General features: G+C 67.7%; 110 protein-coding genes, 3 tRNA genes and 1 other RNA gene (1 of these 114 cut by a window edge). 66 read left to right on the top strand and 48 right to left on the bottom strand.

The annotated features are described in order from the left end of the window. Positions 1-68 precede the first annotated feature (68 nt). Positions 69-689 (top strand): alpha-ketoglutarate-dependent dioxygenase AlkB, encoded by a 621-nt coding sequence (locus BHE97_RS10000; RefSeq protein ID WP_087623897.1) that lies wholly within the window; start codon positions 69-71, stop codon positions 687-689. A 91-nt stretch (positions 690-780) separates the two neighbouring features. On the opposite strand, the gene BHE97_RS10005 is transcribed toward BHE97_RS10000, so the two are convergent. Together BHE97_RS10005 and rpmB are read right to left on the bottom strand one after the other, a co-directional pair. Further along, complete coding sequence (locus BHE97_RS10005) at positions 781-2,193, bottom strand: amidase (protein ID WP_087623898.1); 1,413 nt, start codon at positions 2,191-2,193, stop codon at positions 781-783. Positions 2,194-2,269: 76 nt separating this feature from the next. Further along, positions 2,270-2,455: a 50S ribosomal protein L28 gene (rpmB, locus tag BHE97_RS10010; RefSeq protein WP_087624033.1), complete on the bottom strand. Its 186-nt coding sequence runs from the start codon at positions 2,453-2,455 to the stop codon at positions 2,270-2,272. A 130-nt stretch (positions 2,456-2,585) separates the two neighbouring features. On the opposite strand from rpmB, the gene BHE97_RS10015 reads away from it, so the two are divergent. The 4 genes from BHE97_RS10015 to coaD all read left to right on the top strand — a co-directional run bounded on the left by BHE97_RS10015 (position 2,586) and on the right by coaD (position 7,434). Further along, on the top strand, positions 2,586-4,181 hold the full coding sequence (locus BHE97_RS10015; protein ID WP_087623899.1) for a DAK2 domain-containing protein: 1,596 nt from the start codon (positions 2,586-2,588) through the stop codon (positions 4,179-4,181). Next, positions 4,181-6,322 (top strand): ATP-dependent DNA helicase RecG, encoded by a 2,142-nt coding sequence (gene recG / locus BHE97_RS10020; RefSeq protein WP_087623900.1) that lies wholly within the window; start codon positions 4,181-4,183, stop codon positions 6,320-6,322. The genes BHE97_RS10015 and recG overlap by 1 nt, the downstream gene beginning before the upstream one ends. Next, a complete protein-coding gene (gene rsmD / locus BHE97_RS10025; protein WP_087623901.1) occupies positions 6,319-6,873 on the top strand; it encodes a 16S rRNA (guanine(966)-N(2))-methyltransferase RsmD in 555 nt (184 codons plus the stop codon). The genes recG and rsmD overlap by 4 nt, the downstream gene beginning before the upstream one ends. Positions 6,874-6,954: 81 nt before the next feature. Beyond that, the gene (gene coaD / locus BHE97_RS10030) at positions 6,955-7,434 is read left to right on the top strand and encodes a pantetheine-phosphate adenylyltransferase (protein ID WP_087623902.1); all 480 of its coding nucleotides are present in this window, start codon (positions 6,955-6,957) and stop codon (positions 7,432-7,434) included. Here the strand turns inward: coaD and dinB are convergent. Then, complete coding sequence (gene dinB / locus BHE97_RS10035) at positions 7,419-8,588, bottom strand: DNA polymerase IV (RefSeq protein WP_087623903.1); 1,170 nt, start codon at positions 8,586-8,588, stop codon at positions 7,419-7,421. The two genes, coaD and dinB, sit on opposite strands and share 16 nt — an antisense overlap. A 301-nt stretch (positions 8,589-8,889) precedes the next feature. Here dinB and BHE97_RS10040 point away from each other — a divergent pair, with 301 nt between their 5' ends. From BHE97_RS10040 to dnaG, 6 genes are all read left to right on the top strand, one after another. After that, the gene (locus BHE97_RS10040) at positions 8,890-9,414 is read left to right on the top strand and encodes a YceD family protein (RefSeq protein WP_087623904.1); all 525 of its coding nucleotides are present in this window, start codon (positions 8,890-8,892) and stop codon (positions 9,412-9,414) included. Positions 9,415-9,416: 2 nt separating this feature from the next. After that, positions 9,417-9,602, top strand: a complete 186-nt coding sequence (gene rpmF / locus BHE97_RS10045; protein ID WP_087623905.1) for a 50S ribosomal protein L32 — start codon at positions 9,417-9,419, stop codon at positions 9,600-9,602. A gap of 10 nt (positions 9,603-9,612) precedes the next feature. Beyond that, positions 9,613-10,311 (top strand): ribonuclease III, encoded by a 699-nt coding sequence (rnc, locus tag BHE97_RS10050; protein ID WP_236757630.1) that lies wholly within the window; start codon positions 9,613-9,615, stop codon positions 10,309-10,311. Further along, positions 10,295-11,146 (top strand): bifunctional DNA-formamidopyrimidine glycosylase/DNA-(apurinic or apyrimidinic site) lyase, encoded by an 852-nt coding sequence (gene mutM / locus BHE97_RS10055; RefSeq protein WP_087623906.1) that lies wholly within the window; start codon positions 10,295-10,297, stop codon positions 11,144-11,146. The genes rnc and mutM overlap by 17 nt, the downstream gene beginning before the upstream one ends. Positions 11,147-11,635: 489 nt before the next feature. Further along, positions 11,636-12,862 (top strand): deoxyguanosinetriphosphate triphosphohydrolase, encoded by a 1,227-nt coding sequence (locus BHE97_RS10060; protein ID WP_087623907.1) that lies wholly within the window; start codon positions 11,636-11,638, stop codon positions 12,860-12,862. Between the two features lie 17 nt (positions 12,863-12,879). Beyond that, on the top strand, positions 12,880-14,766 hold the full coding sequence (gene dnaG, locus BHE97_RS10065; RefSeq protein ID WP_087623908.1) for a DNA primase: 1,887 nt from the start codon (positions 12,880-12,882) through the stop codon (positions 14,764-14,766). Between the two features lie 170 nt (positions 14,767-14,936). Here the strand turns inward: dnaG and BHE97_RS10070 are convergent. From BHE97_RS10070 to BHE97_RS10085, 4 genes are all read right to left on the bottom strand, one after another. Continuing rightward, a tRNA-Asn gene (locus BHE97_RS10070) sits at positions 14,937-15,012 on the bottom strand. A gap of 31 nt (positions 15,013-15,043) precedes the next feature. Beyond that, on the bottom strand, positions 15,044-15,625 hold the full coding sequence (locus tag BHE97_RS10075) for a sigma factor (RefSeq protein WP_087623909.1): 582 nt from the start codon (positions 15,623-15,625) through the stop codon (positions 15,044-15,046). A gap of 67 nt (positions 15,626-15,692) precedes the next feature. Then, entirely contained in the window at positions 15,693-16,436 is a 744-nt protein-coding gene (locus tag BHE97_RS10080; RefSeq protein ID WP_087623910.1) for a PIG-L deacetylase family protein, read from the bottom strand. A 64-nt stretch (positions 16,437-16,500) separates the two neighbouring features. Beyond that, positions 16,501-16,574, bottom strand: a tRNA-Met gene (locus BHE97_RS10085). 99 nt (positions 16,575-16,673) lie between these two features. Between BHE97_RS10085 and BHE97_RS10090 the strand changes: the two genes are divergently transcribed. Further along, positions 16,674-16,856 (top strand): hypothetical protein, encoded by a 183-nt coding sequence (locus BHE97_RS10090; protein ID WP_087623911.1) that lies wholly within the window; start codon positions 16,674-16,676, stop codon positions 16,854-16,856. A gap of 3 nt (positions 16,857-16,859) precedes the next feature. Then, positions 16,860-17,321 (top strand): hypothetical protein, encoded by a 462-nt coding sequence (locus BHE97_RS10095; protein WP_087623912.1) that lies wholly within the window; start codon positions 16,860-16,862, stop codon positions 17,319-17,321. Here the strand turns inward: BHE97_RS10095 and BHE97_RS10100 are convergent. Next, on the bottom strand, positions 17,309-17,611 hold the full coding sequence (locus tag BHE97_RS10100) for a GNAT family N-acetyltransferase (protein WP_087623913.1): 303 nt from the start codon (positions 17,609-17,611) through the stop codon (positions 17,309-17,311). The two genes, BHE97_RS10095 and BHE97_RS10100, sit on opposite strands and share 13 nt — an antisense overlap. Positions 17,612-17,709: 98 nt before the next feature. On the opposite strand from BHE97_RS10100, the gene BHE97_RS10105 reads away from it, so the two are divergent. Beyond that, positions 17,710-18,228, top strand: coding sequence for a DUF3145 domain-containing protein (locus BHE97_RS10105; RefSeq protein ID WP_087623914.1), 519 nt, complete (start codon positions 17,710-17,712; stop codon positions 18,226-18,228). Positions 18,229-18,251: 23 nt separating this feature from the next. On the opposite strand, the gene BHE97_RS10110 is transcribed toward BHE97_RS10105, so the two are convergent. Continuing rightward, the gene (locus tag BHE97_RS10110) at positions 18,252-19,454 is read right to left on the bottom strand and encodes a helix-turn-helix domain-containing protein (protein WP_087623915.1); all 1,203 of its coding nucleotides are present in this window, start codon (positions 19,452-19,454) and stop codon (positions 18,252-18,254) included. A gap of 147 nt (positions 19,455-19,601) precedes the next feature. Between BHE97_RS10110 and BHE97_RS10115 the strand changes: the two genes are divergently transcribed. Genes BHE97_RS10115 through BHE97_RS10130 form a run of 4 tightly spaced genes read left to right on the top strand, consistent with a single transcriptional unit; the run spans position 19,602 to position 24,579 of the window. Continuing rightward, the gene (locus BHE97_RS10115) at positions 19,602-20,591 is read left to right on the top strand and encodes a polysaccharide deacetylase family protein (RefSeq protein WP_087623916.1); all 990 of its coding nucleotides are present in this window, start codon (positions 19,602-19,604) and stop codon (positions 20,589-20,591) included. A 36-nt stretch (positions 20,592-20,627) separates the two neighbouring features. Further along, the gene (locus tag BHE97_RS10120) at positions 20,628-22,154 is read left to right on the top strand and encodes an AMP-binding protein (protein WP_087623917.1); all 1,527 of its coding nucleotides are present in this window, start codon (positions 20,628-20,630) and stop codon (positions 22,152-22,154) included. Continuing rightward, the gene (locus tag BHE97_RS10125) at positions 22,151-23,011 is read left to right on the top strand and encodes an enoyl-CoA hydratase (RefSeq protein ID WP_087623918.1); all 861 of its coding nucleotides are present in this window, start codon (positions 22,151-22,153) and stop codon (positions 23,009-23,011) included. The genes BHE97_RS10120 and BHE97_RS10125 overlap by 4 nt, the downstream gene beginning before the upstream one ends. Next, entirely contained in the window at positions 23,008-24,579 is a 1,572-nt protein-coding gene (locus BHE97_RS10130) for an AMP-binding protein (protein ID WP_087623919.1), read from the top strand. The genes BHE97_RS10125 and BHE97_RS10130 overlap by 4 nt, the downstream gene beginning before the upstream one ends. Before the next feature lie 155 nt (positions 24,580-24,734). Here BHE97_RS10130 and BHE97_RS10135 read toward each other — a convergent pair whose 3' ends face one another. Continuing rightward, positions 24,735-25,259, bottom strand: coding sequence for a hypothetical protein (locus tag BHE97_RS10135; RefSeq protein WP_087623920.1), 525 nt, complete (start codon positions 25,257-25,259; stop codon positions 24,735-24,737). 91 nt (positions 25,260-25,350) lie between these two features. Between BHE97_RS10135 and BHE97_RS10140 the strand changes: the two genes are divergently transcribed. Beyond that, positions 25,351-26,316 (top strand): alpha/beta fold hydrolase, encoded by a 966-nt coding sequence (locus BHE97_RS10140; protein WP_087623921.1) that lies wholly within the window; start codon positions 25,351-25,353, stop codon positions 26,314-26,316. Here the strand turns inward: BHE97_RS10140 and BHE97_RS10145 are convergent. Both BHE97_RS10145 and aceE read right to left on the bottom strand, forming a co-directional pair. Continuing rightward, complete coding sequence (locus BHE97_RS10145; protein ID WP_236757631.1) at positions 26,262-27,338, bottom strand: phosphatase PAP2 family protein; 1,077 nt, start codon at positions 27,336-27,338, stop codon at positions 26,262-26,264. The two genes, BHE97_RS10140 and BHE97_RS10145, sit on opposite strands and share 55 nt — an antisense overlap. A 102-nt stretch (positions 27,339-27,440) precedes the next feature. Beyond that, positions 27,441-30,185, bottom strand: coding sequence for a pyruvate dehydrogenase (acetyl-transferring), homodimeric type (aceE, locus tag BHE97_RS10150; RefSeq protein WP_087623922.1), 2,745 nt, complete (start codon positions 30,183-30,185; stop codon positions 27,441-27,443). Between the two features lie 131 nt (positions 30,186-30,316). On the opposite strand from aceE, the gene BHE97_RS10155 reads away from it, so the two are divergent. The 4 genes from BHE97_RS10155 to BHE97_RS10170 all read left to right on the top strand — a co-directional run bounded on the left by BHE97_RS10155 (position 30,317) and on the right by BHE97_RS10170 (position 32,317). After that, a complete protein-coding gene (locus BHE97_RS10155) occupies positions 30,317-30,703 on the top strand; it encodes a DUF3052 domain-containing protein (RefSeq protein ID WP_087623923.1) in 387 nt (128 codons plus the stop codon). A 26-nt stretch (positions 30,704-30,729) separates the two neighbouring features. After that, a complete protein-coding gene (locus BHE97_RS10160) occupies positions 30,730-31,191 on the top strand; it encodes a peroxiredoxin (protein WP_087623924.1) in 462 nt (153 codons plus the stop codon). Between the two features lie 264 nt (positions 31,192-31,455). Continuing rightward, a tRNA-Val gene (locus BHE97_RS10165) sits at positions 31,456-31,529 on the top strand. A gap of 401 nt (positions 31,530-31,930) precedes the next feature. Further along, positions 31,931-32,317, top strand: coding sequence for a VOC family protein (locus BHE97_RS10170; RefSeq protein WP_087624036.1), 387 nt, complete (start codon positions 31,931-31,933; stop codon positions 32,315-32,317). A 9-nt stretch (positions 32,318-32,326) separates the two neighbouring features. Here the strand turns inward: BHE97_RS10170 and BHE97_RS20980 are convergent, their stop codons facing one another. Both BHE97_RS20980 and BHE97_RS10175 read right to left on the bottom strand, forming a co-directional pair. After that, positions 32,327-32,461, bottom strand: a complete 135-nt coding sequence (locus BHE97_RS20980; RefSeq protein WP_272896907.1) for a hypothetical protein — start codon at positions 32,459-32,461, stop codon at positions 32,327-32,329. 4 nt (positions 32,462-32,465) lie between these two features. After that, positions 32,466-33,551, bottom strand: coding sequence for a GNAT family N-acetyltransferase (locus BHE97_RS10175; RefSeq protein WP_087623925.1), 1,086 nt, complete (start codon positions 33,549-33,551; stop codon positions 32,466-32,468). A gap of 38 nt (positions 33,552-33,589) precedes the next feature. Here BHE97_RS10175 and BHE97_RS10180 point away from each other — a divergent pair, with 38 nt between their 5' ends. Continuing rightward, entirely contained in the window at positions 33,590-34,195 is a 606-nt protein-coding gene (locus BHE97_RS10180; protein WP_087624037.1) for a TetR family transcriptional regulator, read from the top strand. 128 nt (positions 34,196-34,323) lie between these two features. Here BHE97_RS10180 and katG read toward each other — a convergent pair whose 3' ends face one another. Continuing rightward, a complete protein-coding gene (gene katG, locus BHE97_RS10185) occupies positions 34,324-36,582 on the bottom strand; it encodes a catalase/peroxidase HPI (protein WP_087623926.1) in 2,259 nt (752 codons plus the stop codon). Between the two features lie 215 nt (positions 36,583-36,797). On the opposite strand from katG, the gene BHE97_RS10190 reads away from it, so the two are divergent. Next, positions 36,798-37,529 carry a SurA N-terminal domain-containing protein gene (locus BHE97_RS10190; RefSeq protein WP_087623927.1) on the top strand — a complete coding sequence of 244 codons (732 nt, stop codon included), beginning with the start codon at positions 36,798-36,800 and terminating at the stop codon, positions 37,527-37,529. A gap of 81 nt (positions 37,530-37,610) precedes the next feature. Here the strand turns inward: BHE97_RS10190 and BHE97_RS10195 are convergent, their stop codons facing one another. Further along, the gene (locus BHE97_RS10195) at positions 37,611-39,635 is read right to left on the bottom strand and encodes a hypothetical protein (RefSeq protein WP_087623928.1); all 2,025 of its coding nucleotides are present in this window, start codon (positions 39,633-39,635) and stop codon (positions 37,611-37,613) included. Next, entirely contained in the window at positions 39,632-42,391 is a 2,760-nt protein-coding gene (locus BHE97_RS10200) for an MMPL family transporter (protein ID WP_170931361.1), read from the bottom strand. The genes BHE97_RS10195 and BHE97_RS10200 overlap by 4 nt, the downstream gene beginning before the upstream one ends. A 187-nt stretch (positions 42,392-42,578) precedes the next feature. Between BHE97_RS10200 and BHE97_RS10205 the strand changes: the two genes are divergently transcribed. From BHE97_RS10205 to BHE97_RS10220, 4 genes are all read left to right on the top strand, one after another. Then, positions 42,579-43,199 carry a TetR/AcrR family transcriptional regulator gene (locus BHE97_RS10205; RefSeq protein ID WP_087623930.1) on the top strand — a complete coding sequence of 207 codons (621 nt, stop codon included), beginning with the start codon at positions 42,579-42,581 and terminating at the stop codon, positions 43,197-43,199. 139 nt (positions 43,200-43,338) lie between these two features. Then, entirely contained in the window at positions 43,339-44,463 is a 1,125-nt protein-coding gene (locus tag BHE97_RS10210) for a Nif3-like dinuclear metal center hexameric protein (RefSeq protein WP_087623931.1), read from the top strand. 40 nt (positions 44,464-44,503) lie between these two features. Then, on the top strand, positions 44,504-45,217 hold the full coding sequence (locus BHE97_RS10215; protein WP_236757632.1) for a C4-type zinc ribbon domain-containing protein: 714 nt from the start codon (positions 44,504-44,506) through the stop codon (positions 45,215-45,217). Next, complete coding sequence (locus BHE97_RS10220; RefSeq protein WP_236757633.1) at positions 45,214-45,885, top strand: histidine phosphatase family protein; 672 nt, start codon at positions 45,214-45,216, stop codon at positions 45,883-45,885. Before BHE97_RS10215 ends, BHE97_RS10220 begins: the two co-directional genes overlap by 4 nt. 9 nt (positions 45,886-45,894) lie before the next feature. On the opposite strand, the gene BHE97_RS10225 is transcribed toward BHE97_RS10220, so the two are convergent. Beyond that, the gene (locus BHE97_RS10225) at positions 45,895-46,653 is read right to left on the bottom strand and encodes a peroxide stress protein YaaA (RefSeq protein ID WP_087623934.1); all 759 of its coding nucleotides are present in this window, start codon (positions 46,651-46,653) and stop codon (positions 45,895-45,897) included. A gap of 142 nt (positions 46,654-46,795) precedes the next feature. Then, positions 46,796-47,377, bottom strand: a complete 582-nt coding sequence (locus tag BHE97_RS10230; protein WP_087623935.1) for a TMEM165/GDT1 family protein — start codon at positions 47,375-47,377, stop codon at positions 46,796-46,798. 254 nt (positions 47,378-47,631) lie between these two features. Between BHE97_RS10230 and rnpB the strand changes: the two genes are divergently transcribed. Both rnpB and BHE97_RS10240 read left to right on the top strand, forming a co-directional pair. Next, positions 47,632-48,019: RNase P RNA component class A (gene rnpB / locus BHE97_RS10235), an RNA gene on the top strand. Positions 48,020-48,203: 184 nt separating this feature from the next. Then, positions 48,204-49,040: an aldo/keto reductase gene (locus BHE97_RS10240; protein ID WP_087623936.1), complete on the top strand. Its 837-nt coding sequence runs from the start codon at positions 48,204-48,206 to the stop codon at positions 49,038-49,040. Between the two features lie 17 nt (positions 49,041-49,057). Here the strand turns inward: BHE97_RS10240 and map are convergent, their stop codons facing one another. Next, positions 49,058-49,903: a type I methionyl aminopeptidase gene (gene map, locus BHE97_RS10245; protein ID WP_087623937.1), complete on the bottom strand. Its 846-nt coding sequence runs from the start codon at positions 49,901-49,903 to the stop codon at positions 49,058-49,060. Between the two features lie 64 nt (positions 49,904-49,967). Between map and BHE97_RS10250 the strand changes: the two genes are divergently transcribed. Next, positions 49,968-50,780 (top strand): ion transporter, encoded by an 813-nt coding sequence (locus tag BHE97_RS10250; RefSeq protein WP_087623938.1) that lies wholly within the window; start codon positions 49,968-49,970, stop codon positions 50,778-50,780. A 4-nt stretch (positions 50,781-50,784) separates the two neighbouring features. After that, positions 50,785-50,979 (top strand): hypothetical protein, encoded by a 195-nt coding sequence (locus BHE97_RS10255; protein WP_087623939.1) that lies wholly within the window; start codon positions 50,785-50,787, stop codon positions 50,977-50,979. 82 nt (positions 50,980-51,061) lie between these two features. Here the strand turns inward: BHE97_RS10255 and panB are convergent, their stop codons facing one another. Further along, the gene (gene panB, locus BHE97_RS10260; RefSeq protein ID WP_087623940.1) at positions 51,062-51,931 is read right to left on the bottom strand and encodes a 3-methyl-2-oxobutanoate hydroxymethyltransferase; all 870 of its coding nucleotides are present in this window, start codon (positions 51,929-51,931) and stop codon (positions 51,062-51,064) included. 52 nt (positions 51,932-51,983) lie between these two features. Further along, a complete protein-coding gene (locus BHE97_RS10265; protein ID WP_087623941.1) occupies positions 51,984-53,750 on the bottom strand; it encodes an NAD+ synthase in 1,767 nt (588 codons plus the stop codon). A gap of 212 nt (positions 53,751-53,962) precedes the next feature. Between BHE97_RS10265 and BHE97_RS10270 the strand changes: the two genes are divergently transcribed. Genes BHE97_RS10270 through BHE97_RS10280 form a run of 3 tightly spaced genes read left to right on the top strand, consistent with a single transcriptional unit; the run spans position 53,963 to position 58,616 of the window. Beyond that, a complete protein-coding gene (locus BHE97_RS10270; protein WP_087623942.1) occupies positions 53,963-55,300 on the top strand; it encodes a glutamine synthetase family protein in 1,338 nt (445 codons plus the stop codon). Further along, positions 55,297-58,209, top strand: coding sequence for a bifunctional [glutamine synthetase] adenylyltransferase/[glutamine synthetase]-adenylyl-L-tyrosine phosphorylase (locus tag BHE97_RS10275; protein ID WP_236757634.1), 2,913 nt, complete (start codon positions 55,297-55,299; stop codon positions 58,207-58,209). The genes BHE97_RS10270 and BHE97_RS10275 overlap by 4 nt, the downstream gene beginning before the upstream one ends. Next, positions 58,206-58,616 (top strand): PaaI family thioesterase, encoded by a 411-nt coding sequence (locus BHE97_RS10280; RefSeq protein WP_236757635.1) that lies wholly within the window; start codon positions 58,206-58,208, stop codon positions 58,614-58,616. The genes BHE97_RS10275 and BHE97_RS10280 overlap by 4 nt, the downstream gene beginning before the upstream one ends. A gap of 146 nt (positions 58,617-58,762) precedes the next feature. Here BHE97_RS10280 and BHE97_RS10285 read toward each other — a convergent pair whose 3' ends face one another. The 5 genes from BHE97_RS10285 to BHE97_RS10305 are packed head-to-tail and all read right to left on the bottom strand — an operon-like array spanning position 58,763 to position 64,439. Then, complete coding sequence (locus BHE97_RS10285) at positions 58,763-59,989, bottom strand: cyclopropane-fatty-acyl-phospholipid synthase family protein (protein ID WP_087623944.1); 1,227 nt, start codon at positions 59,987-59,989, stop codon at positions 58,763-58,765. Beyond that, positions 59,986-60,732, bottom strand: a complete 747-nt coding sequence (locus BHE97_RS10290) for a DUF1365 domain-containing protein (protein WP_087623945.1) — start codon at positions 60,730-60,732, stop codon at positions 59,986-59,988. The genes BHE97_RS10285 and BHE97_RS10290 overlap by 4 nt, the downstream gene beginning before the upstream one ends. After that, on the bottom strand, positions 60,729-62,009 hold the full coding sequence (locus BHE97_RS10295) for an FAD-dependent oxidoreductase (protein ID WP_236757636.1): 1,281 nt from the start codon (positions 62,007-62,009) through the stop codon (positions 60,729-60,731). The genes BHE97_RS10290 and BHE97_RS10295 overlap by 4 nt, the downstream gene beginning before the upstream one ends. After that, entirely contained in the window at positions 62,006-63,337 is a 1,332-nt protein-coding gene (locus BHE97_RS10300; RefSeq protein ID WP_087623947.1) for an acyl-CoA desaturase, read from the bottom strand. Before BHE97_RS10300 ends, BHE97_RS10295 begins: the two co-directional genes overlap by 4 nt. Positions 63,338-63,347: 10 nt before the next feature. Continuing rightward, entirely contained in the window at positions 63,348-64,439 is a 1,092-nt protein-coding gene (locus BHE97_RS10305; protein WP_087623948.1) for a ferredoxin reductase, read from the bottom strand. A gap of 155 nt (positions 64,440-64,594) precedes the next feature. Between BHE97_RS10305 and BHE97_RS10310 the strand changes: the two genes are divergently transcribed. The 5 genes from BHE97_RS10310 to BHE97_RS10330 all read left to right on the top strand — a co-directional run bounded on the left by BHE97_RS10310 (position 64,595) and on the right by BHE97_RS10330 (position 67,361). Next, positions 64,595-65,224 carry a TetR family transcriptional regulator gene (locus tag BHE97_RS10310; protein ID WP_087623949.1) on the top strand — a complete coding sequence of 210 codons (630 nt, stop codon included), beginning with the start codon at positions 64,595-64,597 and terminating at the stop codon, positions 65,222-65,224. 177 nt (positions 65,225-65,401) lie between these two features. Continuing rightward, positions 65,402-66,382, top strand: coding sequence for a phosphotriesterase (locus BHE97_RS10315; RefSeq protein ID WP_087623950.1), 981 nt, complete (start codon positions 65,402-65,404; stop codon positions 66,380-66,382). A gap of 4 nt (positions 66,383-66,386) precedes the next feature. Beyond that, on the top strand, positions 66,387-66,581 hold the full coding sequence (locus tag BHE97_RS10320; RefSeq protein ID WP_087623951.1) for an AMP-binding protein: 195 nt from the start codon (positions 66,387-66,389) through the stop codon (positions 66,579-66,581). A 203-nt stretch (positions 66,582-66,784) separates the two neighbouring features. After that, positions 66,785-66,991: a hypothetical protein gene (locus tag BHE97_RS10325; protein WP_087623952.1), complete on the top strand. Its 207-nt coding sequence runs from the start codon at positions 66,785-66,787 to the stop codon at positions 66,989-66,991. 16 nt (positions 66,992-67,007) lie between these two features. After that, positions 67,008-67,361, top strand: a complete 354-nt coding sequence (locus tag BHE97_RS10330; RefSeq protein ID WP_140400086.1) for a hypothetical protein — start codon at positions 67,008-67,010, stop codon at positions 67,359-67,361. 1 nt (position 67,362) lies between these two features. On the opposite strand, the gene BHE97_RS10335 is transcribed toward BHE97_RS10330, so the two are convergent. Further along, positions 67,363-69,312, bottom strand: coding sequence for an MFS transporter (locus BHE97_RS10335; RefSeq protein ID WP_201791404.1), 1,950 nt, complete (start codon positions 69,310-69,312; stop codon positions 67,363-67,365). Positions 69,313-69,749: 437 nt separating this feature from the next. Between BHE97_RS10335 and BHE97_RS10340 the strand changes: the two genes are divergently transcribed. The 5 genes from BHE97_RS10340 (at position 69,750) to BHE97_RS10360 (ending at position 72,954) form a co-directional block, all read left to right on the top strand. Continuing rightward, complete coding sequence (locus BHE97_RS10340; RefSeq protein WP_087623954.1) at positions 69,750-70,841, top strand: Vms1/Ankzf1 family peptidyl-tRNA hydrolase; 1,092 nt, start codon at positions 69,750-69,752, stop codon at positions 70,839-70,841. Between the two features lie 15 nt (positions 70,842-70,856). Further along, on the top strand, positions 70,857-71,303 hold the full coding sequence (locus BHE97_RS10345; RefSeq protein ID WP_087623955.1) for a PfkB family carbohydrate kinase: 447 nt from the start codon (positions 70,857-70,859) through the stop codon (positions 71,301-71,303). A 4-nt stretch (positions 71,304-71,307) separates the two neighbouring features. Continuing rightward, a complete protein-coding gene (locus BHE97_RS10350) occupies positions 71,308-71,901 on the top strand; it encodes a UdgX family uracil-DNA binding protein (protein WP_087623956.1) in 594 nt (197 codons plus the stop codon). Positions 71,902-72,055: 154 nt separating this feature from the next. Further along, positions 72,056-72,469 (top strand): hypothetical protein, encoded by a 414-nt coding sequence (locus tag BHE97_RS10355; protein ID WP_087623957.1) that lies wholly within the window; start codon positions 72,056-72,058, stop codon positions 72,467-72,469. Between the two features lie 14 nt (positions 72,470-72,483). Continuing rightward, complete coding sequence (locus BHE97_RS10360) at positions 72,484-72,954, top strand: PPOX class F420-dependent oxidoreductase (protein ID WP_087623958.1); 471 nt, start codon at positions 72,484-72,486, stop codon at positions 72,952-72,954. Positions 72,955-72,975: 21 nt separating this feature from the next. Here BHE97_RS10360 and BHE97_RS10365 read toward each other — a convergent pair whose 3' ends face one another. Beyond that, on the bottom strand, positions 72,976-73,695 hold the full coding sequence (locus BHE97_RS10365; RefSeq protein WP_087623959.1) for a GntR family transcriptional regulator: 720 nt from the start codon (positions 73,693-73,695) through the stop codon (positions 72,976-72,978). Between the two features lie 157 nt (positions 73,696-73,852). Between BHE97_RS10365 and BHE97_RS10370 the strand changes: the two genes are divergently transcribed. The 6 genes from BHE97_RS10370 to BHE97_RS10395 are packed head-to-tail and all read left to right on the top strand — an operon-like array spanning position 73,853 to position 80,702. Then, a complete protein-coding gene (locus BHE97_RS10370) occupies positions 73,853-74,944 on the top strand; it encodes an extracellular solute-binding protein (protein ID WP_087623960.1) in 1,092 nt (363 codons plus the stop codon). Next, entirely contained in the window at positions 74,944-76,665 is a 1,722-nt protein-coding gene (locus tag BHE97_RS10375) for an iron ABC transporter permease (protein WP_087623961.1), read from the top strand. The genes BHE97_RS10370 and BHE97_RS10375 overlap by 1 nt, the downstream gene beginning before the upstream one ends. Next, positions 76,658-77,773, top strand: coding sequence for an ABC transporter ATP-binding protein (locus BHE97_RS10380; RefSeq protein WP_087623962.1), 1,116 nt, complete (start codon positions 76,658-76,660; stop codon positions 77,771-77,773). Before BHE97_RS10375 ends, BHE97_RS10380 begins: the two co-directional genes overlap by 8 nt. Continuing rightward, entirely contained in the window at positions 77,766-78,602 is an 837-nt protein-coding gene (locus tag BHE97_RS10385; RefSeq protein WP_087623963.1) for a cyclase family protein, read from the top strand. Before BHE97_RS10380 ends, BHE97_RS10385 begins: the two co-directional genes overlap by 8 nt. After that, entirely contained in the window at positions 78,599-79,846 is a 1,248-nt protein-coding gene (locus BHE97_RS10390; RefSeq protein WP_087623964.1) for a CaiB/BaiF CoA-transferase family protein, read from the top strand. Before BHE97_RS10385 ends, BHE97_RS10390 begins: the two co-directional genes overlap by 4 nt. Beyond that, the gene (locus BHE97_RS10395) at positions 79,839-80,702 is read left to right on the top strand and encodes a CoA ester lyase (protein WP_087623965.1); all 864 of its coding nucleotides are present in this window, start codon (positions 79,839-79,841) and stop codon (positions 80,700-80,702) included. Before BHE97_RS10390 ends, BHE97_RS10395 begins: the two co-directional genes overlap by 8 nt. A 9-nt stretch (positions 80,703-80,711) precedes the next feature. Here BHE97_RS10395 and BHE97_RS10400 read toward each other — a convergent pair whose 3' ends face one another. The 10 genes from BHE97_RS10400 to glnA form a co-directional block, all read right to left on the bottom strand. Then, the gene (locus tag BHE97_RS10400; protein WP_087623966.1) at positions 80,712-81,488 is read right to left on the bottom strand and encodes an SDR family NAD(P)-dependent oxidoreductase; all 777 of its coding nucleotides are present in this window, start codon (positions 81,486-81,488) and stop codon (positions 80,712-80,714) included. 253 nt (positions 81,489-81,741) lie between these two features. Then, complete coding sequence (locus BHE97_RS10405; RefSeq protein WP_087623967.1) at positions 81,742-82,398, bottom strand: enoyl-CoA hydratase-related protein; 657 nt, start codon at positions 82,396-82,398, stop codon at positions 81,742-81,744. Next, on the bottom strand, positions 82,399-82,872 hold the full coding sequence (locus BHE97_RS10410; RefSeq protein WP_087623968.1) for an SRPBCC family protein: 474 nt from the start codon (positions 82,870-82,872) through the stop codon (positions 82,399-82,401). After that, on the bottom strand, positions 82,872-83,327 hold the full coding sequence (locus BHE97_RS10415; protein WP_087623969.1) for an SRPBCC family protein: 456 nt from the start codon (positions 83,325-83,327) through the stop codon (positions 82,872-82,874). Before BHE97_RS10415 ends, BHE97_RS10410 begins: the two co-directional genes overlap by 1 nt. 15 nt (positions 83,328-83,342) lie before the next feature. Continuing rightward, positions 83,343-84,623: an NADH:flavin oxidoreductase/NADH oxidase family protein gene (locus tag BHE97_RS10420; RefSeq protein WP_087623970.1), complete on the bottom strand. Its 1,281-nt coding sequence runs from the start codon at positions 84,621-84,623 to the stop codon at positions 83,343-83,345. Beyond that, positions 84,620-85,270, bottom strand: coding sequence for a TetR/AcrR family transcriptional regulator (locus BHE97_RS10425; RefSeq protein ID WP_087623971.1), 651 nt, complete (start codon positions 85,268-85,270; stop codon positions 84,620-84,622). The genes BHE97_RS10420 and BHE97_RS10425 overlap by 4 nt, the downstream gene beginning before the upstream one ends. Before the next feature lie 1,618 nt (positions 85,271-86,888). Next, entirely contained in the window at positions 86,889-87,194 is a 306-nt protein-coding gene (locus tag BHE97_RS10435; protein ID WP_087623973.1) for a HigA family addiction module antitoxin, read from the bottom strand. Between the two features lie 21 nt (positions 87,195-87,215). Then, positions 87,216-87,503, bottom strand: coding sequence for a type II toxin-antitoxin system RelE/ParE family toxin (locus BHE97_RS10440; RefSeq protein WP_087623974.1), 288 nt, complete (start codon positions 87,501-87,503; stop codon positions 87,216-87,218). A 362-nt stretch (positions 87,504-87,865) separates the two neighbouring features. Further along, positions 87,866-88,477: a hypothetical protein gene (locus BHE97_RS10445; RefSeq protein WP_140400088.1), complete on the bottom strand. Its 612-nt coding sequence runs from the start codon at positions 88,475-88,477 to the stop codon at positions 87,866-87,868. A gap of 107 nt (positions 88,478-88,584) precedes the next feature. Then, positions 88,585-90,006, bottom strand: coding sequence for a type I glutamate--ammonia ligase (gene glnA, locus BHE97_RS10450; RefSeq protein WP_087624040.1), 1,422 nt, complete (start codon positions 90,004-90,006; stop codon positions 88,585-88,587). Between the two features lie 192 nt (positions 90,007-90,198). Between glnA and BHE97_RS10455 the strand changes: the two genes are divergently transcribed. Next, a complete protein-coding gene (locus BHE97_RS10455) occupies positions 90,199-90,585 on the top strand; it encodes an RDD family protein (protein WP_087623976.1) in 387 nt (128 codons plus the stop codon). 22 nt (positions 90,586-90,607) lie between these two features. Here the strand turns inward: BHE97_RS10455 and BHE97_RS10460 are convergent, their stop codons facing one another. From BHE97_RS10460 to lipB, 3 genes are read right to left on the bottom strand one after another with little or no spacing between them, the layout of a single operon-like run. After that, positions 90,608-91,312 carry a DUF4191 domain-containing protein gene (locus BHE97_RS10460; RefSeq protein ID WP_087623977.1) on the bottom strand — a complete coding sequence of 235 codons (705 nt, stop codon included), beginning with the start codon at positions 91,310-91,312 and terminating at the stop codon, positions 90,608-90,610. Positions 91,313-91,341: 29 nt separating this feature from the next. After that, on the bottom strand, positions 91,342-92,277 hold the full coding sequence (gene lipA, locus BHE97_RS10465) for a lipoyl synthase (protein ID WP_087623978.1): 936 nt from the start codon (positions 92,275-92,277) through the stop codon (positions 91,342-91,344). A gap of 11 nt (positions 92,278-92,288) precedes the next feature. Further along, positions 92,289-93,011: a lipoyl(octanoyl) transferase LipB gene (gene lipB / locus BHE97_RS10470; protein ID WP_087623979.1), complete on the bottom strand. Its 723-nt coding sequence runs from the start codon at positions 93,009-93,011 to the stop codon at positions 92,289-92,291. An 80-nt stretch (positions 93,012-93,091) separates the two neighbouring features. On the opposite strand from lipB, the gene BHE97_RS10475 reads away from it, so the two are divergent. After that, on the top strand, positions 93,092-93,490 hold the full coding sequence (locus BHE97_RS10475; protein WP_087623980.1) for a hypothetical protein: 399 nt from the start codon (positions 93,092-93,094) through the stop codon (positions 93,488-93,490). 370 nt (positions 93,491-93,860) lie between these two features. Here the strand turns inward: BHE97_RS10475 and BHE97_RS10480 are convergent, their stop codons facing one another. The 3 genes from BHE97_RS10480 to lpdA are packed head-to-tail and all read right to left on the bottom strand — an operon-like array spanning position 93,861 to position 97,923. Beyond that, the gene (locus BHE97_RS10480) at positions 93,861-94,751 is read right to left on the bottom strand and encodes a TIGR01777 family oxidoreductase (RefSeq protein WP_087623981.1); all 891 of its coding nucleotides are present in this window, start codon (positions 94,749-94,751) and stop codon (positions 93,861-93,863) included. 5 nt (positions 94,752-94,756) lie between these two features. Then, complete coding sequence (sucB, locus tag BHE97_RS10485) at positions 94,757-96,523, bottom strand: 2-oxoglutarate dehydrogenase, E2 component, dihydrolipoamide succinyltransferase (RefSeq protein ID WP_087623982.1); 1,767 nt, start codon at positions 96,521-96,523, stop codon at positions 94,757-94,759. 17 nt (positions 96,524-96,540) lie between these two features. Continuing rightward, on the bottom strand, positions 96,541-97,923 hold the full coding sequence (gene lpdA, locus BHE97_RS10490) for a dihydrolipoyl dehydrogenase (protein WP_087623983.1): 1,383 nt from the start codon (positions 97,921-97,923) through the stop codon (positions 96,541-96,543). 118 nt (positions 97,924-98,041) lie between these two features. Here lpdA and BHE97_RS20400 point away from each other — a divergent pair, with 118 nt between their 5' ends. Continuing rightward, on the top strand, positions 98,042-98,596 hold the full coding sequence (locus BHE97_RS20400) for a hypothetical protein (RefSeq protein WP_201791407.1): 555 nt from the start codon (positions 98,042-98,044) through the stop codon (positions 98,594-98,596). Between the two features lie 229 nt (positions 98,597-98,825). Here the strand turns inward: BHE97_RS20400 and BHE97_RS10500 are convergent, their stop codons facing one another. Together BHE97_RS10500 and BHE97_RS10505 are read right to left on the bottom strand one after the other, a co-directional pair. After that, entirely contained in the window at positions 98,826-100,154 is a 1,329-nt protein-coding gene (locus tag BHE97_RS10500; RefSeq protein ID WP_087623984.1) for a serine hydrolase domain-containing protein, read from the bottom strand. Beyond that, positions 100,151-101,587, bottom strand: coding sequence for a leucyl aminopeptidase (locus BHE97_RS10505; protein ID WP_087623985.1), 1,437 nt, complete (start codon positions 101,585-101,587; stop codon positions 100,151-100,153). Before BHE97_RS10505 ends, BHE97_RS10500 begins: the two co-directional genes overlap by 4 nt. A 32-nt stretch (positions 101,588-101,619) precedes the next feature. Between BHE97_RS10505 and gcvT the strand changes: the two genes are divergently transcribed. Together gcvT and BHE97_RS10515 are read left to right on the top strand one after the other, a co-directional pair. Beyond that, positions 101,620-102,720 carry a glycine cleavage system aminomethyltransferase GcvT gene (gcvT, locus tag BHE97_RS10510; RefSeq protein ID WP_087623986.1) on the top strand — a complete coding sequence of 367 codons (1,101 nt, stop codon included), beginning with the start codon at positions 101,620-101,622 and terminating at the stop codon, positions 102,718-102,720. A gap of 2 nt (positions 102,721-102,722) precedes the next feature. Beyond that, positions 102,723-102,917: a hypothetical protein gene (locus BHE97_RS10515; protein WP_087623987.1), complete on the top strand. Its 195-nt coding sequence runs from the start codon at positions 102,723-102,725 to the stop codon at positions 102,915-102,917. 315 nt (positions 102,918-103,232) lie between these two features. Here the strand turns inward: BHE97_RS10515 and BHE97_RS20120 are convergent, their stop codons facing one another. Then, complete coding sequence (locus BHE97_RS20120; RefSeq protein WP_170931363.1) at positions 103,233-103,781, bottom strand: DUF3043 domain-containing protein; 549 nt, start codon at positions 103,779-103,781, stop codon at positions 103,233-103,235. 90 nt (positions 103,782-103,871) lie between these two features. Here BHE97_RS20120 and BHE97_RS10525 point away from each other — a divergent pair, with 90 nt between their 5' ends. The 9 genes from BHE97_RS10525 to ctaD all read left to right on the top strand — a co-directional run. Next, complete coding sequence (locus BHE97_RS10525; protein WP_087623988.1) at positions 103,872-104,588, top strand: PspA/IM30 family protein; 717 nt, start codon at positions 103,872-103,874, stop codon at positions 104,586-104,588. Beyond that, a complete protein-coding gene (htpX, locus tag BHE97_RS10530) occupies positions 104,563-105,456 on the top strand; it encodes a zinc metalloprotease HtpX (RefSeq protein WP_087623989.1) in 894 nt (297 codons plus the stop codon). Before BHE97_RS10525 ends, htpX begins: the two co-directional genes overlap by 26 nt. Before the next feature lies 1 nt (position 105,457). Beyond that, positions 105,458-106,024: a hypothetical protein gene (locus BHE97_RS10535; protein WP_087623990.1), complete on the top strand. Its 567-nt coding sequence runs from the start codon at positions 105,458-105,460 to the stop codon at positions 106,022-106,024. Positions 106,025-106,073: 49 nt separating this feature from the next. Continuing rightward, positions 106,074-107,342 carry an aminotransferase class I/II-fold pyridoxal phosphate-dependent enzyme gene (locus tag BHE97_RS10540; RefSeq protein WP_272896908.1) on the top strand — a complete coding sequence of 423 codons (1,269 nt, stop codon included), beginning with the start codon at positions 106,074-106,076 and terminating at the stop codon, positions 107,340-107,342. A 6-nt stretch (positions 107,343-107,348) separates the two neighbouring features. Further along, positions 107,349-108,467 (top strand): glycerate kinase, encoded by a 1,119-nt coding sequence (locus BHE97_RS10545; protein WP_087623991.1) that lies wholly within the window; start codon positions 107,349-107,351, stop codon positions 108,465-108,467. 99 nt (positions 108,468-108,566) lie between these two features. Continuing rightward, positions 108,567-108,932, top strand: coding sequence for an iron-sulfur cluster assembly accessory protein (locus BHE97_RS10550; protein WP_087623992.1), 366 nt, complete (start codon positions 108,567-108,569; stop codon positions 108,930-108,932). Positions 108,933-109,069: 137 nt separating this feature from the next. Next, complete coding sequence (locus tag BHE97_RS10555; RefSeq protein WP_087623993.1) at positions 109,070-110,062, top strand: carbohydrate kinase family protein; 993 nt, start codon at positions 109,070-109,072, stop codon at positions 110,060-110,062. Positions 110,063-110,168: 106 nt separating this feature from the next. After that, a complete protein-coding gene (coxB, locus tag BHE97_RS10560) occupies positions 110,169-111,011 on the top strand; it encodes a cytochrome c oxidase subunit II (RefSeq protein ID WP_236757637.1) in 843 nt (280 codons plus the stop codon). A gap of 71 nt (positions 111,012-111,082) precedes the next feature. After that, positions 111,083-112,333: the 5' portion of a cytochrome c oxidase subunit I gene (gene ctaD / locus BHE97_RS10565; RefSeq protein ID WP_236757644.1), read on the top strand. Its footprint extends 435 nt past the window's final position; the window shows 1,251 of its 1,686 coding nt (coding positions 1-1,251); its start codon is at positions 111,083-111,085; its stop codon lies off the right edge, out of view.

The raw sequence follows: 112,333 nt of genomic DNA on the forward strand, positions 1-112,333 counted from the left end.
TCCATACGTCACACTCAACGGGCTCCGCCACGTTAGAACATCTGTTCGATCAGGCGTACGATGGCGACATGTGGTTCCAGGGGTCGCTATTGGACGGGGCGCCCGAGGTGTCCGTCGGCGAGCTCGGGTCCTCGGTGGAGCGGGTGGAGCTCGACCGCGGGGCCTGGGTCGATCTGCGGTACGGCTGGCTGAGCGGGGCCGATCAGCTCTTCGCGACATTGCAGCAGGCGGTGCCGTGGCGTGCCGAGCGGCGCGAGATGTACGAGCGCGTCGTCGACGTGCCACGTCTCCTGTGCCACTACCGCGAGAACGATGAGTTGCCCGATCCGGTGCTGGTCGAATGCCGCGAGATGCTGAGTGCCCACTATGCCGACGAGCTCGGTGAGACCTTCGCGACCGCCGGGCTCTGCTACTACCGCGACGGTCGGGACTCGGTCGCCTGGCACGGCGATCGCATCGGCCGCGGCGCGCACGAGGACACGATGGTCGCCATCCTCTCGCTGGGCGAGCACCGCCGGCTGAGCCTGCGCCCCCGCGGGGGAGGTCCGCAGCTCGGCTACACGGTCGGCCACGGGGATCTGCTCGTCATGGGCGGATCGTGCCAGCGCACCTGGGAGCACGCCGTCCTCAAGACGGCGCGTGCCGGCCCCCGCATCAGCGTCCAGTTCCGCCCCCGGGGCGTGCTCTGACTCATCTGGGAATATCTGGTGCCGGTGGGTGGGAAAGGTCGACGGGCTGCCGCCATGGGCGGAGCCGCTCGCGACGATCGCGAGGCGTGTCTCAGTCCTGGATGCGGGCGAAGGGTTCGGCGGCCTCGAGCTCGTAGGCCAGTTCGAGCAGGGTGCGCTCGTTGGCGTGATCGGCGGAAAAGTGGATGCCGATGGGGAGTCCCTCCGAGCTCTGGGCGAGGGGCAGGCTGATCGCGGGCCCGCCGGCGGCGTTGTTGAGCGGCGTGAACGCGACATAGTGCACCAGCCGGTCGAAGATCTGCTCGAACTCCCCGGCCGGGTCCAGATAGCCGATACGCGGCGTGGTGTGCGCCAGGGTGGGCGAGCAGATCACATCGACCCGGTCGAAGGCCCGGTGATAGCGCTTCGCGCTGCGGGAGAGGGCGGCAATCGCTCCAGGCGTGCGCCAGGCATTGCGCAGGAAGCCCCGCGCGAGGCCGATGGTGAACGGATCGAGCTCGGCCGGTTCGAAGGCGGTTCCGAACATCTTCTTGCCGTTCTTGGCGATCGCAAAGGCGAGCATGCTCCAGTAGTGGGTGAAGTGCCCGATGAAGGAGCGGTCCACCGGCAGCGGCACGGGTACCACGTCGTGGCCGAGATCCGTCAGCAGTTCGACGGTCTCGTCGAGAGCTCGCGCGGTGTCGACATCGAGTCGGTTGCCGGTGATGGGGGTGTCGATCAGGCCGATGCGCAGACGTCGCTCGGAGGGCCCCTCGACGAGACCGAGGAAGGGCATGCGCGTCGTGGGACGATGACGTTCGGCGGCGGCCAGGAAATGCGCCGTGTCGCGGACGGTGCGGGTCACCACGCCATTGGAGATCAGATCGACGGGCATTCCCTGTGCCTGGGCGGCCTTGACGAGGCGGTCGCGCGTCGGCTTCAAGCCCACCAGCCCGCACGCGGCCGCCGGGATGCGGATCGAGCCCCCGCCGTCGTTGGCGTGCGCGATCGGCACCGCTCCGCCCGCGACGAGCACCGCCGCTCCGCCGGAAGAGGCTCCGCAAGAGTACTCCGGATTCCAGGGATTGCGAGTCGGCGGGCCGTCGTCGAACTCGGTGGTCGCCGTCAGGCCGAAGGCGGGCAGGGTCGATGCGCCCAGCACGTTTAGTCCGGTGGAGAGGAACTGCTCGGTGAACGGCTCGTTCGCCAGCTCCGCGCGACGCGGGGTGGCCGCCGACCCATGCCGCGTGGGGATGCCGGCGAAGGCGGTGTTGTTCTTGATATACGTCGGGACACCGGCGAAGGGGGCGTCCGCGCGCCACGGAGCATCGACCGCCCTCTTGACGCCGCGCTCCCGGTCGTCGAAGGCGACGGGAGAGAGTTCGACGAGGGCATCGACCCGTGCGCTGGCGGCTTCGGCGGCCTCCCGAGGACTCAGATCCCCAACGCGGAGGGCGGCAGCGAGGCCGACGGCATCGAGATCGCCGAGGGCATCGTCGGTGAAGGCGTGGATACGGTCAGGCATGTGCCCGACGATAGAACAGAAACGGCGATCGCGAGGTGCGATCGCCGTTCTCGTCTCACCGGGAGACCGGGTGGGGTCAGCGAGTGACCTTGCCAGCCTTGATGCAGCCGGTGCAGGCGTTCAGCCGCGTCGGCGTTCCGTCGACGACGGCGCGCACGCGCTGGATGTTCGGGTCGAAACGACGCTTCGTGCGCCGGTGCGAGTGCGAGACGTTGTGGCCGAACCCGGGGCCCTTACCGCACACATCACAGACCGCTGCCACAGCGACCACTCCTGAAATCTCGTTGATGACTGTCGAAAATCGGCGCCTGCGCGACATGAGATCGGCAGACAACCTCTCTAGGATAGCCGACGGTGCACACGGGACGCGAATCGCCCGCTAACCTCGGTGCATGCCGCTCTCGCTCGACCCGCCGCGTCTGCGCCATTGGGCGGTCGCGTGCGCCCAGTCGGTCGCGTCTGTGCGCTCGGAGATCGATGCCCTCAATGTCTTCCCGGTGCCTGACAGCGACACCGGGACCAATGTCTATCTGACCCTGCAGGCCGGCTGTGATGCTCTCGAGGCCGTGGCCGTCGATGCCTCCGCCGAAGAGGCGGCGCGGGCCTACGCGCGAGCGGTGTTGGTCGATGCCCGCGGCAACAGCGGCGTGATCGTCGCGGAGCTGCTGCGTGCCTGCCTGGAGGCCCTGGTCCAGCACGAGACGGTGACGCCGCGTGGGCTCGCGGGGGCGTTCGGTGCGGCCGCCGCGGCAGCGTACGCGGCCGTCGGCGACCCCCAGGAGGGCACGATCCTGACCGTGGCGAGGGCGGCGGCTGACGGCGCCGCCCGATCCGCTGACGCCGGATGCAGTCCTCGCCAGGTCGTCGAGGTCGCGGCCGATGCCGCGCGCGAGGCGCTTGCGGCCACCCCTGGGCAGATGGAGCTTCTCGCGCGCGCGGGCGTCGTCGACGCCGGCGGCCGCGCGCTCGTCGTGATCCTGGACGCCACCGCCCGTGTCATCTCGGGCCGGACGCCCCTCGCCGTCACTGATCCGGTGACTGCTCCGGCTCCGGCGGCCGCGGTCGACCATGGCGGCGGGGACGGCCCGGGCTACGAGGTCATGTACCTCCTGGACGCCTCCGCCGAGGCTGTCGACGGATTGCGCGAGACGCTCACCTCGTTCGGAGACTCGCTGGTGATCGTCGGTGGGGAGGGGCTCTGGAATGTCCACGTCCACGTCGACGATGTGGGGGCGGCGATCGAGGCCGGTATCGCCGCCGGACGTCCCCACCGCATCCAGGTGACTCACTTCGGTGAGCAGATGCGCCGCGCGGACCACGCGACGCGGCGACGCGTCGTCGTCAGCGCCGTCACCGGTGCGGGCCTCGCGGAGCTGACCCGGGGGGCGGGGGCCGTCGCCGTCGAGTTCAGTGCCGGACGCCCGCTCACCACCGCACAGATGTCACAGGCGATGCATATCCTCGATGCCGAGGAGGTCATCGTCTTGCCGAACCGCAGCGGGCACATCCGGCCCTTCGAGGCTGCCGCCAAGGAGCTCCGCGACGCGGGGGTGCGGGTGGCCGTCCTGCCCACCCACGCTCAGGTCCAGGCCCTCGCGGCGCTGGCCGTGCACGATCCCGGTCGTGACTTCGACGACGATGTCGTCACGATGTCTGCCGCCGCGGCGCACGCCAAGCATGGGGCGGTGACGATCGCCAACGAGTCCGGCATCACGATGGCCGGCCCCTGCGAGGTGGGCGATGTGCTCGGGATCGTCGGGGGCGACTTCGCGGTGGTGGGTCAGGATCAACTGGCGGTGGCCCGCGAGGTGCTCGCCCGGCTGGACTCCGCCGGTGCCGACATGGTCACCCTCGTCGTGGGCGAGGGGTGCCCGGAGGAGCTCGTCTCGCACCTCCAGGATCATCTCGCGGCCGAGCATCCCCATGTCGACGTCATCGTCCACGACGGCGGCCAGGAGAAGTACACCCTCTTCGTCGCGGTGGAGTGATGGTCGATCTCGATACCCGGTTGGGGCCCGTCGTCGGCAAGGCCTCGGCGGACAAACTGTCCAAGACCTTCGGCATGGAGACCGTGGGCGACCTGCTCACACACTATCCACGCCGCTACGTCGACCTGGAGCAGATCGATTCCTTCGCAGACCTGGAAGTGGGGCAGTACGTCACCTTCGTCGCCCAGGTCGTGGACGTCAAGAACATCCCCTTCGGGCCGGGTGGTCGCAAGACCCGCACGCAGGTGCGCATCACCGATGGGCGCCAGTATCTGAACGCGACCTTCTTCAACCAGCGCTGGATCGCCAAACGCACCGAGGTGGGATCGCGGCAACTGTTCGCGGGCGTGGTGGGGGAGTATCGCGGTCAGCCCCAGCTGACCCATCCGGTCATCCGCGAGCTCGGCGACGACAATGCGAGCTTCCAGCGCGGCATCATCCCGGTGTACCCGGCCACCGCATCGATCAGCTCCTGGGAGCTCGAGCGCACGATCGACACGGTGCTCGCGGTGCTCGACCCCCTGCCGGACCCCTTGCCCGGCGAGTTCGCCGAGGTCCGCGGCTGGCCCGACTCCACGACGGCCCTCCACTGGATCCATCAACCGCGCGGCAAGGGCCAGTGGTACACGGCGCAGCAGCGGTTGCGTTTCGACGAGGCCTTCGCGCTGCAGACGGTCTTCGCCCGTCGCCGCCACGCCTTCGACACCGAGACCGCGATCTCCCGCGGCTGGAAGGCCGGAGGGCTGGCGGACCGCTTCATCGACCGGCTGGGATTCGAGCTGACCGATGGGCAGAAGAGCGTCGTCGCCGATATCAGCCAGGATCTGGCGCGCCCCCACCCGATGCACCGCCTCCTGCAGGGCGAGGTCGGATCCGGCAAGACCGTCGTCTCGCTCATCGCGATGCTCCAGGTGGTCGATGCCGGTGCGCAGGCTGCCCTGCTGGCGCCCACCGAGGTGCTCGCGACCCAGCACTTCCACAGCATCACCGAGCAGCTCGGCGATCTCGCCAAGGGCGGCATGCTCGACGGCGTGGAAGGAGCGACCCGCGTGCGGCTGCTGACCGGGGCGATGGGGGCTAAGGCGCGCAAGGAGACGCTGCTGGACGTCATCTCCGGTGAGGCCGGGATCGTGATCGGCACGCACGCCCTCCTGCAGGAGGGCGTCGATTTCGCGGAGCTGGGTCTGCTCGTGGTCGACGAGCAGCATCGATTCGGGGTCGAGCAGCGTGCCGTCCTCGTCGATCGTGCCGAGGTCACACCACATGTCCTGGTCATGACGGCCACACCGATCCCGCGCACGGTGGCGATGACGGTCTTCGGTGATCTGGAGACCTCGACCCTGCGGGAGCTGCCGCGCGGACGGCAGCCGATCCAGACCACGGTGATCTCTCTTGCGGAGCACCCGTCCTGGCTCGACCGGGCCTGGCAGCGGATCCGTGAGGAGGTCGAGAAGGGCCGTCAGGCCTATGTGGTCACCACGCGGATCGGCGATGGCGAGACCGCCTCCTCCGCCGACCCCGCTGCGGCACAGCCGGCGGCGCTCGTCGACGTCTTCGCGGCGCTGAGCGAGGGTCCGCTCGCCGGGTTGCGGCTGGCGATGCTGCACGGGCGCATGCCCGCCGACGAGAAGGATGCTCAGATGGCGGCCTTCGCGGCGGGGGAGACAGATGTCCTCGTCGCCACCACGGTGATCGAGGTCGGGGTCGATGTCCCCAATGCCACGGTCATGGTGGTGCTCGATGCCGATCGCTTCGGCTTGTCCCAGCTCCACCAGCTCCGTGGACGTATCGGTCGCGGTGAGCACGCGGGACTGTGCCTGTTGGTGACCGATACGGCGGGCGACACCCTCGCGAGGGAGCGTCTCGATGCCGTGGCGTCCACCACCGACGGGTTCCGCATCGCTCAGTTCGACATCGATCTGCGACGCGAGGGCGATGTCCTGGGTGCCAGGCAGTCGGGAGGGCGGTCGAGCCTCAAACTGCTCTCGGTCGTCCGACACGAGCGCGTGATCGCCGAGGCACGTGATCTGGCGGTCCGGGTCGTCGAGCAGGATCCCGAGCTGAGCGGGCTCCCCGCACTGCGGCGCATCGTCGACGAGCTCGAAGCCAGCCAGCAGGCCGACTACCTGGAGCGCACATGACCCGCGTCATCGCCGGGCGCTGGGGCGGCCGCCGGCTCGCAACGCCGGGCGGTCAGAACACCCGCCCCACCACCGACCGCGTCCGGGAGGCGATGTTCTCCTCGCTGGCCTCCGAGCTCGGCGGCTGGGAGGGGGTGCGGGTGCTGGACCTCTTCGCCGGGTCGGGGGCGTTGGCCCTCGAGGCTCTCTCCCGTGGTGCCGAGTCGGCCGATCTGGTGGAGTCCCACGCCAAGACGGCGGGTCTGGTGGTCCGCAATGTCCGCGAGCTCGGTGCTGCCTCCGCGCGGGTGCATAGGATGGCCGCCGAGCGCTTCGTCCTGACGCCCCCGGCGGCCCCGTACGACCTCGTCTTCGTCGATCCGCCTTATGCGATGGCGGCCGAAACGCTGCGTGACATCGTCGCGACCCTCGAGATCGGGACGTGGCGCACCGAGGACTCGCTCGTGGTCGTCGAACGGTCATCGCGCGATGCGCCCTGGGAGTGGCCCGATGGGTGGGCCGCTGTGCGGGACAAGGCCTATGGCGAGACCCGGCTTTGGTACGGTCGCTGACATGAGCGAGCGCCAGCGACCTAGAGTCCAGGATGTCGTATGGGCATCTGCGTATCGCGGGTCTTTTGGGCAGGTGCCGGCATGACGAAGGTGGTCTGCCCCGGTTCCTTCGACCCCGTGACCAATGGTCACCTCGACATCTTCCGCCGGGCATCCGCGCTCTTCGACGAGGTGGTCGTCGCGGTGCTGGTCAACGAGTCCAAGAAGGGCCTGTTCGACCTCGACCGACGTGTCGAGCTGCTGCGCGAGGCGGTCGCCGACCTGGACAATGTCGTGGTCGACACCTTCGGCGGGCTGCTGGTGGACTACTGCGCCGGCAACGGGATCTCCGCGATCATCAAGGGCCTGCGCGCCTCGACCGATTTCGACTACGAGCTGCCGATGGCGCACATGAACCACCACCTCACCGAGGTGGAGACGGTGTTCCTGGCGACCGCCACCGAGAACTCCTTCGTGTCCTCGAGCCTGGTCAAGGAGGTCGCCAAGCACGGCGGCGATGTCGCCGCCCTGGTGCCGCCGCATGTGCTGAAGGCGCTGAACGAGGCCTACTCCCGCACGTGAACCGCTCGTCGCAGCGCCCCTGACCCGAAGCGTTCGTGCACGGCGTCCACCGCGGCGTCGAGCCGGCCGGGTTCGCGGTCCTCGAAGGGCAGCGCCAGTTGCTCTCCGTGATCGTCGAGACCGCTGAGCGCGATACCAACCAGCGTGAGTCCCTCCCGCGCGATGTCCGCCCCGCGCGTCAGCAGCAGGCGCCGTGCCGTGGTGAGCAGCTCGCTCGTCTCCTGGGTGGGCACTGACAGCGTCGCGGAGCTGGTCGACCGGCGGAAGTCCCCGAAGCGGAGGCGCAGTGTGACGGTCCGTGCGGTGCGCCGTGCCCGCCGCAGCCGACGCGCGACGCGGTCGACGAGCTCGAGGAGGGCGGCATCGACCTCGGCCAGGGACCGGGTCGCGCGGCCGAGGGCATGCTGCGCCCCGATCGACCGCCGGCTGACGTGAGGATCGACCCGCCGCGCGTCGCGGCCATGTGCGAGGTCGAGCAGATGGCGGGCAGCCGAGGCACCGATGACGGCCTCCACGGCGGACGGGTCCGCGTGGGCGAGGTCGGCCACGGTCGACCAGCCGGCGCGGTGCAGCGCGCCGCTCGTCACCCGGCCGACACCCCACAGCCGTTCCACGGGCAAGGCGTGCAGGAAGCGCCGCTCCTCCGCGGCGGGCACCACGAGCAGGCCGTGAGGCTTGGAGAGTGCGCTGGCGACCTTGGCCAGGTACTTGGTGCGGGCGATCCCGACCGAGATCGGGAGGCCGACCTCGTCCTGGACTCGGGAGCGGAGTGTGCCGGCGATCGTGAGCGGGCGGCCGGTCAGGCGGCGCAGCCCGCTGACATCGAGGAAGGCCTCGTCGATCGACAGCGCCTCGACCACGGGGGTGATGTCGTGGAAGATCGCGAAGACCGCCGCGCTCGCCTCGCTGTACGCGGCGAAGCGGGGAGGACGCACGACCAGGTTCGGGCACAGGCGCAGCGCCTGGCGTCCCGGCATGGTGGTACGGATGCCGAGGGCCTTGGCCTCGTAGCTCGCGGCGAGCACCACACCGCCTCCGACGACGACGGGCCGTCCGCGGAGCGCGGGCTCGTCCCGCTGCTCTACCGAGGCGTAGAAGGCGTCGAGATCGGCGTGCAGGATGCCGATATCGTCGTCGGGGAGTGCCGGGGGCATGGGTCCATGGTGGAGCGAGCCACCGACAGTTCGGCCGGTGCGAGCCCGCCCAGGGTGGTAGGCGCCCGTGGGGCGGTGAGATACGCACGTCTCCTTCTCGTGGGCGGTGGGATACGCACCTCTCGAACGTCACGAGAGGTGCGTATCCCACCGCCGCGCCCGGGCGAGTGGTGCGTAACTCACCGCTCCGGTGGAGGGCTCTTCGGCCGGTGCGAGCCGATTGGTGGTCGTGAGGGCCCTCGCGGTACGATGGTCGTCGGCCTGTTCGCAGGCCGTGTTCTGTTGTGCTCTCGATGAAGGAATGTCCGTGTCTTCGGGTCCCTTGGTGTTCGACACCCAGGCACTGGGGCGTCGCCCCGGTACCGAGAAGACGTACACCCGCACCATCGAGGCGCCGACAGGTCTCGGCCTGGACGTGTTCGGTGTCCCCGAGGGGTCGCCCATCGAGCTCGAGCTTCGTCTCGAAGCGGTGATGGACGGAGTCTTGGCCACCGGCACGGCGTCCGCTCACGCGGTCGGCGAGTGCGTGCGGTGCCTGGACGATGTCGAGGAGGATCTCGATGTCGACGTCCAGGAGCTGTACCTCTACGACGATCCGGGGGAGGACGAACTGGCCCTCGAGGGCGACCTGCTCGACCTCGAGCCCGTGCTGACCGACGCGGTGGTGCTCGCACTGCCGCACAACCCGTTGTGTGATCCGGAGTGTCCGGGATTGTGCCCTGAATGCGGGGCACGCCTCGCGGACGATCCCGATCACACACACGGCGAGGCGATCGACCCCCGATGGTCGGCGCTGACCCGACTGACCGAGCAAACTGAGGAGTAATCGTGGCTGTCCCGAAGCGGAAGATGTCGCGCAGCAACACCCGTCACCGCCGTTCGGCCTGGAAGGCCAGCATCGTGCGGACGGTCGAGTGCGCCAACCCGGCGTGCAACGCCCGGGTGGTCCCGCACCGCGCCTGCGCCGAGTGCGGCCAGTACGGCGCGCGTGGCGAGCGTCGTCAGGTGCTCTGAACTGGTCCACGTGACCGATTCGCTGCGTGATGTCCTCGGGGTCCCCGATCTGGACCCCGGGCTCCTGCAGCATGCCCTGACACATCGCTCGTACGCGTACGAGAACGGCAACGTCCCCAATAACGAGCGCTTGGAGTTCCTGGGCGACTCGGTGTTGGGGTTCGTCGTCACGGAGATGATCTTCCGGCGCCATCCCGATCTGCCCGAGGGGCAGCTGGCCAAGCTCCGTGCCGCGGTGGTGAGTGCCAAGGCCCTCGCCGAGGTGGCGCGGACCCTCGGTCTCGGTGAGCACCTGTTGCTCGGCAGGGGCGAGGAGACCACCGGCGGACGAGACAAGCCGTCGATCCTCTCCGACACGATGGAAGCCGTGATCGGGGCGATCTTCCTGGCCTTCGGCATCGAACGCGTCGCCGAGGTCATCCGCACGATCTTCGAACCCGTCATCGCCGATGCCGCGGCACTCGGTGCCGGGCTGGACTGGAAGACCTCGCTGCAGGAGGTCGCCGCCGACCACGGGCTCGGCGTGCCGGTCTACCAGCTCGAGGGCACCGGCCCGGACCACGACAAGAAGTTCACCGCGAGCGTCGTGATGACCGATCGGGTCTACCACGGTGGTGAAGGCCGTTCCAAGAAGGAGGCCGAGCAGATGGTGGCCGAGATCGCCTGGCGCGCCATCACCGCCGAGATGAGCGATGCCGGAGCTTCCTGAGGTCGAAGTCGTGCGCCGCGGGCTGGACGATCATGTCGTCGGTCGCACGATCGTCTCGGTCGACGTGCTGGACACCCGCTCGGTCCGCCGGCACGGCCCCGGACCCCACGACTTCATCGCCCGACTGCGCGGGCAGCAGGTGCGGGCGGCGCGTCGCCGAGGCAAGTACCTGTGGCTGCCGCTGGACGACGGTGATGCACTGCTGGCCCATCTGGGCATGAGCGGCCAGATGCTGATCTCCGCGCCGGATGTCCCGGAGCCCCGCCACCTGCGCGTCCGGGTCTGTCTCGACGACGGCAATGAACTGCGCTTCGTGGACCAGCGGATCTTCGGCGGGCTGGCGGTGAGCACCGGTGGTGCCGAGCTGCCTGATGAGATCGAGCACATCGCCCGCGATCCCTTGGATCCGCTCTTCGACGCGGCGGAGTTCTCCCGACGGCTGCGGCGACGCGAGACCGGCATCAAGAGGGCGCTGCTCGACCAGACGCTCGTGTCCGGTGTCGGCAATATCTATGCCGATGAGGCGCTGTGGCGCACGCCCCTGCACTATGCCCGCAACACCCGTCATCTGCGGACTCGCGAGATCGACGGCCTGCTGGGACATCTGCGCGATGTCATGGGCGATGCGCTGGACCAGGGCGGCACATCTTTCGATGCCTTATATGTCAACATCAACGGTCAATCCGGATATTTCGATCGATCGCTTCACGCCTACGGGCGCGAGGGCGAGCCCTGCGACCGGTGCGGCACGCCGATGCGCCGCGACTCCTTCATGAACCGGTCGAGCTACTGGTGCCCCCGCTGTCAGCCCCGCCCCCGCAACGGGCGTTGGTGACCTCGGCGAGGGATTGACGGCTGCGTTGATTCTTGTTCGGGCTCGATGCGTGCGAGATAGGCGCGATGCCCGTCGATCAGCAGCTGACGGGCCCGCGAGTAGTCGGTTGTTCGGCGGCGGGATCAGGATCTGCCGGACGTCGTGCCAGGCGAGGGGGTTCTCCTTGTCGCCGGCACCGATGAACAGCAGCCCCGGGGCGAACAGGAAGATCAGCATCCACGGCGCCACCACGAACGCCAGGACGACGAACACCACGATCGCCATCGCGGCCAGCGCCCGGCCGACGACGCTGCTCACTCGTCCCGTTCCACGTATCACGCGAGCCGACGTTACCGGGCCCGCTGCATCTACGCTCGAGGTGCCGAGTCGTGCAAGTTCGCCCTATAAACGCCCTGATGAGGGCGAATTTGCACCACTCGCGGGGCCGCGTCGGCGAGAACGTGAGCTGACGACATCGTCTCGGGGGAACCTCGCGATAGGCTCGGCGCGATGAGCGAGCGGTATGGGCCCGAGGCGCGGGCGCGTTTCGTGGCCGAGGCCCCGAAACGCCCAGGACGCACGCCCTTCGAGCGTGATCGCGCGCGCATCCTGCACTCCTCGGCGCTGCGGCGGCTCTCGGCCAAGACCCAGGTGTTGGGTGCCGGTGTCGACGACTTCGTGCGCAATCGGTTGACCCACTCGCTCGAGGTCGCCCAAGTCGCCCGCGAGCTGGGCAAGGCGCTGGGCTGCGATCCCGATATCGTCGACTCGGCCGCGCTGTCCCACGATCTCGGGCACCCGCCCTTCGGTCACAATGGAGAGACCGCCTTGAACGCCGTGTCCAGCGAGATCGGCGGTTTCGAGGGCAATGCCCAGACTCTGCGGCTTCTCACCCGGCTCGAGGCCAAGACCTTCGCCGCTGATGGCCGCAGCGTCGGGCTCAACCTCACCCGCGCCACCCTCGGCGCCTGCGTCAAATACCCGTGGCGAGGCGGTGAGGCACCGGACGGCGGACCGAAGTTCGGCGTCTACGACGATGATGTCGAGGTCTTCGACTGGATCTGTTCCGGGGCCGAGCGTTTCCGCCGTCCCATCGAGGCGCAGGTCATGGATCTCTCCGATGACATCGCCTACTCGGTGCACGATGTCGAGGACGGTGTGGTGGGAGGCTGGTTCGACCTCGTCGGCGGCCTGGACCTCCCTCGCGTCTTCGCGGTTGCGCGTGACTGGTACGAGCCGGGTGCCGATGACGACCGGCTGGGCGCCGCGCTGGAGCGCCTGCAGGCGATGCCGGAGTGGCCATCGTCCCGTTTCGACGGCGGGCGGGCGTCACGCGCCGTCATCAAGAGCCTCACGAGTGCGCTCATCGGTCGTTTCGCGGTGGCCGCGCAGCGTGCCACCACGGCCCGGTGGGGGCATGGCCCGTTAGTGCGCTTCGAGGCCGATCTGGAGCTGCCGCAGGAGACGGTCGACGAGATCCTCGTCCTGAAGGCGATCGCCGCCCATCATGTGATGATGAGCGCCGATCGCACCGCGCTGCTCGCTGAGCAGCGCGACCTCCTGGGGGCGCTCGTGACCGAACTCGTGAACACAGGCGACAAACACCTCGATGCCGACTTCGTCGGAGACTTCCAGGCCGCGGATGACGATGCCGGCCGATTGCGCGTGGTGATCGACCAGGTCGCGAGCCTGACCGATCTGTCGGCTGTGGGTTGGGCCGATCGGCTCCTTTCGTGACGGCTTAGTATCGGGGCATGGCGCTCATCAAGGACGAGGATATCCAGCTCGTCCGTGAGCGGGTGCGCATCGACGAGGTCGTGGAGCAGTACGTGACCCTGCGCAATGCCGGCGGGGGAGCGCGCAAAGGGCTCTGCCCGTTCCACGACGAGAAGACGCCGTCCTTCAATGTTCGCCCGGCGCAGGGCTTTTACTACTGCTTCGGTTGCGGTGCGGGCGGCGATGCGATCAAGTTCCTGCGTGAGATCGAAGGGTTGTCCTTCGCCGAGGCCGTCGAACGACTCGCGGGCCGATACGGCGTGCAACTGCGGTATGACGAGGGCACCCCGGTCGGGCCGCGCCGCGACCCTGGTCAGCGCCAGCGGCTGCTGGAGGCACACCGGCTGGCGGGGGAGTTCTACCACGAGGCGCTGATGCAGTCCGCTGAGGCGCAACCGGGTCGGCAGTTCGTGACCGACCGGGGTTTCGACCGGGCGGCGGCGGAGATGTTCGCGATGGGGTGGGCGCCGCGCGGTGGCGAGGCACTCGTCGGCCATCTCAAGGGCAAGGGCTTCAGCGACGAGGACCTCATCGTCGGGGGTCTCGCGGCACGTGGACAGCGCGGGCTCTATGACAAGTTCCGTGGACGGCTGCTCTGGCCGATCCGGGAGATCAGCGGCGAGGTCATCGGCTTCGGAGCCCGCCGGATGCTCGAGGACGATCGCATCGAGGCCAAGTACCTCAACACCTCCGAGTCGCCCATCTACAAGAAGAGCCAGGTGCTGTACGGTATCGACCTCGCCCGGCGGCAGATCTCCTCACGCAGTCAGGCGGTCATCGTCGAGGGGTACACCGATGTCATGGCCTGTCACCAGGCGGGCGTCACCACGGCGGTCGCGACCTGCGGCACGGCCTTCGGCGAGGATCACGCCCGCGTGCTGCGCCGGCTGCTGCTCGATCATGACGCCTTCCACGGCGAGATCGTCTTCACCTTCGATGGTGACGAGGCCGGACAGCGTGCCGCGATGAAGGCGTTCTCGGGGGATGAGCAGTTCGCGGGCCAGACCTATGTGGCCGTCGAGCCGCGGGGCATGGACCCGTGCGATCTGCGCCTCGCCGATGGCGACGCGGCCGTCCGCGAGCTGGTCGCCTCGCGTGTACCGCTCTACCGCTTCGTGCTCGACAATATCCTCACCCGTTACGACCTCGACCGCGGTGACCAGCGCGTCGACGCCATCCGCGAGTCGGTCCAGCTGGCATCGGCGATCCGCGACAAGTCGAAGGTCGACGAGTTCCTGCGGGAGATCGCCAGCCGTGTCGGTGCCGATGTCGACCAGGTGCGCCAGGAGTTCCGTTCGGCCAAGCCCGCGGCGACTGGCGGGCGCAAGACGGCCCCGGCGGCGGCCCCCGAACCGCGGACGGCCCCCGCGGCGCCTCCGGGACCGAGCTTCGCAGCCCCGCAGTTCGCCGACGAGCGCGAGGCGCTCAAGGCGATCGTGCAGTTCCCGCATATCGCGAAGCAGCTCACCGACGATATCGGCGAGAACGACTTCACCCATCCGGTGGCGCAGGAGCTGTGGCGCAGGATCGAGGCCCGGGGCCTGCCGGACGGCCCGGACAGCGGGTGGCTGCCGGGCTTGGCCGATAGCCTCGACGAGGGTCTGGGTCGGGTCCTGGGCGTCGCGGCGGCCGAGCCGCTCCACTCCTCGGAGCGCTCGACGCAGGCGGTCGTGGCGGCGGTGCTGGCGCGCCTGCAGGAGTTGACCGTCGCGCGACGGATCGTGGAGGTCAAGTCCAAGCTTCAACGCACCAATCCGCTGGAGGAGTCCGAGCAGTACAACCGGATGTTCGGTGAGCTGGTGGCGCTCGAGCAGCAGCGGCGGGACTTTCGCGAGCGGATCATCGGCGCGATGGAACAGGCCTGACCGAGCGCCCCCGTCAGGGCGGGCGGTGAGCCGGCGTCCGTTCTCGGCGGTGGGCGGTGAGCCAGCGTCCCTCCGTCTGCTCAGATGGACGCTGAGGCACCATCGGTAGGGGAAACAGAGAGAAGGGCAACCGGCTCGACGAGCCTGGTTGCCCTGGTCCTTCGGAGTTCTGGCTCCCCCGGTTGGACTCGAACCAACAACCCTCCGGTTAACAGCCGAATGCTCTGCCAATTGAGCTACAGGGGATGGGCTCCTTGAGGAGCGACCGGTGACGACTCTAGCAGTCCGGCCCTGGGGACCCAACCACCGGGGCGGCCCACTCCCGACGGAGGTGTTCGAGCGCGCGGGCCTCGCGTCGTCGGACCTCGGCGACGGCGAGCCCGAGCCGTGCCGCGACCTCGGCCCGCGACCTCGGATCGGAGCCGGGTTCGAGGCCGAATCGATCTTTCAGGATGCGGGCATCGAACTCGCTCAGGGTGTCGAGCGCGTCGTGGAGTGCACCGGCGTCGGTGGTCGCGGGCTCGGAGACCTCGTCGAGGGGAAGCAGCGAGGGGTGCGGTGGCCGGCGCATCGCTCCGTCGATCCAGGGCCAGGCGAAACTGACCAGCCGGGTGCCGCGGTCGGGGTCGAAGCGGTCCACCGCTCGGATCAGCGCCGCGGTGCCGTCCTGCACGGCATCGTCGAAGTCCTCCGGCCCCACGCGACGGCGCAAGGCGTGCAGTACCACCCAGCGCAGTCCGGTCTCGATCAGCACGCGGCGTGCACGTGGATCACCCTCCCGGCAGCGGACGAGAAGCTCCCTCTCCTCCTCGGCGGACAGCGGGGGAGCTTCGAGCGCGCGGCGGGCGTAGGGCGACATGTGCACACCGTGCCCGCCATCGGATGATCTGTCATCCGTCCCGAACCGTGCCTGTGGACGGCCAGCATCACTCGCCGAAGCTGAGGCGGAACACCTCGAAGGTGGCGGCGTGGCGCACGCCGAGGCGGCGACCCGCGTCACGGGACATGCCCTCGAGGAACTCGGCCGGATCGAACTGCTCCCAGCCCAGCCCCTCGATATAGGCGCGGTGGGCGGCGAGCGACGCGACCCCGGCATCGAAGGTGTCCGTGGTGTCCACCGCGTGCTCGGCTCGGGGGGAACCCGCGGCCCAGACCTCGCGGACCCCGCCCCACGGCTCGAGGCCTTCCTCGGTCAGCTGATCGGTGTGGATCCAGCGGTTCCCGGCATCCTGACAGGCGTGCAGTGTCGCCTGTCCGACGGCGATGTGATCGACCTGATTGGGTGCGGAGCCTCCCCAGGAGTCACGGAAGTTGTTGGTGATGACGATCTCGGGGCGATGACGCCGGATCTCGCGGGCGATCGCGGCACGCAGCGGGATCCCGAACTCGACGATACCGTCGCGCCAGCGCAGGAAGTCGACCGTCTCGACCCCGACCACGGCCGCGGAGTCGCGCTGCTCGGCCTCGCGGACGGGCCCGCACTGCTCGGGAGGCAGTGAGTCGATGCCGGCCTCGCCGCTGGTCACCATGCAGTAGACGACGGACTTGCCCTGCCCCGTCCAGCGCGCGACCGCGGCCGCGGCACCGAACTCGACATCGTCGGGGTGGGCCACGACCACGAGCGCGGACGTCCAGTCTTCGGTCACGGGGGTCAACGCGTCATCGCTCATGGACCCACGCTACGGGGCAGGGGAACCCTTCGCGAGGCCACCGCTCAGGTCTCGATCGACCGAGTAGGGAGTGCGGGGCTCGAACCCGCGACCCAAGGATTATGAGTCCTCTGCTCTAACCGGCTGAGCTAACTCCCCGTGGCGAGAACTATCGGGCCGTCTCACCCCGGCCTGGAGTTCAGTATGGCCCACGGCATCGTGCGCGCGGGATCGGGGCACACGGTTTAGGCTTCGCTCGTGGGCTGGGGATGGCGTGCCAAGGGCGACCTGCGGGCGAAGATCGAGGCGAGTCTGCCTGATGCCATCGAGGTCTTGCGCGATATCGCGCTGAACTCCCCGGACGAACGAGCCCAGGAGCGAGCGCGCGAGTCGTTGGCGAAGTTCGGCATCCCCGTCCAGCCCGAGAGAAAGGCCGACTAGCCGATGTCGGAATCGCGTCCCGCCGTGCTCTTCGATCTCGACGGCACCCTCTGCGACACCCGCTCGATCGAGCATCTGGTCACCGGTGACGAACCCGACTACCGCGCCTTCCATGCCGCATCGGCGAGATGCCCGGCGGATCCTGTGGTGGCGGAAGCCGCGCGTGCGGCGCATCGGGAGGGACGTGCTGTGGTGATCGTGTCCTCACGGGAGTTCATCTGGCGGGACCTGACGATGGACTGGCTCGTGTCCCACGAGATCCCTTATGACGGGCTCTACCTGCGGTACTCGAGTGACTTCCGCCCGGCGGCAGTGGTCAAGGCCGAACTGCTGGGGCACGTCCGAGAGGACGGCTTTCGTCCGGTGGCAGCTTGGGAGAACCACGACGCGATCCTCGACCTCTGGCGTGAGAGCGGCATCGCCGAGGTGCACGATGCCCGCGTCGAGTCCGCTCAGAGCCCGTAGCGGGGCCGCTCGCCGGCGGGAACGAGGGCCACGAGATCGGGACGCCCCACCATCACCTGCGGAATGAACGGGCACGTCGGACGCACCGAGCCCCCGGTGGCGGCGATCTGCTCCAACGTTTCCACCACCAGGACGTGCCCCAGACCACGGCCTCCGAAGTGGTCGAAGATGCGCGTGTGCGGCAGCTCCCAGACATCGCCCCGCCGGACGTAGTCGACATAGCCGGCCAGCTCGTCGTCCTTCCAGAGCTCGAAGCGCGAGGCCTCCGGAACGTGTCGTACAAGGCTCATCGTGGGGTCCTCTCTTGTCGCATCGCGGGGGATGGGTCACAATGAAGGTGGTACGAACCCGTAGGACGCTGGGGAAGGCGACCCTAGGGAGGTACCGCATGAAGTCGATATCGTCAGACGCCCCGATCACCCGGGGTGTGCTTTTCGTGCATTCTGCGCCATCGGCCATGTGCCCGCACGTCGAGTGGGCGGCGGCGAATGTGCTGGGCGACCGTGTCGACCTCGCCTGGTCCGCTCAGCCGGCCGAGCCCGGCACCTACCGCGCCGAGCTGTCCTGGCAGGCCGCCGTCGGCACCGGGGCGGCGCTCGCGTCGGCGCTGCGTGGCTGGGACCTGCTGCGCTATGAGGTCACCGAGGAGCCCACAGCCGGCAGCGAGGGAGCCCGGTACTCCTTCACCCCCGAGCTGGGCATCTTCCACGCCGTCGTCGGCGTCCACGGCGATCTGATGATCCCTGAGGACCGCATCAGGGCGTTCCGCGCGAAGGCCGCGACGGGTGAAGTCTGCATGGACGAGGCGCTCGACGGACTGCTCGGGGCACAGTGGGACGCCGCGCTGGAGCCGTTCCGGCACGCCGGCGACGGCGCTCCGGTGCGTTGGCTGCATCAGGTGATCTGACGGGCCCGGAGCTGACGGAGCGCTCACGCGTCGTCGAGAGCAGGCGTCAGCTCGAGAGCGACACGGAGATTGAGGTCGGCGGGGTCGACCGGCGCGCAGAGGATGACCTCGATCCGCTGGATCCGCTGCGCGACCGTGTTGGAGTGGATCCCCAAGCGCCGAGACGACCGGCTCGGGCTGCCCATGGTCGCCAGGAAATGATGCAGGGTCGGCAGCAACCGGTCCCGGTCCTGATGGCGTAACAGGGGGCCCAGATGGTCCTCCTGGAAGCGGCGGGCGAGCTCGCTGTTCTGGGTGGCGAGGACCTGGACGGCGACATCGGGGAAGCGGATCGTACGTCCGGCGCGGGCCGAGTTCAGGCCGGCACAGAGTACCGCCTCCTGATGAGTCTGGCGGAAGCCTTCGACGCCGCGACGGGGGGCTCCGAGCGCGAGCCCGATTTCCGAGGGCAGCGAGAGTCCGGTGAGCTGCGCGTCATCGGTGGGGCCGCGTGGGGTGAACCACCCGTGAACGGTGTGCGGGTCCTCGAGGACCGCGAGGTGTTGGCTGAGATAGGGATTGAGCACGCGCCTGACCCGCTCGGCCGGCTGCGGATCGCCGCTCGCCTTGGAGCACCACGCGACGTAGCCGATGTGGGTCCCCTCGAGGTGATAGCCGAGAAACTGCTGGAGATCGTTCGGATCGCCCTCGCCCGACAGCACGGCTCGAACGATCTCGTTCTTGCGGGAGTTCCGTTCGCGCAGCACCGTGTCGCGGACACGGTTGTACTCGGCGATGGTCTCTCCGGTCATGGACTGCATGTACGTGAAGAGAAGCACCGATCCGGTCTCCAGCGCCTCCGCTCGTTCGGCGAATCCCAGGTGCCGGCAGGAGCGGAGATGGTCGGTGAACGCGTTCCAGATCGCACCGTGGCCGACCTCGTACGAGCGCAGAAGCGCGGAGAGCGGGGTCCCCGACCGTGCCATGGAGCCGGCGAAGGCGCGCGCCGCCTCGGGGAGTGAGAAGCCCTTCTCGCCACCTGCGAGGAAGGCCTGCATGCCCGGCAGGTGCGAGACGATCGAGTCGCGCAGTGCGTCGCTCGTGCCTTCCGGGCTCGACCGCAGCTCGGGGATCTCATTCCACAGTCGCTCGGCGAGGTCGCCGAAATGCGCATGACCGTGGTGGTCGAGCCAGGCGGCGAAAGGGCGAGAGGTGGCACTTCTCTCGTCTCCGGAGGGGGCGGTCATGACGCCCACTATGGCCGACGGCGGAGGGAGCCGTCCAGCCCTGAATGTGACTGTGGTCACACCACACAGCGAGGTGGCCTGGGGGCATATTGTCCTTCGCCGGAGCCACGCTGAGCATGATCACACGCCTACTCGAAGGAGCACGTCATGTCAGCTGCAACCGAGACGAACGCCGCGGATCCGCTGGACGGCCTCAAGGTCGCGTTCACGGTCGATGACCAGTTCCAGTGGACCGGGATCCCGTTTCCGGCCGGATATGGTCCCGCACGCATCGCGAAGGCCATGATCGGCGCCTTCGCCGAACACTCGGTCCCGGGTGTCTACGCCTTCAACAGCACGGCGCCCGCCGACGATCATCCCGAGTATCTCGACGTCCTCGACGACTGGATGGCGGCCGGCCACTACGTCGGCAACCACACGCACCAGCACATCAGTCTCAATTGGCTCGATGTCGACACCTACCTCCGCGACGTCGAGGCCAGTGAGAAGATCCTGCGGCGCTGGATCGACGCCTCGCCCTCGCGCTACTTCAGGTACTCCTTCGGGATGGAAGGAGACCAGGTCGAGAAGACCGTCCAGGTCCAGACCCATCTCACCAAGACCGGCTTCCTCTCCAATCCGGTGACCTGCTGGTTCTACGACGCTCAGTTCATGGCGGCCTACCACCGGGCCATCGCACTGAACGACCGCGAGGCGATGGCCAAGGTCGAGGATCTCCTCGTGGAAACGGCCATCGATCAGATCCGCCGTCAGGCCACGGCCGCGCGCACGGCGATCGGCCGCATCCCTCCGCAGCTGCTGCTCATCCATGGGACGGCCGTGGCGGGCGCCACCATCGAACGGGTGTGCGGAGAACTGCTCCGTCACGGTATCGAGTTCATCACCTCCGAGGAGGCCATGGCCGACCCCGCCAATGTGATCGGCGCTCCCTACACCACCCGGCAGTTCCGCAACATGACTCAGAAATGGGCTGAGTACGAGGGGTTCAGCATCGATGACATGCCCCCCGCCGTGCTCGCGGATGTCGAACGTATCGCGATGATCGAGGGCGAGTCCTTCGACGAGGTCCTCGGCCGTGCGATCCAGGAATGGGCCACGCGCGTCGACTTCGTCCCCGTTCCGGCCGATTTCCACTGAGCGACCCGTGCCGTCTCGGCAGAACAGGAGGCTTCCATGAGCGACGATCCGTATGTGCAATGCGGTGATGTCCGTATTCCCCTCGCCGATGTCAAGGAGCATGCCGCCCGGCTGGCCACCGGGATGCATCGAGCCGGGATCCGGCATGGCGACCGGGTGGTCATCTACCTGCGCAATGAGATCGGCTTCCTGGAGCTCACCATGGCGACCGCCCTGATCGGGGCCGCCCCGGTGCCGGTCAACTGGCACTGGACCGGTGACGACCTGAAGCACGTGTTGCACAACAGCGGGGCGACACTCGCCGTCGGGCATACCGATCTTATTCCTCATCTCGAATCGCAGGGCCCAGAAGGGCTCATGCTCGTGGAGGCGGAGGTCCCAGAAGCGGTCCGCGATGCGTACGGCCTGGGCGAACAGCCGCTCACAGGGCATCACGCGGTCCTCTCCGACTGGTATCGGCAGGAGCCGTGGTCGGAGCCGGCGCCGCCCGCGCCGATGAGCGTCATCTACACCTCCGGTACCACCGGTCTGGCGAAGGGGGTGTTGCGGGATCCGATCGCACCGGATGTGCTCCCCACCACCCTGAAAAGCATCGCGGAGCTCTACCACCTGCGGACCGCGGAGACGACGATCGTCCCGGCTCCGCTCTACCACTCGGCACCCAATGTGTATACGAGCTTCGCCGCGGCGTTGGGGATGTCGATCGTGATCATGCCGCGCTTCGACGCGGAGGGCTTCCTTCGATCAGTCCAAGAGCATCAGGTCAACACCGCTCACATGGTGCCGACGATGTTCAGGAGGCTGTTGCAGCTCCCGGAGTCGACGCGTGCGCGGTACTCGACGGCCTCTCTGCACTCATTGGTCGTGGCCGGAGCCCCGTGCCCTCCGGACCTGAAAGAAGCCGTGATCGCCTGGCTCGGGCCGATCGTCCACGAGTACTACGGCGGCTCCGAGATCGGCGCGTGGACGGCATGCGACGCCCAGGAGGCGCTCGCCCGGCCGGGAACGGTCGGCAAGCCGATCCTGGACGCCGACATCAAGGTCCTGGACGAGTCGGGCCGGAGCGTGCCGCCGAACACCGACGGCATCATCTACGGCAGGACCTTCACCGGATGGCCGGACTTCACCTATATCGATGACGACGAGAAACGTCGTCGCATGGAGTCCGACGGCTATCTCACCCTGGGCGACATCGGCCGCCTCGACGACGACGGATACCTCTACCTGACCGATCGGCTCAACGACATGGTGGTCTCGGGGGGAGTCAACATCTACCCGGCCGAGATCGAAGCATGTCTGTCGACCATGCCGGCGGTGGCCGATGCCGCCGTCTTCGGCGTGTCCGACCCCGAGATGGGGGAGGCACTCGTCGCCCATGTCCAGGTCCTGCCCGGAGCCCGGATCGACGCCGAGGCCGTCCGCGCTCATGTCGCCGAGCATCTGGCGCGCTACAAGGTCCCACGCGAGGTCGTCATCGTCGATGAGCTCCCCCGCGAGGACACCGGCAAGCTCTTCAAACGCAGGCTCAAGGAGCAGTACGGGAAGAAGGAGGCGAGCGCATGAGCACCCCCTCTGTGCGATACGAGAAGCCCGAGTCCGGCATCGCCCGGATCGTCCTCAATCGCCCACAACAGCGCAATGCACAGAACACCCAGCTCCTGTACGAGCTGGACGCGGCATTCATGGAGGCCGCACAGGACACGGAGGTGAAGGTCATCATCCTCTCCGCGGAGGGGCCGGACTTCTCCTCGGGCCATGACGTCCGCGAGGAGCATCCGATGCCGCCGGGGCCTCCGGTGGCATCGCTTGAGGGCGGCTTCGCCGCCGACGGCGTCGAAGGACGCCACGCCTTCGAATGCGAGGTCTACCTGGGGATGTGCCGACGGTGGAGGGACCTGCCCAAGCCGACGATCGCTCAGGTACAGGGCCGTTGCATCGCCGGAGGTCTGATGCTGATCTGGCCCATGGACCTCATCGTCGCCGGCGAGTCCGCGCTGTTCTCCGATCCCGTCGTCGCGTTCGGGTTGAACGGGGGTGAGTACTTCGCCCACGGATGGGAGGTCGGCCCCCGTAGGGCCAAGGAGATGCTCTTCACCGGAGAGCCCATGACCGCAACGGACGCGTACCGGCTCGGCATGGTGAATCGTGTCGTGCCCGATGAGCAGCTTGCCGGTGTCGCGCTGAGCCTGGCCCGCAAGATCAGAGCCATGCCGGCATACGGGCTCCGGCTCGCGAAGGCCAGTGTGAACGCGGGTGTCAAGGCCCAGGGCCTCGACAGCGCTCTCGATTCGGCCTTCGGGCTGCACCTCACCGGCCACGCGAATAACTTCCACCGGCACGACGGCCTGATAGATCCGGAGGGTCTGCAGGTGATCCGTGCCCTCGCGAGCAGCCGTCCGACCGGGGAGGACAGCCGATGAATCACGACTCTCAGAGCGCCGTCGACGAATGGTTGTCGGTCTACGGCGTTGAGGACGCCGATGCCGCGGAGCTGCTGTGCGACCGGCACGATCCACGCGCGGTCGCGTTCACCTTCGTCCGTCCGGGAGACGACGGGCGCATCTGCGATGTGCAGACGCTGCGTTTCGGTGAGCTGGCCGATGAGTCGCGAAGACTCGCGACCGTGCTCCACCGGAGGGGCGTCTCACCGGGGGACCGCGTGCCCGTCTTGCTGACCAAGCGGAGGGAGCTCATCGTGGCGCTGCTGGCCCTGTGGAGGCTCGGTGCGGTGCATGTGCCGTTGTTCACCGCCTTCGCGACCGGGGCGGTCGAACTGCGCGTCCGGGCCTCCGGAGCATCGCTGGTCATCACCGAGCCGTCGCAGCTGGCCAAGATCGAGCCACTGGACGCCGTCGAGACGCTGGTGGTTGGCGAGGAACTGGACCGGCTCGTCGCGGAGAGCGGCCCCTGGCAAGACACCGTCTCGATCGGTGGTGACGGCATCCTCGTCCAGCTGTACACCAGCGGCACGACGGGACCCCCCAAGGGAGTTCCGGTGCCGCTGCGAGCGCTCGCTTCCTTCTGTAGCTACATGCACTACTCGGTGGACCTTCGTGGCCACGATGTCTATTGGAACGCCGCCGATCCCGGATGGGCCTACGGGCTCTACTACGCGGTGATCGCACCGCTGGCACTCGGGCGGGCGTCCGTCCTCGTCGACGCTCCGTTCAGCCCGAAGACCACGCATAAGGTGATCAGTGAGCTCGGGGTGACCAACTTCTGCGCCGCCCCGACGGTGTATCGGGCGCTGAGCAGATCGGGCCTGTTCGAGGGCAACCGGAGCCTTGCCCTGCGATGCGCCTCGTCGGCAGGAGAGCCCCTCACTCCTGATGTCCTCGAATGGTCGGCGACGGCCCTGGGCACAGAGGTCCGCGACCACTACGGGCAGACGGAGCTCGGGATGGTGATCTGCCACCACGCTCATCCGGATCTCCGCGAGCCGCCCGAGCCGGGTTCCATGGGACGGCCCCTGCCGGGGTTCGCTATGGGCATCGTGGACGGGGAGATCGCCGTCGACGTGCCCGCCAGCCCGCTGATGTGGTTCACCGGATATCAGGATGACCCGGAGAAGACCGCGGAGCGGTTCGACGAGGACGGGCGCTGGTACCGCACGTCGGACATGGGGCGCCGGGATGACGACGGCCGCTACTACTTCACCGCGCGCAACGACGACGTGATCCTCGCCGCGGGTTACCGGATCGGCCCGTTCGACGTCGAGAGCGTACTGAGCACGCATCCCGCCGTCGCGGACGTGGCCGTTGTCGGCCGACCCGATCCGGAGGGGATCCGCGGGGAGGTCGTGGAGGCCTTCGTCGTCCTCACTCCCGGGACGCAGGCGTCCGCCGAGCTTGAGCACGAACTGCGGTCCATGGTGCGCGAACAGTACTCCAAGCACGCCTACCCTCGTACGATCCATGTGGTCGAGGAGCTGCCGAAGACCCCCAGCGGGAAGGTGCAGCGGTATCTGCTGCGTCGGCGTCAGGCTTGAGGGAAGCGAGCAGTCCAGATGAGAATGCCCTCGTACGGCTCAGCTGTCGTGACGCGGTCCGCCGGGCAACGAGTCCGCCTGGCATGACGTCCACGGGGGATCCGGTGAGCGTCCTCGCGGCCGCCGAGTGACGCTCGTCTTCGGGCGCGATCTGATCAGCCGATCGTCACCGTGACCTCGGGGGTGGTCTCCTCGCCACCGGCGACGATCATCCGGAACTTCCGTTCGCCGGTGCGGGATGTGTAGACGACGGTCTCGAAGCGTCCCTCGGCATCGACGGTCGTCGTGACCGGGAAATCGTCCCACGGTCCGTCGCCGTCGCGCACCTGGACCTGCAAGGTGGTGCCCTCATCGACTCCGGGCATGAGGCCGTTGAGACCGAATCGCTGACCCGGGGGGACCTGATCGCGCTCGGCGAACAGCTGCGGTTCGGGTGTGGCGGGCTCCTCCTCGTCGGTCTCTTCCGGCTCCTCCGTCGGGGTCTCCTCCTCGGTGGGGGTCGGGCTGGGCTCGGCCGTCAACGGCGGAAGATCGGCACCGGTGATGCCGGTCGCGGTGAACACGGTGGCCCCGAGCAACCCGAAGGCGATGCCGATCGCGGCCCCGACGACCGCCATCCAGGTGATGGCGCGCACGGCGGGCTGCTTGACCTCGTGGAGGTCGATCTGATCATCGTCCACGGCATGATTCTACGGTGCGAAGCCCTATGGGCATGCCCTCGCCCGCGCGTTCCGTGCGTCGCGTCCCGCCACCCGGCACTACCATGGCCAGATGGCTGCGCGCACGGTCCCCGAGGATCCTGACCTGCATTGCGAGGTGATCCACGGATATCGCCGCGTCTATCGGCGTCGCGGGACCGGCCCGGTACTGCTCCTCCTCCACGGTCTCGGCTGCGATTCCACCACCTGGGCACCCATCATGGACCGGTTGGCCGAGCACTTCACGGTCATCGCCCCGGACCTGCTCGGGCACGGCGACTCCGACAAACCCGATGCGGACTACTCGCTCGGCGGCTACGCCAACGGCATGCGCGACCTGCTCACCGTCCTCGGCATCGACAAGGTGACCGTCGTCGGGCACAGCTTCGGGGGAGGGGTGGCGATGCAGTTCGCCTACCAGTTTCCCGAGCGCACCGAGCGCGTCGTGCTGGTGGCTCCCGGTGGCCTGGGGCGCGATGTCACGCCGCTTATCCGGATGCTGACACTGCCGGGCTCCTCCGCGGCGCTCTCGGTGGCGACGGCACGCCCCTGGCGACGGCCGGTCGCCGATGTCATGCGGACCCTGTCACGTCTACCGGGGCCGCTGTTCCGCGACCTGGGCGAGGTGGCGGACATCTACGTCAAGCTCGCCGATCCGGGGCAGCGCAAGGCCGTGCTGCGGTTGAGCAGCACGGTGATGGACTGGCGCGGGCAGTACGTGACGATGACCGACCGCGCCTATCTCGCCCGGCTCATGCCCGTGTTGGTCGTTTGGGGAGCGCAGGATCATGTGATCCCGGTCGAGCACGCCGAGAACGCGCCCGCCCTCGTCAACTCCGAGGTACGGGTCTTCGAGCACTCGGGGCACTTCCCGCATCGCGACGAGCCCGAGCGGTTCAGTGACCTCGTCATCGAGTTCTGCGCCGCCAAGCCCCCGGCTCAGTATCACCGGGGGCGTTGGCGTGCATTGCTGCGTCGGGGCGATCAGTTCGCCTTGGACACGGTTCCCCGTGAGTCGTCCGGGTCCGCCGTCAGCTGAATCTTGTGATGGCGTTGTCGCCAGAACCCGTTGCCCGTGGCCCAGCCGCCGATCGCGACCGAGAGCCAGCCGATCAGGATGCCGCCGACATCGTCGGCGAGGTAGTGCCAGCCGAAGTAGATCGTGGCGAGGACGGTCAGCGCGAAGTAGACCCAGCCCAGGGCCTGGATGAAGCGGCTCTGGTCGGTGCGCTGGAAGAACAGCGCAGCGGTGAAGGTGACGGACACGTGCAGAGAGGCGAAGCCGGCGATGCCGTAGATGAACTGTCCGCTCGGATCTTCCTTGAAGGCAGAGGCGTTGCGGAAGAGACTCTGCTGCAGCGCCGTGACCCCCGATTCCTCCAGGTCGGTGAAGAACTGGGGCTGGAAGAATGCCGGTCCGAGTGAAGGCCAGATGTAGTAGCTGACGGTGCCCAGGATCCAGTTCAGCGCGAGGGCGGTGGCGTACCAGGCGCCCAGGGACACGTCCCGGTTCAGCACCAAGAAGGCGCCGAGGGTGATCGGGATCAGCATCAGATACGTCAGATAGATGAAGGACAGGACCTGTGCGTTGAAGCCGGTGCCGAGCAGCTGGTGCAGCAACTCGCCGGGTTGGTGGCCGAAGGTGACCCAGTAGTCCCACTCGGCGAACATCCGGTCGTAGAGCACACCCTCGCGCAGCACCGGAAGATAGCTCTTCAGGTTGCGGTAGCAGACGTAGCAGACGTAGAAGACGAGCAGACCGGAGGCGATGTGGACCACGCGGCCCCAGGTCCATTCGTAGCGAATCACATCGGCGATGCCGGGGACGATCTTCTTGATGCCGCGGCGCTTGATGGCCATGGGGATGACGCCGACGGCGAAGAAGGCCAGGGCCATCAGCGGTAGACGCACGTAGGCCGGTCCGAGGAATCCCTCGGGATCGCGTAGCGGAACGCCCAGGTGGCTGGACATGATGAGCGTGAAGATGCCGACGACGAGGGCCAAGGCGGCACCGAAGGTGTAAGGCCAGCGACGCAAGAAGTCCCAAGTTCGTCCGAGCATGGGGAACAGTCTAGGGGGACTGTTCTAGGGCGGCTTCAGCGCGATACGCACGATGACGGGCCGCGGCGATGTGCCGCGGCCCGTCATCGGGGATGTCGCCGGTCAGGCGTCGGCGCCCTCCTGGGGGACACCGGCCATCGCGCTCGGATCGTCGAGCTGGAAGCGCTCGTACGCCTCGCGGGCGACCTTGACCTCGATCTCACCCTGGGCGGCGAGCTCGGCGAGCACCGCGACTACGATCGACTCGGCGTCGATCTGGAAAAAGCGCCGGGCCGCGGCACGTGTGTCGGCGAAGCCGAATCCATCGGCCCCGAGCGACTGCCAGGGTCCGGGGACCCAGCGGGCGATCTGGTCCTGCACGGAGCGCATGTAGTCGCTGACGCCCACCGACACGATCTGCGGGTCCTCGGACAGGGCCCGGGTGATGTAGGGGACCTCGCGCTCCTCGCCGAGGTGGTTGAAGTTGCGCACCTCGGTCTCGTGGCCGTCGCGGGCGAGCTGGTTCCAGGACGTGACCGACCAGACATCGGCGGCCACGTCGTACTCCTCGGCGAGGATCTCCTGCGCCTGTAGAGCCCACGGGACCGAGACTCCTGAGGCGAGGATGCGCGCACGGGCCTGGCCGCTCTCCGCCTTGCGGTAACGGTAGGCGCCCTTCAGCACCCCGTCGACGTCGAGATCCTCCGGCTCGGCCGGCTGGCTGATGGGCTCGTTGTAGACCGTCAAGTAATAGATGACGTTCTCCGCATCGGCACCGTACATTCGCCGCAGGCCGTCCTCGACGATGTGGCTGATCTCGAAGGCAAAGGCCGGGTCGTAGTGCTCGACGGCCGGATTGGTGCTCGCCAGCAGCGGCGAGTGCCCGTCCGCATGCTGCAGTCCCTCACCGGTCAACGTCGTGCGGCCGGCCGTGGCGCCCACGAGGAAGCCGCGCGACATCTGGTCGGCCATCGCCCAGATCGAGTCGCCGGTGCGCTGGAAACCGAACATGGAGTAGAACATGTAGACCGGGATCATCGGCTCGCCGTGCGTGGCATAGGCGCTGCCGGCGGCGATCGCCGAGCCCATCGCGCCGGCCTCGCTGATGCCCTCGTGCAGCAGCTGACCGGACTCGGACTCCTTGTAGGCCAGCAGCAGTTTGCGGTCGACCGACTGATAGGTCTGGCCCTGCGGGCTGTAGATCTTGTTCGAGGGGAACATCGAGTCCATGCCGAACGTGCGGTACTCGTCCGGGGCGATCGGCACGATGCGCGGGCCGATGTTCTTGTCCTTCATCAGATCGCGCAGCAGACGTACGAAGGCCATCGTGGTGGCGATCTGCTGCTTGCCCGAGCCCTTCTTGAGCTCGCCGTAGAACTTCTTGTCGGGCAGCTCCAGGTCGGTGCCACGGATGACGCGCTTGGGCAGCGAGCCGCCCAGCTGCTTGCGACGTTCGAGCATGTACTGGATGTCGTCGCTGTCCTTACCCGGATGGTAGAAGGGCGCGATATCGCTGGAGTCGATCTGCTCGTCGGTGACCGGGATGTGCAGCCGGTCACGGAAGTTCTTCAGATCGTCCTTGGTCAGCTTCTTCATCTGGTGGGTGGCGTTGCGTGCCTGGAAGGACTCCAGCAGCCATCCCTTGACGGTGTGCGCCAGGATCACGGTCGGCTGACCGGTGTGCTTGCGTGCCGCGTCGAAGGCCGCATACACCTTGCGATAGTCGTGGCCGCCGCGTGGCAGCTTCTCGATGTCCTCATCGGTCAGGTGCTCGACCATCTTCAGCAGCTGCGGATCGGCACCGAAGAAGTGCTCGCGGTTGTAGGCACCGGACTCGACCGAGAGGGTCTGGAACTCGCCATCGGGCGTGCGATTCATCTGGTTGACGAGGACGCCGTCGGTGTCTTTGGCCAGGAGGTCGTCCCACTGACGCCCCCAGACGACCTTGATGACATTCCAGCCGGCGCCGAGGAACATCGACTCCAGTTCCTGGATGACCTTGCCGTTGCCGCGGACCGGGCCGTCGAGCTGCTGCAGATTGCAGTTGATGACGAAGGTGAGGTTGTCGAGCTGCTCGCGCGCCGCGACGCCGATCGCGCCGAGAGACTCCGGCTCACCCATCTCGCCATCGCCGAGGAAGGTCCAGACATGCTGCTCGCTGGTGTCCTTGATGCCGCGGTTCTGCAGGTAGCGGTTGAACCGCGCCTGGTAGATCGAGTTGATCGCGGCGAGACCCATCGAGACGGTGGGGAACTCCCAGTAATTCGGCATGAGCCGGGGGTGGGGATATGAGGACAGGCCGTTGCCGAAGCCGTGCGAGTGCTCCTGACGGAAGCGGTCGAGCTGCTGCTCGCTGAACCGGCCCTCGAGGAAGGAGCGGGCGTAGATGCCGGGGGCGGCGTGGCCCTGGTAGAAGATCTGATCGCCACCGCCGGGATGGTCCTTGCCGCGGAAGAAGTGGTTGAAGCCGACCTCGTACAGACTGGCCGCGGACTGGTAGGTCGCGATGTGGCCGCCGACGCCGAGTCCCGGCCGGTTGGCGCGCGACACCATGACGGCGGCGTTCCACCGGATATAGGAACGGATGCGTCGTTCGATGTCCTCGTCGCCGGGGAATTCGGGCTCACGCTCCGGCGGGATCGTGTTGATGTAGTCGGTGCTGCGCAGTGCGGGCACGCCCACGTTCTTCTCGCGAGCGCGCTCCAGCAGACGCAACATCACGTAGCGAGCACGTTCGCGTCCACGGTCGTCGACCATCGCATCGAGCGAGTCGACCCACTCGCGGGTCTCCTCCGAATCGATGTCGGGCAGCTGGGTCGGCATACCCTCGTGGATGATGGGCGGACGTTCAGAGCCGGATTGCGGCATGGAAAGCTCCCTTGGGTGTCGGGTGGACTTCTCCATCATTCCACTTCGTCTCCGCTAGTGTGAGACCGGCAGCACTCTCGGAGTACCTACTTTTCGGTAGGTTTTCCGCCATCAACCACGAGGAGGAACGGGTGGACGCCGGCAAGATGGGATTCGCCCCCGACACGGTGATTCAAGAGCTCGGGTGGGACGAGGACGTCGACGACGACCTCCGCGGTGCGATCGCGAAGCACACGGGCAATGAGCTGGTCGACGGTGATGTCGGCGAGGTGGTCGACGGGGTGATCCTGTGGTGGCGCGACGGCGACGGCGATCTCGCCGAGGGCCTCATGGACGCCCTGCAGGACGTCGCCGAAGGCGGCTTCGTCTGGTTGCTGACCCCCAAGGTGGGTCGTGAGGGCCATGTGAGTGGCGCGGATGTCGGTGAGGCCGCTCCGATCGCGGGGCTGTCGGTCACCACGACCTCCCCCGCCGGAGAGGACTGGGCCGTCACCAAGCTCTCCACGCACCGGCGCTGAAGCGTGTGCCCGCTAGGCTCGTCGTCATGACCATCGAGATCGGCCAGCAGGCCCCGGACTTCACTCTCAAGAACCAGCACGGCGAGGATGTGTCGCTCGCCGACCTGCGCGGCACGCCGGTCGCGCTCGTCTTCTATCCCTTCGCTTTCAGCGGCATCTGCACGGGGGAGCTGTGCGAGTTGCGGGACAATCTCGCGGTGTTCTCCGATGCGGGCGTGGAGCTGCTCGCCGTGTCGTGCGATCCGATGTTCTCCCTGCGTGCTTATGCCGAACAGGACGGCTACCAGTTCTCCTTGCTGAGCGATTTCTGGCCGCACGGCGAGGTCACGAAGTCCTACGGCATCTTCAACGAGGATCTCGGGTGCGCCCTGCGAGGCACCTATCTCATCGATGCCGAGGGTGTCGTGCGCTGGAAGGTCGAGAATCAGATCGGCGAGGCTCGCGATCTGTCGGGTTACCGCGAGGCCGTGGCCGATCTCATCGGCTGAGAATGCCCTCAATCTTGTGAATTCCGCCACCAGGGCGAAGGAACATCTGCTTTGATGGACTGACCGTGCCGCCAGGGACCCGAGACCCTGGCGGCACGGCTTCGTTCTCGGCGCAGCCGGCGGTGACGGCAGCCCATCAACCTCACCTCGTGCCGGGCGGACCGGTGGCGGTACGTCGCCAACCTGATCAGGCGGTCGGAGAGGTTGACGGTCCACCGCCGGTACGGGGTGCGCTATCGTTGCGACCCGACCGTCAGGTCGCTCGGGCGAATAGCTCAGTTGGTTAGAGCATCCGGTTTACACCCGGAAGGCCGGGGGTTCGAGTCCCTCTTCGCCCACCGAGCGCCAGCGAGGTGCGCGAAGAGGGACGAGGACCCCCCGCAGGGTGGGGGTGCCCCCTGCTCGGAGCTCTGCGGAGAGCTTGGGGGAGTCGAGTCCCTCTTCGCCCACCGAGCGCCAGCGAGGTGCGCGAAGAGGGGCGAGGACCCCCGCAGGGTGGGGGGAGCGGTACGTGGTCAACCTCATCGGACCGGTGAGGTTGACGATCGACCGCCGAGCGGCCGTCCCAGCGGCGCGCACCATCTTCCTCACGACGAGGCCGGCCGCGCGCCACGCTGCAATCGGGAGATCGTCTAGATCGATCACTGCCGCGTCCATCACCATCGCCGACGGGGCGGTCGCGAACTGACCGGCTCGCGGTATCCCTCGCGGAACCGCCATCGATGCCATGATGGGAAGCATGGAGGTGCTGAGCAGTCGGGCCCTGTTGCGACCGGTCGATCTCGAGCGCAGTCGCGTGTTCTATCGCGACACCCTCGGGCTCGCGATACACCGCGAGTTCGGTCCGCCCGAGTCCCCGGGCACCGTGTTCTTCTGTGGTAACGGTCTGCTGGAGGTCTCCGGTCGCGCGGACGAGCGAGGATCATCACCGGTCGAACTGTGGTTGCAGGTCCGCAATGTCGCTGTCGAGTACGACCGTCTCATCGCGACGGGAGTGACGGCACTGAGGGAGCCGCGCACCGAAGCGTGGGGGCTCATCGAGGCATGGATCGCCGATCCCGACGGCATCCGGATCGTGCTCGTCGAGGTGCCTCGGGACCATCCGCTGCGACGCGATCAGCGCTGATCGTCGGCACTACGGTCGGCGAGCAGCCTGGTAGACCCACGCCGGCCGCGCCTCCGCGGCGCGCCCGTCCAGCCAGTCGAGATCCCATCCCGACACATCGGCTGTCGTTCTCGCGGCGATCAACTCATCGAAGGTCTCGGGCATGTGCTCATTCTCGCGTCCGGCGATCGGCGGCGAGCACGCCGTAGACGAGCGTGTCGGTCCACTCGCCCTTGCTCCACCAGTCCTGTCGCAGATGCGCCTCTCGCTGCATGCCGGCGCGCTCGGCCAATCGGGCCGATGCCCCATTGCGTGCGTCCATCTGTGCCGTCACGCGGTGGAGCCGGTAGTGGTGGATCGCCAGGTCGAGCACCCGGTTGACCGCCTCGAGCGCGTAGCCCCGACCGCTGTGCTCAGGATCGAGTATCCAGCCGATCTCGGCGATCCCGCGGGCCGGATCGGTCAGCCAGAGCGCGATATCGCCGATCGGGGAGGAATCGAGCTCGATGACGAGGGCGAGTGCACCGGCGTCCGTCTCCAGGCCGCTCCTCGTGAGGCGCTCGCTCAGACGGGTCTCGGCCAGCTGCGCGGTCCACGGCGGATCGAGCAGGTAGCGGGCCACCTCGGGACGTTCGTAGAGGCGACGCAGCCACTCCACGTCGCCTGGTCGGTGCAGTCGCAGCGTGAGTCGCTCGCTCGTGAGGGGAAGGGTGGGTGTCGGTCGAGGCAGCCACCGCGTGTAGCGCACCGCCTCGATGCGCCGGCCAGAGGGGGCGGTGCTGATATTGCGGCCGGTCTCGGTGAAGCCAGCCTGCTCCAGCACCCGCTGAGAGGCGGTGTTGCCGGTGACGGTCCGCGCGGTCAGGCTGTGTAGTCCGCTGCGCCGCACGAGCCCGATCGCGAGATCGATCGCGGCGACGGAGCGCCCGGCTCCCCGGGCGTCCGGCCGCAGCCAGAAGCCGATCTCGGCGCCTTCGTCGGTCACATCGAAGATCACCAGGCTGCCGAGCAACCGGTCGTCCGAGGGATCGGCGATGGCGAGCACCGCGAGGTCGCCGCGTTCCAGGCCCCTGCGCGCAGCCCCTTCGATCATCGATCGGGCGGTGGTCGGCGTGTAGCGGGGCTCGGGGAGGTGGGCATAGCGGCGGACGGCCCGATCCTGCGTGCCCTCGGCATAGTCCTCGGCGTCCTCCGTTCTCAACGGGCGCAGTCGGACGCGATCATCGACGAGGGGGAGGAACGAGAGGTCCAGCATGAGTACTAAACTAACATCGTTCGAATAAGGGGGTGGTCATGAGCTACTGGGATCACGTGAAGCCGGTGCGTCGTGCGCGGGCAGTCGCCATCGACGACATGGCCCGTGCGGCGGGGGGACTGCTCGATGAAGGGGGCGTCCAAGCGCTCACCGTGCGCGCGCTGGCCGGCCGGATGGGAGTGGCCCCGGCGAGCCTGTACTCCCGCGTCGAGTCGGCCGACGACTTGCTCGATCTGGCGCTGGACCACACGCTCGCCCACGATGCCGACCTCCAGCGGCGCATGGAGGGCACGGACCTCATCGGCCTGTACCTCGCCTACTACCGTCACCTGCGTCGTCACCCCTGGGCGCCGCGGGTCATCGGCCTGCGGGCTCCGCGTGGTCCTGCCTATCTGCGGTTGTCCGAGAGGTTCTGTGCGCTCCTCGAGGATGACGGCGCGGCGGACCCCCTCACTACCGCCTATGCGATGTCGAATTTCGTCATCGGCAGTGCCATGACCGATCCGATCGTCGAGAGCGAGCGCGAGAGCCCCGTCGATGACGAGATCGCTCCGGTCTACGCACGCCTGCACGCGCGGCACGATCCGGACGCCGAGGCGATCGTCGACGCCGGGCTTCGGGCATTGCACGGCCTCCCGGTATGACGGAGGATGTGCTTTCAGGGTCGCCATAGTAACCCCGAAAGCACATCCTCTGTCGCGACCGGCGGGGCGATGAAGCGAGAACGCCGCCGGGACGAGTTCTCGTCCCGGCGGCGTTCCGTGGGTGGTGCTCAGGCCAGATCGAAGCGATCCAGCTCGGTGACCTTGCGCCACGCGGCGACGAAGTCGAGCACGAACTTCTCGTGCGCATCATCGCTCGCGTAGACCTCGGCGAGGGCGCGCAACTCGGAGTTCGAGCCGAACACCAGATCGGCGCGGGTACCGGTCCCGATGAGCTCACCGGCGGCATCGCGGCCCTCGAAGGCGTGCGAGCCGGAGTCGAGCGGTCTCCACGTCGAGCCCAGGTCGAGCAGATTGACGAAGAAGTCGTTCGTCAGCACCCCTGGCCGGTCGGTGAAGACACCGAGCGACGATCCGTCATAGGTCGCGCCCAGCGCCCGCAGGCCGCCCACGAGCACCGTGGTCTCCGGGGCGGTGAGGGTGAGCAGGTTCGCCCGGTCCAGCAGCAGATACTCCGCCGGCAGGTTCGCCTTGCCGCTGTCGTAATTGCGGAAGCCGTCGGCCACCGGCTCGAGATGGGAGAACAGGTCCACGTCGGTCTGCTCCTGGGTCGCGTCGACGCGACCAGGACGGAAGGGCACCGTCGTCTCGACACCGGCATCCCTCGCCGCCTTCTCGACCGCCGCATTGCCCGCGAGCACGATGAGATCGGCGAGCGAGACCCGCTTGCCACCGGGCTGCTCGGCGTTGAACGCCTCCTGGATGCCCTCGAGGGTGCTCAGCACGGTTGCCAGCTGGGCCGGGTTGTTGACGTCCCAGTCTTTCTGCGGTGCCAGACGGATGCGCGCGCCGTTGACGCCACCACGCTTGTCGCTGCCCCGGAAGGTCGAGGCCGCCGCCCAGGTGGTCGACACCAGCTGCTGCACCGTCAGGTCCGAGGCCAGTACCCGAGCCTTCAGCTCGCGGGCGTCGGCCTCATCGATCAGCTCGTGGTCGACGGTCGGGAGGGGATCCTGCCAGATGAGGTCCTCTGCCGGCACCTCGGGCCCGAGGTAACGCGACTTCGGACCCATGTCGCGGTGGGTCAGCTTGAACCAGGCACGTGCGAAGGCCTCGGCGAAGGCCTGCGGGTCCTCATGGAAGCGGCGCGAGATCTTCTCGTAGGCCGGGTCGAAGCGCAGCGACAGGTCGGTCGTGAGCATACGTGGCTCGCGCTTGCCGTCCGAATGCGCCATGGGCACCAGGCCGTCGCCCGCGCCGTTCTTAGGGCGCCACTGATGCGCGCCCGCGGGGCTCTGGAACAGCTCCCACTCATAGGCGAACAGGATGTGGAAGAACTCATTGTCCCAGCGGGTCGGGTGATAGGTCCAGGTCACCTCGAGGCCGCTGGTGATCTGGTCATCGCCCTTGCCGGTGCCATAGGTGTTCTTCCAGCCCAGACCCTGCTGCTCGATCGGAGCGGCCTCCGGGTCGGGCCCGATGTGGTCGTCGGGGGCCGCGCCGTGGGTCTTGCCGAAGGTGTGACCACCGGCGATGAGCGCGACGGTCTCCTCGTCGTTCATGCCCATGCGCGCGAAGGTCTCCCGGATGTCGTGCGCCGCGGCGATCGGATCCGGAACGCCTTCGGGGCCCTCGGGATTGACGTAGATGAGGCCCATGTGGGTCGCGGCGAGCGGCTTGTCGAGTTCGCGATCCCCGCTGAAGCGCTGATCGCTGCCGAGCCAGGTGGTCTCCGGGCCCCAGTAGACGTCATCGTCCGGCTCCCACACGTCCGGGCGCCCGCCCGCATAGCCGAAGGTCTCGAAGCCCATCGACTCCAGCGCGACATTGCCCGCCAGGATCATCAGATCGCCCCAGGAGAGCTTCTGCCCGTACTTCTTCTTGACCGGCCAGAGGATGCGGCGTGCCTTGTCCAGACCGACATTGTCCGGCCAGCTGTTGAGGGGCGCGAAGCGCTGCTGGCCGTGGCCACCGCCACCGCGGCCGTCGCCGAGACGGTAGGTACCAGCGCTGTGCCAGGCCATCCGGATGATGAGCGGACCGTAGTGGCCGAAGTCTGCCGGCCACCAGTCCTGTGAGGTGGTCAGGGTCTCGTGGATGTCGCGCTTGACCTCGGCGAGGTCGAGGCGACCGAAGGCCTCGGCGTAGTCGAAGTCGCGGTCGTAGGGATCGCGCTCCGCGGAGTTCTTGGCGAGGATCTTGATGTTCAGCCGGTTGGGCCACCAGTCGTGATTCGCCTCGCCCTGTGTGGGGTGGGGGAGGGCATCGTGCATGACGGGGCAGGCGCCCGCCGCTTCGGTCTCCTCGCCGGTGACGGTGGTGGACTCGGTCTCCTCGTCGGTGAGCGGTGGATCGACGTGATCGTTCATCTGGGCTTCCTTGATCTATGACGACTGGATGGGTGGAAATAGGGGCTCTCGCGAGCGATCAGGGCAGGGACCCCGGAACGTGACCTCGGCGGCACGTGGGGCGGTGCTTACGCCGCCAGTCTATCAAGACTTGAATTGTTCAAATCAAGCTGGTCGGCGGATCAGGCGGCGAGTGCTAGCGTCGTCGCGGCAACCTCGACGACAAGGGAGAACGCGTGTCGAACCGAACCAGGCTGGTGGCCGTACTGCTGGCCGCCCTGCTCGTACTGGGTGTCCTGCTGGCGGCCGTGCTGCCCCGCGGGGGCGACGACAACGACGGATCCGGGGGCGAGACCTCGGCTCAGTCGGCCGACCTCGACGGCATCCCCGATGTCGTCGCCACGGTCAATGGCGAGGACATCACCCACGACGAGTTCGTGTCGATCTATGAGCCGCAGTTCGAGCAGATGGCCGGCCAGGCGGAGATGTCCGGGGAGCCCGTCGATCAGGACCAGCTCAAGCAGGAGACCCTCGACCTGCTCATCGACAACCGCCTCCTCGTGCAGGAGGCTGAGGAGCGCGGCCTGACCGCCACGGACGAGGAGATCGACGAGCTCCTGGCGACCTATGCCACCAATAGCGGCGTGGAGTCCCCCGAGGAGTATCTCGCCCAGTTGGAGGAGCAGCAGGACCTCTCCGCCGAACAGGTACGTGCGCAGATCGCCGACGGCGTGACCGTCCAGTCTCTCGTCGATGACGAGATCGGCGATGCGCCCGCATCGGAGGAGGAGCTCCGCGAGCTCTACGATCAGGCGGTCGCCTCCCAAGGCGAGGGTGCCGAGCTCCCGCCCTTCGAGGAGGTCCGTGAGCAGCTCGAGGAGCAGGTCCGCAGCCAGAAGCAGCAGGAGACCTACCAGGCCCTCGTCGATGCCGCGCGCGAGGGCGCCGATATCGAGAGCAACCTCTGAGCCTGATTTGGGCGAGCGCCCCGGATCCCCGCCTACGGGGTCCGGGGCGCTCTGCGTTGGCGACTAGCTCCTGAGACTGTCTCAGGCCGGCCGTAGGAACCAGCTCGCGACATCGGAACGGCACCGCTGAGCCGCCCAGGCGGACAGGCCGAGGCCGACGAGACCCCAGGCGATCAGCGCGAGGGGCGCGCCGAGCGAGGCCGTGCCGGTCTGCTCCGCCCACAATCCCTCCAGCAGCGGGGTGAGCGGCGAGACCGTGTACAGCAGCCGCACACCGTCGCTCGCTGCCTCCGGCACCCGGACGCTCAAGGTGACGACGGCGGCGAGCAGGGCGATCGCCGCCGCACCGAGGCGGCCGACGGCGGCCGTGAGTCCCTGCCCGAGGGCGGTCAAGGCGAGGGTCCCGAGGACCGCCACGGCGGTGAAACGGACCGTGGAGGCGGCCCCGAGACCGTTCGAGAGGGCCAATGCGACGAGCGCCGCGGCCATCGCCACCACTGTGAGCGCGACGGTCGGCAGGAGACGGCTGCCGACGATTTGCCGCAGAGGAGAACCGGCGAGCAGATCCCCGCGTCCGAGGGGAGCGCGGAAGGACCACGCGAGAGCCGCCGCCGCGAGCGCGGCGATGACGACGGCCGATGGCACCGGGAGGGATGACGGAGCGATCCGATGGCTCGTGGCGCTCTCCGCGGTCACCGGCCGCGCCGCGACCTTGCTGAGCTGTTCGCGCTCGTCATCGGAATAGATCGGGAGCTGCCGGACCCCCTCGTCGAGGCCGTCCGCGAGTTCACGGCCCCCTGCCGCCAGCTGCTCGCTGCCGTCGGCGAGTTCGCCGCTCCCGGAGCGTGCCTGGCCGGCACCTTCTCGCAGATCGGCCGCTCCGTCGGCGGCGGCTCGGACGCCACCGGCGAGCTGGCCGGCGCCGCCGGCGAGCTCATCGGCTCCCGTTCGGGCGGATGCGGTGCCGTCCGCCAGCTGCCCGATGCCGGCCGTGAGCTGGGGAGCCTCGGCCGCGAGCCGGGCGGTGGCATCGCTCAGCTGCTGCAGTCCGGCGGCAAGCTGCCCGGTGCCGGCCGTGAGCTCGCCGACGCGTCCACGCGCTGCCTGGATCTCGGCGTTGACCTGTTCGGCCTCCGCGACGATGGAGTCGACCGTCGCGCAGACCTCGGCAGGAAGACCCGCGCCGACGCACTCGTTCGACCAGCCGACGATCAGATCCGTCAGGTGCTGCGCGATATCGAACAGCGGCGCGACGCTGTCGGCGATCTCCCGCACGCCGGCGTCCAGCTGTTCCGCGCCGGCCTTCAGCTCCTGCGCTCCCGCATCGAGCTGGGCCGTCTGCGCCGGCAGCTCGGCGGTGCGAGCGCGTAGCTCCTGGGCTCCGTCATCGAGCTCATCGAGGCCCCCGGCGAGCTGCGCCGACCCGGTCGCCGCCTGCGTTGCGCCATCGGCGAGTTGAGAGGTCCCATCGGCGAGCTCGCCCGCACCGCTCTCCAGCCGACCGATCCCGGCGGCGAGCTCAGCCGCGCCGTCGGCCAGGTCGCGTTGCCCGGCGGTGAGCGTCGTCGCCCCCTGCGCTGCCTCGGCGAGCGATCCCCGAAGGGTCCCGAGGGAGACGAGGATGTTATCGACGAAGGTCTCCGTGACCTGGGCATTGAGCGCGGCGAGGGCCGCATCGGTGACGGTCTGCGCGAGTTCGCCGGCGAGGGGGCTGACGGCATCGGAGGTCTGGATCCGCAGGTGCGCGTGCCGCACGTCGGCCGGGACTCCGGCGGGGGAGACGGCCGCGGCCGATGTGTCGGAGTCGATGATCAGGACGGCACCGTACGTACCGTCCTCCAGGCCGCTCTCGGCCTCCGTGCGGTTGGTGATCGTCCAGTCGAAGGCATCATCATCGGTCAACTCGGCGGCGAGCAGCCGGCCGACTGCGACGGGCTGCTCCGTGCCGTCATCGGCGGTGACCGAGACGATCTCGTCCTCGTTGACGACGGCGGCGCGCACACTGTCCGTGCCACCGGTGGCACCCGCACCGACGGCGGCCAGGGCGACCACGAGGGGCACGGCGAGGGCGATGATCAGCGCGACTCGAGGGCGATGGGCGTTCATACGGTCATCAACTCCGGCATCGGGTCGAGGGAGAGTGTGGCGACCCCGGCTGCTGAGAGAGCACCAGGGGCGACGGTAGCGACGAGAATCCGGTCGGCGGACAAGAGGTCGTGGCAGGCGTCCACGACGCGCAGGGCCTGGTCCTCGCCGAGATCGGCGAGGTCGATGACCATCAGGTGAGCCGACGACGCGGTGACCGCCAGGGCAGCGCGGACGGCGGGGCCGAGATCCGCGACCCGGTCGGTGAGATGCGGCACCGGGCCCAGGCCCCGGGCGGCGACCTCCGTCAACCGTGTCTCCGGGTCCGGGGCACCGAGTCCCCTCATCCAGGAACCGACGCTGCGACGACGACCGAGATCGGTCGCGGTGAGCAATGCGGACCGATGGCGAAGCCGGGCGGCGTCGAAGGGCAGCACGAGGTCGTCGATGCGCACGGTCCCGTCGGCTTGCGGTGCGCGTCCGGACAGGGTCAGAGCGACGAAGGCGCGCTCCCTCGCTGAGCCCTCGACCACCACACAGGATTCCGCGGTTCGCCACTGGTCGATGACGCGACCCGACGGCAGGGTCAACGACTCGATCGCCACCCGGCTGCCGTCCCCCGGCCAGTCCGCGCGAGCGACTCGCTCGTGGAGGGCCTCGCCTTCCACGTCCAGGCGAGGAAGCGAGCGGTCGAGGGCGGACGGGATCCACCAGGCTCGCGAGCCGAGCAGCTTCATGACGGCGGGCACCAGGATCATCCGGACGATGAAGGCGTCGACGAACACCCCGACCGCGAGGGCGAAGGCGATGGGCTTGACCATGGCGTCGCTCTCGGGGACGAAGGCGATGAACACGGCCAGCATCACGATCGCCGCCGCTGTCACGACCCGGCCGCTCGTCGCGAAGCCCGCCTCGATGGCACGATCCGCATCACCGTCTCGCGCGAACTCCTCCTTCATGCGCGAGACCAGGAAGAGCTCGTAGTCCATGGCCAGGCCGAAGAGTACGCCCATCAGCAGGATCGGCAGGAAGCTGATCACCGGGCCGAGGTGATCGACGCCGAGCAGATCGGCGGCCCATCCCCGGTCGAAGACCAGCACCACGGCTCCGAAGGACACCCCGACGCTGAGCAGATAGCCGAGGGCCGCCTTGACGGGCACCACGACGGAGCGGAACACGGTCGTCAGGAGCAGGAGGGTGAGCACCACGACGAAGGCGCCGAAGGGCAGCAGTGTGCTCGACAGCTGCTCGGAGACGTCGATCTCCATCGCGGTCTGCCCGGTCACGGCCGTGGCCACGCCGTAGTCGCGCTCGAATCGCGGACCCGCTTCGCGGAGCCGTTCGACGAGGTCGGCGGTCGCCGGATCGTCGGCGGCGGTGGACGGGAAGAACTGGACGACACCGGTGTCGGCGGTGGGATTGGGCGTGGACAGGGCCACGGTCTCGACACCGTCGAGAGACGCGACCTCCTCGCCCAACTGGTCCATCAGCCCGACCGGGTCGAGGGAGTCGATGATGTCCGCGGTCAGCAGGATGGGGCTGTTGAAGCCGGGGCCGAAGTGCTCGTCCACGAGATCGTAGGCGGCCCGTTCGGTGGAACCCTCCTCCGCCGTGCCGTTCCCGGGAAGGGCGAGTGCGAGATCGCGGCCCGGCAGCGCCAGCGCACCGAGGGCGAGCACAACGACCACCAGGGTCACCCAGGGCGCGGCCGTGACCGTGCGGACCCAGCGCCGGGCGATCGGCGCATCCCCGCGAGTATCGCGGCGCGGGCGGAGCCGGTCCCCGGCCAGTCCCATGAGCGCGGGGAGCAGCGTGATCGCGACGACGACCGCGATCGCGACCGAGGCCGAGGCGGTGACGCCCATCCAGGTCAGGAACGGGATGCGAGCGATCGCGAGTCCAGCGAGGGCGATGAGCGTCGTGATGCCGGCGAAGACCACGGCGGAGCCGCCGGTCGCCACCGCGCGGCCGCTCGCCTCGGCGGGATCCGCGCCGCGACCGAGCTCCTCGCGCTGACGGGAGACGATGAAGAGGGCGTAGTCGATCCCGACCGCGAGGCCGATCATCAGGGCGAGCAGTGGCGTCGGAGAGGCCAGATGGGTCACGGCCGTCAGCGCCCAGATGAGGCTCATCGTCACGCCGACGCCGATCAGTGCGGTGAGGACCGGCATGACGGCGGCTCGGCCGGAGCCGAGTGCGATCCAGAGCACGATGAAGGCCACGACGACACCGGTGGCCTCCATCCAGGTGATCGTCGGCCCGGTGTTCATGAAGGCGCCGCCGCCGAGCTCGACCTCCGCGCCGGCGGCTTCGAGCGGTTCGGTGGCCTCGCGGAGATCGGTCTTGACCTGGTCGGTGATATCGGAGGGACCACCGGAGAACTGCACCTGGATGATCGCGGCATCGCCGGCGGTGTTGATCGTGCCGTCCACCACATCGTCGAAAGGGGAGAGCGCGTCGTCGACCAGAGGCATCTCGTCCAGACGCTCGAGGGTCGCCTCGGCGGCCTCGCGGAGGGCCGGATCGTCGACCCGGCCGCCCTCCGGTGCGATGTAGACGATCTGTGCCGAGATGCCGGCGATCTGGGGGAAGGTCCGGGTGAGCGTGTCGAGGGCTTCCTGTCCCTCGGTGCCCGGCAGCGTGAAGTCATCGTGGGTGCCCTCGCCGACTGCGGCGGCGAGGCCCCCGGCAGCTGCGAGCACCACGACCCAGCCGGCGATGACGCGCCCGGCGTGGCGGTGGCACCAGCGGCCGAGAGAGTAGAGGGCAGCGGACATGCCTCGACGATACATATCTGTATCGAATGCGTCCATGTATCGGAACGGCCCTCCATGTGTCCTTGCGCACAGTCGGTGGTTCACCGGCAGAGGGCTCGCCGGGGGCAGGCGGTGGCCTGCCGGGCGGCTACGCTCGTCTTGCCGCGGAGACGCACCGTGCCCGGGGCAGTGGGAAGGGGAGCACCTCATGGCGGTTCACGACGGCACCCGACGTCGGGCCACGACCCGTGCGCGTCTGTTGGACGCCGCCCGGGAGGTCCTGGCGGAGACGGGAATCCAGGGTGCGACCGTCGAGCAGATCTGCGAGCGCGCCGGGTTCACCCGCGGTGCCTTCTACTCCAACTACGACTCCAAGGACGAGCTGGTCGTCGACCTGTTCAACCGTGAGAAGGAGCGGATGGTGCAGGCCCTGCGCGGAGCGGTCGACGATGAGCTGCGGCACGGTGATCTCGGTTCCATCGCCCAGGTGCTGGAGCGCTTCACCGCGGTCGAGCCGATCGACCGCACGTGGTTCCTCGTGCATCACGAGTTCGTCATCCACGCCGTGCGGCACCGGCGGATCGCGGACGCCTATGTGGAGCTGTGGGAGCAGACCCACGAGGAGTTCGCCGAGATCATCGCGATGGCATGCGAGGGTCTCGGACGCCGTCTGACCATCGATCTGCGGGCAGCCACCCGCCTGGTGCTCGGTCTGTTCGACACCTCGTTGCGCGATACCTTCGTCCGCGATGACGCGCCCGTGGCGGATCTGAGCATCCTTCAGGAGCAGATCCCCGCACTCGTCCAGTCGCTCAGCGAACCCCTCTGAGCCTCCGGCTCCCAGATGTGGCTGGTTGTGGCCGTCGGGAAGCGGGTGAGACGGGCCATAACCGGCCACAAGCCGGATGGAGTCGGGTGGGGACCAGATGGCGAGATGGGGCCACCCGGACGTCGCCTAGAGTGGCCGCGTGCCTACTCTGCGAGAAGTCGTCGCCGTCCTCGACCAGCTCTATGATCCGTCGTGGGCGGACGACTGGGACGCCGTCGGCACCGTCGCCGGCGACCCGGAGGCGGAGATCAGCACCATCCTGTTCGCCGTCGATCCGGTCCAGGCGGTCGCCGACGAGGCCGTGCTCGTGGGAGCCGATCTCATCGTCACGCATCACCCGCTCTACCTGAAGGGCACCACGTCCGTCGCCGCGACCGACCCCAAGGGGCGCGTGATTCACACGCTGCTCAGCAACGGCATCGCGCTGCACACATGCCACACCAATGCCGACTCACCGCCCCTCGGCGTGTCCGAGGCGATGGCCGAGGCGATCGGTCTGGGCGACATCCGTCCCCTCGAGGACGATCTCGACCCAGGGCCGGACAAGTGGGTGGTCTTCGTCCCGGTCGACGTCGCCGACGAGGTCGCCGCCGCGATGCACGATGCCGGAGCCGGGCGCATCGGCGACTACGACCGTGCTCAGTTCCAGTCGCGGGGCATGGGATCCTTCCGCCCTCTCGACGGCGCGACGCCGGCGATCGGCGAGGTCGGCGCGGTCGAGTACGTCGATGAGGTCCGTATCGAGATGGTGGCTCCGCGACGGCTCCGCGAGCAGGTGCGCCGAGCGATGACGGAGGCCCACCCCTATGAGGAGGTCGCCTACGACCTCATCGAGACGGCAGCGTCGCCCAGCGACCGGGGGAGCGGGCGCATCGGCGTCATCGCCGAGCCGGTGACCTTGTGGACCTTCGCCGAGCAGGTCAAGGCTGCGCTCCCGCGTCACTCGGGAGCCACCCGCATCGCCGGCGAACTGGACCGGGAGGTGCGCACGGTCGCCCTTTGCGGAGGATCGGGCGATTTTCTGTTGGCGCGGGCCGATGCCGTGGGAGCCGATGTATACGTCACCTCGGACCTGCGTCATCACCCCGTGAGCGAGCATTCCGAGCGCCCGGGGGCATGCGCGGTGATCGATGTGCCGCACTGGGCGGCCGAATGGACCTGGCTGCCGGTGGCCGCGCGCGAGGTTCGAGCCCGTTTGGGCGGTACGGTGGAGACCCACGTCTCGACCATCGTGACTGATCCGTGGTCCGCCACGCTGAGCTGAGGAGCACCCGCTGAAAGCTGAACCGTCCGCCCAGCAGACCTTGCTCGATCTGCAGGCCAAGGACTCTGTCATCGCCCAGTTGAACCATCGCCGGGTCGCGCTGCCCGAGAACGCCCGCATCGGCGAGCTCGAAGCGGAGATCGCGACCCTCGACGGCCGCCGGATCGAGGCCTCCACGCGGGTATCCGATCTCGAACGCGAGCAGAAGCAGGCCGACCAAGACGTGGAGCTCGTCAAGACCCGCCGGGCCCGCAATGAGGAGCGGCTGAACTCCGGTGCCGTGACCAATCCCAAGGACCTCGAGAGCCTGCAGCATGAGATCGTCGCGCTCGACCGGCGGATCGGCACCCTCGAGGACGCCGAGCTCGAGGTCATGGAGTCGCTCGAGGAGGCCCAGGGTCAGTTCGACGAGGTCGTCGCCGCACTCGATGAGCTGCGAGCGCAGCATGACGAGGTCGCCGCGCGACGCGACGCGGCGCTCGCGGAGATCGACGCCGAGCTGTCGGATGCTGAGGCGGGGCGAGGCGCCCTCGCCGCCCGGGTACCCGATGACTTGCTCGCGTTGTACGAGAAGCTGCGGGCCAACCAGGGCGGGGTCGGCGCCGCGTTGCTGCGCGCCAAGCGCTGCGAGGGATGCCGTCTGGAGCTCAACGGCGCCGACCTGCGTGAGCTGTCGCAGGCCCCGGACGATGAAGTGCTGCGCTGCCCCGAGTGCAGCCGCATCCTGGTGCGCACCTCCGAGTCGGGGTTGTGACCGGCGAGGTCGACACCGCCCAGCAGGCGCCGGCCCAGGGATGGGGATCGGCGTCCACCCGGGCCACGACGCTGATCCTGGTGCGGCACGGAGTCACGAGCTTGACGGAGCGCAAGGCGTTCAGCGGCAGCGGGGGTGACGATCCCGAGCTGACCGAGGCAGGACATGCGCAGGCGCGACGCGCGGCCGATTGGCTCGCCGACAGGGGAGATGTCAGCGCCGTCGTGAGTTCGCCTCTGCGGCGGACGCGGCAGACGGCCGGTCACCTGGCCGAACGGCTCGGGGTCGAGCCCTCGGTCGACGACGGGGTGAACGAGACCTCCTTCGGGGACTGGGACGGTCACACCTTCGCCGAGATCCGCGAGCGCTGGCCCGAGGAGCTGTCCTCGTGGCTCGCGTCGACGGCGGTGGCGCCGCCCGGCGGCGAGTCCTTCGATGTCGTGGCCGCGCGCGTACGGGGGGCGCGGGAGGGACTGCTGGAGCGGTTCGACGGCCGGACGGTCGCGGTGGTCACGCATGTCACGCCGATCAAGCTGCTGGTGGCCGAGGCGCTGGGCGCCCCGGTGTCCTCGATCTACGCGATGGAGCTCGCTCCCGCGTCGATCAGCACGGTGGCGTGGTGGCCGGACGGCAACGCGAGCCTCCGGGCCTTCAACCTCGTCCCGTGAGGGGGCGAGTCAGAGCTCGGTGACGACGAGGTCGAGTCGAGCGCCGTCGACCTCCACCGTCCAGCCCAGATCACGTAGCGCTGCGGCGAGGTCCTCAGGATCCTTCGCGTCGACGTCCTCGGCCAGCACCTGGCGGACCACGCGGCCCTTGGTGGCCTTGTTGAAGTGACTGACGACGCGGCGTTCGCCGTCCTTCTCGTGCAGCACGCGCATCGTCGCGGAGGCGAGGGAGGCCCCGGGCTTGCCGAGGTTGACGTAACCGCCCGATCGCAGATCAACCACCAGCCGGCCCTCGGCGAGCTCCTCGATCGCGGCGGGGAGCAGCGGCTTCCAGCGGGACGCGACGGTCCCGAGGCGGGGAAGCGAGACGCCCGCCGACAGCCGGTAGGCCGGGATCGAGTCACCGGGGCGGACGAGGCCGAAGAGCGCCGACGCGATCGCGAGGGTCTGGTCGGCCCGGGAACGTTCGTCGTCGGTGAAGGAGGCGGGGTCGAGGTGCTCGAACAGCACGCCGGTGTAGACGGCGTCGGCCCGAGCCGTCGGCTCCTCGAAAAGGGTGGCGTTGCGGGCCACGGCATCGGCCTGGGTCGCACCGAGTCCGAGCACTTCCATCGCCCGCTGCTCGCGCCCGGAGCAGAGCCGCACCAGCGCCTTGAGCAGTTGCTCGCGCTGCCGGTTCAGCTGCGGCAGGGAGAGCGCGGTCAGATCCAGCGGTGTGCCATCGACCGGGCGGGTCTTGCCCTCGGACGGCGGAAGGAGGATCAGCACCCTGCGAGCCTACCGATCGTCGCGACCGCCCCACCCGGTGGCGGTGGCTGGTCAACCTCTCGCGACCGTGGGCGGTGGGTCACGCACCTCTCGCGGCCGTGGAGAGGTGCCTATCTCACCGCCCTGTGAGGAAGCCGAGCATTCAGACGGCCTGGACGCCTTCGATGATCAGGATGACGGCGAAGATCGCGAAGGCGGCCGCCGCACCGTACTTGATGAACTTCTCCGGCAGACGCTTGCCGAGCAGGAAGCCGACGACGATGGCGAGGGCATCGGCTGCGACCATGCCGACCGTGCTGCCGATCCATACGCCGAACCAGTCCTCCCGGACCGCGAGGGTGATGGTAGCGAGCATCGTCTTGTCGCCGAGCTCGGCGAGGAAGAAGGCGATACCCACCGCGACCAGCGCCTTGCCGGTGCTCGTGCGGGCCTTGTCGGCCTCGTCCTCGGTCAGCTCATCGCCGCGCAGGGTCCAGAGCGCGAAGCCGATGAAGGCGATGCCCGCGGCGATCGAGATCCAGCCCTGGTAGTCCGAGAAAGCCTCACCGACCCAGTAGCCGATGGCCACGGATGCCAGGTGCACGATCGCGGTGGCGGCGGTGATGCCGATGAGCACATCGCGCGCCCGGTACCGGGAGGCGAAGGTCATGGCCATCAGTTGGCTCTTGTCGCCCAACTCGGCCACGAAGATCACCACGGTGCTGAGCACCAGTGCTTCCCACATGTAAAAAAAGCTCCTCGTCCGGGTCCGGACGAAGAGCCGTGTTCGACGAGTCCTCGACCGGACTCGTGAATACAACGATCCGGTCGAAAGTCTCATCCGCCAGTGATCTGGCCCGCTGCACCGGACCGGCCGGAGCCGTTCAGTATGTCGACGCAGCGATTGGGGACTACTCCCTTTCGACTCATGAGCCTATCAGCGTACTGGGCCGCGGTGCATCGTGATCTGGGTCGCACGAGTACGATCGAAGTCGCGAATGAGCCGGCCGGGCGGCCGCGGCATCGGCGACGATGTCGAGGAAAGTCCGGACTCCACAGGGCACGGTGGTGGCTAACGGCCACCCACGGCGACGTGCGGGACAGTGCCACAGAAAGCAGACCGCCAGCGGCCCTCGTCGATGACGAGGGTGCGGGTAAGGGTGAAACGGTGAGGTAAGAGCTCACCAGCGCGGCGGGTGACCGTCGTGGCTCGGTAAACCCCACCGGGAGCAAGACCAAGAGGGCCTTCGGGCCTGCGCTGATGGGCGGCCCGTCCGATGTCAGCGGGTAGGTCGCACCGAGGTGCGCAGCGATGCGCATCCCAGATGGATGGTCGCCCCTCGCCTCCGGGTGAGGACAGAATCCGGCTTATAGGCCGGCTCATTCGCCCCATGCCCGATGGGACCGCTGCCGAGGATGACCGCTTCCGGCAGCGCCGCCCACCCACCCGGTTCACGTGACCGAATACCGGACCATCGGGCATCACTGCTGAGCTATTCCCGCGATGCTCCGCGAGAAAGGTCACCACCGAGCGACGCGTCGCGGACCCGAGCGCGCGCTAGCGTCGCAATATGGCTTCTGTACCCAGCATCACTCTCAACAACGGTGTCGAGATCCCGCAGCTCGGGTTCGGCACCTATCAGGTCCCGCCCGGGGACACCAAGCACCGCGTGCTCGATGCCTTCGAGGCCGGTTACCGCCATATCGACACCGCGCAGATGTACGGCAACGAGCAGGGTGTCGGAGAGGCCCTCGCCGCGTCCGGCCTGTCCCGCGACGACGTCTTCGTCACCAGTAAGCTCAACAACAACAATCACGAGCCCGAGCGGGTCCACGCCTCGCTCGACGAATCCCTGGAGAAGCTCGGCCTCGAACGCCTCGACCTCTTCCTCATCCACTGGCCGCTCCCGGGTATCGACATCGACTTCGTCGATACCTGGAAGGCAATGGAGGAGGTGTACCGGGCCGGCAAGACGCGGGCCATCGGCGTCTCCAACTTCCAGGCCCACCATCTGCGTCGGCTGATCAGCGAGACCACGATCGTCCCGGCGGTCAACCAGATCGAGGTGCATCCCTTCCTCACCCAGGACGATCTGCGTGCCGTCAACGCCCAGCACGAGGTCGCCACGGAGGCGTGGTCGCCGCTGGCCCAGGGTCAGGTCTTCGAGAACGAGGCGATCGCGGCGATCTCCGAGAGCCTCGGGCGGGCTCCCGCCCAGGTCGTGCTCCGGTGGGCGATCCAGCGCGGCGATATCGTCTTCCCGAAGGCATCATCGCCCGAGCGCCTCGCGGAGAACTTCGATCTCTTCGGCTTCGAGCTCTCCGATGCGGACATGGCGTCGATCTCGGCCCTCAATGAGGACCGTCGCGTCGGTCCCGACCCCGACACCTTCAACCACGTCCCGTAAGAGGCCTCTCGCCAGACTCAGGGCAGGGTGAGGATCTCTGCGCCCTCGTCGGTGACGAGGAGGGTGTGCTCGAACTGGGCGGTGCGGCGGCGGTCGCGGGTGACTGCGGTCCACCCGTCGTCCCAGAGATCCCACTCGATGGTCCCGAGGGTCAGCATCGGCTCGATCGTGAACGTCATGCCCGGGACGATCAGGGTGTCGGCGCTCGGGTCGTCATAGTGCGGCACGATGAGACCGTCATGGAAGGCGGGGCCCACCCCGTGCCCGGTGAAGTCGCGCACCACGCCGTACCCGAATCGGCGCGCGTACGCCTCGATCACGCGGCCGATCACATTGAGCTGACGCCCCGGACGCACGGCATTGATGGCGCGCCGCAGCGATTCGCGGGTGCGCTCCACCAGCAGCCGCGATTCCTCGTCGACGTCCCCGACGAGGTACGTCTTATTGGTGTCTCCGTGGACCCCGCCGATATAGGCCGTGATGTCGATATTGACGATGTCACCGTCGGCGAGCGGACGGTCATCGGGGATCCCGTGGCAGATGACCTCATTGACGCTGCTGCACAGGCTCTTGGGATAGCCGCGGTAGCCGAGGGTCGAGGGATAGGCGCCGTGGTCGAGCAGAAACTCGTGCCCGACCCGGTCCAGCTCATCGGTGCTCACACCCGGTGCGATCGCGGCCTCGACCGCGTCGAGCGCCTGGGCGGCGATCCTGCCCGCGACGCGCATGGCCTCGATGGTCGCGGTGTCGCGCACCGATGGACCCCGATAGGGCAGGGGAGCGGTCTGACCGACGTATTCGGGTCGGTCGATGGCGGAGGGGACACGTCGTTCGGGAGCGACGATGCCGGGTGAGACGAGCACCGGGCGATTCTAGCGTTCGCCGCATCGGCGACAATGGTCCGCGATCGCCGACGAAAGGTCCCGCATGTCCCTGGCAGCGAGCCGCACCGGACGCGAGCGAGTGCGCGATCTTGTGGACTCCCCGTCGTTCCAGCGTGTGATCGTCGTGCTGATCGTCCTGAACGCCGCCGCCCTGGGCTTGGAGACCTCTCCGGCGATCATGGAGCGCTGGGGCAACGTCGTCGACAGCGTCGCCTGGTTGACCGTCGGCGTCTTCGTCGTCGAGATCGGCCTGCGGATCTTCGCCCACCGGGCCGATTTCTTCCGCGATCCGTGGAGCCTGTTCGACCTCTTCGTCGTGGCGATCGCGCTGATCCCGGACTCCGGGGCCTTCGGCGTCCTGCGCGTGCTGCGGGTCCTCCGCGTCCTGCGCTTGCTGTCGACCGTGCGATCGATGAGACGTGTCGTCGGCGCCCTGATCGCGACCATCCCGGGCATGCTGTCGGTCGGGACGCTGCTGGTCATGATCCTCTACATCGCGGCCGTGATGGCCACCCAGATGTTCGGCGGTGTCGCGCCCGAGGCCTTCGGGTCGCTGCCGCGGGCACTGGTGTCGATGTTCCAGATCATGACGGTCGACAACTGGACCGTGGTGATCGGACCGGTGGTCGAGGTGCACCCCTGGGCCTGGCTCTTCTTCATCGGCTATCTGCTGATCACGGCCTATGTGGTGCTGAACCTGTTCATCGCCGTCGCCGTGGAGGCCCTGGACCACCAGCACGGGGACGAGCCCGATGAGACGGCGATGGCGATCACCGAGCTCCGCGACGAGGTCCGCCGCCTGCGTGAGCGACTCGAATCCTCGTCCGGCGACCGTACCGACGATGCGGCACGATGAGCCTATGAACGACGTGAAGCCCCAGTACTACTACTGCGTCAAGCACCATCGGGTCGAGGGCGAGGAGGGTTGCCGCGCGATCGACCGGCTCGGCCCCTACGACACGCGCGAAGAGGCCGAGCGCGCCCTCGAGACCGCTGAAGCCCGCAACGAGGAGTGGGACAACGACCCGGTCTGGAACGACCCCGAGGACGACTGACCCCTCCGGCCAACTCTTGCCGGGCTATGGCCCTTTTTCATGTCTTCAGAGGGCCACAGCCCGGCAAGAGTTGGGGCTGAGGTCAGCTGTCGAAGGAGTGCTCGGCAGCCGGGAACGTGCCGTCGGCGACATCGGCCGCATAGGCGCGGGCGGCCTCCAGCATCACGCCGTGCAGATCGGCGTACTTCTTGACGAAACGCGGTGCGCGCCCGGTGTTGAGCCCCATCGCGTCCTGCCAGACGAGGACCTGCGCATCGCAACCCGCTCCGGCACCGATGCCGATTGTGGGGATCGTGAGCTCAGCGGTGACCTGCTGGGCGATCGGGGCGGGCACCATCTCCATGACCACCGAGAAGGCCCCGGCCTCCTGAACGGCCCTCGCGTCCGCGAGCAGCCGTTCGGCGGCTTCCCCACGGCCCTGGACCCGATAGCCGCCGAGCGCGTGCTCAGACTGCGGGGTGAACCCGATGTGGGCCATGACCGGGACGCCACCTTGCGTCAGCTTGGCGATCTGCGGGGCCATCTCCGCGCCGCCCTCGAGCTTGACCGCCTGCACACCGGCCTCCTTCAGAAACCGGACCGCGGTGTCATAGGCCTGCTCGGGGGAGCGCTGGAAGGACCCGAAGGGCAGATCGCCGACGACGAGGGCCCTCGGGGCGGACCGGGCCACGGCACGGGCGAGCGGGATCAGCTCGTCGACCGTCACCGGCAGCGACGTGGGATTGGCGAAGACATTGTTGGACGCCGAGTCTCCGACGAGGAGCACGGGGATGCCCGCCTCGTCGAAGACGCTCGCCGCGCCCTGGTCGTAGGCGGTGAGCATCGCCCAGCGGTGTCCTTCGGCCTTCCACTTCTGCAGATGGTGCGTGCGCACCTTCTTGACCGACGGGTCGGTGGTGGGGCCGCCGCCGTAAGGTGACGGTTCCTCGGCAGGGGTCGGTGCAGTGTTCATGTGACTATCTCCTTCTCGCGGCCCCGGGTGGGGTCCACGGACGAGATTCAGACTACAAGTCCTCCCGCCACCGGTTGGTGATGGGGACGCGCCGGTCGCGACCGAAGTTGCGGCGGCTGATCTTCGGTCCCGGCGGGTACTGACGCCGCTTGTACTCGGCCCGATCCACCAGCGTCACCACACGCTGCACGAGCTCGGGTGCGAAGCCCTCCGCCACCACGGCGCCCGTTCCGAGGTCGCGCTCGACGTACGCGTCCAAGATGGCGTCAAGCACGTCGTACTCGGGCAGCGAGTCGGTGTCGAGCTGACCGGGGCGCAGCTCGGCCGAGGGGGGCTTGCTGATGACGCTCTCCGGGATCGGAGGGGTCTCACCACGCGACTCGGCGTAGGCATTGCGCCACCTCGACACCTCCCAGACGAGGGTTTTGGGCAGGTCCTTGATCGGCGCGTAGCCGCCGACCGCGTCGCCGTAGATGGTCGAGTAGCCGGTCGCCAGCTCCGACTTGTTGCCGCAGGCCAGCACCAGGTGGCCGTGCTGATTGGACAACCCCATCCAGATGACCGCGCGGATGCGCGCCTGCAGGTTCTCCTCGGCGAGGCCGTCGAGGTGCAGCGCCTCCTGGTAGGCATCGAAGATCGGCGCGATGGCGACGGTGTCGAGGGAGAGACCGGTACGGCGGGCGAGCTCCTCGGCATCGGACCGTGAGTGATCGGTCGACCACTCACTGGGATTGGAGACGCCGAAGACGCGTTCCGGCCCCAGGGCGTCGACGGCGATCACTCCCACCAGGGTGGAGTCGATACCGCCCGACAGTCCCATCAGCACTGAATCGAAGCCGTTCTTCTCGACATAGTCGCGCAGGCCGAGCACGATCGCCCGGTAGCGCTCGCCGAGGTCGTCCCATCGTTCGGCGACGGTCGGCGTGAGCGACTCATAGGGAGCGACCGGCTCGCTGCCGATGACGGAGCGCTCGACCAGTAGGCCGTGGAAGCGAGTGCCCGGATCGGGCATCGGTGCGGTGGCCGCCGGGAGATCGAGGTCCACGACGAGCAGCTCGGACTCGAACTGCGCCGCGCGGGCCACGAGCTCACCGCGCGCGTCGACCACGAGCGAGTCGCCGTCGAAGACCAGCTCGTCCTGTCCGCCGACGAGGTTCACATAAGCCAGCGCGCACTCACCCTCGCGGGCGCGACGTGCGCACAGGTCGAGTCGTGCATCGTCCTTCGCCGCCTCATAGGGCGAGCCGTTGAGCACGACGAGCAGTCCGGCCTCGGCGGCCTTCGCCGCGGCGGACGGACCGTCCTGCCAGATGTCCTCGCAGATCGCGAGCGCGATGTCGACGCCCCCCACCTGGACGATCTGGGTTTCGTCGCCTGGCACGAAGTTGCGAAACTCGTCGAACACGCCGTAGTTGGGCAGATGGTGCTTGTCGTACCGGGTCACGATCCGTCCGCCGGTGATGACCGAGGCGGAGTTGGTCGGGGCGTTCTTCGGGATGCCGAGCCGATCGGGCATCGCCTCCAGCTCACGCGGCTTGGCGCTGTCGAGATGGCCGAGGATGACGACCAGCTCGCCGAGTCCTTGCTGGGCGAGACGTCCGGGGAGCGCGGCGAGGGCCTCCTGCGAGCGATGGATGAAGGAGAGCCGGCCCGCGAGGTCCTCGACCGGGTAGCCGGTGAGCACCATCTCGGGGAAGACCACGACATGCGCACCGCGCTCGGCGGCCTGCCGCGCGGTGCTCATGATGATCTCGGCATTGCCGTCGATATCGCCGACGGTGGGGTTGACCTGGGCGAGGGCGAGACGCAGTTGGGGCACGGCACCAGCCTAGGGCTCAACCAGCGACGGCGGTGACCTACGCACCTAAACCCAAGGGGGGTGGTGACCTGTGCACGTCTCGAGCGCAGTGAGGGGTGTCTACCACACCACCGCCCGCGGGAGGGGTGCGTAAGTCACCGCTTTCCCGGTGAAGAGTGGATGCGGGTGTCGGCCGCGCGCCCGAGGGCCATCGGCACCCCTAGACTGGCCGCATGGGTAAGCAGGAGGAGTTCGTACTGCGGGCGCTCGAAGAGCGCGACGTGCGATTCGTGCGCTTGTGGTTCACCGATGTGCTCGGCTCGCTCAAGTCGGTGGCGATCGCGCCGGCGGAGCTGGAGGGCGCCTTCGGGGAGGGCATCGGCTTCGATGGCTCGGCGATCGAGGGATTCGCTCGCGTGCACGAGGCCGACATGCTCGCCAAGCCCGATCCGTCGACCTTCCAGATCCTGCCGTGGCGTGGTGAGACCCCCGCCACTGCCCGCATGTTCTGCGACATCCTGATGCCGGACGGCAGCTCGTCCTATGCCGATCCGCGCCATGTGCTCAAGCGGGCGCTCGGCAAGGCGGCTGATGCCGGGTTCACCTTCTACACCCACCCCGAGATCGAGTTCTTCCTGCTCAAGGGCAAGCCCGGCCGCGGCGAGCAGCCGGTGCCCGTCGACGACAGCGGGTACTTCGACCACACCGCGCAGGGGGGCGGCCAGGATTTCCGCCGCGAGGTCATCACGATGCTCGAGTCGATGGGCATCTCCGTCGAGTTCAGCCACCACGAGGGCGGCCCGGGTCAGCAGGAGATCGACCTGCGATACGCCGACGCGCTCTCGACCGCCGACAACATCATGACCTTCCGAACCGTCGTGCGGGAGGTCGCGCTGAGTCAGGGCAAGTGGGCCTCATTCATGCCCAAGCCCTTCTCCGAACATCCCGGCTCGGGCATGCACACCCACGTGTCGCTCTTCGAGGGCGATGAGAACGCGTTCTACGAGGCGGGTGCCGAATACCAGCTGAGCAAGACCGGCCGCCAGTTCATCGCGGGGGTCCTCGAGCACACCCCCGAGATCACCGCCGTCACCAACCAGTGGGTCAACTCCTATAAGCGCCTGGCGTGGGGCGGTGAGGCGCCGAGCTACGTGTGCTGGGGCCACAACAACCGGTCCGCACTCATCCGCGTGCCGATGTATAAGCCGCACAAGAGCGGATCGGCCCGCATCGAGCTGCGGGCCGTCGACTCGGCCTGCAACCCCTATCTCGCCTTCGCGCTGATCCTCGCCGCCGGGCTCAAGGGCATCGAGGGCGGCTATGAGCTGCCGCCAGAGGCCGAGGACAATGTTTGGTCGCTCAGCGAGAACGAGCGCAAGGCACTCGGGATCTCGCCGCTGCCGCGCAATCTCGATGAGGCGATCCGTGTCATGGAGACGAGCGAGCTGGTCGCCGAGACCCTCGGCGAGCACGTCTTCGACTTCTTCCTGCGCAACAAGCGCGCCGAATGGCAGGACTACCGGTCCCAGGTCACCCAGTTCGAGATCGACCGACTCATGCCGATCGTGTGACCGGGGCCGTGGAACTGTCTCGACTCGGATTCCGTTCGCCGGAGGCGGCCGCCGCGCGGCTGGCGGAGATCGACGGGTGCCCCGACGATCTGGTCGAGCAGATCGCCCGGGTCGCCGACCCGGATATCTGCCTGGCCTCGCTCGCCCGGATCGCCGAGCACTGCGACGGAGGAGCCGCGGCTCTGCTCGAGCAGCTGCGGGCCGACGAAGAACTGCAGCTCCGGCTGCTGGTCGTGCTCGGGACGAGCGAGGCGCTCGGCGACTTCCTGGCGCGCCACCCCGAGCACATCGCCGATCTCGCCGAGGGCGAGCTGCTGACCCGGCCGGCCACAGTGGAGGAGTACCGCACCTGGATGCGCCGGGCCGCGGATGCCGATGAGTTGCGGGTCCAATATCACCGGGCGCTGCTGCGGATCGCCGCGCGGGATCTGACGGCGCTCACCAGCTTCGTCGAGTCCTCGGGGGAGCTCGCGGACCTCGCCATCGCCACCCTCGACGGTGCGCTGGCGATCGTCCAGGGCGAGGAGGAGAAGTCCGAGCTGACCCGGTTATCCATCATGGCGATGGGCAAAACCGGCGGACACGAGCTCAACTACGTCAGCGATGTCGACGTCATCTTCGTCTACGAGGCCGCCGAAGGTGCCGACGACAATGCCGCGCTCGTCGTGGCCACCCGGATGGCCTCGGCGGTCATGCGGATGTGCCGCGAGCACACGCGCGAAGGCACCATCTGGGAGGTCGACGCCGACCTGCGTCCCGAGGGCAAGAACGGTCCGCTCGTGCGCTCGCTGGGCAGTCATGTCGCCTACTACGAGAAGTGGGCCAGCACCTGGGAGTTCCAGGCCCTGCTCAAGGCTCGCTACGCGGCCGGGGATGCCGAGCTGGCCCAGCGTTATCTCGATGAGCTCGAACCGATGGTCTGGTTCGCCAGCACACGGCCGAATTTCGTCTCCGATGTCCGCTCGATGCGCAAGCGCGTCATCGACAACATCCCCCACACCGAGCGCGAGCGGCAGCTCAAGCTCGGTCGCGGGGGATTGCGCGATGTCGAGTTCGCCGTGCAGATGCTGCAGCTGGTGCACGGCCGCGCCGACCCGTCGGTACGCGACCGCACCACCGTCCTGGCGCTGCACGCGCTCACCGAGGGCGGCTACGTGGGCCGGCGCGACGGCGCGGCGCTCGAGGAGGCCTACGAGTTCCTGCGCACGTTGGAGCATCGCATCCAGCTCTTCCGGCTCAAGCGCACGCACATCGTGCCCGAGGACACCGAGGATCTGCGCCGGATCGGGCGCAGTATGGGATACCGGCAGAATCCGGTCGACAACCTGACCAAGGAATGGCAGGCCCACCGCCGGGTCGTCAGCCGCCTGCACGAGAAGCTCTTCTACCGTCCGCTGCTCGACGCGGTGGCGAGCCTGCCCATCGAGGGTCTGCGCCTGACTCCCTTGGCCGCCGAGCAGCGGCTGGCGGCGCTCGGCTTCGCCGATCCAGCGGGGGCCATGAAGCACATCGAGGCGCTCACCTCCGGGGTGTCGCGACGGGCGGCGATCCAGCAGTCCCTGCTGCCGGCCATGCTCTCGTGGTTCGCCGAGTCCCCGGATCCCGACTCGGGGCTGCTCGCCTTCCGGTCGATCTCCGAGGAGCTCGGCGAGTCGCACTGGTATCTGCGCAAGCTCCGCGACGAAGGCGTGGCCGCCGAGCAGCTCGCCACCCTGTTGTCGTCGAGCACCTATGTCACCCAGCTCATCACGCGGGCTCCGGATGTCGTCGCCCTCCTCGGCGACGACAGCGAGCTCGTGCCGCACGATCTGGACCGGTTGTCCACCGAGATGGCCCTCGCCGCCAAGCGGCACGATGTCCCCGATGACGCCATCAAGGCGATCCGACGAGTGCGGCGCCGCGAGCTCGCGCGGGTGTCGATGGCCGATGTGCTCGGCATGCTCGATGTCGTGGAGGTGGGCGAGGCGCTCACCGCCATCAACACGGCCACACTGCAGGCGGCGCTCGACGTGGCGATGGCGGCCTATGAACAGCAGAAGGGCCCGGTGACGGTCCGGATGGCGGTCGTCCTGATGGGCCGTCTCGGCGGTTTCGAGGCGGGCTACGGCTCGGATGCCGATGTCATGTTCGTGCACGAGCCATTGGAGGGCGCCGCGGATGCCGATGCGATCGCGTGTGCCACCTGGGTCGCCCAGACCCTGCGACAGCAGCTGGCGGTGGCCGGCGCGGAGCCGCCTCTGCAGGTCGACGCCGACCTGCGGCCGGAGGGGAAGAACGGTCCGCTGGCGCGGTCCCTGGCCTCCTATGCCGCCTACTACGCCAAGTGGTCGGACACCTGGGAGGCCCAGGCGCTGCTGCGTGCCACCGCGGGTGTCGGCGATGCGGATCTGTGCCGTCGTTTCACTGAGCTGATCGACCCCCTGCGGTATCCCGAGGAGGGCCTCAGCGAGCGCGAGGTGCGCGAGATCCGCCGGATCAAGGCGCGGGTGGATGCCGAGCGGCTGCCGCGCGGAGCGAATCCGAACACGCACCTGAAGCTCGGCCGCGGTGGCCTCGCCGATATCGAGTGGACGGCTCAGCTCCTGCAGCTCGAGCACGCGGGTCGCCTGCCGTCGTTGCGGACGACGCGCACGATCACGGCGATCGACGCGGCCGCGGAGGAGGGCCTGCTGGAGCGTGAGGACGCGGACACGCTCATCGAGGCATGGACGATGGTCAGCCGGATCCGCAACGGCGTCGTGCTCATGCGCGCCAAGGGGGCCGAGTCGATGGTCGAGGCCAATGACGACCGTGCCCGGTTGGCTCACCTCATCGGCGACGGCGCGGACCGTTCCGAGGAGCTTGTCGATCAGTACCGCAAGATCACACGGCGGGCCCGCAAGATCGTGGAGAGGGTGTTCTGGGAGTGAGCTCGATCGATGCCGAGACCGCGCGGCAGGTGTTGGACGCACAGCCCTTCAGCCGGATGCTGGGCACGCGGCTCGCCGCGGTGTCCGATACGACCGTGACGCTCGAACTCGAGCCCAGCGAGGATCTGCTGCAGCAGTATGGCTTCGTGCATGGCGGGGTGCTGGCCTATCTCGCCGACAACGCGCTCACCTATGCCGGTGCGCTCGGTCTCGGACCGAGTGTCCTGACCAGCGGCATGTCCCTCGACTACGTGGCGCCGGCTCGCGCGGAGGGTGTGCTGCGCGCGGTCGGCACGTTGGTGACCTCCGGCCGTACGAAGGCGACGGTGCGCTGCGACATCACCCAGGGCGATCGCCTCATCGCCACCGCCCTCGGCACCATCCTCGCCACGCGCCGTGAGGACTGACCGAGGGTCGGCCGAGCCTCGGGACTGATGGCGATGCATTACGGCGGCTAGAGCAGCCACCGTGCATCATCATGGGTGCGGACCCGCTCGACAGTTGATGCATTCAGGTCGTCGTAGCAGCCCTTATGCATCAGCGTCCCTTCTCTTCAGCGCTGGAAGGTGAGCTGGCGGACGTCGAGATAGCCGCTGGCGAAACCCGCCTCGGAGTAGGCGAGGTAGAACTCCCACATCCGGCGGAAGGTCTCGTCGAAGCCGTCGGAGCGGATCGTGTCCCAGTTGGCCGTGAAGCGCTCGCGCCAGAGCCGCAGGGTGCGGGCGTAGTCGGGTTGCAGGCTGTGCTGGGTGACCAGACGCAGACCCGTCTGCTGGTCGGTGATCTGCTCGATGGCCTCCACCGAGGGGATCAGACCTCCGGGGAACACATATTTCTGGATCCAGCCGAAGGAACGCCGGGTCGCGAGCATGCGGTGGTGCGGCATGAGGATCGCCTGGATCGCGACTCGTCCGCCCGGCGCCAACCGCTCATCGAGCGTTTGGAAATAGGTCGGCCAGTACTCCTCGCCGACGGCCTCGATCATCTCCACGCTGACGATCGCGTCATAGGCGCCCTCGACCTCGCGGTAGTCCTGGATGCGCACCTCGACCCGATCGGACAACCCGGCCGCGGCGATACGCTGCCGCGCCAGCTCGGCCTGCTCGTGACTCAGGGTGATCGTCGTGACGCTGGCCCCGCGTCGAGCGGCCCGGATCGCCAACGCGCCCCAGCCGCTGCCGATCTCGAGCACGCGTGAGTCCGCCTGGACGCCGGCCGCGTCGAGGATGCGCTCGATCTTGCGCTCCTGCGCCTCCTCGAGGGTCTCACCGGGGCGATCGAACCAGGCGGCGGAGTACGACATCGTCGAGTCGAGGAAGTGCTCGAAGAGGTGATTGGAGAGATCGTAGTGGGCCTCGATATTGCTCCGTGATCCGGTGGTCGTGTTGCGCTGCTGCTCGGGCAGGTTCTCATCCACGAAACGACGGAAGCGCTGCAACCATCCCGGCACGAGACGGGTCAGACGGCTGGCGAAGGGTGTGAGGAGGTCGCCCAGGTCGGTGCCTGGACCGCTCGTCCAGTCTCCGGCCATGTACGCCTCGCCGAGACCGATCTTGGTGTCCGCCCCGAGCCGTGCGAACAAGGCATCCGGCCGGACGACGCGCAGCTCGGGAGAGCCGGCGGTGCCCGCACCCCAGGCCGTGCCATCGGGGAAGCTGACGCGCACCGGAAGCCGGCTCACGGAGGTTCGCAGGATCGCGCGCGCGGCAGCGGCACGTACGGGCGCCTTGGGGATCCGCGAGAGCGCGGGAAAGCGCGGGCCGACAGTGATCGCAGTCATGAGACGACCTCCTGATGTGATTCGTGGTCTCGCGTCGGACGCGGGACGATAGGGAGACGTTTGAGCCACAGCATGATGCCGTGGACCCGGATGAGGGCACTGACGCGCCAGGTCATGAGGGGATAAGCGAGTGCTGTTCGGAGCAACTCACCGGGCGTGTAGGGGCGCAGGCTGCCGTGGAAGCCCGCGCTGAACGGAGGCTCGCCGTCGCGGTGCAGGGTGATGGTGGTCGTGACCGTCGTCGGGCCGATGCGGCAGCGGACGTCGTAGCGTCCCTCCAGATCGTAGAAGGGGGACACGTAGAAGTCCTTCTCCACCTCGGCGCGCCCCTTCTCATCGGGGAAGAGCACATAGGCATGGCGCTCGCCGTAGGTGTTGTGCACCTCGGCGACGATGCAGCGGACCGTCTGGGAGGAACGGTCGATCACCCAGTAGACCGACAAGGGATTGAACACGTGTCCGAGCGAGCGGGCGGCCGCGAGCATGAGAATGCGGTCGTCCTCGGCATCGACCCCGCGCTCGGCCAGCAGCGATCGAATATTGGCGGCGATCGTCGACGAGGGATCCCCGATGTGGTCACGGGTCCGGAAGGACGCGAGGGGGCGCAGCCAGCGAGGCAGACGCGGCAGTTCGTCGACATCGACGAGCCACTGGTACACCCGGTGTCGTAGCACATGCCGGCGCGGGGCACGGCGCACGTGGCTGACCTGCCCGATGACGAGAGCAGGAGCCGATCCGCTCACCAGGTCACCCCCAGCTGCTCGGCGGCTGCCACACCGGAGCGGCAGCCGTCCTCGTGGAATCCCCAGCCGTGGTACGCCCCGGCATAGGCGGTCACCGGGGTGGACAAGTCGCTCAACCGGGCCTGGGCAGCGACGGAGGCCGGCGTGTAGACCGGATGCGTGTACGTCATCCGTGCGATGGCCGATCCCGGCGCTGGGCGGGTGCCGTCATTGAGCGTGACGAGATACGGACGCCTCTCATCGATCCCCTGCAGACGATTCATCCAGTAGGTGACGACCGGTGGGTGGTCCCCGCCCGCACATCCGTCCATCCGGTAGTTCCATGCCGATCGTGCGTCCCGGGCCTCGGGCAGGACCGAGGGGTCGCGGTGCAGCGTCACCTCGTTGCGCGAATAGCCGAAGGCGCCGAGCACGTCCTTTTCCTCGGGGCTGGGGTCGGCCAGCAGGCTCAAGGCGTCATCGGCATGGGTGGCAATGACGACGTGGTCGACGTGTTCGACGCCGTGGTCGGTGGTGAGGTCGGCGCCACCCTGCGGTGGGCGGGCGATGGCGCGGACAGGCGTGCCGACGACGCAGTCCTCCAGCCGAGCGGTGATCGCATCGACATAGGTGACGGAGCCGCCCTCGACGGTGAACCACTGCGGCGAGTCCTTCAACGACAGGAATCCGTGGTGGCGCAGGAAGGTGAAGAGGTAACGGGCCGGATAGTCCAGCGCAGTCGCCGTGCCCGAGGACCAGACGCAGGCCACCACGGGAATCGCGTAGTGCTGGACGAAGTGGTCGCCGAAATCGTGCCGGTCCAGGAACTCACCGTAGGTGAGGTCGTCCTCGGCAGCGAGGAGCGCCAAGGCCGCGCGCTGGAACCGTTTGACGTCCAGCAGCATCCGGGCGAAGCGTGGGTCGGCGATCCGCCAGCGCTGAGCGAGAATCCCGCGAGCCCCGCGGCCGCCGGCGTACTCCAGCCCGCAGCCCTCGCAGCGGATGCTCATCGACATCTCGGTGGGACGGACCGCGACCCCCAGTTCGGCGAAGAGCCTTCGCAGCAGCGGATAGGTGCGGTCATTGTGGACGATGAAACCGGTATCGACGCGGTCCTCGCCCACGGTATGCGTGTGGGCGTGCCCGCCGAGGCGGTCGTCGGCCTCGTAGAGGGTCACCGCGTACTGTTCGCGGAGCAGATAGGCGGCCGTCAGCCCGGATATCCCTGCGCCGACGACAGCGACCGTCTCCTTGCTCATATCGGGAGTTCGGAGACGGTCGCTGTGCGGATGGGTCACACGGTCAAGTGTTCCCGATCGGCCTGTTCTGCGCGCGCTGCGGCGGCGGCACGCTTCGCGCGACGCAGGGCCTTGGACTCCGGGGAGTTGCCGACCTTGTACGGATCATCGGGCTTGCGAGAGAGCGTGTGCAGCTGGCGCGCCACGCTCCCGAGCTGGCGGCTGAGCCGCCCGGTGTTGTAGCGCAGGCCGTACTTCTCGACGAGCCGCTGGACGTCCACCGAGACCTCGCGGTAACGGCGGGCGGGGATGTCGGGGAACAGGTGATGCTCGATCTGGTGGCTCAGGTTGCCGGTCAGCACGTGGAAGAGGGGAGTGCCCGAGATATTCGCCGAGCCGAGGATCTGGCGCAGGTACCACTGGCCACGGCTCTCGTTCTTGGCGTCCTCCTCCTGGAAGGTCTCCACCTCGGCGGGGAAGTGACCGCAGAAGATGACCAGGAAGGTCCAGATGTTGCGGATGATGTTGGCGACCACATTGGCACCCAGCACCGCGAGCGGCACCCACCAGGCGGTGACGAAGGCCAGCGGCAGGGACAGCATCGGGAAGAGGACATAGTCCTTGAGCACCTGACGGCGGATCTTGGCGTAGGCGCGCTTCTTGCGGGCCTGGAAGTCCTTCTTGGAGATCCGGCCGGCGAGGTACTCGTCGAGTTCCACGCCGTGGTACATGACTCCCCACTCGAAGACGAGCATGAGGATGAAGGCCAGCGGCAGATTGAAGCGGTGGCTGGGGTACCAGGGCTGATCGGCATCGATGCGGAACATGTTGTAACCGATGTCCCGGTCCATGCCGTGGATATTCGTGTACGTGTGGTGGATGTAGTTGTGGCCGTGCTTCCACTCGCTCGCGGGGGCCACGTTGTCCCACTCGTAGCGCTTGCCGTCGACCAGCGGATCGTTCATCCAGTCGTACTGGCCGTGCATGACATTGTGGCCGATCTCCATGTTCTCGATGATCTTGGCCAGGCCGAGCAGCACGATGCCGGTGACGAGCAGGCCGACCCACGCGGCGGTGGCGACCGGGAGCAGTAGCGGGAAGGAGAAGAGCGTGATCCGGCCGAGGACCTCGAAGGACCGCTGGATCTTGATCACGCGACGGATGTAGTCGGCATCGGTCTGCCCGAGGTCGTCGAGCACCCGCTGGCGGACCTCGTCGAGCTCGCGGCCGAACTCCTCGAGCTGTTCGTAGGACATGTAGTCCAGGCCGATGGTCGAGGGGCGGGTGGGGTCGTCCTCGGCGACCAGCGGCACGGGGGCGCGGTTGTGGTCGCTGGCGCTGAGCGGCTCGATCGGAGCGGGCTTGGAGCGACGTCGGAGCAGTTTCATCGGGTTCCTCTCACAGATCGACGGTGACATCGCCGACGGGGATCTGGACACAGACCTTGATGGTCTCGTCGGTGTCGGCGCAGATCTCGCCACTGATGACATGGCGGACGGCGCCGTGCAGCTTCTTGACCGCGCAGGTGTTGCAGACACCCATGCGACAGCCGTAGGCGGGGGACAGGCCGGCTGTCTCGGCCTGTTCCAGGATCGTGGCACCGGAGTTCTCGGCGCTGGTGCCGCTCGCCTCGAAAGTGACCTCGCCGGTGGCGTCGGCGGCGTCGAGGTCGACGGCGGGGACCTTGAAGTACTCCATCCGGAGCTGGTCGCTCGCGCCCAGCTCGGTGTAGGTGTCCCGGACTGTGGCGATGAGCCCGGCCGGACCACAGACATAGGTCAGGGTGTCGGTGGGTTCGATGCCGAGGTGCTTGAGATGGTCGATCGTGAACCGCCCGGTGAGCTCGGCTCCGGCTTCCGGCTCACGTGTGTAGATGCGGACCATGCGGACGTTGCGGGCGCCTGCGAGACGGTCGAGCTCATCGCTGAACATCTCATCGTCGCGGGAGCGGGCGTAGTGCACGAAGACGATCTCACCGTCGTGCTCACGGTCGATCAGGGTCTTGAGCATGCTCATGACCGGGGTGATGCCGGACCCGCCGCTGACCAGCAGGATGCGCTCCGGCACCTTCTCGGGAAGGATGAACTCGCCTTGGGCCTGGGACATGTAGATGATCGTGCGGTCGGCGAGCCGGCCGTCGTGCAGGAACTGCGAGACGAAGCCATCGGGATGAGCCTTGACCGACACGCTGATGAGTCCGTCGCGGCGTTCGGCCGAGTCGGAGAGCGAGAAGCAGCGGACCCGACGGGTGCCATCGACCTCGACGCCGAACTCGACGTGCTGGCCTGGGACGAAGCCCTTCCAGGCGCCGTTGGGGCGCAGCCAGACGGTGCTGGCGGAACCGGTCTCGGCCTCGACCCGGACGACGCGCGCTCGCACGGCATCGGCCGTCCACATCGGGTGGAGGTACTCGAGATAGTGGTCGACGGTGTGCGGCGACGTCAGACGCGCGACCGGCGCTGAGGCCAGGATGCGACGGACGGCTCCCACGGCGACTCCTATCTGACGGCGACGATGTTTCTTGCGTGAACATCTGTTCACTCAAGATACGGGGTCTTGAGCGTTGCTGGCAAGAAGGCGCACTGAGAAAGGCGTCACAGGTGTTCACTGAAGGCGACCCCCGGCCTCCCCACTAGGGTGGGGGCATGTCCGATTCCGCCGCGTTGTCGCGCCAGGAGCAGAAGGAGCGCACCCGCGCCGCCCTGCTCGATGCGGCGCTCGAACTGAGCCAGCGCAGCGGTTTCGCGCAGATCAGCCTGCGGCAGGTCGCAAAGGAGGCCGGGGTCGTGCCCGCGGCCTTCTATCGGCACTTCGCGTCGATGGACGATCTCGGGCTCGCCCTCGTGGAGCGGTCCTTCGCTACGCTACGGCGGATGATCCGCGACGCGCAGCGCGACCCGGATGTCTTCAACCGGATCATCGATGCCGCGGCGGACGTGTTGGTCGAGGCGGTCAAGGAGAACAAGGCGCACTTCGCCTTCGTGGCCCGCGAGCGGGTCGGTGGTTCGGCGGCGGTGCGGGAGGCGATCGCGCACGAACTTGATCTCTTCGTCTCCGAGCTCGCGGTGGTGCTCGCTCGGCTGCCCAATATCGAGAACTGGAGCAGCGACGACGTCCACATGGTGGCGCGGCTCTTCGTACGCAATATGGTCGCGAATGCCGAGGAGGTCGTCGAGATGCCCGACGATCGCCCTGACTTGGAGGCGCAGATCAAGGAGGGTGCGCGCCGGCAGATGCGCCTCATCGTCCTCGGTTTCGAGAAGTGGCACAGCTGACGCTCCGCCGCCGACCGGCTCCGCGTGCTGCGGGACCGATGATGATGCGTGGCGGTCGTCGTGGCAGCCGAGGAGCATCATCGTCTGTCCACACGCACCGCCCTAGGCCACCGCATCTGTGATGCCCGTCACGCTCATGGGATAGTCATCGCAACGCCCGCTTGCGAAGGAGTGCCCATGTCCGAGATCCAGACCGTCAGAGGACCCGTCGACAGCGCCGACCTCGGCGTCACGCTGATGCACGAGCACATCTTCGTGCTCAGCCCGGAGATCCAGGAGAACTATCCCGGGGAGTGGGGATCGGAGTCCGATCGGATCGACGATGCCGTCGCCAAGCTCCAGCGTGCCTACGACGCAGGGGTGCGCACGATCGTCGATCCGACTGTCATCGGGCTTGGACGCTATATCCCGCGGATCGAGGAGATCGCCGCCCGGGTGCCGATCCAGCTCGTCGTCGCGACCGGTGTCTACACCTATGAGGACGTGCCCCACTACTTCCACTACCGGGGTCCCGCGCTGAATCAGGCGGTCGGTGTCGAGGTGCCCGAGCCGATGATCGACATGTTCGTCCGCGACATCCGCGAGGGCATCGCGGATACCGGGGTGAAGGCCGGAATGCTCAAGTGCGCGATCGATGCACCGGGCGCGACGCCCGGTGTCGAGCGGATCATGCGCGCGATCGCCGCCGCTCACCACCAGACCGGCACCCCGATCACCGTGCACACCCATCCGGACACCAAGGCGGGCTTGCAGGTCAAGCGGATCATGTGCGACGAGGAGGGTGTCGATCCGCGGCACGTCGTGCTTGGCCACAGCGGCGACACCACGGATGTCGACCACCTGTCCGAGCTCGCCGACATGGGCTTCGTGCTGGGCATGGACCGCTTCGGCATCAACCTCGAGACGACCTTCGAGGCGCGCGCCGATACCCTCATCGCCATGGTCGAGCGCGGGTACACCGAGCAGATGGTGCTCTCGCAGGACGCCTCCTGTTATATCGACTGGGTGGATCCCGATGTGATGGCCTTCCTCCCTCAGTGGCACTACACGCACCTGTTCGAGGACGTGTTCCCCTATGTGCTGGAACGCGGCGTCACCCAGGACCAGATCGACACGATGCTGAACGACGTGCCCCGCCGCGTCATGGAGAAGAGGTAACTCGATGCCTTTCAATCTGGCCACGATGCTGCGAGAGTCCGCGACCACCTTCCCGGACAAGCCGCTCGTCCACGTCGGTGAGCAGTCGCTGGCCTTCGCGCAGGTCGACGAGGCGTCGGGCCGGTTCGCGGCGACTTTGCTCGCCCGTGGCTATGCTCCGGGCGAGGCCGTCGCGGTGCAACTGCCGAGTCTGCCGTAGGTCCTCATCGCGTACTTCGGGATCCTCGAGGCCATGGCCTTCGTGGCGCCCACATCGGGGCGGACGCCACGCCGAGGAGAGATCATCGAGCCGGGGCCGACAAGTACCCGTGTGAGGTGCGGATCCTCGGCGCCCTACCCAAGGGTGTGACCGGCAGGTTCCTCAAGCGCTAGCTGGATCGCTAGCCGGGTCACGCTGGGTGTATGGATTTCGAAGACGCGTGTGACATCGCCGAGGACTTGCAGTTCGATCTTTCGGGCGAAGAACTGATCGATGCCTATCGTGAGCGTGCCGATGCGATGGTGCCGGGAGAGCCCGGTCGCGCTGTCTTCCTGGGATACTTGGGCGAGTTCCTGGCGATGGCTGGCCGCCCGGAGGAGACGCGATGCCTTCGGGGAGGCGGTGCATGATGGTGGGCCGAGCGAGTTGGATCCGCGGGGAGGTCTGCTGAAGGCCGAGTTGGACCTCGGCAATGAGGAAGAAACCGACCCGTTGCTCGAGGAGCTGAAGATCGATGCGCGTCGTGATGCGCTGTCGCTGACCGACTACGAGTGGATTGCCGAGTCGCTGGAGCTCGGCGGCCGTCTCAAGGAGGCGCTGCGGTGGTTCACGATCCCATTGCGCGAGGTCGATCCTCTCGACGTCGATCCGGCGGAGACAGTGTGTCTCAATGGCCGGTACCGCGTCAGGCGGACGCTCGGGATGCCGATGGATGCCTACGACGACGTGGTCGCCGATTCGGTCCGCGAAGGAGTCCGGGCCCAGCTCGAGGACCGGTAGGTCAGCGGTCGGTCGCCATCTCGGTGGTCGCGGGGGCGAGCTCGATGTCGAAGCGGATGCTCTCGACGCCGATGACGAGCTTGCGCGCGGCGGCGTCGCGGCTGCTCGGCCGGATGGCCGTCACGACGTAGGGACCGGCACCGGGCAACGGCACGCGATAGCGCCCGTGCTCGTCACAGGTGGTGGTCTGGACGAGTCCGCCGGTTCCGTGGGCGAGGGCGACCGTCGCGTCGGAGCAGGGTTCGCCCTCGTGGGTGACGCGTCCGTGCAGGGTCAGCTCCTCGCCGAGGCGGAGCATCGGGCCCGGCCCGTGTCCGTCGTAGTCGACGACGCGGGAGGCGGGGCTCCACCCGAGGGCGTTCACGGTGAAGACATAGGTGCCGGCTCCCGGGAGGACGACCGAATAACAGCGGTCGGGCCCGGTGGGGCTCCAGTCGACCTGATCGCCGTCGAGGGTCAGGACCGATACGAGGGAGGGGCGTTCGCGTCCGGAGCCGGGGAAGACCACTTCGCCGCGGACGACGATCTCCTGTCCCTGTGCTTCGCTGCCGCGCGCGGCAGGCGTGGCCGGACGGGCGGCGGGAATGGCCAGGGCGAGGAGGACGGCGATCGCGGCGACGGCCGCCGAGGTCCAGGCCACGGCATCCGTGCCTGCGCGGGTGGGCAGGAGCGTCCCGCCGACCTCGGCGACGCTGGCCGCCAGGATCGCTGCGCAACCCGCGCTCGCGATGGAGGAGCCGAGGGTGCGGACAAGCGTGTTGAGCCCGTTGGCAGAGGCGGTCTCGGTGATCGGCACGGCGCTCATGATGAGGGCCGGCAGTGAGGCGAAGGCGATCGCGGTGCCGGCGCCGACGACGGTCGAGCCGATGATGACCTGGAGGACCGACTCGGACAGGGGCACACGGGCGGCGTAGCCGATGGCCATGATCCCGGAGCCGAGGATGAGAGTCAGGCGCCCGCCGATGCGGTCGAGGAGGCGGCCGGTGATCGGCGCCATCACGGCCATCACCAAGCCCATCGGGATCATCGCCAGGCCGGCGGTGCCGGCGTCGAGTCCGAGACCTGCTCCGCTGGCGGTGGGCAGTTGCAGGATCTGAGTGGTGAGCAGCATGTTGGCGAACATCGCAAAGCCGACGAAGAGCGAGGCGATATTGGTGGTCAACACCGTGCGCTGACGGGCGATCCGCAGGTCGACCATCGGCTGGCTCCGGCGCAGTTGGGTGGGGAACCAGATCACGAGGGTGAGGGCGGAGAGGCCCAGTAGCCCGAGCACCAGCGGACTGTCCCATCCCCACTGTCCCGCCTTGGTGAGCGGGAGCAGGAGGGCCACGATAGCGATCGAGAAGAGGATCGCGCCGAGGATGTCGAAGCGACCGGGCGTGCGCACCGAGGACTCGTCGATGAACAGGGCGATGGCGATGACGAGTACGAGTCCGGCGATGGCGCTGGACCAGAAGATGGAGTGCCAGCCCAGGTGCTGGTAGAGCACGCCGGAGAGAGGGAGACCGAGACCGGAGCCGATGCCCATCGTGGCGCTCATCAGGGCGACCGCCGTGCCCACGCGCTCCTTCGGCAGTTCGTCGCGCAGGATGCTGATCCCGACGGCGATCAGCGAGGCGGCGAATCCCTGCATCGCCCGGCCGAGGATGAGCATCGCGAAGCTTCCCTCGAGGGCGCAGATCACCGAGCCGATCACCATGACCGTGAGCACGACCATGAGCATCCGGCGTTTGCCGTACATGTCGGCCATGCGCGCGACGATCGGAGTGGACACCGCCGAGCAGAGGATCGTGGCGGTGATCAGCCAGGAAGCGTCCTCGGAGCTGATGTCGAGCAGACCTGGAAGGTCGGCGATCAGCGGGATGATCAGCGTGAACTGCATCGCCGAGACGAGTCCACCGCAGGAGATGACGGCGATGGTCACCCAGGGCGGGACGCGGTGGGCGAACACGGCTGCCTCCTCTATGGGTTTCCAGGTGAACCGTACACCGGAGCGAGCACGTGTCAGTCTTCCGCCCTCGGCGGTGAGTAGGCGTCCGTTCTCGGTCCCCGCCGGTGGGACAGCGGCAGTTTCGACGTCAGCAATGGACGCTCATGTACCGCCAATGCCCGGGTTCGCGCTGCGGAGGTTCGGGCCCGACGGGCGCTGCGCGAGGTGATCGAGGTGCCGGTCCGGCAGCCGACGAGCATCGCGCTGAGCGCCCAAGGACGGATTCTCGTGACCCTCGCGACGCATGGGCTGGACGATCCGGGCGAGCTCGACGGTCGCACGATCACCGCGGCCACCGATGTGCGGGGATGGCCGCGGCTCCCTTCGGCTGGGCCGGCGTTTGCCGAGCGGGACGACCGGGTACGTCCGGGACACCACCGAGACGAGAGGAGTCGCCCATGCGATTGGACACCGTCAAGCCGGTCTTCGAGCACGATGGACCCTTCGTGACCGTCTACGCGGAGGTCGGACGGGACACGGAGGATGCTGTGTCTCAGCTCGAGGCGCGGTGGACGACGATCTCGCACGAGTTGGAGAGCGCGGAGTTGTCGTCCGAGCTCATTGCCGAGATCGGACGTCGCCTGAAGGAGAACACGCATCTGTCCGGAGAGGTGCGGCGCACCCTGCTGGCCACATCCGACGAGATCGTCTTCGACGATGTGCAGCCGGGATATACGCACTGGCCGGAGGTGGCCGATATCGCGTCCCTGCCCCAGCTGGCGGGATGGATCGCCGCCGGTGACGCTGCCAGGTCCTTTCTGCTGGTGGTGGCCGACCGTGTCGGTGCCGACCTCTCGATCCACCGGGCGGTCCCCGGGCCGGCGACCGAGGAAGCATCGGTCGAGGGAGAGGACTTCTACATCACGAAGGTCGCCGAGGGCGACTGGGCGCAGAAGCAGTACCAGCGGACCGCCGAGAACAACTGGGTGCGCAATGCGCGGCTCGTGGCAGAGGAGGCACGCGGTCTGGCGCGTCGGCACGGCACCAGGGCGACGCTCGTCGCGGGGGAGACGCGGGCCAGGGCGGAAGTCCTCCGCGCTCTGCGGGAGGAGGACGAGGCCGCCGTGGCACCCGTTATCGAGATCGAGTCCGGTGGCCGTGCCGCCGGGTCCTCCGATACCGCGTTGTGGGGTGAGATCCGTGCGGTGATGACCCGGCTCGAGGGTGAGAGCGATGCCGAGGTGGGGGCGCAGCTCGATGAGGCACTCGGACGGGGTGAGGGTGCTGCGACGGGCTTGAACGATGTCGTGGACGCGCTCGCCCAGTCACGGGTCGACCGGCTCGTGCTCGATCTCACCGAGCTGGAGGGCCGGACCATTGCGACGGAGCGGCTCGAGGGCGTGCCGCTGCCGGCCGCCGCGCAGGCCGAGACTGAGCTGCCCGCCGATCGCGCGCTGGTGGCCGCAGCAGCGCTCACGGGTGCGTCGGTGACGCTGCTCTCGTCGGAGATGAGCCACGGCGGTGTCGCCGCGTTGCTGCGGTGGGCTTGAGCGGGAGTTGTTCGCATGGGTGTCGTCGTGATCGGTGAGATCTGCCGTGATCTCGTGCTGCGGGTCACCGAGCATCCTGGTCCCGATGAGTCGGCCGCGGTCCTGGAAAGCCGGGAAATGCTCGGCGGCAAGGGCGCGAACCAGGCGGTCGGGCTCGCTCAGCTGGGCGAGCCGGTCGAGCTGATCGCCGTCGCGGGCGAGGATGACGCGGGGGCTGCGTGTCTGGACCAGCTCGCCGCTGACGGCGTCGGGATCCGCGGTGTCGCGCGGCGCGGGAGTACCGCTTTGATCGTCACCACGGTCGACGATTCCGATGACCGGCGGTTGTGCGAGCAGCGGCCGGAGACTGCGCTGGTGGCCGAGGCCGATGTCGTCGACATCGGGCGGCTGGCGACGGCGGCTGCCGCGGCGACGGTTCAGCGATTGGGCGGCCGTCCTGATCTCACCGGGTTATGTTCCTAGCGTCATGACGAAGCTCAGCGAGTTGCGCGAGGAGATCGCCGGGTGCCGCCGGTGCGAGCTCTACCGCGAGGCGACGCAGGTGGTGACCTCGGTGGGGAACACGCGGGCGCGGATGATGCTGGTCGGGGAGCAGCCGGGGGATCGCGAGGATGTGGAAGGCGAACCGTTCGTCGGACCGGCCGGGCGTGTGCTGGACGCGGCCCTGCAGGCGGCGGGTATCGAACGGTCCGACGTCTACCTCACCAATGCCGTGAAGCACTTCCGCTTCGAGCGCCGTGGCAAGCGGCGGATCCATCGCAAGCCGGCCGTCGAGCACATCGAGGCGTGCCATCCGTGGCTCGAGACCGAGGTGATGATCGTGCGGCCGCGGGTGGTCGTGTGCCTCGGCGCGACGGCGGGCCGCGCCGTCCTCGGTCGTCCCATGCGCATCGGCGAGGAGCGGGGTGGGCTCATCGAGGACGTCGACGAGACCGGTGGCGTTGCCGTCGTCATCACGACGCATCCGTCGTCGTTGTTGCGGCTGCGCGATCGGGGCGACTATGACGCCGAGCTGGAGTGTCTGGTCGCCGATCTGCGCCTGGCCGCCTCCGCCCTCTGATCTTCCCACGGTGGGCGGTGAGCCTGCGTCCGTTCTCAGGCCTGGCCGGTGCCTCAGCGTCCATTCGACCTCGGGAATGGACGCCTACCCACCGCCCTGACCGAGTTGCACGTGTCCACGAGCGGTCGTGCGATCCCCGGCTTAGGCTCGATCCATGAGTGCTGTTCGCACCGCTGGTCGGCTGCTGCTGGGGGCCTTCATGATCACGGCGGGCACGTTGCATCTGACGACGCAGCGTGAGGAGTTCCAGGCGCAGGTGCCGGACTGGTTCCCCGTCGACGAGGACCTCACCGTGCTCGGCTCGGGCGTCGTGGAGATCGGGCTGGGGGCGGCGTTCGTCGCGGCCCCGCGCCGTAAGCGCCTGGTCGGCGGACTGCTGGCCGCGTTCTTCGTGGCGATCTTTCCGGGCAATATCGCCCAGTACGCCGAAGGCACGGATGCCTTCGGCCTGGATACCGACGGCAAGCGCCTGGCGCGGCTGTTCTTCCAGCCTGTCTTGGTGCTTTGGGCGTTGTGGGCGGGCGGTGTGCTCCGGCGGCGGTCGTCCGAGCGTGAGCACACGGACTGAGGGAAGAGGCAGACATGGCACCCACGATCGCGACGAACACGAGGGTCGATCTCGAGGGACTGCTCGAGTTCGTCCGTCCGCGGCATCGGATGATTCTCATCACCGAACGGGCCGATGGCTCGCCGCAGGCGTCTCCGGTGGTTGGCGGCGTCGACGACTCGGGACGGGTGGTGATCGCGAGCTATCCCGAGCGTCACAAGACCCGCAATGCCAGGGCGCGTTCCGGCGTCAGCGTCGTGGTGCTGTCGGATGACTGGGACGGCGCGTGGGTGCAGGTGGACGGCGCCTGTGAGGTGCTCGATGCCGTCGACGGTGATGAGGCGCTGGACGCCTTTGTCGAGTACTTCCGCAATATCTCCGGGGAGCACTCGGATTGGGACGAGTACCGCCGGGCGATGGTCGACCAGGGCAAGTCGCTGCTGCGCATCACGCCGACGCGTTGGGGTCCGGTCGCCACGGGCGGCTTCCCCGCTCGCCTTGCCTGACGACGAGCAACATCTCCCGCGTCAGGCCTCTGCGGCAGTAACCCCGGTGAGTTCCAGCATCGCGCTCTGGGCGCGTTCGATGGCTGTTCGCTCGGCGCGCTCGGGGTCGTGGGCGCGGATGGCGTCGAGAGTGTTGCGATGGCTTTCCCACCGCGAGCGGCCGAAGGTGGGGTCTTTGCGTAGATGCTCTAGGGATCGCTCGCGGCGTTCGACGCTCGAGAGGGCCCGGGTCTGCTCGAAGAGGCGGATGAGGACGGGGTTGTGCGTGCTGGCCAGCACGGCGGCGTTGAACTCCTGCACGCTGGCATACAGTTCCTCGGCATAGCCGTCGATGGGCAGTCCCTCGGCGACACGAGCCCGGTAGAGTCGGGTCTGGTCCTCGGCGGCGTCCAGGAGCTGCGTCAGACGGGCGATATCGTCCGCAGTCGCATGGACGGCCGCCAGCCGTGCGACGAGGCCACGGAGCACGATCTCGACCTCGGCGAGCTTTTCCGGCGTGGCCTGTGTCGGACCGGCGACGTGCACGATCCGAGGACTCTTGCGTTCCAGGAGCCCGTCCGCCTCGAGTCTCTTGATGGCCTCTCGGACCGGGGTGGGGCTCACCGAGAGGCGTTCGGCGAGTCCGCGCTCGGTGACGCGCTCGCCGGGGCCGAGGGAGCCATCGACGATCAGGTCTCGCAACCGTTGATAGGCGCGCTCGGCCAGCGAGGTCGAGTCGAGATTGCCCAGGTCGTGATCCACAGTGTCCCTTCCGGTGCGTCGATGACTCCTAGCCTATCTGCGACAGCGTCGCGGAACGAATCGATTAAGATATTGCAAAAAGCATCTTTCGCCAATATGCTCTCTCTCGGCGTGACGCACGTCATGTCCCAGCCCGGAGATGAGAGGCACGACATATATGAAGCTCGCACTCGAACGCACGGCGTTGGTCCTCGCCGCGGCGTTGGCGCTGTCCGCATGCGGTAGCAATGGCGGTCAGTCGGACATCGTGGCCGACACGTCGCGGCCGTCGGAGGTGCCCGCCGAGATGGTCACCGAAGCCGAGGCGGAGGGGGAGGTCGTCGTCTACACCAACTCTCCCGATGAGGTGTGGGATGCGCTGATTCCCAAGTTCCAAGAGGCCTACCCGGGTATCACGATTTCGCCGGTCAGCCTCAACGGGCCGGAGCTGGTCCAGCGGTTGCGCTCGGAGCAGAGCTCCGGTGCGGCCACGGCCGACCTGATCATCGACAGCTCTCCGAGCACGCTCTTCGACCTGGCGGACGCGATCGAGGAGCGCGAGTCGACTTTCGCTGCCGATCTCCCTGACTATGCCAATCCCCGCCCCGGCGTCTACGCCATCTCCGCCGACCCGTCGATCATCACCTACAACAAGGCGGCTGTGGGCGACAACGCTCCGGAGTCGCTCGCCGATGTGGCGGCGCTGGCGGCCGACAACCAGGGCAAGCTCGCGACCTACGACATCGACAGTGAGAACGGCTACGCCCAGATGTGGACGCTGGCGCAGGAGCGCGAGGACGCATGGGCGTTGTACGACGAGCTGGCGCCGTCGACCCGTTACGAGCTGAACGGCGGGTCGATGACGCAGAAGCTCGCTCAGGGCGAGTATATCGCCGGTTATTTCCAGTCCGGATTGGTGCGCGGCCTGTTGGGGCCGTCGGGGCTCGATTCCATCGTCGGCTGGAGCTATGAGGCGGACGGGACCACGGTCGTGCCGCGCTATGCTGCTGTGGTCAAGGGCGCCGCGCATCCGAACGCCGCCGCCCTGCTCCAGGACTATCTCCTCTCGGCGCCAGGGCAGACGGTCGCCTGTTCCAGCGGTCTGACCGCTGTCCGCGATGATGTCGCCGATGCCTGTGGGGACTTCGCCCTCAAGACCGTCAGCGACGAGGTCGGCGAGGACAACATCGTGATGGTGCCCCTCGACGAGTCGATGCGCGACGACAAGCCGGACTTCTCGGCACGGCTCGCCGAGGCACGAGGCAGGTGATGATGGCGGCGCCGGTGCTCGCGCGCCTCACCCGGAACGACAAGGGGGCCCCGCTGGATCGGTTGATTCAGTGGGGGACCTGGCTGCTGGTGATCGTGCTGATCTTCGGCCCGGTGGTCCCCGTCGTCTATGCGGGATTCGTCGACCGGCCGCTCTACGAGTCCGGTGGGATCCTGACGCTGGACAATTTCGCCGAGCTCGGGGCCGACCCGGCTTTCTGGTCGGCGCTGCGCAACACGGTCCTCTTCGCGCTGATGGCGACCGTGCCCGGGGTGGTGATCGGGGCCAGCCTCGCGGTCTTGATCGCCCGCACCGACCTGCCGATGCGACGCTTCTTCAGCATCGTTTTCGTCGCGCCGTTGCTGTTCCCCGGGCTCGGGGTGACCTTGGGTTGGGTCACCATGTACTCGCCCAGCGGATTCGTCTCTACGTGGGTGGCGGAGAACTTCGGCTCGACGCCATGGAATCTGTACTCCCTGCCGGGTATGGCGATCGTTACCCTGGAGAAAACCGTGCCACTGGTCTATCTGATGGTCCGCGCGCGGTTGTCCTCGATGGACACATCGATCGAGAGCGCGGCGCTCACGGCGGGGGCCGCACCGCTCCGCGTACTGCGGACGATCACCCTTCCGATGCTGCGGCCGGCGTTGCTGACGGCGGCGATCCTCATCGTGATGGTCGCCTTCGAGACGCTCGGTCTGCCGTTGATCCTCGGTGCCCCGGTCGATATCGACACGTTGTCGACCTATCTGTACCGGACCTGGACCACCGACCCCACGCGCCAGGGGACCGTGTCCGCGGCGGCCTCAGGGCTCTTGCTGCTCGTCACTTTCCTGCTCTGGCTGAGAACCAGGGTCGAGGGCGATGGGAGCAGGTATACGACGGCGTCCGGCAAGCCGTCTGCGGTCCGCCGGCTCGGTCTCGGCAGGTGGCGTTGGTCACTGGCTCTGTTGATCAGCGGGTATGTCATCGCAGCCATCGTCCTTCCGGTGGTTGGTCTGGTGATGACGTCGGTGACCCAGATCTTCACACCGGCGGTGTCTCCGTGGGAGGTGTTGACGTCCCGGCATTTCGAGACGGTGTTCAATAACGACGCGCTGCTCCGGTCGATCACCAACAGTCTCCTGATCGGTGTGGTCGGATCGATCCTCGCCACCGCCGTGCTGGCGGTCGCCGCTCTGGTGGCTCATCGGTCGCGTTTCCGGCTGCGTTCGACTCTGCCGTCGATCTTGTTCTATCCGCGGGCGCTCCCGGGCATCGTGGTCGGTGTCGGGATCTTCTGGACCTTCGTGCTCGTCACCCCGTTGGAGCCGTTGCGTACGACGGTGTGGGGCATCATGATCGCCTTCATCGTGCGGAACACCGCGATCGGTTATGCGGCGATCCAGTCGAGTCTTCTGGCGATCAGCACCGAGCTTGATGCCGCGGCTCGTACGAGCGGCGCCACCTGGTTCAGAACCTGTCGCAGCATCGTCATTCCGCTGTTGCGTCCGGCTCTCGCCGGATGCGTCATCTTGATGTTCGTCTCGATTCTGAACGACTACGAACCGGCCGTTTTCCTCGTCACCACTGGCAACGAGGTTCTCGGCGTGACGATGCTGAAGCAGTGGTCGGCGGGATTCGCCGGACCGGTTGCCGCTCTGGGCGTCATTCAAATCATCATCACCGCGCTCGCGGTTGCGATCGGGCGTATCGCCTGGGGAGTGAAGCTTCGTGCCTGAAATCAATGTGTCGGCGCTCGGCCTCGACTATGCGGGGAAGACCGCCATCGACGACATCACCTTTACCGCCCGCGAGGGTGAGTTCCTGACCCTGCTGGGGCCGAGTGGCTGCGGCAAGACCACGACGCTGATGTCGATCGCTGGATTGGCTCAGCCGAGCCGAGGGGTGATCACCTGCGGGGAGGATGTGTTGTTCGACAGCACACGTTCCATTGATCGGCCGCCGGAGCGTCGCAACTGCGGGGTGGTGTTCCAGTCGTACGCCATCTGGCCGCATATGTCGGTCGCCGACAATGTCGCGTATCCGTTGCGGCTGCGGAAGGTCGGCAAGGCCGAGATCGCGAGGCGGGTCGGCGAGGTATTGGAGATGGTCGATCTCGCCGCGTTAGCCGAGCGCTACCCGCACCAGCTGTCCGGTGGCCAACAGCAGCGAGTGGCTCTCGCTCGGGCGATCACCTATGGGCCAGGGGTCCTGCTGCTGGACGAGCCGCTGTCCAATCTCGACGCGAAGCTACGCGAACAGGCCCGCACCTGGCTCAAGGAGTTTCAGTCATCAGTCGGACTGACCACCGTCTTCGTCACGCACGACCAGGACGAGGCGCTGGCGCTCAGCGATCGGATCATCGTAATGAACGACGGTCACATCGAGCAGGTGGGAGCGCCGGAAGAGATCTACAGTCGTCCGAACTCGCCCTTCGTGGCGTCCTTCCTCGGGTCCGCCAACCTGCTGGCCGGCACCGTCATCGAGAGCGGACGAGACTCCACGCGGGTCCGACTCGACGGCAGCGGGCAGACGGTGGCCGTGCGCGAACCCGGGCCGGACCGCGAGGTGTTGGTCATGGTGCGCCCTGAGGATGTGGAGATCATTGACGATACGACCGGCGACGAATCCGCTTCGTTGCAGGGGAATCTGACCACGCGCATGTTCGTCGGATCGTCCTTCCGCTATGTCGTCGATTGTGGGGGACAGCAGCTGAGTGTCTCCTCGCGGGAGCGGTGGGAGCCCGGACCCGTGCGGCTGCGCTTCAGAATCGAAGGGGTCCGCCTCTTCCCGCGCTCGGCCGCCGACCAGCTTGCTACCGACATCGAGGAGCCCGTCCATGCTTGACGAGACCCAGGAAGCCCTTGGTGCTCTGCTCCAGCGCTCCGTCCAGGTGTTCGACCTGTCGCAGCCTCTCGAGAACGGGATGCCGTGCTCGCCCAGCCACCCCGGATTCCATATGGCGCTGATGCGCAGACACGGCGATCTGATGCGTGGTGCAGGGTCGGGATCGAACGAGATGATCATCTTCGGCGGGCACGTGGGAACGCACGTCGACGCCCTGGCTCATGTGGCTGCCGAGGGGCAGTTGCACGGCGGTATCGATGCCGTCGCCAACAGCGTCGATGGCCGCCACCGAGCGCTCGGCGCGGAGACCATCGCGCCGATGCTGTGCCGAGGCCGCCTGTTCGACATCCCCGGAGCCCGGGAGCTCGAATGCCTCCCCGCCGGATACGGCGTCACCGTGGACGACCTGCAGGCCGCCGCCGGTGAGGCATCGGTGGAGCCCGGGGACGTCGTCCTCGTCAGGACCGGATGGCCGCAGCAATACGAGGATCCCGAGGCATATGTCGGTCATCGCGACGGAGCGCCGGGAGTGACTGGTCCCGCGGCGGAATGGCTCGCGGACCGCGGTGTGCGAGCCATCGGTACCGACACGATCGCTTTCGACCAGATCCTGCCCGGTCTCGGCCACTCGCAGATGCCCGCGCACCACATCCTCCTCGTCCAACGTGGCATTCACATCATCGAGGTGCTCAACCTCGAGGAGCTGGCCGAGCATGGGGCCACGGTCTTCTGGTTCCTCATGATCCCGCTGCGCCTCGTCGGTGCCACCGGCTCACCCGTCCGTCCTCTCGCCATCGTCGACTCGACAGCCATGGAGGTTTCGCGATGAACGCACCCCTTCCCCGTACCTTCGATCCGACGGCCGTCGGTCCGCTGCAGAACTGCCGTGTACTGGATCTGAGCCGTCTCGTCTCGGGCGGGCACTGCGGCATGGTGCTGGCCGACCTGGGCGCCGACGTGGTCAAGGTCGAACGGCCCGACGGTGGTGATGAGCTGCGGGGCGGGCGCATCGCCGGTGTTGCTGCCTTCTGGACCGTCTACAACCGCAACAAGCGGTCGATCAGCCTGAACCTGAAGTCCGAGGAGGGGCGTCAGCTGCTCCTCAGTCTGGTCCGTGACGCCGATGCATTGCTGGAGAACTTCCGGCCCGGCACTTTGGAGAGGCTCGGTCTGGGTCCCGATGTGCTGCTCGAAGCCAATCCACGTCTCGTGATCACCCGGATTTCGGGTTGGGGGCAGACCGGGCCGTACTCCCAGATGCCGGGCTTCGGCACCCTCGCCGAGGCGGTGTCCGGGTTCATGTATCGCAATGGCTTCGCGGATCGCCCCCCGGCGCCGCCGCCGACGGCATTGGCGGACATGGTCGCCGGTCTGTACGCGGCTACGGCCACGGTGGCGGCGGTGCTCCACGCACGTGAGGGCGGTGCCGGACAGACGGTCGACGTCTCCTTGTTCGAGCCGCTGGCCTCGATCATGGGCCCGGATGCGCTGCTCGATCAGCTGGGCCATCTGCCGACACGCGGCGAAGGGACGCGTGCCTCGTCGGTCAAGGGCGTCTTCCAGACCGCCGATGACAAGTGGCTGGCGCTGTCGGCGGGCGCCGAGCGCATCGTGAAGAGCCTGTTCGCAGCGATCGGCGAGTCCGAGGCATTGGACGATCCCCGGTTCAGCGAGTATCAGTCGAGGCTCGATCACCGGTCGGAGATCAACGCGATCATCGGCCGGTGGGTTGAAGCGCGGACCTCGGCCGAGGTGATGGGGACCCTGCGCGCTCAAGGGGTCACGATCGCCCCCGTGCTGTCGATGGGCGAGGCGCGGGAGGATCCGCACTTCATCGCTCGTGAGGTATATGTCGATGTTCCGGGCCGGGAGGGGGAGCCGGAGACCGTCGCGATGCACAATGTCGTGCCACGGATGTCCGGGACGCCCTCTGGACTGCGCCGCCCGGCGCCTCTGCTGGGGGAGCACAATGCCGCGGTGCTGGCGGAGCTCGGCTTCTCGGAGGAGGACCTGCACGAGCTGGTCAAGCGCGGCGTGATCGGCGAAGCCCCGGCGGAGGTTGGACATGCCTGATCGTGAGCTGGCGGACGGCTGGCGGTCGATGCTCTATGTCCCCGTGAACCGTGAGCGGTTCGTCCGTAGCGCGGTATCGGCCGGGGCGGATGCGGTCATCCTCGATCTGGAGGACGCGATCCCCGCTGAGCATAAGGATGCGGGACGGGAAGCGCTTGCTGAGGCGGTGGCGACGCTGCGGACCGGCCCGGCCTCGGTGCTCGTCAGGGTCAATCGCCCGTGGATGGCGATGCTCTCGGACCTCCGGGCCGCAGTAGGCGCCGGGGTCGACGGGGTGATCGTCCCCAAGAGCGACGATCCGGCGGTGGTGCGCACGGTGGACGAGGTGCTGAGTGAGCTGGAGGCGGGCCGAGCCTCTGGGCCGACGCAGGTGATCACGCTGATCGAGTCGGCGCGGGGGGTGCGCCGGATCGATGAGATCGTGGCGGCCAGCGAGCGGGTGATCGCGGTGTCGACCGGCATCGGCGACCTCAGTATCGACTTGGGAGCCTCGCCCGACAGCGCGGCGATCAGCCATGCCTTCAACGAGGTCGTCCAGGCGACCCGAGCGGCAGGCCGAACACCCCTCGGTCTCGCGGGGCTTATCGTGTCCTTCGCCGATATCGACGCGTTCCGTGCTCTGGCCGCGCGTTCCCGTGCGCTGGGCAGCACCGGGGGATCGTGTATCCATCCGCGGCAGGTCGAGGTGCTCAACGAGGTCTTCGGGGTGAGCGCAGAGGAGATCACCGAGGCGCGACGGCTGGTGGCGGCCTACGAGGAGGCCGCCACCGAGGGCCGCGGTTCGGTCATGGTGGGCGACACCTTCATCGACAATGCGAATTACCAGCACGCCCGGAGGCTTCTCCGGGAGGCGTGAACGCGTGCCTCACTTGGGAGGCATGCGGATGGCGCCGTCGACGCGCACGGTCTCGCCGTTCATGTAGGAATTGGTGACGCATTCGAGCACCATGCTGGCGAGCTCCTCGGGGCGTCCGAGGCGCTTGGGGAAGTTGACGGACTCGCCGAGCTTGGCCTTGAAGGCCTCCGCCTGCTCGCCCTCGCCGTAGATGGGGGTGTCGATGAGGCCGGGGGCGACGGTGTTGACGCGGATGCCGGAGGCGGCGAGGTCGCGTGCCGCGGGGAGGGTGAGGCCGACGATGCCGCCCTTGGACGACGAGTAGGCGGCCTGGCCGATCTGCCCGTCGAAGGCGGCGACGGAGGCGAGATTGCAGATCGCGCCGCGCTCGCCGGACTCCAGCGGCTCGTTGCGGGAGATGGCGGTGGCGGCGAGGCGCATCGCGTCGAAGGTGCCGATGAGGTTGATGGAGATGACCTTCTTGTAGGCGTCGAGGTCGTGCGCGGACTCATAGGTGCCGTCGCGACCGATGGTGCGCTGCGCCCAGCCGATGCCGGCGGAGTTGACGAGCACGCGCAGGGGAGCGAGCTCCTCGGCGGCGGCGATGGCGGTCTTGATCTGCTCGGTGTCGGTGACGTCGACGCGGATGAACACGCCGCCGATCTCCTGCGCGAGCGCCTGGCCCGCGTCCTCATTCAGGTCGGCGACGACGACGAGCGCGCCCCGCTCATGCAGCTGGCGCGCGACCGCCGCGCCGATACCCGATGCGCCGCCGGTGACGATGGCCGATGCTCCCGCGATGTCCATGTGACTCCTCGAATCCGTGATGTGGGCACTGTCCTAGGGCAGTCTCGCACGGACCTGAGGCGAAGGTGGGATCGTGTCCCTTCGTCCCCGACGACGGAGATCCTCTTTGCGATCGATCCTGGACGTGGACGAGCTCGCTGTTCGGGGAGCATCTCTAGAGTGCCGCGAAGCTACCGTGCGAAATCGACGATGTCGACGTCGGGTCGGACTGACGGGAAGCCGGACTCGATCGTCCCAGGCCCAAGGGCTGACATCAGAGCGCGCCATCGGTCAGCTTCGCCACGGCGTCGGTGTACATCGTCGACTTGATCGCGGCCAGAGTGTCGGGGTGCTTGCCGGTGTATGGGGCGACCCGTGAGATCGCGGCCTCGACCAGGTCGCTCGCCGGTGTGATTCCGTCGACTAGGCCGGCTGCCACCGCGCCCGGCCCGGGGAAACGACGGCCCGTCGTCATCGAGTTTGTGGCCGCCTGGGGCGTCAGCTTGGCCTGGATCAGCGCAGCCATGCCTGGGGTGAACGGGATTTGGATATCGACCTCGGGGAAGCAAAAGTAGCCGCGGTCCTCGCGCATGACCCGCCAGTCGTGGGCGATTGCGAGCATGGCGCCGCCGCCGAACGCATGACCGTTGACGGCCGCAGTCGTTGGCACCGGCAGGGTCAGAATGCGGGCGAGGAGAGCCTCGATCCGGGCGGTATAGGAGCCCAGCTGGTCCATGTGGTCGCTCAGCCAGTCCAGGTCGAGCCCATTGGAGTAGAACTTTCCACCGCCGATCGTCACCAGCGGCGCGGGCTCGGCAACGACCACGTCCAGCGCTTCCTCGAAGGCGTCGAGCCACGTCGGGCTGAACCGGTTCTCGCCGTCTCCGAGATCGAGGACGTGGATACCGTCATAGGGTCTCAGCGTGGGCATTCAGCGCACCTCCCGTGCGGCTCGGCTCGTCTCCGCTGCGACGGCTCGCTTCTCGACGGTGCGCAGCGTCAGCCGGAAGGCGATGGCGAGCGTCGTGTAGAGCCACTGGTTCCACAGAACGCGAGGCTTGCGACGTATGCCGAGCCGAGTGGTCCAGGTGACCTTGGTGCCGCCCGGGACCTCGAGGAAGTCGACCTGGCCGTAGTCGTGGTCCATCGGCGGCCGCGCGGCGATGATCTTATAGTTCATGCGTGTTGGCCGAGCGAATCCGACGATCTCCTCGGTGAAGCCGAGCAGCGGCCCGCAGTCGACTTCGCGCACGGCATCGAGCCCATTCTTCTCGGCGGAGCCGTGCTTGCTGAGAGCGCAGGAGCGGACGCCGAACACGTCCGACAGCCGCTCGTGGTCGGTGAACGCCTCGAAGACGACGTCGCGCGAGGCCGGGACGACCCGGGTAACGGTGAGGGTACGCATCACTTGCCCTCGCGTTCCGCGCGAGTGACTGAACGCTTCTCGACCTGGCGCAGCACGGTCTTGAAGACCATGGTGAACATCGCTTTGAAAACGGGGTCGATGCGTCCGCCGAGGAGGTCCACCGAGAAGACGGTGGTCCAGTGGACTCGTGTGCCACCGGGCACCTCGCTGAACTCGACGCGCCCGAGGTCGTGTCGCGCCTTCGGGAAGGACCAGGTGATCCGGTACTCCATCAGGTGCGGTCGCTCGAAGGCGGTGATCTCTTCCTGGAGCTGGATGAGGGCAGCATTGAGGCGGCGGACCGCCCCCAGGCCGTTCTTCTCGGTACGGCCAGGCGTGGTGACCTTCGAGGAGATGGCCATCGGCAGGTCCGAGAGGCGCTCGTGGTCGGTGTACTCGTCGAAGACGATAACGATCGGCGCGGGGATGGTCTTCATGAGAGAGATGGTCTGCATCGCTGGTACTCCGGGTCAGGCGCGCTGGGGGCGCAGGCTCTCGAGGCCGTTGTGGAGGAGGTACTGGCTTACGTTGAAGGCCGGATGCCGGTCGGGTGCCGGCTCTTTGCCGTTGCCCATCCGCCACAACTGGACGCTGTAGTGGGTGATCTCCGTAATGTTGTCGAGCAAGCGGATGCCAGTGCGGTGGGGTACGACGACACTGTCGTCGGCAGTGCCGGCCAGTAGTTCGGCTGGAAAGTCGGGCTGGACACACAATGGTCGGCCCAGGCCGACCAGATCGATGGCGCCCGACTGCAAAGCCTCGACCATGCCGTCAGCGGTACGGAACCCACCGGTCAACATGAGTGGCAGGTCGGGCAGGTCGGCGCGAACCCGCTCGGCGTACGCCATGAAGTAGGCCTCGCGCTTGCGGGTGCTCTCCTTGAGAGAGTCATCGACGCCGAGCATGGCCGAGGTCGTGTAGGTGCCTCCGGAGACCTCCAGCAGGTCGATGCCCTCCTCGGCGAGCTTGTGCACAACCTCCAGGGACTCGTCCTCGGAGAATCCGCCCTTCTGGAAGTCGGCGGAGTTGAGCTTGATCCCGACCGGGACGTCGACGCCGACCTCCGCTCGGATAGCGCGGACGATCTCAAGCACGAACCGGTGTCGCTTCTCCGGCGTACCACCCCAATCATCGGTGCGCTGGTTGGACAGCGGCGAGAGGAACTGGCTGATCAGGTAACCGTGGGCACCGTGTATCTGGACACCATCGAAACCGGCCTCGGTCACCACGGCGGCGGCGGTCGCGAAGCGGCCGATGATCTCCTGGATCTCGGCGGCCGTCAGTTCGCGCGGCTTTGCGAAGAGCTTCGCGCCGCCCGGCAGCGCGATCGCCGAAGGTGCCACCGGGTGCATCCCGACAGTCCGTGGGATCTGACGACCCGGGTGGTTGATCTGGACCCACGCCTTGGAGCCGCCAGCCCTGGCGGTCTCTGCCCAGGCGACCAGATCATCGAGGTCGCGATGGTCCTCGACCACGACGTTGCCCGGCTCGCCGGTCTGGGTGCGGTCCACCATGACGTTGCCGGTGATCGACAGGCCGACACCGCAGTGGGCCCACCGGGAGTAGAGGTTCCGGATCCGGGTGCCCGGCGAGAAGTCCTTGCGGCCCAAGCCTTCGCTCAGGGCAGCCTTGACCAGCCGATTGGGGATCACGAACCCGTTGGGCAGCTCAAGAGGCTGGGCCAGCGCTGATCGATTGGCCGCGTTAGTCGACTCGCCAGATGCGGCAGTCGCGGCAGGGACACTGGTCATGGGTCGCTCCTTGGGGTGGCTTCTCGGGACGGAAGGGGAACGGCTAGGACCGCGCGCACGGCCGCCTGCAATCGCGCTTCAGCTGCCTCGTCGACCTCACCCTCCTCGACAAGCTTCCGGCGCAGGATGCCGGTGGGAAGGTCCACCACACAGACCGCGATCGCGTCAACCGCGACTCGGTCGCTGCGGCCCCACACGCCCTGGGCCAGGTCGATCAGCAGGTTCACGAAGCGCTTCTGGACCGCTTCCAGCTCCGCCTCGGTATCGGGCGGCAGGTCGTCGGAGAACAACTGGTCGCGACGTTGAGCGAAGAACAATCGAGCGCTGATGGGAAAACGGCGGACGAACTCGACGGGTGCGAGCGCCGCGGCGATCACGGCGGCGACGCCCTCATCGTCGTCCCGTGGATGGCGGGAAACGGCATGCAGGGCCTCGACGATTTGATCACCGAGGCGTGACCAGGCGCGCAGCCAGAGCTGTGCAAGCAGCTGATCCTTCGAACTGAATGCGTGGTAGATCGTGCCATTCGATGCGCCAGTCGCGGAGGCCAGAGCGCGCAGCGTCAGTCCAGCTGGATCGCCGCTGGTGACGATCTGTTCCGCTATGTCGAGGAGCTCATCGAGGGTGTGCAGTCTGCGGCGAGCCATGACAAGCAATCTAGTAGAGCAAGTGATCTAGATCAACCGGTCTACTTGTGCGGTGCGCCATATCCCTCTGGCGGGGGCAGGAGAGTCAGTGCGGTCCTGCGCTTCCTGCTCTGACGGCCTTGGCGACGGTCGGAGGAACGCTTTTCTGCGGGAATGCTGGCAAATGTTGAGAGTTGCCGGAAGGCAATGGGAGGTATCTTGACTGGTCAGAGACGTTTTCGGGGCGTGCTCGTGGCTTACCGCGGTCGCGTTTGATCAGTATTTCTCGATCTGATCGAACTGGGGCTTATGTGAACGGGTCTATGTGCGCTGTAGCGCTGTGGGCCGCACGCCGTGAAGGGCTCTGCTGGACTTGGTGTCGTGGCTGAGAGGGCGGTGAGCGAACGCCAACTGGAAGTGCCTCGTTGGATTGGTGCAGATTGCCCGGACCGGTCATGGCAGGATGAGACTCATAAGCTCTCGACCTGTGCTCTGGCGAACCGGGGCCTGGTTGGTTGTGGGTTGACGCGAAGGGATCTGGAGCGCGGAAATCACGGCTGCTGGCGAGTACTGCCTGGGGCACGGGACGTAGCGGGCTCGCGCCGAGTCGGTGAAGCCACGTAGCGCGAACTCGGTTCGGCCTAAGCGTCGGACGCGTCGCGTTACTTCGGATACTGTTGTACCTGGTCCGCGCCGGACCGTGGTTCGGCGAGAGCGCGGACCAAGGCGTCCAACCGGTGGTGATCTCCTCCTCGGGCGATTCCTTAGCGGTGATGAGCCGGCTCTCCTTGCCTCCGAGAGGGAGCAAGGTGCCTTCGGTGAGATCGCCAAGAGTAATCCTCTGCCGGCTCCTGGGCAGATGATCCGGGAGGTCCGTGTCGACTGGATGCGTCACTATGCAGTGCTGTTTGAAGATCCGTATGCACTGATGCGGGCGCAGCCGGTGGTCGTTCCCAAGCGGCTCACCGAAGCGCATCAGGTTGCCCGGGAGTATCGGGACGCGCCGGACTTCCCCTGCGTGTCCAAGGCGCATCTGGGGCGCGCCGTCCGGGTCGTGCACGCCTTGGCTCTGGCGCTGAAGGACGTAGGGATCCAGTTGACGCTCGATCCTGGTCGCGGGCCGCAGCGGTTCACTGCTCGACTGGGCTCGTGGAGCGAGTCGTTCCAGATCCTTGAGCGTCCAGGAACCGGGGGTGAGCGGATGCCCTACAGCTACCGAGGTTCTCAAGGCCAACACCTTCCGGCATGGCTGGCGACGGCGGACACAGTTTGTCGCCACGGGGAAATTGGCCATCGACATTTCGGTCCCATCTACGACCGACCGACCGGAATGCGGGCTCGCATCGGGGGTACGACGACCCGAGCGCTTGGAGACATACTGCCCGAGTGGTTCGTCAGATCCGGTGTGCACTCCGGTTGCGCGAGCTCCTCGACCAAGCGCAAGAGCGATGCGAGGAACTCGCCGACATTGACTGGCAGCACGCGTTCGACGAGGCTACAGTACGAGCGAGCCGAATCGGTCGAAGGCTCTGGCTAAGTGGGCGGCTGCATGGCGTCAATGGTCCGACCAGGTGGCCTACCTGGACGAACTGACGGCGCGTTCTCCGCTTGATCATACTAGGGCGGTGCGTTGCCGAGTTCAGCTCGCGACCAGGGTGGTGACCTTGGCGAGTTCGTCGGCATGTAGGTCGCGCTCGACCTCAAGGTCGTAGTCGGTCTGAATGTTGATCCAGAACCGGTCGTCGACGCCGAGAGCCTTCGACAGGCGCAGGGCGGTGTCGGTGGTGATGGCGCGCTTGCCACGCACGATCTCGCTGATCCGGGTCTGGGGGAGGCCGGTAGCCTGGGCGAGGCGGTACTGCGTGATGCCCAGCGGCTCCAAGAACTCGGTCAGCAGGATCTCGCCCGGGGTGATCGGGTCGTGCGCCTTCGTTGTGGTGGCCATGATCGTCTCCCTCCTCGTGTGTCAGTGGTAGTCGGTGATCTCGACACCGGTCGGGCCGCTGTCGGTCCAGACGAAGCAGATCCGGTATCGGTCGTTGATGCGGATGGAGTGCTGGCCGGCGCGGGTCCCGATCAGCTTCTCCAGGCGATTGCCGGGTGGCACCCGCAGGCTGTTCAGTTCGGATGCCGCGTTGAGGAGGCGGAGCTTCTTCTGCGCGGCGCGTTGCAGTTCGGGTCCGAGGGCTCGGACATGTTCGCGGTTCCAGACCTTCTCCGTGTCGGTGTTCTTAAGGACCGGATCACAAAGCAATCCTAACGCCTGACGATAGTATCGCCAAGCGTAAGTATCGGCGCAGGTTTACAGATCGCCACCGAACGCGGGCCCAATCTGTAAGTCAGGACGCTAGACGGGACGGAGGTGTCTGCAGCACTCGTCGCTGACGTCAGGCGGTGCCCGGGTGGCAGCCGTTCTCGAGAGTCAGGTGTGCAACCGTTTGCCTTGCAAGCACGTCGCCGCGCAATCCCCGAGCGAGGGCCGAATGGCTCATTGCTGTCGATTCGCCTGGGCGGTCGTGAACAGCCCCATCGTCGCTATGCGAGGGAGTTGAGCCCGCCATGAGGGTGATTGCACCCTCTTTCAGGGAACAAATGTCGTAATCCAAGGCGCGGGAACTATCTCGCGTCGCCGGCAGCCGCCCCCGGGCCGGAGTCTTCGGACACCTTCCGTATCGCCGCGGCCAACCCGGCGTATCCCGTGGGTCCGTCGGTGATCCGTTCCAGGGCGTTGAGGCTGACCGATTTGTAGCCGAGAGCTTCTAGCGCCGTCCTTGGCGCGACGTAGAACGCCCACTGGTCGATGTCGAGGACGTCGTACTCGACATGGCTCTTCGCTGTCTGGACAGCGAAGACGTATACATCGGCGTTGAAGGTCGCCTCGGGCGACTCACCATTGCGTGGATCCCAGGTGCGACCGGTCAATCCGGTGAATCGGATCGCTGACGGTCGCCGCTGGTCCCAGACCTGCATGTAGGCCGACGATTTCACCTCGATGCGTGTGCCGTCGGGGGACAGGACGTCATACGCGTCCCATTCGACTCGCGGACCGGTCGCCCCTATGGCCTTGGCCACCAGGAACTCGGCGAGGTAACCGCGAAGATTGTTCATGCGCAGATCGCTCATGGCGAACCGCCAGAAGTCCAGCACCGTTGCGTCAAGTCCAGCGAACGGTTCAGAACCGTCCATGCGTCGTGCCGGGGGAGCAGAGAACCACACATCTTCGGACATGGCTTGTATCGTGCCATGGCGGACAGACACGGGTGGCAGAACTGTGATCCGACCCGGACGAGGAAGCGCCCCCAGCCGGTCGGACTGGGGGCGCTTCGCTGTTCGGATCAGATGTCGTAGTAGAGCTCGAACTCGTGCGGGTGGGGGCGAAGCTGCACGGGCATGATCTCCTCGGTGCGCTTGTAGTCGATCCACGTCTCGATCAGGTCGGGCGTGAAGACGTCACCGGCGGTGAGGAACTCGTGGTCGGCCTCAAGGGAGTCGAGGACCGCGTTGAGCGAGGTGGGCACGTGGTCGATCTCCGCGTACTCCTCCGGCGGGAGCTCGTAGATGTTCTTGTCGACCGGCGCGGGCGGCTCGATCTTGTTCTTGATGCCGTCGAGGCCGGCCAGCAGCAGCGCCGAGAACGCCAGGTACGGGTTGGCCGACGGGTCGGGGCAGCGGAACTCGATGCGCTTGGCCTTCGGGTTGTTACCCGTGATCGGCACGCGCACACAGGCCGAACGGTTACGCGCCGAGTACACGAGCGCGATCGGGGCCTCGTAGCCCGGCACCAGGCGGTGGTAGGAGTTCACCGTCGGGTTCGTGAACGCCAGCAGGCTCGGGGCGTGCTTCAGGATGCCACCCACGTAGTGACGTGCCAGATCCGAGAGTCCGCCGTAGCCGGCCTCGTCGTAGAACAGCGGCTCGCCGTTGTTCCAGATCGACTGGTGACAGTGCATGCCCGAACCGTTATCGCCGAAGATCGGCTTCGGCATGAAGGTCACGGTCTTGTCCGCGGCCCATGCCGTGTTGCGGATGATGTACTTGAACTTCATGACATCGTCCGCCGACTTCAGCAGCGTGTCGAAGTTGTAGTTGATCTCGGCCTGGCCGGCGGTGCCGACCTCGTGGTGGCCGCGCTCGACCGTGAGGCCGACCGTCTCCAGATTGGCCATCATGTCGTCGCGCAGTTCCGTGAAGTGGTCGGTCGGCGCGACGGGGAAGTAACCGCCCTTGTAGCGCACCTTGTAGCCGCGGTTGTCGACGATGTCGTCACCGGTCGACCATGCGCCGGCCGCCGACTGGATCTCGTAGTACGAGCGGTTCGCGCTCGTGCCGAAGCTGACCCGGTCGAAGATGTAGAACTCGGCCTCGGGCGCGAAAAACGCGGTATCGCCGATGCCAGTGGTCTTCAGATACGCCTCGGCCTTGCGAGCGATATTGCGCGGATCGCGCGAGTACGCCTCACCGGTGATCGGGTCGTGCACGAAGAAGTCCATGACCAGCGTCTTGCGGGCCCGGAAAGGATCCACATACGCCGTCTTGACGTCGGGGAACAGTGCCATATCGGACTGGTCGATGCTCTGGAAGCCGCGCACCGAGGAGCCGTCGAAGGCCAGGCCGCTGTCGAGGATGCCCTCGTCGAACGAGGAGACCGGCACGGTGAAGTGCTGCTGGATGCCCGGCAGGTCGGTGAACCGGACGTCGACGAACTCGACACCCTCGTCCTTGATGAATCTGAACAGCTCGTCGGCATTGCCGAACATCTGGGCCTCCTCGACCGCCGGGGGCGGGTCATTGTGATACATCGACAGCGACGCTTCATCGGCGTCACCAGTGAGCCTAGGCGGGCGTGATTACTCCACCATCACTGGTTTGTTTCATCGATGTTACAAAGATCGAGGCTCAGTCGCCGATCGCGAAACGAGCAACGGGGGAGCGAACGGTAGGCTCGCGACGTGCCGAACGAGCCCTCATCCGACCTGTACGACGCGTCGCCCGGCCGCCGCCTTCTCGCTCTCGTCATCGACTGGACCCTCGCGATGGCCTTCGCCTGGGCTGCCTTCGGCACCGGTTTCCCGCCGCAGACACCGGGGGAGAGCTTCATCGTCCAAGGAGTCTTCATCGTCATCACCGGACTGACGATCGGCTTCCTCGGCGTCTCGCTCGGCAAACGCCTCGTGCGCCTCGCGGTCGTCGACGTCAACGGCCGCCCCATCGGCTGGTGGCGGGGACTCGTGCGTACCGCACTGCTCAGCCTCGTCATCCCCGCGATCATCCAGCGCGACGGACGCGGCCTTCACGACCTCGCCGTCGGCAGCAAAGTCATCCGCGTCGGGAAGTAGAACGGAGATATGCCGGGTGGGGTCAGCCGCGCATCATCTTGCGGGCGCCCTTCATGCTCGTGGGCATCGGGCCACGCGGCATGGGAGCGGCCGGGCGCATCGAGTCCAGCGCCTTGACCTTGTAGAGCACCTCGGTCTGCTGTGCCCCCTTGATCTTCTTGGGCAGCTTGCGCACCGTCTTGACCAGCTTCGGCAGGGGCACCTCGCCCTCGCCGCGGCCGACCATGAGCATCGTGACCGGCACGTCCTCGCCGACGATTCGCGCGTGCTTCTTGGCCTCGCTCGTCAGCAGGTTCTTCGTGCGGCCCGGGCTGCCCTCGCCGACCAGGATCACGCCCGGACGGCCGATCACCCGGTGCACCACGTCCTGCTGCTTGTTGAAGCCGACGGCCTGCTTGACCGTCCATCCACGACGCAGCATCGTCAGCGCGGCCCCGCCGGCGCCCAGCTGGCCCTCGGCCTGCTGGTACATCGACTTCTCCGCGCGCCGACCGAAGACCGTGATCGTGGCCAGCGAGGCCACCGCGATCGACAGGAAGACCGTCAGGATGATGCTGAACCAACCGGTACCGACCAGCAGGGTGCTCAGCGTCGCCGTGATCGCCGCAGTCACGACCCAGATCGCCAGCAGGATCCACCCGAGGCGAGGATCGGTCTGCTTGGTATTGCGATAGGCCTGCCGCATCTGCGCGATGCGGCCCTGGGGCACGGCTGCGGGATTGGACATACGGTCGATTCTACGTCAGCGGCACAGGCTCAGGCGCGCGCCTGTTCCCTCGCCTCTACGGCCTGCTGGTACAGGCGCCCGGCACGGTACGAGGAACGCACCAACGGCCCGGACATGACACCGGCGAAGCCGATCTCAGTGGCCTCAGCGGACAGCTCGACGAACTCCTCGGGCTTCACCCACCGCTCGACCGGATGGTGCCGCGGCGACGGACGCAGGTACTGCGTGATCGTGATGAGATCGCAGCCCGCAGCGTGCAGATCGCGCAACGCCTCGGACACCTCCTCGCGGGTCTCACCCATGCCGAGGATGAGATTCGACTTGGTCACCAGACCGAAGTCGCGGGCCTGGGTGATGACATCGAGTGAACGTTCGTAGCGGAAGGCCGGACGGATGCGCTTGAAGATGCGCGGCACCGTCTCGACATTGTGCGCCAGCACCTCGGGCCGCGACTCGAAGACCTCGGTCAGCAGTTCGGGGATGCCGTTGAAGTCGGGGATCAGGTTCTCCACACCCGTATCGGGGTTGAGCTCGTGGATCTGGCGCACCGTCTCCGCGTACAGCCACGCGCCGCCATCGGGCAGGTCGTCACGGGCCACACCGGTGATGGTCGAGTACCGCAACTGCATCTTCTGCACGCTCTCGGCCACCCGCCGTGGCTCGTCGCGATCGAGGGCCGAGGGCTTGCCGGTGTCGATCTGGCAGAAGTCACATCGCCGGGTGCACTGCTCGCCGCCGATGAGGAAAGTGGCCTCGCGGTCCTCCCAGCATTCGAAGATATTGGGGCAGCCGGCCTCCTGGCACACCGTGTGCAGCCCCTCGCCCTTCACGAGGTTCATGAGCTCGTTGTACTCCGGGCCCATCTTCGCGCGGGTCTTGATCCACGGCGGCTTCTTCTCGATCGGCGTCTGTGCATTGCGGACTTCGAGCCGCAGCATCTTGCGACCGTCGGGTGCGATAGTCATCTCTTCCAGACCTACCTGGGTGTCGGGGGTTGGATGGTTCCGATCGCGAGGCTCGGATGGTCCACGCGATCGATGTCGGGGGAGGGGTCGTAGGGCTTCCACGTCAGCAGCTCGGCGAGATGATGAGCCACCGTCGGCGCAGCCTCCGGCACGGTCACATCGCGGCCGAGCTCGGCGCTGAGGGTGGTGACTCCGGCATCGGCGATGCCGCACGGGATGAAGCGGTCGTACCAGTCGAGGTCGACATCGCAGTTGAGGCTGAACCCGTGCATCGTCACGCCGCGCGAGACACGGATGCCGATCGCGGCGATCTTGCGCTCGCCGCGCCCGGGGGCCTCCGGCAGCCACACACCGGACCGGCCCGGCACCCGCCCGGTCGCGAGACCGAACTCCGCCAGAGCGCGGATGAGTGCCTCCTCGACGCGCCGCACGTAGTCGACCACCAGCACATGTGAGGGCAGCTTGGTGATCGGGTACCCGACGAGCTGCCCGGGGCCGTGGAAGGTGATCTTGCCGCCGCGGTCGACATCGACCACCGGCGTGCCGTCTTGTGGGCGCTCGAACTGCTCGGTGCGCTTGCCCGCCGTATAGACCGGGGGATGCTCCAGGAAGAGCGCGGTGTCCTCGATCTGGTCGGCGACCCGTTGCGCGTGTAATCGGCGTTGCAGCTCCCAGGCATCGAGGTACTCGATGGCCTGCTCGCCGTACCACGAGTCGAGGATCCGGAGACTCACACGACCACCCTACGCTCCCTCCCAGACGAGGCTGTGGACAGCGCCCGACCCGCGAGTAGCTTTCGGGGCACGATCGCCCCATGGACGATCTTCTGGCCGCGATCCTCGTGCTTCTGCCGCGTTCGGGGGCGGTCGATCCGTGCCGTGTGCTCGACGGACTCGATCTGCACCGCGCGGCGGCCTACGCCAGTCTCGACCCCGAGGGGGTCGAGGCACAGTACGTCCAGGGGGTGCACACCGACGACATCGCGACGGCCGAGGACTACCGGCGTCGCGGCGTGCGCGTCGAGAGAGGACGCGTCGAACGGCGATCCTGCGAGGAGGCCGATGGACGCCTCGACGTCGTCGAACGGCTCGGTCCGGCTGTCGCGGTGCTGCCGGGCGGAGAGCGACAGGCACTACCCCGCGAGCCGTGGCAGGAGCGTGAGGTGCGGCTGGTCGTCGAGCACGGCCGCTGGCGCATCGCCTCGGTGCGGTGAGCGGTGTGCCATCACGCACTGTGAGGCCGAAAGTGCGGGAATGCTCACCGGCGGCCGTTCGCCCAGGCGGCTGGTGGTTGACCATGCACCGGACTTGGGTCCTGGGTGACATCGGCGAGTAGTCAACGTCCGATCGCCTGGCGTGGTTGGCTGCTCACCGGACTCCGGCCCCGACACATCGTGGTGAGCTATCAACCAGAGGCGGCCCTTTGTGGGCGGGTCCGGCTGATGTCTCCACACCCTTGGGCGGTGAGTAGGCGTCCATTCCGTCGAGGTGAGCGGTGCCTCAGCGTCCTCTTTCACGCCAGGAAGGACGCCTACTCACCGCCCGGCAAGAAAAAGACACTAACGCGTCTCCCACCGGGGTGGCTCAGGCGAGGGCGGCGTCGAGGATGTCGTCGATCGAGGTGTGCTGGAAGGCGTACCCGGCATGGAGCAGGGTCTCGGGTTCCAAACGCAGCGAGCCGAGCAGGTCCTCCGCGAGGCCGCCGAGCACAGCCCGCACCGCGAAAGCCGGAGCCACGAACGGTGCCGGACGATTCAATGCCCGGCCGAGAGCCTTGGTGAACTCGGCATTGGTCGGGGGCGACGGAGCCGCCAGGTTCACGGGGCCGCTCACCTCGTTCTCGGCCAGGAAGCGCACCGCCTCGACCCAGTCGCGACGGCTGATGCACGAGAAGTACTGCTCACCGGACCCGAGGCGGGCGCCTAGACCGAGCGAGAACGGCACCTTCATCAGCTTCAGCGCACCACCGGCGTCGTCTAACACGATCGAGGTGCGCAGGAACGCCACCCGGGCACCGGCATCGCGTGCGGGCCCGGCAGCATCCTCCCACGCCTGTGATACCTCCGCGAGGAAACCCTCACCGGTCGAGCCCGAGCCCTCGGGCAACACGGTCTCACCACGATCGACGCCGTACCAGGACATCCCCGAGCCGGAGAGGAAAGCCGGGGGAGTGGGCGCGTCCGCGATGGCCCGCGCCAAGGTGTCGGTGGCACCCACCCGCGAGTTCAGGATCTCCACCTCGCGTCCCTTGGTGCGAGGCCACTGCGAGATCGGCGCGCCCGACAGGTTCACCACCACGTCGGCATCGCCGATGAGGGCGGTGTCGACCTCGCCATTGGCGGGATCCCAGCGGGAGGCATCAGCGGAGGTGTCGTCACCGCGGACGAGACGGGTCACAGCGTGTCCGGCCTCGCGCAGAGAAGACACCAGAGGGGCACCGAGAAAACCCGATGCCCCTCCGATGACGATACGCATGAGCGTCAGCCTAGTTCGCCTTCGAACGCCGCGCTCTCCAGACGCTGCTTGACGGCGGTCAGGAAGCGGCCGGCGTCAGCGCCGTCGATGATGCGGTGGTCGTAGGTCAGCGCCAGGTACGCCATGCTGCGGACCGCGATGCTGTCGTTGCCGTGCTCATCGGTCATGACCACCGGACGACGGACGATCGCTCCCACGCCGAGGATCGCCGACTGCGGCTGGTTGATGATCGGCGTGTCGAACAGCGCACCGTTGCTGCCCAGATTGGTCAGCGAGAAGGTACCGCCGCTGAGCTCATCGGGAGCGATCTTGTTGGTGCGGGTGCGATCGGCGACATCGGCGATCTTACGGGCCAGACCCGCGATCGACAGATCGCCGGCATCCTTGATGACCGGGACGATCAGACCACGCTCAGTGTCGACCGCGATACCGAGGTGCTCGCCTGCCGGGTAGGTGATCGTGCCGCCCTCGAGATCGAGCGAGGCGTTGATCTGCGGGTACTGCTTGAGCGCCTCGACCGCCGCCTTCGCGAAGAACGGCAGGAAGGTCAGCTTGACGCCCTCACGCTCACCGAAGGCGTCCTTGTGCTGGTTGCGCAGTCGCACGACCTCGGTGACATCGACCTCGTGCACCTGCGTGAGCTGCGCCGAGACCTCCAGCGACTCGGTGAGGCGCTTGGCGATCGTCTTGCGCAGACGCGAGAGCTTCTCGGTCTTGCCACGCAGTGCCGACACCTCGGTGCTCGGAGCCGGTGCGCTGCTCGACGGAGCCGAGGACGCCGCGGCGGGCTCGGGCTGCTCGGCCTTCTTGGCCGCATCGAGCACGTCCTGCTTGCGAATACGACCGCCGACGCCGCTGCCGGTGAGCGACGTCAGGTCGACGCCGTGCTGCTTGGCGAGCTTGCGGACGATCGGGGTCACATAGCCCTCGTCACCCGACGACGAGCCGGAGGACTCCTCGGCCTTCGGCTGCTCCTGAGCGGGCTTCGGCTCCTCGGCCTCGGGCTTCGCCTCGAGCTCGGGCTCCGCCTGCGGCTTGGCCTCGGGCTCCGGGTTCTCGTCCGGCTGCTCCTCGGGCTCCTCTTCAGGCTCCGGCTCCTCGGCGGGCTCGGAGGACTCGGCCGGAGCGGCATCACCCGAGCCGATGACGGCGAGCTCGGCGCCGACCTCGACCGTCTCGTCCTCATCGACCTTGATCTCCAGCAGGGTGCCGGCGATGGGGGACGGGATCTCGGTGTCGACCTTGTCGGTGGAGATCTCCAGCAGGGGCTCGTCGACCTCGACGGTGTCGCCGACCTGCTTGAGCCACTGGGTGACGGTGCCTTCGGTGACGCTCTCACCGAGCGCAGGCAGGGTCACGGCCTCACCACCGGAACCACCGGCGGGCTTGCTCTCGGCCTGAGGGGCCGGAGCGGACTCCTCGGGCTCGGCGGCAGGCTCCTCGGACTCCTCCTCGGCGGGCTCTTCAGCCTCAGGCTCCTCGTCGGCCTCGCTCGACGCGGAGTCGTCGCTGCCGGACTCCCCAGCGGACTCGCCCTCCTCGCCGATGACGGCGAGGACCTCGCCGACCTCGACGGTGTCGTCCTCGTCGAACTTGATCTCCAGCAGCACACCGGCGACCGGTGAGGGGATCTCGGTGTCGACCTTGTCGGTGGAGATCTCCAGCAGGGGCTCGTCGACCTCGACGGTGTCGCCGACCTGCTTGAGCCACTGGGTGACGGTGCCTTCGGTGACGCTCTCACCGAGGGCGGGAAGGGTGACGTTCTCTGCCATGGGTTCCTCTGTCCGATTCAGGCGTGTGAGTGCAGCGGCTTGCCGGCGAGGGCCAATGCGGCCTCGCCGAGGGATTCGTTCTGGGTGGGATGGGCGTGGATCAACGGAGCGACGTCATCGGGATAGGCCTCCCAGTTGACCACGAGAGAGGCTTCGCCGACCTGCTCGCCCATCCGGGCACCGATCATGTGGACGCCGACGATCGGCCCGTCCTGCTGGCGCACCAGCTTGACCAGGCCGGCGGTCTGCAGGATCTGGCTCTTGCCGTTGCCGCCGAGGTTGTACTCGACCGTCTCGACCTCGCCGTACTGGTCGCGGGCCTGCTGCTCGGTCAGACCGACCGAGGCCAGCTCGGGCTCGCAGTAGGTGACACGGGGGATGCCTGCATCCACCACGGGCGCGGGGTTCAGTCCGGCGATGTCCTCGGCGACGAAGATGCCGTGGGCGAAGCCGCGGTGCGCGAGCTGTAGGCCGGGCACGAGGTCGCCGACGGCATAGACGCCATCCAGATTCGTGTGCAGACGCTCATCGGTGGGGATCCACCCGCGGTCGGTGGTGACCCCGGCATCCTCGAAGCCCATGCCGGCGGAGTTGGGGCCACGGCCGACGGCCACGAGCACCAGATCGGCATCGAGCTGTGTGCCGTCCTCGAGACTCACTCGGGCGGACGTGTCGTCCTGGTCGACACCGGTGAACTTGACACCCGTGCGGAAGGCGATCTTGCGCTTGCGGAAGGCGCGTTCGAGGCCTTTGCTGAGGACCGGATCCTCCAGCGGGACGAGACGGTCGAGGGCCTCGACGATCGTGACCTCGGCACCGAGCGAGTTCCAGACGGAGGCGAACTCGACGCCGATGACACTGCCGCCGATCACGACGACGCGCTGCGGGACCTCATCGAGGGTCAGCGCCTGCTCGCTGGTCACGACGCGTCCGCCGATCTCGACACCGAGCGTGCGGGGGACTGAGCCGGTGGCGAGGACGATGTTGCGGCCGGTGTAGCGCGAGCCCTCGACTTCTACCGTGCGCGCGTCGACCAGGCGGCCCTCGCCCTCGATGACCGTGATCGCGGTGGCGGACCCGATGAGCCCGGTGAGGCCCTTGTGGAGACGGTCGACGACACCCTGGCGGTAGCGGTTCACCGCAGGCATGTCGACGCCGTCGAAACGGGCCTGGATGCCGACATCGGCAGCATGGCGGGCGGTCTCGGCGATCTCGGCCGCGTGCAGGAGCGCCTTGGTGGGGATGCAGCCCTCGTGCAGGCACGTGCCGCCGAGCTTCTTCTTCTCCACCAGGGCGACGGTCAGACCCAGCTGTGCGGCGCGCAGCGCACACGCATAGCCTCCGCTGCCCGCTCCGAGAACGACGATGTCGAACTGGCTGCCGGGTTCGGCGTCGGCCACAGCTTCCCTCCCGTCGGATGTCTGGCGTCCATCTTGTCACTTCGGACACCCCTGCGCCCAGTGGGGTCGCCGACGCGTCGGTAACTTCCGTCTGGTCACCATCGGGCACACTAGGGACGTGGGTTGGTTCTCCAAACGCAAGCGCACCGACGGCGGTGGTGTGGTCTCCGATCGCGACGCGACACGCGCCGATCTCGCAGCTTTACGTGAGTTCGCGGAGACACGACGCGGGGTCGAGGCCTTCGTCGAACCGGCCACTTCGGTCACGCAGACCACCGTGCTGCTGGTCGCCAGCGACGGTGAGTGGACGCGCAAGCGCATCGCCTCGCCCAAGGTCGCCTCGGACTTCGCCCGCAAGCAGGGCATCCCGCTCTACGACGCGAACCGGGTCGGGTATCCGCAGCGCATGCGCGACTACAACCAGAGATCATCGGCGCAGCGCACGACCACGCCGTCACCGCAGCGCGCATCCCTGAGTCCGGAACGGTTCAAGGCGCTGATGGTTCTGGAGTCGATCGCCGGCGCTGAGCCGCTCGGCAAGGAGCCGTCCGCCGAGGAGATCGAGCGGGTCTGGAAGCGGGCACGCACTACGGCGCACCCGGACCGCCGCGGCGGCGACCGCACCCAGTGGGACAAGGTCGAAGAGGCCGCCCGCACGCTCGGCCTGCACTGAGTCGGCTCCGGGGGCATGGGCTGGCCGACGGAGGACGTGACTTGGTGGCGGCTATGACAACCGCGAAGACACATCCTCATTCGACGGCGGTGCCGAGAGCGGCCAGTCCGAGCGGTGAGCTATCCCGCACCGTGAGCGCTGAAGTGCGTGACCGTCCACCGATCGCCGGGGGACCGCGGCCACTCGGGCGGTGGGGTGAATAGTCCCGTCCGTGACCGCGAGGGCCGACTTAATGCCAGCCGGCTGGATCGAGGTCGCCCGGGTACGTGTGCCCTGGGTCGTATGGCTCGCGGGTGAACACGAAGCTCGCCAGATCGAGCGCGCCGTCCTCGCGCACCACCAGATGCTCCCCGGCGTAGTAGCTGTCCACGCCGATCCACCGGTCCTGATCACCGTCGCGCACGAACCGAGAACTACGTCCGCCATTCGGCGCGTGCAAGGTGAAGCTCTCGCCACCGGTTGGCTCGATCGTGAACGACGCCGGACCCCAGTACCAGGTGCCCGCGAGGGCGGCCACCTGCTCGCTCGGCGCCGGCGCCTCAGGCGCAGCCGGCATGGCCAACTCCTCGCGAGCCATCGTCAGCAGGTCATCGCCGAGGGATCCGAGACCCGAGGTCGTGTTGGTGAGCTCGACGACGCCGAGCCCCGTCGCAGGCTCCACCTTCAACGAAGCGAGGAAGCCCGGCATCGAGCCGCCGTGTCCGACATAGCGGCGCGGACCGTCATGCCAAATCCGCCAGCCGAGGCCCTGTGCCGAGACCCACTCCAGCTCCAACCGGTCATCGACGGCGAGCGGAACCCGCATGAGCTCCATCGTCGAACGACTCACCAGTCCCTCACCGTCCCCCGCCGCGAACACCGCCCACCGGGCAAGATCCTCGATACTCGCCCATAACTGCCCGGCCGGAGCCATCGCCCCGGCATCGAACTCCGGCTCCGCGTGTCGCAGATCCTCACGCGGATGCACCGCGATCCCCGCGGCGGACTCACCCGTCGGCCGCAGTGTCGTCCGCGTCATGCCCAGCGGCATCAGCAGCCCATCGCGGACCACCTCGAACCACGGACGCCCGTGGGCCACCTCCAAGATCCGCCCGAGCAGCGCGTACCCCGGGTTCGAATAGTGGAAGCGGGTGCCCGGGATCAGGACCAAGCGCAGATCGCTGTCGCGGAGCTCCTCCCAGTCAGAGCCGGGAACACGTTCCCACCACGGTCCGTTCGTCTCGGACTGCAGCCCGGAGGTGTGCGTGAGCAGCTGAGCGATCGTGACATCGGCGAAGGACTGCCCGCCCACATCGTCGAGCACCTCACCGACCCGCCGATCGATCCGTAGCCGGCCCGCCTCCTGCAACCGCAGGATCTCCACCGCGACGAAGGTCTTGGTGATCGAGCCGATGCGGTACTGCGTATCAGGAGTGACCTTCGCGGCCCCGTCGGAGCCGTCGAGCGTTCCGGCCCTACCGCACCAGGCGACCTCCCCGCCGGCGACCACGGCGGCCGCCACCGAGGGCAGCCGCCGTTCCTCCAACTCGCGGACGAGTCGATCGTCGTACGCGCTCACGCGAGCTGAGTCGCCACCTGCACGAGCGTGCGCACGCCCACGCCGGTGCCACCCCACGGGATGTAGTCATCGGCGCCACCCTCATTGAACGCCGGACCGGCGATATCCAGATGCGCCCACGGGATGTCGGCAGTGAACTCACGCAGGAAGGCCGCCGCGAACAGAGTCCCGCCGTGGGGCTTCGTGCCGATCTGGCGCAGATCGGCGATCTTCGAGGACTTCAGCGAAGAGGTGACCTCCTCGGTGATCGGCAGACGCCACATCGCCTCGCCCGCCTCCTGTGAGGCGGCGAACACCCGCTCCTCGAAGTACTCGTCATTGCCGAGTATCGCGGCGGTCTTCGCGCCGAGCGCCGTCATCGCCGCACCCGTGAGCGTCGCGACGTCGACGATATGGTCGGGCTGTTGCTCCGCCGCGAGCGCGAGACCGTCACCGAGCACCATGCGGCCCTCCGCATCGGTGTTGAGCACCTCCACTGTGCTGCCGCTGCGCATCGTGATGACATCGCCAGGGCGGGTCGCCGAACCGCTCGGCATGTTCTCGGCCAGGCAGGCATATCCGGTGACCCTGATCGGCAGCCCGAGGGTCGCGATCGCGTTCACCGCGGCGACGACCGCGGCCGCACCGCCCATGTCCATCTTCATCGTCTGCATGCTGGCGCCGGGCTTGATCGACAGGCCGCCGGAGTCGAAGGTGATGCCCTTGCCGACGAGTGCCAGATGCGTCTTGGCTTTGGAAGGCGAGTAGGAGAGTGTCACCAGCCGCGGGGGAGCCTCTGAACCGCGTCCCACCGACAGGATGCCGCCGCACTTCTCCCTGGCGAGGCGCTTCTCATCCCACACCGTCACCGAGACGCCCTTCGCGGCCGTCGACTCGATCGCAGCGGCGAAGTCCGGCGGACGCAGATCGCCAGGAGGTGTGTTGACCCAGTCACGTGCCTGGCAGACCGCCTCCGCGATCGCCACACCGCGCTCCACGGCCTTCTTCAGATCGCCCTTCTTCGCGTCAGACGCGACCAGCGTGATCTCATCGAGTCGCGGCTTCTCATCCGCCTTCTGGGTAGCCTTCTCGCCCTTGTAGTCGTCGAACCGATACGCGGTCAGCAGCGCGCCCTCCGCGAGCGCGGCGACCTGGTCATCGGCGAGGTCCCCGAAGTCGACGACGATATGGCGTGCGGCGGGCGCCGCTCGAAGACCCTTGGCGACGGCGCGGCGAAGGTCCTCCAGCGAGGGCTCGTCGTCGATCGCGACGAAGACGGTGACGGGAGCCTTGACCCCTGCTGGACTCGGCACGACCAGCGTCTGGCCCGCCTCCTGGCGGAAGCCCAGGGCCGTGAACGGGACCAGATCCTCGTCGAGGGGGTCCGAGGCACGGATCGCGCGGAGCACGACATCGCTGGACGGGGCAGTGGGACGCAGTGATACCGAGACCATGACGCCACTGTATCCACGGGTAGGTTGATCGCATGGACCTGCTGCACTCGCCATTGCACGACCGCCACGTGGCACTCGGTGCCAAGTTCGCCGAGTTCGGTGGCTGGGACATGCCGGTGGAGTACGCCGGCGGAGGAGTTCTCGCCGAGCACACCGCAGTGCGCGAGGGCGTCGGCTTGTTCGACGTGAGCCACCTGGGCAAAGCGATCGTCCGGGGAGCCGGGGCAGCAGAGTATGTCAACCGCTGCTTCACCAATGATCTCGGGAAGATCGGGGTCGGGCAGGCGCAGTACACGCTGTGCTGCGCCGACGACGGTGGCACCATCGACGACCTCATCGTGTACCTGCGCAGCGACTTCGAGGTCTTCCTCATGCCGAATGCGGCCAACACTGCCGAGGTCATCCGGCGGCTACGCGAGGACGCTCCCGAGGGCATCGAGGTCGCCGACCTGCACCGCCGTTACGCCGTGCTCGCCCTGCAGGGCCCCGCCAGCGCCGCCGTCCTCGAATCCCTGGACGTGCCCGCCGGCCATCCCTACATGTCCTTCGTCACCGGCACGATCGCCGGACACGAGCTGACCGTGTGCCGCACCGGTTACACCGGCGAGCGCGGCTACGAGCTCGTCGTCGACTCCGAGCACGCCGCCGATGTCTGGGACGCCGTGCTCGCCGCGGGAGAGCCGCAGGGCATCCGGCCGTGCGGTCTCGGCGCGCGCGACACGCTGCGGACCGAGATGGGCTATCCGCTGCACGGCCACGAGCTGTCACCGGAGATCACCCCGGTCATGGCGCGAGCCGGCTGGGCGATCGGCTGGGACAAGCCCGCGTTCTGGGGCAAGGAGGCCTTGGAACGTCAGCGAGCGGAGAAGACCGTGAGCCTGATCCGCGGCCTCAAGGCCGAGGGCCGCGCCATTCCCCGTCCAGGGATGCGTGTGTCTTCGCCGGAGGGTGAGTCGGTGGGCGAGGTGACCTCCGGGACCTTCAGCCCGACGTTACGAGAGGGCATCGCCTTGGCCCTGCTCGATCGTTCGGTCGCGGTGGGCGACGCGGTCACCGTCGACGTGCGAGGCCGCGCGCAATCGTTCACGGTGGTCACGCCACCATTCGTGACCACCCAGGTGAAGGAGAGCTGACGATGAGCTGGCGCTGGACGTACGAGAACGCCGACGGCGGGGAGCTCGGGACCTCACACGATTTCCCGTCGCGGAGTGATGCCGAGACCTTCATCGGGATGGAGTTCGAGGAACTGCTCGGCCGCGGCATCGACCAGGTTCGCCTCTACGAGGGCGACACCGAGGTCTACGGCCCGATGAGCCTGCACGCGGACTGAGGCCGCATTCTGACGAGGCGGTCGCGAGCCCGGTGAGTGGTCACCCACCGGACTTGTCACCGCCGGGCCGCGGGGACCGCTCGGTGGTTGAGGAATCACCGTTTTCTATCCCCGCTCGACATCGGTGAGCGAGCAACCTCGCGATGCGACGGGTGGTTCACCACGCACCGATTCGTGCGGGTGCATGATCGCGGTGCAGCATCAACCAGGCGGATGACTGTCCCTCCACCGCGATGGTCGACCACTCACCGCACCCCGGCGGTGGTTGACTGCTCAACGCCCTCAAGGGGGTGAGTGGATCGGGGACCGGGCGTCTCAGTAGCGGTCGGCGAGCGGCTGGCCGCGTTCGATGACCGGGCGCGGGCGCCGGGTGCGGCGCAGCTGGGTGCTGCGCAGGACCGCGTAGGTCGTGGCGCCCTTCGTCTGGCCGGGCTCGAAGCGTTTCTTCAGCTCGCGCTTGAGCCCCACGACGAGCCAGATCTCGTCGAGCACCGTCGACAGGATCGTGATCGTCCACAGGAAGAAGACCACCGTGACCGCCGTCGGGTTCTGGATGAAGCTGAGGACCAGGATGACGACGAGGATCGGCAGCATGTACTCGGCGACCGAGCGGCGCCGATCCACGTAATCGCGCACGAGCGCGCGGACGGGCCCACGGTCGCGTGCCGGCAGATAGGCGTCATCGCCGCGTCCGTCGAGGGCGGCGATCTGCTTCTCGCGCAGCTTCGAGCGGCGCTCCCGCTCGCGGCGCATCTGCTCGCGACGGGTCAACGGACGCTTCATGACCTGCTTGCGGGCAGCCTCGGCCTCTTTACGCGAACGGGTCGGTCGGCCCTTGCCTGGCTGCGGTGCGTCGTCGGTCACGCGCGAAACCTTACCGGGCCGTGACAAGACCTCCGACAGCGCCGGCGATGGCGACACCCGGTCTTGGGCCGCACGCCCTAGGCTTGGCCCATGGCAGGGGACGGCATTGGCGCACGGATCGGCCGCTGGTGGCGGTCGCGTGCGGCCACGCGCGAGGTTGAGGATCCGGACCGGCTGCGCGGCAAGCTCGATGAGACCTATCGCGATCAGCTCGCGATGCTCACCACAGTGCGACGCGGCGTGGCCGATGTCCGCACCAGCCGTCGCCGTGTCGAGATGCAGATGGCGCGCCAGCGTGAGCAGGTCGAGTCCTTCGACGCGCAAGCTCGCGATGCGGTCAACCGCGGTGACGATGACGCGGCCCGCGAAGCTCTCGGACGCAAGGTCGTACTCGAGAAGGCGCTCGAGGAGCTCGCCGAGCGGCACCGTTCGCTCGCGGATGAGGAGGAGTCCCTCGAACGAGCCGCCGAGAAGGTGGAGCGCCAGATCGAGGACTTCCGGATGCGCAAGGACACGCTGACCGCACGGTATTCCGCGGCCAGCGCCCGGGCGGAGATCAACGACGCCACCACCGGTATCGCCTCGGCCACCAGCCAGATCGGACAGGCGATGGACGAGGCCGAACGCCACACGCGGGAGCTGGAGGCCAATGCCGATGCCGTCGACGAGCTCGCCCGCGAGGGCGTGATCGCCCGAGCCGGCGAGGATCCCGATGAGGCTCTGCGGCGACAGATCGATGCCGCACTGGCCGAGACACAGATCGAGGAAAGCAAGGGAGACGATGGCCCGAACCAGATTTCGTCGTGACCGGGGACTGTCCTGGCGGATGGGCAGCGTGGGCCTCGGCCTCGGCGCGCTATACGTCGCCTTCGGCGTCGTTCTCATCTACTTCTCCGGCTCAGCGATCCTCGGTCTCCTCATCGTCCTGGGGATGGCATGGGGTCAGTGGTTCTTCTCGGACTCCCTGGCGCTGAAGTCCATGGGGGCCAAGGTGGTGTCCCCGCAGCAGGCACCGGAACTGCACGCCATGATCGACCGGCTGGTCGCGCTGGCCGATATGCCCAAGCCGCGAGTCGCGATCGCGCAGACCGATGTGCCGAACGCCTTCGCCACCGGTCGCACCCCCAATCACTCGGCGGTGTGTGTGACGACGGGCATCCTGAATCGTCTGGATGCCGACGAGCTCGAAGGCGTGCTGGCCCACGAGCTGGCGCACGTGGCCAATCGCGATGTCTCGGTCATGACCGTCGCCTCGTCCCTCGGCCTGCTGGCCGGTTTCATGACGCGCTGGGGCATGTTCCTCGGCGGAGGAGGTCGCAACCGCAACAGCGGTCCGGCCTTCCTGGTGGTCTTCCTGGTCAGCATGGTCGTCTATTTCGTGAGCTTCCTGCTGACTCGCGCGCTTTCGCGGTACCGGGAGCTGAGTGCGGACCGGTCGGGTGCGTACCTCACCGGCCGTCCGTCGAAGCTGGCCTCCGCGCTGACCAAGATCTCCGGTGACATGGCACGGATCCCCACCAAGGATCTGCGCGAGGTGGAGAGCATGAACGCCTTCTTCATCGCTCCGGCACTCAATCGTCAGTCGATCGAGGCGGTCATGTCGACCCACCCGCCGCTGGACCGCCGGCTCGCGCAGCTCGCCCAGATCAGCGCCGACCTCTCCGAACGGGGTTGACATGGGATTCCTCGACGCGCTCTTCGGCCGCACGACGCCGCCCAAAGCCGATCTGGAGGTGCTCTTCTCGGTGCCGCAGGCGGCGCTCTCATTGGAGGTTCAGGGCTTCACCTTCACCGGCGGGGGAGCGGTCTGCTATCGCGACACCGAGGGCGCGGCCGACGACGCCGTCATCGCCGAGGTCAAACAGGTCGTGGCGATCGACGGTGATGTCACCCTCGACAAGACCCAGGACGACTACGGCTTCACCTGGATCAGCATCCAGCGTGGTGATGGGGATGCCTCGGCCATCGCCGCGGACCTGCACGCCATCAACTCCTCGCTCGCCGATCACGGCTTCGACACGGCGCTGCTGTGCTCCACCTTCGTCTTCGAGCACGACGGCCGCCCTGCGGGCCTGGTGTATCTGTTCAAGCGGGGCACCTTCTACCCCTTCGTGCCGGACGAGGGCCAGCGCCGGGACAACGCGACGGAGCTGCAGATGCGCGGGATCGTCGAGGGCGATGTGCCGATCGAGTCGGACCTGACCCGCTGGCTCGCCATCTGGGGAGCGCCGGGTCTGCACTGAGACCCTGGCCACGGGGGCAGCGGGACACGGCCGCGATAGATTGGGGGACGTGACGATCGAGAGCATGTCCCGCGATGACCTCCAGCAGTTCCACGACCAGCAGCGACGCGCGTATGAGAAGCTCCAACAGGCCGGTCTCGCGCTCGACATCACCCGCGGCAAGCCGTCGGCCGAGCAGCTCGATCTCTCCAACGAGCTGCTCTCGCTCCCCGGTCAGGAGGACTACCGCGCCGGGGGAGTCGACACCCGCAACTACGGCGGCGGCACCGGAATCCCGGCCATCCGCGAGATCTTCGCCGAGCTGGTGGGCGTCCCCGCCGAGCAGCTGCTGGCCGGCGACAACGCCAGCCTCTCGATGATGCACGACACGATCGTGTGGTCCCTCCTGCACGGCACGCCGGATTCGCCCCGTCCCTGGTCGGCCGAGGAGAAGGTGCGCTTCATCTGCCCCTCGCCGGGTTATGACCGGCACTTCACGATCTGCGAGCACTACGGCATCGAGATGGTCGCGGTCGACATGCTCGAAGACGGTCCCGACCTGGACGCCGTGCGCGAACTCGTCAAGGACCCCCTCGTCAAGGGCATGTGGCTCGTCCCGACCTACGCCAATCCGACCGGCGCGGTCGTGAGTGAGGCGGTCGCGGCCGAACTCGCGGCGATGCAGACCGCCGCGCCGGACTTCCGGATCTTCTGGGACAACGCTTACGCGGTCCACCACCTCACCGAGGAGCGGGTGAAGTCCGCCGACATCCTCGGCCTCGCCACCGCCAGCGGCCACCCCAACCGTCCGCTGGTGTTCGCCAGCACGTCCAAGATCACCTTCGCGGGTGCGGGCGTCAGCTTCTTCGGCGGTTCGCCGGACAATGTCGCCTGGTATCTGAAGCACGCCGCGGTGCGGGCTATCGGTCCGGACAAGGTCAACCAGCTGCGTCATGCGGAGTTCCTGCGCGATGCGGACGGCGTCCTGGCGCATATGGACCGGCACCGCGCGATTCTCGCCCCGAAGTTCGCGGCCGTCCAGGAGATCCTGAGCGACCGCCTCGGCGGTCTCGGCATCGCCGACTGGACCCAGCCCAAGGGTGGCTACTTCGTCAGCCTCGACGTACCCGACGGCACGGCGACCCGCGTCGTGCAGCTCGCCAAGGAGGCGGGCATCGCGCTGACTCCCGCGGGTGCGGCGTTCCCCTATGGCAAGGATCCGCGCGATCGGCAGATCCGCATCGCTCCGTCGTTCCCGCCTCTGGAGGAGCTGCGGGCAGCGATGGAGGGGCTCTGTACCTGCGTGCTGCTCGCGGCCGCGGAGAATGCTCTCGGCTGAGGCCGGATGCGGGTTCTGGTAGCGACCGACAAGTTCGCCGGCACGCTGAGCGCGGCCGAGGCGGGCCGTGCGATCGCCGAGGGCTGGCGGCGCACGTCGCCCGCCGATACGGTGACGGTCGCCGCGATGGCCGACGGTGGCGTGGGATTCGTCGATGTGCTGTCCGCCGCGGGGGTCGGCCGGCTGCAGGCGGTGATCGTCCGCGGTCCGCTCGGCGATCCGGTGCCCGCCGCGCTCCTGCTCGACGGGGCCACCGCCTATGTCGAGTCGGCCCAGGCCTGTGGACTGCATCTGCTCCCAGAGGACGGGCGTTCGCCGTGGACGGCCAGCACTTTCGGGGTGGGCCAGCTGATCGCCGCGGCCATCGACGCCGGGGCACGGCGGGTGGTCGTCGGTCTCGGTGGAAGCGCCACCGCTGACGGGGGAGCAGGGCTCCTCGCGGCACTCGGCGCGATCGCCGATGCGCGCTTGGACGCCGGACCGCGGGGGCTGGAGGGCATCACCTCGGTCGGCCTCGACGCGGTGCGAGAGCGGATGAGCGGTGTCGAGCTCATCGCCGCCGCTGATGTGCAGACGCCGTTGCTCGGCATGTTCGGCGCGACCAAGATGTTCGGACCGCAGAAGGGTCTGAGCGATGAGGACATCCTGGCCGTCGACCGGACCCTGGACCGCTATGTCGATGCCGTGTGCGGAGCCACTCCGGCCGAGCGCCGAGTCGCCGACGAGCCGGGGGCGGGAGCGGCCGGCGGCCTCGGTTTCGCGCTATTGGTGCTAGGGGCATCGGTCCGGTCGGGTATCGGGCTGGTCGCCGATGTGGTGGGCCTGGCGGACGCGGCCGCGACTCACGATCTGGTGATCACGGGGGAGGGAGCCTTCGATTACTCCTCTCGCGCCGGGAAGGTCGTCCACGGCGTCGCCCAGATCGCCCAGGCCTCGGCTCGGCCCTGTCTGGTGCTGGCCGGGCGCGTCGACGTCGGGTCGCGGGAGATGCGGGCCTTGGGGGTCGAGTCGGCCTACGCGATGGTCGACTACGCCGGTGAAGAGGCGGCGCTGGCGGCACCGGTCGAGCAGTTGTCCGCGCTGGCCGAACGCGTCGCGCGGACCTGGTCGGCCCGGTGGAAGTGACCGCACATCGAATTCGTCGCCAGTGGCGCGTACGATGAGGAATGGAATCGTGAGCGAGTGCGTTGACCTCGACACCAGCAGTCCACGGTAGGAGCAGAGATGACCACGACCGACCAGACCCCGGCCACCGAGACCTCGGCCGACGGGATCACCTTGACCTCCGGAGCGGCGTCGAAGGTCAAGAGCCTGCTCGATCAGGAGGGCCGCGACGACCTCTCTCTGCGGATCGCCGTGCAGCCCGGTGGTTGTTCGGGTCTGCGCTATCAGCTGTTCTTCGATGAGCGCTCGCTGGACGGCGACGAGATCCGCGAGTTCGACGGCGTCCACGTCGTCGTCGACCGGATGAGCCTGCCGTACCTGCACGGCGCCACCATCGACTTCGTCGACACCATCGAGAAGCAGGGCTTCACGATCGATAACCCCATGGCCACGGGCTCGTGCGCCTGCGGGGACTCCTTCCACTGAGTCTCCCCTGACGAACGGCGCCCCTCGCGATCATCGCGAGGGGCGCCGTTCGTTGCGGGTGGGCATAACACAGGGCCGTGGCGGTCTGAAGGGGCCGGGGCAGTGGCGAACGCCGGCATCGAACGTATGCTGGTTCGGTGCATCTTGCGATTGCCGGGTCGGTCGCCACCGACCACCTCCAGACGTTCTCAGGCCGCTTCTCGGACTCCCTCGTCCCCGATCAGCTCGACAAGATCTCCGTGTCGTTCCTGGTCGAGGACCTCGACGTCCGGCGAGGAGGCTGCGCCGCCAATATCAGCTTCGGGCTCGCCCAACTGGGACACCGGCCGCTCCTCGTCGCGGCCGTGGGCCAGGACTTCGTCGCCCAGGGCTATGAGAAGTGGCTCGACAGCGCGGGCGTCGACTGCTCCCGCCTGCGCATCTCGGACACACGGCACACCGCCCTGTGCACCATCACGACCGATGACGCCCATGCGCAGATCGTGACCTTCTATCCCGGGGCGATGGCCGAGGCCCGCGAGATCGACATCGCCTCGCTGCACGCCGAGCGTCCGATCGACCTGCTGCTCGTGGGTCCGGATGACCCGACCGGCATGTTGCGTCACACCCACACGGCGCGTGAGCTGAGTATCCCCTTCGCGGCCGACCCCTCCCAGCAGCTGGCCTGGGCCGATGGCGAGCTCATCGCCGATCTGATCGACGGCGCCGCCTATCTCTTCTGCAATGAGTACGAGGCCGCGCTGATCGAGAAGAAGACCGGCTGGAGCGATGACGACCTGCGCCGGCACGTGGGCACCCGCGTGGTGACCCACGGCAAGGACGGCGCGGTGGTCCACACGGCCGAGGGCGAGCTCATCGAGGTCTCCGCCATCGAGGGCATCACGGCCGTCGACCCGACCGGCGTGGGCGACAGCTTCCGGGCAGGCTACCTCGCCGGTGTCGCCGCCGGTCTTTCCGCCGAGCGCAGTGTGCAGGTGGGGTGCACCATCGCGGCCTGCGTCGTCGAGACGATCGGCACCCAGGAGTACACGGTCGATGCCGACACCTTCTTGCGACGCCTGGGGCAGCAGTACGGGGATGAGGCTCGTGCCGAGATTCACAAGGCGCTGTCACTCGGCGGCGTAGCATGACGGGGGAGCGACCAACACAGGCTGACCTGAGCGTCGTCTCGGCAGCGGCCTGCGTTAAGGTCAGGGTGACATCCAGGTGATGGTCCAGGTTTCAGAAAGGCGCCCCGTGGGTCGGAAGAAGTTGGCGGCGGTCATCGCCGCAGCCGCGCTGCTACTCAGCGGCTGTTCCCCTGTAGACGAGTCCGAGTTGAAGCGCCTCGCGCTGCCCATCGCGGGCTCGGACCGGTCCGAGCCGATGTGGCACCTGTGGCTCGGCACGTGGATCGCGGTCCTCGTCGTCTTCGTGCTGGTCTTCGCGCTCATCATGTACGCGCCGATCCGGTACCGCCGCCGTGCGGGCCAGACCGATGCGCCCTCGCAGATCCGCTACAACCTGCCGATCGAGGCGCTCTACACGATCGCCCCGCTCGTGGTCGTGGCGGCCTTCTTCTTCCATACGGTGCAGGCGCAGAACTCGATGCTCGACGACTCCGAGACCCCCGATCACACGATCGAGGTCGTCGGCAGCAAGTGGCAGTGGACGTTCAACTACCTGGACTCCGAGGCCACGGGCGGTGAGCCCGTCTACGACCAGGGCGACACCGAGAACCTGCCGGATCTGTACCTGCCGGTCGACGAGACGGTCGAGTTCCAGCTGTTCTCGCCCGATGTGATCCACTCCTTCTGGATCCCCGAGTTCTACTTCAAGATGGACGTCATCCCCGGCGAGGGACCGCAGGACAACCGCTTCCAGATGACCCCGACGCGTGAGGGCACCTTCACCGGGCGCTGCGCCGAGCTGTGCGGCGTCTACCACACGCGGATGCTGTTCAACGTCCACGTCGTCTCGCGCGCCGAGTACGACGCTCACCTCGAGGAGCTCCAGCAGGAGGGCCAGATCGGCCGTCCACAGGGAGCCTCCGATTCGACCACCGTCACCGGCCTCGGTGACAACGGAGGAGAGGGCTGATGGCCACCACCGCAGCGTTCGACGAGGGCGGAGCCCACGCCACGTCGGTCCGCACTCAGCGTGAGCGGAGCATGGGTCAGAAGATCGCCACGATCTTGACCACGACCGATCACAAGTTGATCGGCAAGATGTATCTCGTCACATCGTTCGCGTTCTTCCTGATCGGCGGTGTGATGGCGCTGATCATGCGCGCCGAGCTCGCCCGTCCGGGCACGCAGGTCGTCGGCGATGAGACCTTCAACCAGCTCTTCACGATGCATGGCACCGTGATGCTGCTGATGTTCGCGACCCCGCTGTTCTTCGGCTTCTCGAATCTCGTGGTCCCGATCATGATCGGCGCGCCGGACGTCGCCTTCCCGCGGTTGAACATGTTCAGCTACTGGATGTACCTGTTCGGCAGCCTCATCGCCGTCTCGGGCTTCCTGGTCCCCGGCGGTGCCGCGAGCTTCGGCTGGTTCGCCTATATGCCGCTCAGCGACTCGATCAACTCGCCCGGCATGGGCGGCGATCTGTGGGTCATGGGCCTCTACATGTCGGGACTCGGCACGATCCTCGGCGGCGTCAACTTCATCACCACGATCTTCACGATGCGCGCCCCCGGCATGACGATGTTCCGCATGCCGATCATGGTCTGGAACTCGTTGGTCACCAGCCTGCTGGTCATCATCGTGTTCCCGGTCTTCGGTGCCGCGCTGCTGGCTGTGGCAGCCGACCGAATGCTCGGAGCCCACGTCTTCGATGCCGCGACCGGCGGGCCAATATTGTATCAACACTTATTCTGGTTCTTCGGGCACCCAGAGGTGTATATCATCGCGTTGCCCTTCTTCGGCATCGTCACCGAAGTCCTCTCGGTGTTCAGCCGCAAGCCGGTCTTCGGCTATGTCGGCCTGGTCTTCGCGACCCTCGCGATCGCGGCGCTCTCGGCTGCGGTGTGGGCACACCACATGTTCGTCACCGGCGCGGTGAACCTCGCCTTCTTCTCGTTCATGACGCTGTTGATCGGCGTGCCGACCGGTGTGAAGTTCTTCAACTGGATCGGCACGATGTGGGGCGGGTCCGTCACCTTCGACTCGCCGATGATGTTCGCCCTCGGCTTCCTGACCACCTTCCTCTTCGGCGGTCTGACGGGCATCATCCTGGCCTCGCCGGCACTGGACTTCCACCTCTCGGACAGCTACTTCGTGGTCGCGCACTTCCACTACGTGGTGTTCGGCACGGTGGTCTTCGCGATGTTCGCCGGGTTCTACTACTGGTGGCCCAAGATGACCGGGCGGATGCTCGACGAGAAGCTGGGCAAGATCCACTTCTGGCTGCTCTTCATC

The sequence above is a fragment of the Aeromicrobium sp. PE09-221 genome, from assembly GCF_002174305.1.
Lineage (GTDB): Bacteria > Actinomycetota > Actinomycetes > Propionibacteriales > Nocardioidaceae > Aeromicrobium.

Bases quoted from the DNA above. Each gene is read 5' to 3' on its own strand.
- BHE97_RS10300 (WP_087623947.1), bottom strand. From the start codon at position 63,337: ATGAAACTGCTCCGACGTCGCTCCAAGCCCGCTCCGATCGAGCCGCTC.
- BHE97_RS10180 (WP_087624037.1), top strand. From the start codon at position 33,590: ATGAGCTACTGGGATCACGTGAAGCCGGTGCGTCGTGCGCGGGCAGTC.
- BHE97_RS10205 (WP_087623930.1), top strand. From the start codon at position 42,579: ATGGCGGTTCACGACGGCACCCGACGTCGGGCCACGACCCGTGCGCGT.
- BHE97_RS10175 (WP_087623925.1), bottom strand. From the start codon at position 33,551: ATGCTGGACCTCTCGTTCCTCCCCCTCGTCGATGATCGCGTCCGACTG.
- glnA (WP_087624040.1), bottom strand. From the start codon at position 90,006: ATGTTCGGCAATGCCGACGAGCTGTTCAGATTCATCAAGGACGAGGGT.
- rsmD (WP_087623901.1), top strand. From the start codon at position 6,319: ATGACCCGCGTCATCGCCGGGCGCTGGGGCGGCCGCCGGCTCGCAACG.
- lipA (WP_087623978.1), bottom strand. From the start codon at position 92,277: ATGACTATCGCACCCGACGGTCGCAAGATGCTGCGGCTCGAAGTCCGC.
- BHE97_RS10360 (WP_087623958.1), top strand. From the start codon at position 72,484: ATGGCACCCACGATCGCGACGAACACGAGGGTCGATCTCGAGGGACTG.
- BHE97_RS10420 (WP_087623970.1), bottom strand. From the start codon at position 84,623: ATGACCAGTGTCCCTGCCGCGACTGCCGCATCTGGCGAGTCGACTAAC.
- BHE97_RS10125 (WP_087623918.1), top strand. From the start codon at position 22,151: ATGAGCACCCCCTCTGTGCGATACGAGAAGCCCGAGTCCGGCATCGCC.
- BHE97_RS10370 (WP_087623960.1), top strand. From the start codon at position 73,853: ATGAAGCTCGCACTCGAACGCACGGCGTTGGTCCTCGCCGCGGCGTTG.
- BHE97_RS10000 (WP_087623897.1), top strand. From the start codon at position 69: ATGTGGTTCCAGGGGTCGCTATTGGACGGGGCGCCCGAGGTGTCCGTC.
- BHE97_RS10400 (WP_087623966.1), bottom strand. From the start codon at position 81,488: ATGGACATCGCGGGAGCATCGGCCATCGTCACCGGCGGCGCATCGGGT.
- BHE97_RS10105 (WP_087623914.1), top strand. From the start codon at position 17,710: ATGAAGTCGATATCGTCAGACGCCCCGATCACCCGGGGTGTGCTTTTC.
- BHE97_RS10525 (WP_087623988.1), top strand. From the start codon at position 103,872: ATGGCAGGGGACGGCATTGGCGCACGGATCGGCCGCTGGTGGCGGTCG.
- BHE97_RS10325 (WP_087623952.1), top strand. From the start codon at position 66,785: ATGGATTTCGAAGACGCGTGTGACATCGCCGAGGACTTGCAGTTCGAT.
- BHE97_RS10550 (WP_087623992.1), top strand. From the start codon at position 108,567: ATGACCACGACCGACCAGACCCCGGCCACCGAGACCTCGGCCGACGGG.
- BHE97_RS10425 (WP_087623971.1), bottom strand. From the start codon at position 85,270: ATGGCTCGCCGCAGACTGCACACCCTCGATGAGCTCCTCGACATAGCG.
- BHE97_RS10475 (WP_087623980.1), top strand. From the start codon at position 93,092: ATGGACGATCTTCTGGCCGCGATCCTCGTGCTTCTGCCGCGTTCGGGG.
- BHE97_RS10060 (WP_087623907.1), top strand. From the start codon at position 11,636: ATGAGCGAGCGGTATGGGCCCGAGGCGCGGGCGCGTTTCGTGGCCGAG.
- BHE97_RS10395 (WP_087623965.1), top strand. From the start codon at position 79,839: ATGCCTGATCGTGAGCTGGCGGACGGCTGGCGGTCGATGCTCTATGTC.
- BHE97_RS10230 (WP_087623935.1), bottom strand. From the start codon at position 47,377: ATGTGGGAAGCACTGGTGCTCAGCACCGTGGTGATCTTCGTGGCCGAG.
- BHE97_RS10110 (WP_087623915.1), bottom strand. From the start codon at position 19,454: ATGACCGCCCCCTCCGGAGACGAGAGAAGTGCCACCTCTCGCCCTTTC.
- BHE97_RS10515 (WP_087623987.1), top strand. From the start codon at position 102,723: ATGAGCTGGCGCTGGACGTACGAGAACGCCGACGGCGGGGAGCTCGGG.
- BHE97_RS10390 (WP_087623964.1), top strand. From the start codon at position 78,599: ATGAACGCACCCCTTCCCCGTACCTTCGATCCGACGGCCGTCGGTCCG.
- BHE97_RS10200 (WP_170931361.1), bottom strand. From the start codon at position 42,391: ATGTCCGCTGCCCTCTACTCTCTCGGCCGCTGGTGCCACCGCCACGCC.
- dinB (WP_087623903.1), bottom strand. From the start codon at position 8,588: ATGCCCCCGGCACTCCCCGACGACGATATCGGCATCCTGCACGCCGAT.
- htpX (WP_087623989.1), top strand. From the start codon at position 104,563: ATGGCCCGAACCAGATTTCGTCGTGACCGGGGACTGTCCTGGCGGATG.
- gcvT (WP_087623986.1), top strand. From the start codon at position 101,620: ATGGACCTGCTGCACTCGCCATTGCACGACCGCCACGTGGCACTCGGT.
- BHE97_RS10345 (WP_087623955.1), top strand. From the start codon at position 70,857: ATGGGTGTCGTCGTGATCGGTGAGATCTGCCGTGATCTCGTGCTGCGG.
- BHE97_RS10075 (WP_087623909.1), bottom strand. From the start codon at position 15,625: ATGTCGCCCTACGCCCGCCGCGCGCTCGAAGCTCCCCCGCTGTCCGCC.
- BHE97_RS10415 (WP_087623969.1), bottom strand. From the start codon at position 83,327: ATGCAGACCATCTCTCTCATGAAGACCATCCCCGCGCCGATCGTTATC.
- BHE97_RS10375 (WP_087623961.1), top strand. From the start codon at position 74,944: ATGATGGCGGCGCCGGTGCTCGCGCGCCTCACCCGGAACGACAAGGGG.
- BHE97_RS20980 (WP_272896907.1), bottom strand. From the start codon at position 32,461: ATGCCCGAGACCTTCGATGAGTTGATCGCCGCGAGAACGACAGCCGAT.
- BHE97_RS10310 (WP_087623949.1), top strand. From the start codon at position 64,595: ATGTCCGATTCCGCCGCGTTGTCGCGCCAGGAGCAGAAGGAGCGCACC.
- BHE97_RS10255 (WP_087623939.1), top strand. From the start codon at position 50,785: ATGAACGACGTGAAGCCCCAGTACTACTACTGCGTCAAGCACCATCGG.
- BHE97_RS10080 (WP_087623910.1), bottom strand. From the start codon at position 16,436: ATGAGCGATGACGCGTTGACCCCCGTGACCGAAGACTGGACGTCCGCG.
- BHE97_RS10340 (WP_087623954.1), top strand. From the start codon at position 69,750: ATGCGATTGGACACCGTCAAGCCGGTCTTCGAGCACGATGGACCCTTC.
- BHE97_RS10270 (WP_087623942.1), top strand. From the start codon at position 53,963: ATGGGTAAGCAGGAGGAGTTCGTACTGCGGGCGCTCGAAGAGCGCGAC.
- BHE97_RS10040 (WP_087623904.1), top strand. From the start codon at position 8,890: ATGTCCGTGTCTTCGGGTCCCTTGGTGTTCGACACCCAGGCACTGGGG.
- BHE97_RS10320 (WP_087623951.1), top strand. From the start codon at position 66,387: ATGCCTTTCAATCTGGCCACGATGCTGCGAGAGTCCGCGACCACCTTC.
- BHE97_RS10160 (WP_087623924.1), top strand. From the start codon at position 30,730: ATGACCATCGAGATCGGCCAGCAGGCCCCGGACTTCACTCTCAAGAAC.
- BHE97_RS10535 (WP_087623990.1), top strand. From the start codon at position 105,458: ATGGGATTCCTCGACGCGCTCTTCGGCCGCACGACGCCGCCCAAAGCC.
- panB (WP_087623940.1), bottom strand. From the start codon at position 51,931: ATGAACACTGCACCGACCCCTGCCGAGGAACCGTCACCTTACGGCGGC.
- coaD (WP_087623902.1), top strand. From the start codon at position 6,955: ATGACGAAGGTGGTCTGCCCCGGTTCCTTCGACCCCGTGACCAATGGT.
- sucB (WP_087623982.1), bottom strand. From the start codon at position 96,523: ATGGCAGAGAACGTCACCCTTCCCGCCCTCGGTGAGAGCGTCACCGAA.
- BHE97_RS10015 (WP_087623899.1), top strand. From the start codon at position 2,586: ATGCCGCTCTCGCTCGACCCGCCGCGTCTGCGCCATTGGGCGGTCGCG.
- BHE97_RS10435 (WP_087623973.1), bottom strand. From the start codon at position 87,194: ATGGCCACCACAACGAAGGCGCACGACCCGATCACCCCGGGCGAGATC.
- BHE97_RS10405 (WP_087623967.1), bottom strand. From the start codon at position 82,398: ATGCCCACGCTGAGACCCTATGACGGTATCCACGTCCTCGATCTCGGA.
- mutM (WP_087623906.1), top strand. From the start codon at position 10,295: ATGCCGGAGCTTCCTGAGGTCGAAGTCGTGCGCCGCGGGCTGGACGAT.
- BHE97_RS10315 (WP_087623950.1), top strand. From the start codon at position 65,402: ATGTCCGAGATCCAGACCGTCAGAGGACCCGTCGACAGCGCCGACCTC.
- BHE97_RS10005 (WP_087623898.1), bottom strand. From the start codon at position 2,193: ATGCCTGACCGTATCCACGCCTTCACCGACGATGCCCTCGGCGATCTC.
- BHE97_RS10095 (WP_087623912.1), top strand. From the start codon at position 16,860: ATGTCGGAATCGCGTCCCGCCGTGCTCTTCGATCTCGACGGCACCCTC.
- BHE97_RS10195 (WP_087623928.1), bottom strand. From the start codon at position 39,635: ATGAACGCCCATCGCCCTCGAGTCGCGCTGATCATCGCCCTCGCCGTG.
- BHE97_RS10240 (WP_087623936.1), top strand. From the start codon at position 48,204: ATGGCTTCTGTACCCAGCATCACTCTCAACAACGGTGTCGAGATCCCG.
- BHE97_RS10115 (WP_087623916.1), top strand. From the start codon at position 19,602: ATGTCAGCTGCAACCGAGACGAACGCCGCGGATCCGCTGGACGGCCTC.
- BHE97_RS10145 (WP_236757631.1), bottom strand. From the start codon at position 27,338: ATGCTCGGACGAACTTGGGACTTCTTGCGTCGCTGGCCTTACACCTTC.
- aceE (WP_087623922.1), bottom strand. From the start codon at position 30,185: ATGCCGCAATCCGGCTCTGAACGTCCGCCCATCATCCACGAGGGTATG.
- BHE97_RS10120 (WP_087623917.1), top strand. From the start codon at position 20,628: ATGAGCGACGATCCGTATGTGCAATGCGGTGATGTCCGTATTCCCCTC.
- BHE97_RS10170 (WP_087624036.1), top strand. From the start codon at position 31,931: ATGGAGGTGCTGAGCAGTCGGGCCCTGTTGCGACCGGTCGATCTCGAG.
- BHE97_RS10130 (WP_087623919.1), top strand. From the start codon at position 23,008: ATGAATCACGACTCTCAGAGCGCCGTCGACGAATGGTTGTCGGTCTAC.
- BHE97_RS10385 (WP_087623963.1), top strand. From the start codon at position 77,766: ATGCTTGACGAGACCCAGGAAGCCCTTGGTGCTCTGCTCCAGCGCTCC.
- BHE97_RS10545 (WP_087623991.1), top strand. From the start codon at position 107,349: ATGCGGGTTCTGGTAGCGACCGACAAGTTCGCCGGCACGCTGAGCGCG.
- BHE97_RS10350 (WP_087623956.1), top strand. From the start codon at position 71,308: ATGACGAAGCTCAGCGAGTTGCGCGAGGAGATCGCCGGGTGCCGCCGG.
- BHE97_RS10410 (WP_087623968.1), bottom strand. From the start codon at position 82,872: ATGCGTACCCTCACCGTTACCCGGGTCGTCCCGGCCTCGCGCGACGTC.
- BHE97_RS10140 (WP_087623921.1), top strand. From the start codon at position 25,351: ATGGCTGCGCGCACGGTCCCCGAGGATCCTGACCTGCATTGCGAGGTG.
- dnaG (WP_087623908.1), top strand. From the start codon at position 12,880: ATGGCGCTCATCAAGGACGAGGATATCCAGCTCGTCCGTGAGCGGGTG.
- BHE97_RS10460 (WP_087623977.1), bottom strand. From the start codon at position 91,312: ATGTCCAATCCCGCAGCCGTGCCCCAGGGCCGCATCGCGCAGATGCGG.
- BHE97_RS10445 (WP_140400088.1), bottom strand. From the start codon at position 88,477: ATGTCCGAAGATGTGTGGTTCTCTGCTCCCCCGGCACGACGCATGGAC.
- BHE97_RS10355 (WP_087623957.1), top strand. From the start codon at position 72,056: ATGAGTGCTGTTCGCACCGCTGGTCGGCTGCTGCTGGGGGCCTTCATG.
- BHE97_RS10100 (WP_087623913.1), bottom strand. From the start codon at position 17,611: ATGAGCCTTGTACGACACGTTCCGGAGGCCTCGCGCTTCGAGCTCTGG.
- recG (WP_087623900.1), top strand. From the start codon at position 4,181: ATGGTCGATCTCGATACCCGGTTGGGGCCCGTCGTCGGCAAGGCCTCG.
- BHE97_RS10505 (WP_087623985.1), bottom strand. From the start codon at position 101,587: ATGGTCTCGGTATCACTGCGTCCCACTGCCCCGTCCAGCGATGTCGTG.
- BHE97_RS10480 (WP_087623981.1), bottom strand. From the start codon at position 94,751: ATGCGTATCGTCATCGGAGGGGCATCGGGTTTTCTCGGTGCCCCTCTG.
- katG (WP_087623926.1), bottom strand. From the start codon at position 36,582: ATGAACGATCACGTCGATCCACCGCTCACCGACGAGGAGACCGAGTCC.
- BHE97_RS10285 (WP_087623944.1), bottom strand. From the start codon at position 59,989: ATGACTGCGATCACTGTCGGCCCGCGCTTTCCCGCGCTCTCGCGGATC.
- BHE97_RS10250 (WP_087623938.1), top strand. From the start codon at position 49,968: ATGTCCCTGGCAGCGAGCCGCACCGGACGCGAGCGAGTGCGCGATCTT.